Source organism: Streptomyces parvulus (assembly GCF_014648855.1).
GTDB lineage: Bacteria > Actinomycetota > Actinomycetes > Streptomycetales > Streptomycetaceae > Streptomyces > Streptomyces parvulus.
Genome location: NZ_BMRX01000001.1, coordinates 338337 through 453679, shown reverse-complemented (window position 1 = coordinate 453679; position 115343 = coordinate 338337). Strand labels below are relative to the sequence as shown.

The 115343-nt window shown below is 71.4% G+C and carries 100 protein-coding genes, 3 tRNA genes and 2 pseudogenes (2 of these 105 cut by a window edge); 63 read left to right on the top strand and 42 right to left on the bottom strand.

Annotation, left to right across the window (positions count from 1 at the left end):
• On the bottom strand, positions 1 to 35 hold the 5' end (the start) of the coding sequence (rpsF, locus tag IE108_RS02125) for a 30S ribosomal protein S6 (RefSeq protein ID WP_003975025.1). Its footprint begins 256 nt before the window's first position; 35 of the gene's 291 nt are visible here — the first part of the coding sequence; the start codon lies at positions 33 to 35; its stop codon lies off the left edge, out of view.
• Between the two features lie 276 nt (positions 36 to 311).
• Between rpsF and IE108_RS02120 the strand changes: the two genes are divergently transcribed.
• The 3 genes from IE108_RS02120 to IE108_RS02110 all read left to right on the top strand — a co-directional run bounded on the left by IE108_RS02120 (position 312) and on the right by IE108_RS02110 (position 2969).
• On the top strand, positions 312 to 617 hold the full coding sequence (locus tag IE108_RS02120) for a hypothetical protein (protein ID WP_064728795.1): 306 nt from the start codon (positions 312 to 314) through the stop codon (positions 615 to 617).
• Positions 618 to 754: 137 nt separating this feature from the next.
• Complete coding sequence (femX, locus tag IE108_RS02115; RefSeq protein WP_064728796.1) at positions 755 to 1876, top strand: peptidoglycan bridge formation glycyltransferase FemX; 1122 nt, start codon at positions 755 to 757, stop codon at positions 1874 to 1876.
• Between the two features lie 61 nt (positions 1877 to 1937).
• On the top strand, positions 1938 to 2969 hold the full coding sequence (locus tag IE108_RS02110; protein ID WP_064728797.1) for an alanine racemase: 1032 nt from the start codon (positions 1938 to 1940) through the stop codon (positions 2967 to 2969).
• A 67-nt stretch (positions 2970 to 3036) separates the two neighbouring features.
• On the opposite strand, the gene IE108_RS02105 is transcribed toward IE108_RS02110, so the two are convergent.
• Positions 3037 to 4542 (bottom strand): glycosyltransferase family 87 protein, encoded by a 1506-nt coding sequence (locus IE108_RS02105; RefSeq protein WP_064728798.1) that lies wholly within the window; start codon positions 4540 to 4542, stop codon positions 3037 to 3039.
• Positions 4543 to 4672: 130 nt separating this feature from the next.
• Positions 4673 to 7030, bottom strand: coding sequence for a transglycosylase domain-containing protein (locus IE108_RS02100; protein ID WP_064731854.1), 2358 nt, complete (start codon positions 7028 to 7030; stop codon positions 4673 to 4675).
• Positions 7031 to 7664: 634 nt separating this feature from the next.
• Between IE108_RS02100 and IE108_RS02095 the strand changes: the two genes are divergently transcribed.
• The 5 genes from IE108_RS02095 (at position 7665) to IE108_RS02075 (ending at position 12463) form a co-directional block, all read left to right on the top strand.
• Complete coding sequence (locus IE108_RS02095; protein ID WP_064728799.1) at positions 7665 to 8342, top strand: PadR family transcriptional regulator; 678 nt, start codon at positions 7665 to 7667, stop codon at positions 8340 to 8342.
• Between the two features lie 44 nt (positions 8343 to 8386).
• A complete protein-coding gene (locus tag IE108_RS02090; protein ID WP_064728800.1) occupies positions 8387 to 9469 on the top strand; it encodes an inositol-3-phosphate synthase in 1083 nt (360 codons plus the stop codon).
• Between the two features lie 78 nt (positions 9470 to 9547).
• A complete protein-coding gene (locus tag IE108_RS02085) occupies positions 9548 to 10810 on the top strand; it encodes an MFS transporter (protein ID WP_064728801.1) in 1263 nt (420 codons plus the stop codon).
• Between the two features lie 46 nt (positions 10811 to 10856).
• Entirely contained in the window at positions 10857 to 11441 is a 585-nt protein-coding gene (locus IE108_RS02080; protein ID WP_064728802.1) for an LppU/SCO3897 family protein, read from the top strand.
• Positions 11442 to 11695: 254 nt separating this feature from the next.
• The gene (locus IE108_RS02075) at positions 11696 to 12463 is read left to right on the top strand and encodes a hypothetical protein (protein WP_159394616.1); all 768 of its coding nucleotides are present in this window, start codon (positions 11696 to 11698) and stop codon (positions 12461 to 12463) included.
• A gap of 76 nt (positions 12464 to 12539) precedes the next feature.
• Here the strand turns inward: IE108_RS02075 and IE108_RS02070 are convergent, their stop codons facing one another.
• Positions 12540 to 13985: a CCA tRNA nucleotidyltransferase gene (locus IE108_RS02070; protein WP_064728804.1), complete on the bottom strand. Its 1446-nt coding sequence runs from the start codon at positions 13983 to 13985 to the stop codon at positions 12540 to 12542.
• A 225-nt stretch (positions 13986 to 14210) separates the two neighbouring features.
• On the opposite strand from IE108_RS02070, the gene IE108_RS02065 reads away from it, so the two are divergent.
• The 7 genes from IE108_RS02065 to trxA all read left to right on the top strand — a co-directional run bounded on the left by IE108_RS02065 (position 14211) and on the right by trxA (position 24098).
• Positions 14211 to 16607 (top strand): DUF6049 family protein, encoded by a 2397-nt coding sequence (locus tag IE108_RS02065; protein WP_064728805.1) that lies wholly within the window; start codon positions 14211 to 14213, stop codon positions 16605 to 16607.
• Positions 16608 to 16651: 44 nt separating this feature from the next.
• The gene (gene murJ, locus IE108_RS02060; RefSeq protein WP_064728806.1) at positions 16652 to 19090 is read left to right on the top strand and encodes a murein biosynthesis integral membrane protein MurJ; all 2439 of its coding nucleotides are present in this window, start codon (positions 16652 to 16654) and stop codon (positions 19088 to 19090) included.
• Between the two features lie 139 nt (positions 19091 to 19229).
• Positions 19230 to 20924, top strand: a complete 1695-nt coding sequence (locus IE108_RS02055; RefSeq protein WP_064728807.1) for a protein kinase family protein — start codon at positions 19230 to 19232, stop codon at positions 20922 to 20924.
• Between the two features lie 35 nt (positions 20925 to 20959).
• A complete protein-coding gene (gene sigM, locus IE108_RS02050) occupies positions 20960 to 21685 on the top strand; it encodes an RNA polymerase sigma factor SigM (RefSeq protein ID WP_257784790.1) in 726 nt (241 codons plus the stop codon).
• Positions 21685 to 22602 carry an anti-sigma factor family protein gene (locus tag IE108_RS02045; RefSeq protein ID WP_107420222.1) on the top strand — a complete coding sequence of 306 codons (918 nt, stop codon included), beginning with the start codon at positions 21685 to 21687 and terminating at the stop codon, positions 22600 to 22602. Before sigM ends, IE108_RS02045 begins: the two co-directional genes overlap by 1 nt.
• A 157-nt stretch (positions 22603 to 22759) precedes the next feature.
• Positions 22760 to 23728: a thioredoxin-disulfide reductase gene (trxB, locus tag IE108_RS02040; RefSeq protein ID WP_064728810.1), complete on the top strand. Its 969-nt coding sequence runs from the start codon at positions 22760 to 22762 to the stop codon at positions 23726 to 23728.
• Positions 23729 to 23765: 37 nt separating this feature from the next.
• Positions 23766 to 24098 (top strand): thioredoxin, encoded by a 333-nt coding sequence (trxA, locus tag IE108_RS02035; protein WP_063482508.1) that lies wholly within the window; start codon positions 23766 to 23768, stop codon positions 24096 to 24098.
• A gap of 79 nt (positions 24099 to 24177) precedes the next feature.
• On the opposite strand, the gene IE108_RS02030 is transcribed toward trxA, so the two are convergent.
• The 9 genes from IE108_RS02030 to rpmH form a co-directional block, all read right to left on the bottom strand.
• Positions 24178 to 24795 (bottom strand): GNAT family N-acetyltransferase, encoded by a 618-nt coding sequence (locus tag IE108_RS02030; protein ID WP_064728811.1) that lies wholly within the window; start codon positions 24793 to 24795, stop codon positions 24178 to 24180.
• 298 nt (positions 24796 to 25093) lie between these two features.
• Positions 25094 to 26197, bottom strand: coding sequence for a ParB/RepB/Spo0J family partition protein (locus IE108_RS02025; protein ID WP_064728812.1), 1104 nt, complete (start codon positions 26195 to 26197; stop codon positions 25094 to 25096).
• A complete protein-coding gene (locus tag IE108_RS02020; protein ID WP_079163577.1) occupies positions 26194 to 27267 on the bottom strand; it encodes a ParA family protein in 1074 nt (357 codons plus the stop codon). Before IE108_RS02020 ends, IE108_RS02025 begins: the two co-directional genes overlap by 4 nt.
• A 316-nt stretch (positions 27268 to 27583) precedes the next feature.
• A complete protein-coding gene (gene rsmG / locus IE108_RS02015; RefSeq protein ID WP_064728814.1) occupies positions 27584 to 28303 on the bottom strand; it encodes a 16S rRNA (guanine(527)-N(7))-methyltransferase RsmG in 720 nt (239 codons plus the stop codon).
• Positions 28304 to 28427: 124 nt separating this feature from the next.
• Positions 28428 to 28940 (bottom strand): Jag family protein, encoded by a 513-nt coding sequence (locus tag IE108_RS02010; RefSeq protein WP_064728815.1) that lies wholly within the window; start codon positions 28938 to 28940, stop codon positions 28428 to 28430.
• Between the two features lie 15 nt (positions 28941 to 28955).
• A complete protein-coding gene (yidC, locus tag IE108_RS02005; RefSeq protein WP_064728816.1) occupies positions 28956 to 30254 on the bottom strand; it encodes a membrane protein insertase YidC in 1299 nt (432 codons plus the stop codon).
• 3 nt (positions 30255 to 30257) lie between these two features.
• Positions 30258 to 30632 (bottom strand): membrane protein insertion efficiency factor YidD, encoded by a 375-nt coding sequence (gene yidD, locus IE108_RS02000; protein WP_079163578.1) that lies wholly within the window; start codon positions 30630 to 30632, stop codon positions 30258 to 30260.
• Positions 30629 to 31000, bottom strand: coding sequence for a ribonuclease P protein component (gene rnpA, locus IE108_RS01995; protein ID WP_079163579.1), 372 nt, complete (start codon positions 30998 to 31000; stop codon positions 30629 to 30631). Before rnpA ends, yidD begins: the two co-directional genes overlap by 4 nt.
• Positions 31001 to 31021: 21 nt before the next feature.
• A complete protein-coding gene (rpmH, locus tag IE108_RS01990; RefSeq protein ID WP_064728817.1) occupies positions 31022 to 31159 on the bottom strand; it encodes a 50S ribosomal protein L34 in 138 nt (45 codons plus the stop codon).
• Between the two features lie 376 nt (positions 31160 to 31535).
• Between rpmH and dnaA (IE108_RS35410) the strand changes: the two are divergent.
• From dnaA (IE108_RS35410) to IE108_RS01945, 10 genes and pseudogenes are all read left to right on the top strand, one after another.
• Positions 31536 to 31887, top strand: a pseudogene (dnaA, locus tag IE108_RS35410) (chromosomal replication initiator protein DnaA); the annotation flags it as partial.
• A gap of 53 nt (positions 31888 to 31940) precedes the next feature.
• Positions 31941 to 33539, top strand: a pseudogene (gene dnaA, locus IE108_RS01985) (chromosomal replication initiator protein DnaA); the annotation flags it as partial.
• A gap of 869 nt (positions 33540 to 34408) precedes the next feature.
• Positions 34409 to 35539, top strand: coding sequence for a DNA polymerase III subunit beta (gene dnaN, locus IE108_RS01980; RefSeq protein WP_064728819.1), 1131 nt, complete (start codon positions 34409 to 34411; stop codon positions 35537 to 35539).
• Positions 35540 to 35734: 195 nt separating this feature from the next.
• Positions 35735 to 36610 (top strand): phosphogluconate dehydrogenase (NAD(+)-dependent, decarboxylating), encoded by an 876-nt coding sequence (gene gnd, locus IE108_RS01975; protein WP_064728820.1) that lies wholly within the window; start codon positions 35735 to 35737, stop codon positions 36608 to 36610.
• A gap of 33 nt (positions 36611 to 36643) precedes the next feature.
• Positions 36644 to 37765 carry a DNA replication/repair protein RecF gene (gene recF, locus IE108_RS01970; protein WP_064728821.1) on the top strand — a complete coding sequence of 374 codons (1122 nt, stop codon included), beginning with the start codon at positions 36644 to 36646 and terminating at the stop codon, positions 37763 to 37765.
• A complete protein-coding gene (locus tag IE108_RS01965; protein WP_064728822.1) occupies positions 37762 to 38325 on the top strand; it encodes a DciA family protein in 564 nt (187 codons plus the stop codon). The genes recF and IE108_RS01965 overlap by 4 nt, the downstream gene beginning before the upstream one ends.
• Before the next feature lie 435 nt (positions 38326 to 38760).
• On the top strand, positions 38761 to 40821 hold the full coding sequence (gyrB, locus tag IE108_RS01960) for a DNA topoisomerase (ATP-hydrolyzing) subunit B (protein WP_189397558.1): 2061 nt from the start codon (positions 38761 to 38763) through the stop codon (positions 40819 to 40821).
• Between the two features lie 42 nt (positions 40822 to 40863).
• A complete protein-coding gene (gyrA, locus tag IE108_RS01955; RefSeq protein ID WP_064728824.1) occupies positions 40864 to 43458 on the top strand; it encodes a DNA gyrase subunit A in 2595 nt (864 codons plus the stop codon).
• An 18-nt stretch (positions 43459 to 43476) separates the two neighbouring features.
• The gene (locus IE108_RS01950) at positions 43477 to 44193 is read left to right on the top strand and encodes a DUF3566 domain-containing protein (protein WP_079163581.1); all 717 of its coding nucleotides are present in this window, start codon (positions 43477 to 43479) and stop codon (positions 44191 to 44193) included.
• 100 nt (positions 44194 to 44293) lie between these two features.
• Positions 44294 to 44370: transfer RNA gene (locus IE108_RS01945), tRNA-Ile, on the top strand.
• A 478-nt stretch (positions 44371 to 44848) separates the two neighbouring features.
• Here the strand turns inward: IE108_RS01945 and IE108_RS01940 are convergent.
• Positions 44849 to 48898, bottom strand: coding sequence for a WD40 repeat domain-containing protein (locus IE108_RS01940; RefSeq protein ID WP_064728826.1), 4050 nt, complete (start codon positions 48896 to 48898; stop codon positions 44849 to 44851).
• Positions 48899 to 49370: 472 nt separating this feature from the next.
• Here IE108_RS01940 and IE108_RS01935 point away from each other — a divergent pair, with 472 nt between their 5' ends.
• A complete protein-coding gene (locus IE108_RS01935; protein WP_064728827.1) occupies positions 49371 to 49565 on the top strand; it encodes a ferredoxin in 195 nt (64 codons plus the stop codon).
• Positions 49566 to 49591: 26 nt separating this feature from the next.
• On the top strand, positions 49592 to 50515 hold the full coding sequence (locus tag IE108_RS01930; protein ID WP_229851554.1) for an FkbM family methyltransferase: 924 nt from the start codon (positions 49592 to 49594) through the stop codon (positions 50513 to 50515).
• A gap of 76 nt (positions 50516 to 50591) precedes the next feature.
• On the opposite strand, the gene IE108_RS01925 is transcribed toward IE108_RS01930, so the two are convergent.
• Together IE108_RS01925 and IE108_RS01920 are read right to left on the bottom strand one after the other, a co-directional pair.
• Positions 50592 to 51380, bottom strand: coding sequence for a glycosyltransferase family 2 protein (locus IE108_RS01925; protein ID WP_064728828.1), 789 nt, complete (start codon positions 51378 to 51380; stop codon positions 50592 to 50594).
• Between the two features lie 224 nt (positions 51381 to 51604).
• On the bottom strand, positions 51605 to 51976 hold the full coding sequence (locus IE108_RS01920; protein WP_064728829.1) for a DUF6344 domain-containing protein: 372 nt from the start codon (positions 51974 to 51976) through the stop codon (positions 51605 to 51607).
• Between the two features lie 338 nt (positions 51977 to 52314).
• Between IE108_RS01920 and IE108_RS34725 the strand changes: the two genes are divergently transcribed.
• Together IE108_RS34725 and IE108_RS01910 are read left to right on the top strand one after the other, a co-directional pair.
• Positions 52315 to 52443, top strand: coding sequence for a DLW-39 family protein (locus tag IE108_RS34725; RefSeq protein WP_003999697.1), 129 nt, complete (start codon positions 52315 to 52317; stop codon positions 52441 to 52443).
• A gap of 312 nt (positions 52444 to 52755) precedes the next feature.
• On the top strand, positions 52756 to 54036 hold the full coding sequence (locus IE108_RS01910; protein ID WP_064728830.1) for a hypothetical protein: 1281 nt from the start codon (positions 52756 to 52758) through the stop codon (positions 54034 to 54036).
• A gap of 22 nt (positions 54037 to 54058) precedes the next feature.
• Here IE108_RS01910 and IE108_RS01905 read toward each other — a convergent pair whose 3' ends face one another.
• Both IE108_RS01905 and IE108_RS01900 read right to left on the bottom strand, forming a co-directional pair.
• Positions 54059 to 55543: a serine/threonine-protein kinase gene (locus IE108_RS01905; protein ID WP_064728831.1), complete on the bottom strand. Its 1485-nt coding sequence runs from the start codon at positions 55541 to 55543 to the stop codon at positions 54059 to 54061.
• Between the two features lie 76 nt (positions 55544 to 55619).
• The gene (locus IE108_RS01900; RefSeq protein WP_064728832.1) at positions 55620 to 56168 is read right to left on the bottom strand and encodes a helix-turn-helix domain-containing protein; all 549 of its coding nucleotides are present in this window, start codon (positions 56166 to 56168) and stop codon (positions 55620 to 55622) included.
• A 179-nt stretch (positions 56169 to 56347) separates the two neighbouring features.
• Between IE108_RS01900 and IE108_RS01895 the strand changes: the two genes are divergently transcribed.
• A tRNA-Ala gene (locus IE108_RS01895) sits at positions 56348 to 56420 on the top strand.
• 93 nt (positions 56421 to 56513) lie between these two features.
• Here IE108_RS01895 and IE108_RS01890 read toward each other — a convergent pair.
• Together IE108_RS01890 and IE108_RS01885 are read right to left on the bottom strand one after the other, a co-directional pair.
• Positions 56514 to 57581 carry a sensor histidine kinase gene (locus IE108_RS01890; protein ID WP_189397557.1) on the bottom strand — a complete coding sequence of 356 codons (1068 nt, stop codon included), beginning with the start codon at positions 57579 to 57581 and terminating at the stop codon, positions 56514 to 56516.
• Complete coding sequence (locus IE108_RS01885; protein WP_064728833.1) at positions 57574 to 58269, bottom strand: response regulator transcription factor; 696 nt, start codon at positions 58267 to 58269, stop codon at positions 57574 to 57576. The genes IE108_RS01890 and IE108_RS01885 overlap by 8 nt, the downstream gene beginning before the upstream one ends.
• Before the next feature lie 266 nt (positions 58270 to 58535).
• On the opposite strand from IE108_RS01885, the gene IE108_RS01880 reads away from it, so the two are divergent.
• On the top strand, positions 58536 to 59525 hold the full coding sequence (locus tag IE108_RS01880) for an endonuclease/exonuclease/phosphatase family protein (protein ID WP_064731857.1): 990 nt from the start codon (positions 58536 to 58538) through the stop codon (positions 59523 to 59525).
• 262 nt (positions 59526 to 59787) lie between these two features.
• A complete protein-coding gene (locus IE108_RS01875; RefSeq protein WP_064728834.1) occupies positions 59788 to 60564 on the top strand; it encodes an isoprenyl transferase in 777 nt (258 codons plus the stop codon).
• An 82-nt stretch (positions 60565 to 60646) separates the two neighbouring features.
• Here the strand turns inward: IE108_RS01875 and IE108_RS01870 are convergent, their stop codons facing one another.
• Positions 60647 to 61348, bottom strand: coding sequence for a DUF5324 family protein (locus tag IE108_RS01870; RefSeq protein ID WP_064728835.1), 702 nt, complete (start codon positions 61346 to 61348; stop codon positions 60647 to 60649).
• A 322-nt stretch (positions 61349 to 61670) separates the two neighbouring features.
• Here IE108_RS01870 and IE108_RS01865 point away from each other — a divergent pair, with 322 nt between their 5' ends.
• Positions 61671 to 62204 carry a peptidylprolyl isomerase gene (locus IE108_RS01865; protein WP_064728836.1) on the top strand — a complete coding sequence of 178 codons (534 nt, stop codon included), beginning with the start codon at positions 61671 to 61673 and terminating at the stop codon, positions 62202 to 62204.
• 105 nt (positions 62205 to 62309) lie between these two features.
• Entirely contained in the window at positions 62310 to 63197 is an 888-nt protein-coding gene (locus IE108_RS01860) for a rhomboid family intramembrane serine protease (protein ID WP_064728837.1), read from the top strand.
• Positions 63198 to 63456: 259 nt separating this feature from the next.
• Here IE108_RS01860 and crgA read toward each other — a convergent pair whose 3' ends face one another.
• Positions 63457 to 63711: a cell division protein CrgA gene (gene crgA / locus IE108_RS01855; protein ID WP_003975080.1), complete on the bottom strand. Its 255-nt coding sequence runs from the start codon at positions 63709 to 63711 to the stop codon at positions 63457 to 63459.
• 150 nt (positions 63712 to 63861) lie between these two features.
• Between crgA and IE108_RS01850 the strand changes: the two genes are divergently transcribed.
• The 5 genes from IE108_RS01850 to IE108_RS01830 all read left to right on the top strand — a co-directional run bounded on the left by IE108_RS01850 (position 63862) and on the right by IE108_RS01830 (position 67322).
• Positions 63862 to 64641, top strand: coding sequence for a DUF881 domain-containing protein (locus tag IE108_RS01850; RefSeq protein WP_064728838.1), 780 nt, complete (start codon positions 63862 to 63864; stop codon positions 64639 to 64641).
• An 81-nt stretch (positions 64642 to 64722) separates the two neighbouring features.
• Positions 64723 to 64884, top strand: a complete 162-nt coding sequence (locus IE108_RS01845; RefSeq protein ID WP_189397556.1) for a hypothetical protein — start codon at positions 64723 to 64725, stop codon at positions 64882 to 64884.
• Positions 64881 to 65519, top strand: coding sequence for an aminodeoxychorismate/anthranilate synthase component II (locus tag IE108_RS01840; protein WP_064728839.1), 639 nt, complete (start codon positions 64881 to 64883; stop codon positions 65517 to 65519). The genes IE108_RS01845 and IE108_RS01840 overlap by 4 nt, the downstream gene beginning before the upstream one ends.
• The gene (locus IE108_RS01835) at positions 65516 to 66544 is read left to right on the top strand and encodes a class E sortase (RefSeq protein WP_064728840.1); all 1029 of its coding nucleotides are present in this window, start codon (positions 65516 to 65518) and stop codon (positions 66542 to 66544) included. The genes IE108_RS01840 and IE108_RS01835 overlap by 4 nt, the downstream gene beginning before the upstream one ends.
• A 13-nt stretch (positions 66545 to 66557) precedes the next feature.
• Positions 66558 to 67322, top strand: coding sequence for a class E sortase (locus IE108_RS01830; protein ID WP_064728841.1), 765 nt, complete (start codon positions 66558 to 66560; stop codon positions 67320 to 67322).
• A gap of 138 nt (positions 67323 to 67460) precedes the next feature.
• On the opposite strand, the gene pknB is transcribed toward IE108_RS01830, so the two are convergent.
• From pknB to IE108_RS01800, 6 genes are all read right to left on the bottom strand, one after another.
• On the bottom strand, positions 67461 to 69473 hold the full coding sequence (gene pknB / locus IE108_RS01825) for a Stk1 family PASTA domain-containing Ser/Thr kinase (protein ID WP_064728842.1): 2013 nt from the start codon (positions 69471 to 69473) through the stop codon (positions 67461 to 67463).
• A gap of 190 nt (positions 69474 to 69663) precedes the next feature.
• Entirely contained in the window at positions 69664 to 71136 is a 1473-nt protein-coding gene (locus IE108_RS01820; RefSeq protein ID WP_064728843.1) for a peptidoglycan D,D-transpeptidase FtsI family protein, read from the bottom strand.
• The gene (locus IE108_RS01815; protein WP_064728844.1) at positions 71133 to 72569 is read right to left on the bottom strand and encodes an FtsW/RodA/SpoVE family cell cycle protein; all 1437 of its coding nucleotides are present in this window, start codon (positions 72567 to 72569) and stop codon (positions 71133 to 71135) included. The genes IE108_RS01820 and IE108_RS01815 overlap by 4 nt, the downstream gene beginning before the upstream one ends.
• A gap of 27 nt (positions 72570 to 72596) precedes the next feature.
• Positions 72597 to 74150 (bottom strand): Stp1/IreP family PP2C-type Ser/Thr phosphatase, encoded by a 1554-nt coding sequence (locus IE108_RS01810; RefSeq protein WP_064731858.1) that lies wholly within the window; start codon positions 74148 to 74150, stop codon positions 72597 to 72599.
• Positions 74151 to 74291: 141 nt separating this feature from the next.
• Positions 74292 to 74807: an antibiotic biosynthesis regulator FhaB gene (gene fhaB, locus IE108_RS01805; RefSeq protein ID WP_064728845.1), complete on the bottom strand. Its 516-nt coding sequence runs from the start codon at positions 74805 to 74807 to the stop codon at positions 74292 to 74294.
• A gap of 10 nt (positions 74808 to 74817) precedes the next feature.
• Entirely contained in the window at positions 74818 to 75693 is an 876-nt protein-coding gene (locus tag IE108_RS01800; protein WP_064728846.1) for an FHA domain-containing protein, read from the bottom strand.
• 518 nt (positions 75694 to 76211) lie between these two features.
• Here IE108_RS01800 and IE108_RS01795 point away from each other — a divergent pair.
• Positions 76212 to 76298 (top strand) — tRNA-Leu (locus tag IE108_RS01795).
• A gap of 98 nt (positions 76299 to 76396) precedes the next feature.
• Here IE108_RS01795 and IE108_RS01790 read toward each other — a convergent pair.
• Positions 76397 to 77281 (bottom strand): carbohydrate-binding protein, encoded by an 885-nt coding sequence (locus IE108_RS01790; protein ID WP_064728847.1) that lies wholly within the window; start codon positions 77279 to 77281, stop codon positions 76397 to 76399.
• Between the two features lie 245 nt (positions 77282 to 77526).
• Between IE108_RS01790 and IE108_RS01785 the strand changes: the two genes are divergently transcribed.
• From IE108_RS01785 to IE108_RS01760, 6 genes are all read left to right on the top strand, one after another.
• Positions 77527 to 78999: a DUF2252 domain-containing protein gene (locus IE108_RS01785; RefSeq protein ID WP_064728848.1), complete on the top strand. Its 1473-nt coding sequence runs from the start codon at positions 77527 to 77529 to the stop codon at positions 78997 to 78999.
• A gap of 52 nt (positions 79000 to 79051) precedes the next feature.
• Complete coding sequence (locus IE108_RS01780; RefSeq protein ID WP_064728849.1) at positions 79052 to 79867, top strand: hypothetical protein; 816 nt, start codon at positions 79052 to 79054, stop codon at positions 79865 to 79867.
• 49 nt (positions 79868 to 79916) lie between these two features.
• Positions 79917 to 80246: a rhodanese-like domain-containing protein gene (locus IE108_RS01775; protein WP_064728850.1), complete on the top strand. Its 330-nt coding sequence runs from the start codon at positions 79917 to 79919 to the stop codon at positions 80244 to 80246.
• A 196-nt stretch (positions 80247 to 80442) separates the two neighbouring features.
• Positions 80443 to 81213, top strand: a complete 771-nt coding sequence (locus tag IE108_RS01770; RefSeq protein WP_064728851.1) for a DUF5819 family protein — start codon at positions 80443 to 80445, stop codon at positions 81211 to 81213.
• Positions 81210 to 82505 carry an HTTM domain-containing protein gene (locus IE108_RS01765; protein ID WP_064731859.1) on the top strand — a complete coding sequence of 432 codons (1296 nt, stop codon included), beginning with the start codon at positions 81210 to 81212 and terminating at the stop codon, positions 82503 to 82505. Before IE108_RS01770 ends, IE108_RS01765 begins: the two co-directional genes overlap by 4 nt.
• On the top strand, positions 82502 to 83263 hold the full coding sequence (locus IE108_RS01760; protein WP_064728852.1) for a TrmH family RNA methyltransferase: 762 nt from the start codon (positions 82502 to 82504) through the stop codon (positions 83261 to 83263). Before IE108_RS01765 ends, IE108_RS01760 begins: the two co-directional genes overlap by 4 nt.
• Before the next feature lie 13 nt (positions 83264 to 83276).
• On the opposite strand, the gene paaN is transcribed toward IE108_RS01760, so the two are convergent.
• Positions 83277 to 84968: a phenylacetic acid degradation protein PaaN gene (paaN, locus tag IE108_RS01755; RefSeq protein ID WP_064728853.1), complete on the bottom strand. Its 1692-nt coding sequence runs from the start codon at positions 84966 to 84968 to the stop codon at positions 83277 to 83279.
• 184 nt (positions 84969 to 85152) lie between these two features.
• Between paaN and IE108_RS01750 the strand changes: the two genes are divergently transcribed.
• Together IE108_RS01750 and IE108_RS01745 are read left to right on the top strand one after the other, a co-directional pair.
• Complete coding sequence (locus IE108_RS01750; protein WP_064728854.1) at positions 85153 to 86688, top strand: 3-hydroxyacyl-CoA dehydrogenase; 1536 nt, start codon at positions 85153 to 85155, stop codon at positions 86686 to 86688.
• Positions 86685 to 87287, top strand: coding sequence for a TetR/AcrR family transcriptional regulator (locus tag IE108_RS01745; RefSeq protein ID WP_064728855.1), 603 nt, complete (start codon positions 86685 to 86687; stop codon positions 87285 to 87287). The genes IE108_RS01750 and IE108_RS01745 overlap by 4 nt, the downstream gene beginning before the upstream one ends.
• A 42-nt stretch (positions 87288 to 87329) precedes the next feature.
• Here the strand turns inward: IE108_RS01745 and IE108_RS01740 are convergent, their stop codons facing one another.
• Positions 87330 to 87830 (bottom strand): Lrp/AsnC family transcriptional regulator, encoded by a 501-nt coding sequence (locus tag IE108_RS01740; RefSeq protein ID WP_064728856.1) that lies wholly within the window; start codon positions 87828 to 87830, stop codon positions 87330 to 87332.
• A gap of 189 nt (positions 87831 to 88019) precedes the next feature.
• Between IE108_RS01740 and pdhA (IE108_RS01735) the strand changes: the two genes are divergently transcribed.
• From pdhA (IE108_RS01735) to IE108_RS01705, 6 genes are all read left to right on the top strand, one after another.
• Positions 88020 to 89198 (top strand): pyruvate dehydrogenase (acetyl-transferring) E1 component subunit alpha, encoded by a 1179-nt coding sequence (gene pdhA, locus IE108_RS01735; RefSeq protein ID WP_064728857.1) that lies wholly within the window; start codon positions 88020 to 88022, stop codon positions 89196 to 89198.
• Entirely contained in the window at positions 89195 to 90199 is a 1005-nt protein-coding gene (locus IE108_RS01730; RefSeq protein WP_064728858.1) for an alpha-ketoacid dehydrogenase subunit beta, read from the top strand. The genes pdhA (IE108_RS01735) and IE108_RS01730 overlap by 4 nt, the downstream gene beginning before the upstream one ends.
• Positions 90199 to 91608 (top strand): dihydrolipoamide acetyltransferase family protein, encoded by a 1410-nt coding sequence (locus IE108_RS01725; protein WP_064728859.1) that lies wholly within the window; start codon positions 90199 to 90201, stop codon positions 91606 to 91608. The genes IE108_RS01730 and IE108_RS01725 overlap by 1 nt, the downstream gene beginning before the upstream one ends.
• A gap of 80 nt (positions 91609 to 91688) precedes the next feature.
• The gene (locus tag IE108_RS01720) at positions 91689 to 92591 is read left to right on the top strand and encodes an NTP transferase domain-containing protein (protein ID WP_064728860.1); all 903 of its coding nucleotides are present in this window, start codon (positions 91689 to 91691) and stop codon (positions 92589 to 92591) included.
• Positions 92592 to 92653: 62 nt separating this feature from the next.
• Complete coding sequence (locus IE108_RS01710) at positions 92654 to 94369, top strand: molybdopterin molybdotransferase MoeA (protein WP_373296891.1); 1716 nt, start codon at positions 92654 to 92656, stop codon at positions 94367 to 94369.
• Positions 94366 to 95463, top strand: coding sequence for a potassium channel family protein (locus IE108_RS01705; RefSeq protein ID WP_064728861.1), 1098 nt, complete (start codon positions 94366 to 94368; stop codon positions 95461 to 95463). Before IE108_RS01710 ends, IE108_RS01705 begins: the two co-directional genes overlap by 4 nt.
• A gap of 25 nt (positions 95464 to 95488) precedes the next feature.
• On the opposite strand, the gene IE108_RS01700 is transcribed toward IE108_RS01705, so the two are convergent.
• Both IE108_RS01700 and IE108_RS01695 read right to left on the bottom strand, forming a co-directional pair.
• Entirely contained in the window at positions 95489 to 96337 is an 849-nt protein-coding gene (locus IE108_RS01700) for an ABC transporter permease (RefSeq protein ID WP_064728862.1), read from the bottom strand.
• Positions 96334 to 97356 (bottom strand): ATP-binding cassette domain-containing protein, encoded by a 1023-nt coding sequence (locus IE108_RS01695; RefSeq protein ID WP_064728863.1) that lies wholly within the window; start codon positions 97354 to 97356, stop codon positions 96334 to 96336. Before IE108_RS01695 ends, IE108_RS01700 begins: the two co-directional genes overlap by 4 nt.
• Positions 97357 to 97517: 161 nt before the next feature.
• Here IE108_RS01695 and IE108_RS01690 point away from each other — a divergent pair, with 161 nt between their 5' ends.
• Positions 97518 to 98501 (top strand): NAD(P)H-quinone oxidoreductase, encoded by a 984-nt coding sequence (locus IE108_RS01690; protein WP_064728864.1) that lies wholly within the window; start codon positions 97518 to 97520, stop codon positions 98499 to 98501.
• A 32-nt stretch (positions 98502 to 98533) separates the two neighbouring features.
• On the opposite strand, the gene IE108_RS01685 is transcribed toward IE108_RS01690, so the two are convergent.
• On the bottom strand, positions 98534 to 99343 hold the full coding sequence (locus IE108_RS01685) for a hypothetical protein (RefSeq protein ID WP_079163585.1): 810 nt from the start codon (positions 99341 to 99343) through the stop codon (positions 98534 to 98536).
• A 161-nt stretch (positions 99344 to 99504) separates the two neighbouring features.
• Here IE108_RS01685 and IE108_RS01680 point away from each other — a divergent pair, with 161 nt between their 5' ends.
• A complete protein-coding gene (locus tag IE108_RS01680) occupies positions 99505 to 100044 on the top strand; it encodes a bacterial proteasome activator family protein (RefSeq protein WP_064728866.1) in 540 nt (179 codons plus the stop codon).
• 93 nt (positions 100045 to 100137) lie between these two features.
• On the opposite strand, the gene IE108_RS01675 is transcribed toward IE108_RS01680, so the two are convergent.
• Positions 100138 to 101796, bottom strand: coding sequence for a protein kinase domain-containing protein (locus IE108_RS01675; RefSeq protein WP_064728867.1), 1659 nt, complete (start codon positions 101794 to 101796; stop codon positions 100138 to 100140).
• 348 nt (positions 101797 to 102144) lie between these two features.
• Between IE108_RS01675 and IE108_RS01670 the strand changes: the two genes are divergently transcribed.
• A complete protein-coding gene (locus tag IE108_RS01670) occupies positions 102145 to 103752 on the top strand; it encodes a protein kinase domain-containing protein (RefSeq protein WP_079163586.1) in 1608 nt (535 codons plus the stop codon).
• 37 nt (positions 103753 to 103789) lie between these two features.
• On the opposite strand, the gene IE108_RS01665 is transcribed toward IE108_RS01670, so the two are convergent.
• A complete protein-coding gene (locus IE108_RS01665; protein ID WP_064728869.1) occupies positions 103790 to 104203 on the bottom strand; it encodes a hypothetical protein in 414 nt (137 codons plus the stop codon).
• An 85-nt stretch (positions 104204 to 104288) separates the two neighbouring features.
• Entirely contained in the window at positions 104289 to 104945 is a 657-nt protein-coding gene (locus IE108_RS01660; protein WP_064728870.1) for a response regulator, read from the bottom strand.
• A gap of 324 nt (positions 104946 to 105269) precedes the next feature.
• Here IE108_RS01660 and pdhA (IE108_RS01655) point away from each other — a divergent pair, with 324 nt between their 5' ends.
• The 3 genes from pdhA (IE108_RS01655) to IE108_RS01645 are packed head-to-tail and all read left to right on the top strand — an operon-like array spanning position 105270 to position 108910.
• Positions 105270 to 106514: a pyruvate dehydrogenase (acetyl-transferring) E1 component subunit alpha gene (gene pdhA / locus IE108_RS01655; RefSeq protein ID WP_064728871.1), complete on the top strand. Its 1245-nt coding sequence runs from the start codon at positions 105270 to 105272 to the stop codon at positions 106512 to 106514.
• 1 nt (position 106515) lies between these two features.
• Positions 106516 to 107496, top strand: coding sequence for an alpha-ketoacid dehydrogenase subunit beta (locus tag IE108_RS01650; protein ID WP_107420226.1), 981 nt, complete (start codon positions 106516 to 106518; stop codon positions 107494 to 107496).
• Positions 107497 to 107506: 10 nt separating this feature from the next.
• Positions 107507 to 108910 (top strand): dihydrolipoamide acetyltransferase family protein, encoded by a 1404-nt coding sequence (locus IE108_RS01645; protein WP_064728872.1) that lies wholly within the window; start codon positions 107507 to 107509, stop codon positions 108908 to 108910.
• Between the two features lie 70 nt (positions 108911 to 108980).
• On the opposite strand, the gene IE108_RS01640 is transcribed toward IE108_RS01645, so the two are convergent.
• Positions 108981 to 109961 (bottom strand): D-alanyl-D-alanine carboxypeptidase family protein, encoded by a 981-nt coding sequence (locus IE108_RS01640; RefSeq protein ID WP_064728873.1) that lies wholly within the window; start codon positions 109959 to 109961, stop codon positions 108981 to 108983.
• A gap of 216 nt (positions 109962 to 110177) precedes the next feature.
• Here IE108_RS01640 and IE108_RS01635 point away from each other — a divergent pair, with 216 nt between their 5' ends.
• Complete coding sequence (locus tag IE108_RS01635) at positions 110178 to 110828, top strand: GntR family transcriptional regulator (protein WP_064728874.1); 651 nt, start codon at positions 110178 to 110180, stop codon at positions 110826 to 110828.
• Positions 110825 to 112135, top strand: coding sequence for an MFS transporter (locus IE108_RS01630; protein ID WP_064728875.1), 1311 nt, complete (start codon positions 110825 to 110827; stop codon positions 112133 to 112135). The genes IE108_RS01635 and IE108_RS01630 overlap by 4 nt, the downstream gene beginning before the upstream one ends.
• Positions 112136 to 112233: 98 nt before the next feature.
• Here the strand turns inward: IE108_RS01630 and IE108_RS01625 are convergent, their stop codons facing one another.
• Positions 112234 to 113058, bottom strand: coding sequence for a maleylpyruvate isomerase family mycothiol-dependent enzyme (locus IE108_RS01625; protein WP_064728876.1), 825 nt, complete (start codon positions 113056 to 113058; stop codon positions 112234 to 112236).
• 182 nt (positions 113059 to 113240) lie between these two features.
• Between IE108_RS01625 and IE108_RS01620 the strand changes: the two genes are divergently transcribed.
• Complete coding sequence (locus tag IE108_RS01620) at positions 113241 to 114032, top strand: carbon-nitrogen family hydrolase (protein WP_189397555.1); 792 nt, start codon at positions 113241 to 113243, stop codon at positions 114030 to 114032.
• Between the two features lie 30 nt (positions 114033 to 114062).
• Here the strand turns inward: IE108_RS01620 and IE108_RS01615 are convergent, their stop codons facing one another.
• The 3 genes from IE108_RS01615 to IE108_RS01605 all read right to left on the bottom strand — a co-directional run.
• Entirely contained in the window at positions 114063 to 114569 is a 507-nt protein-coding gene (locus IE108_RS01615; RefSeq protein ID WP_064728878.1) for an LURP-one-related/scramblase family protein, read from the bottom strand.
• An 85-nt stretch (positions 114570 to 114654) separates the two neighbouring features.
• The gene (locus IE108_RS01610; protein ID WP_064731862.1) at positions 114655 to 114903 is read right to left on the bottom strand and encodes a DUF6458 family protein; all 249 of its coding nucleotides are present in this window, start codon (positions 114901 to 114903) and stop codon (positions 114655 to 114657) included.
• 124 nt (positions 114904 to 115027) lie between these two features.
• Positions 115028 to 115343, bottom strand: partial view of a M18 family aminopeptidase gene (locus IE108_RS01605; RefSeq protein ID WP_064728879.1) — the end only. It continues 983 nt past the right edge of the window; only the last 316 of its 1299 coding nucleotides appear in the window; its start codon lies off the right edge, out of view; its stop codon occupies positions 115028 to 115030.

Genomic DNA, 115343 nt, shown 5'->3' with positions numbered 1-115343 from the left:
GGGTCGAGGATGACCATCACCTCGTAGTGACGCATGTGGAACCCACCTCCTTTGGACTCAGCGGCCACGGTCGTTCCGTGGCAGGAGGGTTGCGATGCGTTGGCACCGGTATCAGCGAGTAAAGCAGCCCCCACTGACAATCGGGCCTCCTCTGGGAGGCGGCCCGGCAGCGAAGGCAGCAGACACCAGTGCAGAAGGTACAGAGTACCCGGCCGCGCGCTTGCGGTTGAAATCCGCCCCTGAGGGGACACAATCGATACCCAGCGGATGTGATAGGGCGACGACGCACTGCCTTCGGCAGGAGGTTCCCCATGGCACAGATCATGCGACCGGCGAGGCCCCGGACCGGGCTGCTGGCCACCGACGGCAAACCGCACCCCCTCCAGCACGCGCTGCTGGCGGTGACCGTGGTGCTCGGCGTGCTCGCCCTCGCCACGGCGAGCTTCCGGGGGCTGCACGTCCTGACCTCCTGGGCCGGACTGCTCGGTGTCCTGACCGGCGGATACGGCCAGTACGTCTCCGAGACGACGCGGGAGCGCTTCGGTCTGATCCTGGGCCTGGGAGCGTCCGCGGTCGGCCTCTTCTTCGGCATCTACCACGGCGGACTCCTCGGCTGATCCTTTTCGCCGCCCGGCCGCCGGGACCCCCCTTCCAGCCGTACGCCGGACGGGGCGCTCAGCGGGCGCAGTAGGCTTCGCGCGAGAGCCGGAGCCCCTGTACCCATGGGGACACACCAGCCCGAGGAGCGCCCCGAATGAGCCTGACCCTGAGGACCATCAGTCGCGAGCAGCATCTGGCATACATCCAGAGCCTGCCGGCGGCTAGTCACATGCAGGTCCCGGCATGGGCAGACGTGAAGGCGGAATGGCGCTCGGAGAACCTCGGCTGGTTCGACGACCGGACCGGTGAGCTGGTCGGCGCGGGTCTGGTGCTCTACCGCCAGCTGCCCAAGATCAAGCGCTACCTCGCCTACCTCCCCGAGGGCCCGGTCATCAACTGGTTCGCGCCGAACCTGCAGGAGTGGATGGAGCCCATGCTGGCGCACCTGAAGCAGCAGGGCGCCTTCTCCGTGAAGATGGGCCCGCCGGTGATCATCCGGCGCTGGGACGCCACGTCCATCAAGAAGGGCATCCAGGACCCCGACGTCAAGCGTCTGCGGGACATAGAGGCCGACCACATCGAGCCGCGCGCCTTCGAGGTGGCCGACAAGCTGCGCCGCATGGGCTGGCAGCAGGGCGAGGACGGCGGCGCCGGCTTCGGCGACGTGCAGCCCCGTTACGTGTTCCAGGTGCCGCTGGCCAACCGGTCGCTGGAAGAGGTCCACAAGAACTTCAACCAGCTCTGGCGCCGCAACATCAAGAAGGCCGAGAAGGCCGGCGTCGAAGTGGTCCAGGGCGGCTACCACGACCTGGAGGAGTGGCAGCGGCTGTACGAGATCACGGCCGTGCGCGACCACTTCCGGCCGCGCCCGCTGTCGTACTTCCAGCGCATGTGGGCGGCCCTCAACAACGAGGACCCCAACCGCATGCGGCTGTACTTCGCGCGGCACAACGGGGTCAACCTGTCGGCGGCGACCATGCTGGTCGTCGGCGGGCACGTCTGGTACTCCTACGGCGCCTCGGACAACATCGGGCGCGAGGTCCGGCCGTCGAACGCCATGCAGTGGGCCATGCTCCGCGACGCCTACGCGCTCGGCGCGACCGTCTACGACCTGCGCGGCATCTCCGACTCGCTGGACGAGAGCGACCACCTCTTCGGCCTGATCCAGTTCAAGGTGGGTACGGGCGGTCAGGCGGCCGAGTACCTCGGCGAGTGGGACTTCCCGCTGAACAAGCTGCTCCACAAGGCGCTCGACATCTACATGTCGCGCCGCTGACCGCGCACTCACCCCTCATCCCGCACCTCTGACAGCCACGAGAAAGGTTCCAGGTCCGGCCATGGCGCTCACGCTCTACGTCGACACCGCGCGCTGGCGGGCGCACCACAAGCACGTGCAGGAGCAGTTCCCGGGACTGGTCCCGGTCTGCAAGGGCAACGGCTACGGCTTCGGGCACGAGCGCCTGGCGGAGGAGGCCACGCGGCTCGGTTCGGACGTCCTGGCCGTCGGCACCACGTACGAGGCCGCCCGGATCAAGGACTTCTTCGGTGGCGACCTGCTGGTCCTGACGCCGTACCGGCGCGGCGAGGAGCCCGTGCCGCTGCCCGACCGCGTCGTGCGCTCGGTCTCCTCGATCGACGGTGTGTACGGCCTCGTCGGCGCCCGTGTGGTCATCGAGGTGATGTCCTCGATGAAGCGGCACGGCATCAGTGAGCAGGACCTGCCCCAGCTGCACGCCGCCATAGAGAACGTCCGGCTGGAGGGCTTCGCCATCCACCTGCCGCTCGACCGCACCGACGGCTCGGACGCCGTCGAGGAGGTCATCGGCTGGATGGACCGGCTGCGCGCGGCCCGGCTGCCGCTGCACACCATGTTCGTCAGCCACCTCAAGGCCGACGAACTGGCGCGGCTCCAGCAGCAGTTCCCGCAGACCCGCTTCCGCGCCCGGATCGGCACGAGGCTGTGGCTCGGCGACCACGAGGCCACCGAGTACCGCGGTGCCGTCCTGGACGTCACGCGGGTCGCCAAGGGGGAGCGCTTCGGCTACCGGCAGCAGAAGGCCGCCTCGGACGGCTTCCTGGTGGTCGTGGCGGGCGGTACGTCGCACGGGGTGGGTCTGGAGGCGCCGAAGGCGCTGCACGGCGTCATGCCGCGCGCCAAGGGCGTCGCACGGGCCGGCCTCGCCACGGTCAACCGCAATCTGTCGCCGTTCGTCTGGAGCGGCAAGCAGCGCTGGTTCGCGGAGCCGCCGCACATGCAGGTGTCGATCCTGTTCGTGCCCTCGGACGCGGCGGAGCCCACGGTGGGCGACGAGCTGGTGGCCCACCTGCGGCACACCACCACCCAGTTCGACCGCATCCTCGACCGCTAGCGCGCCGGCCGCGGCCTGCGGAACGGGCCGTACACGGAGTCTCCGTGTACGGCCCGTCTGCGTTCGCTCAGAGTGAACTGCCGGTCTGCCGGCGTGTGCCCCACTTCACCCGTGGCCCCTCGAAGCGGGCCAACCGCTCGGGCTGCGCCGCGGGTCCCAGCACGAAGACGTCCTCCGCACCGTCGAGCACACCGCCCGAGGGGTCGTCGTCGCCCGTCCTGCGCACCGGGTCGCGGTCCGGCATCAGGATGTCCCGCACCACCATCACGCAGAGGAACAGCGTCCCCAGCAGGTGCACGGCGATGGCCCAGTGGTAGCCGTCCGTGGGCAGGCCCTTGTGGGCGTCTCCGCTGGTCGTGTAGGCGAGGTACATCCAGATGCCGAGGAAGTAGGCCACTTCGCACGCCTGCCAGATCAGGAAGTCCCGCCACTTCGGCCGGGCCAGCGCGGCCAGCGGCACCAGCCAGAGCACGTACTGCGGTGAGTAGACCTTGTTGGTGAGGATGAAGGCGGCCACGATCAGGAAGGCGAGCTGGGCGAACCGCGGTCGCCGGGGAGCGGTCAGCGTGAGAGCCGCCACGGCCCCACAGCACAGCAGCATCAGCAGCGTGGCCAGCGTGTTGACGGTCTCGGTGCTCGGCGGGTTGTCGGTGTTCTGGACCAGGATCAGCCAGAAGGACCCGAAGTCCACGCCGCGCTCCTGGCTGAACGTGTAGAACTTCGACCAGCCGTCGAAGGCGAAGAGCATCACCGGCAGGTTCACCACGAGCCAGGCGCCGGCCGCCCCGGTCAGCGCCTTTCCGAACTCCCGCCATCGGCCCGCGCGCCAGCACAGGACGAGCAGGGGGCCGAGGATCAGGAAGGGATAGAGCTTGGCGGCCGTGGCCAGGCCCAGGAGCACACCGAAGGCCACCGGACGCTCCCGCGACCACATGAGCATCGCGGCGGCCGTCAGGGCGACCGCCAGCAGGTCCCAGTTGACGGTCGCGGTCAGCGCGAAGGCCGGGGCCAGGGCGACCAGCAGGGCGTCCCAGGGGCGGCGCCGGTGGGTGCGTGTGACGCAGACCGCGATGACGGCCGCGCAGGCCATGAGCATCCCGGCGTTGACCATCCAGTACCACTGCTCCTGGTCCTGGATGGTGCCGCTGCCCGGCGTCAGCCAGGTCGCGACCTCCATGAACACGCCGGTCAGCACGGGGTACTCCAGGTACTCCATGTCACCGGGGAGCTTGTCGAAGTACGGCACGAGCCCGTCGACGAAGCCGCGCCCCTGGTAGAGGTGCGGGATGTCCGAATAGCAGGCGTGCGTGTACTGGGAACTGGCGCCGAAGAACCAGGCCCCGTTGTAGCAGGGCGCCTTCTGGACCAGGCCGAGGGCGAACATGCCGATCGCCACGAGCGCGATCACCCGGACGGGGGTCCACCAGGACCTGCCGAGCAGGGCTCGCCGTCCCATGGGACCGCCGATCAGCTCGCTGCCGGCCGCGGCGACCGCGTCCTCCCTGGTCGGTGGCACCGTCTCCGGGTCGTGCACGCTCGCTGGCGTCGATTCTGCACTGGGCATGGGGCACATCCTGCCGTACGCACCTGGGAACAGGCGGGGGCCGCCGCACCCGGGTGGATGCGGCGGCCCCTGTTTCACGTGAAACTTGCGACTGTTCCCCGTGTTTCACGTGAAACAGTCAAGCCGGACGTTTGGGCAGCTAGCCGTTCGGCCCCCGGATGAATCCGCCGTCGTCCTCTTCCCCGGTCTCACTTGGTGACGTCGAGGGCGATGGACTGTTCCCGGTGCCCCCCGCGTCGTTGCCACCGTTCTGATTGCCGTTGTTGTCCCCGTCGTCACAGTTGAAGTCGAACGGGCCGCAGGACTCGGTCGGCGTGGGGGAGGGCGTGACCTCCGTCTTGCTGGGGGACGGCGTCGGCGAGGGACTCGGCTTCTCCTCCGTCTCGGAAGGAGTCGGAGTCGGCGTCGGCGACGGCGTGTCGTTGATGACCTCGCCGATGGGCTCGGGCTTCGGGAACTTCTCGGCCTTCTCGCCCTTCATCGCGTCTTCCATGTAGTCCTGCCAGATCACGGACGGGAAGGACGCACCGTGGATCTTCTCCTCGCCACCCGTTCCGTACATCTCCAGGAACGAGCGGTTCTTGATGGTCTCGTCGTCCGGGTAGCGGAACATGCTGATCGCGGTCGACAGCTGCGGCGTGTAGCCGACGAACCAGGCCGACTTGTTGCCGTCCGTGGTGCCGGTCTTGCCCGCGACCTCGCGGCCCGGCAGCTGGGCGTTGGTGCCCGTGCCCTTCTCGACGACGGTCTTGAGGACGTCCGTGACGTTGTCCGCGACCTTCGAGGTGAACGCCTGCTTGGTCTCCACCTTGTGGGAGAAGATCGTGCCGTCCGCGTTCGTCACCTTGGTCACGGAGAACGGCTCGCGCTGCTTGCCGCTGTCCGCGAAGGTGGCGTACGAACCGGCCATGCGGATGGCGCTCGGGTCGGAGACACCGATGGAGAACGAGGGGTATCCCGAACCCGCCAGGCTGTCCTCCAGGAGCCCCGCGTCGACCGCTGCCTCCTTGACCTTGTCCAGACCGACGTCCATGCCGAGCTGGACGAACGCGGAGTTCACCGACTCGCGCATCGCCTCACGGAGATCGATCTTGTAGTCGGGCGCCTCACCGACGGAGTCCTTGCCGTCGTTCTCCTGGCGCCACTGCTCGCCCTTCTCGTTCTCCCAGATCGAGCCGTCGTATTCCTTGATCTTGAGGTTGTTCTCACCGCTGTACAGGCTTTTCGGAGACACGACCGTGCGTTCGTCCTGGGCCTGGGTCTCCCCGAGGTCCGGATCACGGACGCCCCACTTCATGGCCGCCGCGAGCACGTAGGGCTTGAAGGTCGAACCGACCTGGGCGCCGGTGACGTCCGCGTTGTTGGTGAAGTGCTTGGTGGCGTCCTCACCGCCGTAGATGGCCTCGATGGCGCCCGTCTCGGGGTTCACCGAAGCCCCGCCGAACTGGACGTGGGTGTCCTTCTCGGGGCGCTTCTTGGGGTCGATGTTCTTCTTGTAGACCTTCTGTACGGCCTTCTCGAGATCGTCGACCTTCTTCTTGTCGAAGGTCGTGTAGATCGAGTAGCCGCCCTTCTCCAGCTGCTGCTCCGAGACCTTGCTGTTCTTGATCACGGAGGACTTGGCGAGCCTGACGAGATAGCCGATCTGACCGCTCAGCTGGGCGTTCGACTCCGGGTTCTTCCACTTGGGAAGGGTGGTGTACTTCGCCCGATCCGCCTGGCTCAGGTGCCCGTACTCGACCATCTTGTCGAGGGTGTCCTGCATCTGGGACTGGGCCCGCTTCTGGTTGGCCTCGGGAGTGGCACCCGGGTCGATCGAGGTCGAACCCGCCGGGTCGTAGTACGTGGCGCCCTTGAGCACCGCCGACAGGAAGGCGCACTGGCCGGGGTTCAGGTCGACGGCGTCCACGTTGAAGTACGCCCGTGAGGCGGCCTGGATGCCGTAGGCGCCACGGCCGTAGTACGCGGAGTTGAGGTAGCCCTCGAGGATGTCGTCCTTGGACACATCGGCACCGACCTTGATCGAGACGAAGATCTCCTTCACCTTGCGGGAGATCGTCTGCGACTGGTCGTTCAGCATCGCGTTCTTCACGTACTGCTGGGTGATGGTGGAACCACCCTGGGTGTCGCCGCCCTTGGCCATGTTGAACACGGCGCGGGCGATGCCCTTGGGGTCGATACCGCTGTCGGTGTAGAAGGTCTTGTTCTCCTGGGAGATGATCGCGTAGCGCATCTCCTTGGGGATCTGGGAGAGGTTGACGTTCTGCCGGTTGCGCTCGCCACCCGTGGCGACCATCCGGCTGCCGTCGGCCCAGTAGTAGACGTTGTTCTGCGCTGTGGCGGAATCGTCGACGACGGGGACGCCCACCATGGCGTAGGCGATGCCGGCGGCGGCGACAGCGGTGCCGAAGAAGCCGATGCACAGCCCGGAGACGAGCTTCCAGGAGGGCACCCAGCGGCGCCACCCGTCCCGGTCGTTGCGCGGATAGTCGATCATCCGCTTCTTGCCGGCCGCGGCGCCCATGGCAGCCGTCCGCCGGCCTCCACGTCCGGGCTCGGCCCCTCTGCGGCGGCCCCCACTCCGTTGTGCCGCACGCCGGGCTTCCGCGCGTCCGCCGTACGGACGCTCCTCACTCTCCGGACCGTACGAGCCGGACGGAGACCCTGTGGCGCCTCGCGGTGCCGCACGGCGGCCGGAGGACGAGCCGGACTGACCGCGTCGGGCCGCGGCACGTCCGCCTCCCTGCGGCTGCGGCGCTTTGCGACGGTGCTCGCTCATCGAACGACTACTCCTCGGGCAGGCGCACCTCTGCGCACCTGGTAAAGGCGGCTGGTTTCCGGTCCCCCCGAAGTACGGATGCGGCCCCTTCCGCATTCACCCGTACTGCACCAGGGACAGGGACGCCCCCGGCCGTCACTCGGTTCCCGGTGGTTTGCATGGCGCACAGACTACGCACCGTCAAAACCCCCGAGGCCCGAAGTTCACCTCAAATCAGGCAACTTGCTCACGATGAATCCCTGATGTGATCCCGTTCACGGCGCCCCCTCTTGTCGCACACGCCACCTCGTTCTATCGTGCTGATGTATCGAGTCGATACATCAGCGCGGCATAAGGGCGAGAGGAGGCGACGATGAGCCGGCGATCCGGCATCCTCGAGTTCGCCGTACTCGGCCTGCTCCGCGAGTCCCCCATGCACGGCTATGAGCTGCGCAAACGGCTCAACACCTCGCTGGGTGTGTTCCGGGCGTTCAGCTACGGGACGCTCTACCCCTGCCTCAAGACGCTGGTCGCCAACGGCTGGTTGATCGAAGAGCCCGGGAACATCGGCGAGGCCGCGGCCTCCCTCACCGGGCGCCGCGCCAAGATCGTCTACAGGTTGACGGCCGACGGCAAGGAACACTTCGAGCAGCTCCTGTCGCAGACGGGCCCGGACGCCTACGACGACGAGACCTTCGCCGCCCGCTTCGCCTTCTTCGGGCAGACGTCGCGTGACGTGCGCATGCGCGTGCTCGAGGGCCGGCGCAGCCGGCTGGAGGAGCGCCTGGAGAAGATGCGGTCCTCGCTGGCCCGCACCCGGGAGCGGCTCGACGACTACACGCTCGAGCTCCAGCGCCACGGAATGGAGTCCGTGGAGCGCGAGGTGCGCTGGCTGAACGAGCTCATCGAGAGCGAGCGGGCGGGGCGGGACCTGCGAGGTCCCGCCGCCGAGGGGACCGCACCACAGGACACGACATCTGGAGCGACGGGCGGCCTGCCCCGGCCGGGGGACGACCCCCGGCCGGATACGCCCGGCGACACCGCCACGTGAGCGCCCAGTCAGGGCCTCACTCGTACACACAGGGAGCAACCGGAATGGGTTCGGTTCGCGTAGCCATCGTCGGTGTGGGCAACTGCGCCGCGTCGCTGGTTCAGGGCGTCGAGTACTACAAGGACGCCGATGCGGCGTCCAAGGTCCCCGGGCTGATGCACGTCCAGTTCGGCGACTACCACGTCCGGGACATCGAGTTCGTCGCCGCCTTCGACGTGGACGCCAAGAAGGTCGGCCTGGACCTCGCCGACGCCATCGGCGCCTCCGAGAACAACACCATCAAGATCTGCGACGTCCCCAACAGCGGCGTCCAGGTCCAGCGCGGCCACACCCTCGACGGTCTCGGCAAGTACTACCGCGAGACCATCGAGGAGTCCGCCGAAGAGCCGGCCGACATCGTCAAGGTCCTCAAGGACAAGCAGGTCGACGTCCTGGTCTGCTACCTGCCCGTCGGTTCCGAGGACGCGGCGAAGTACTACGCCCAGTGCGCCATCGACGCCAAGGTCGCCTTCGTCAACGCCCTCCCGGTCTTCATCGCCGGCACCAAGGAGTGGGCGGACAAGTTCACCGAGGCCGGTGTCCCGATCGTCGGCGACGACATCAAGTCGCAGGTCGGTGCCACCATCACGCACCGCGTGATGGCGAAGCTGTTCGAGGACCGGGGCGTCGTCCTGGACCGCACGATGCAGCTGAACGTCGGCGGCAACATGGACTTCAAGAACATGCTCGAGCGCGACCGCCTCGAGTCGAAGAAGATCTCCAAGACGCAGGCCGTCACCTCGCAGATCCCCGACCGGGACCTGGGCGAGAAGAACGTCCACATCGGCCCGTCCGACTACGTCGCGTGGCTGGACGACCGCAAGTGGGCCTACGTCCGCCTCGAGGGCCGCGCCTTCGGCGACGTCCCGCTGAACCTGGAGTACAAGCTCGAGGTCTGGGACTCCCCGAACTCCGCGGGTGTCATCATCGACGCCCTGCGCGCCGCGAAGATCGCCAAGGACCGCGGCATCGGCGGCCCGATCCTGTCGGCGTCGAGCTACTTCATGAAGTCCCCGCCGGTCCAGTACTTCGACGACGAGGCCCGTGCCAACGTCGAGAAGTTCATCGCGGGCGAGGTCGAGCGCTGACGCGCGAGTAGCCGCCTCCGCGTGAGGTCCCCGGGTCGCGTGACCCGGGGACCTTTCCCGTATGTGAGGCTGTGCCCCATGGCCGTCGTCCGTGACCTGCGCGTCCTGCTGCGCCTGAAAGGCTTTCGGCGCCTGCTCGCCGTGCGTCTGCTCTCCCAGGGGGCCGACGGCGTCTACCAGGTCGCGCTCGCCACCTACGTCGTCTTCTCGCCGGAGAAGCAGACCTCCGCCGCCGCGATCGCCTCCGCCATGGCGGTCCTGCTGCTCCCCTACTCGCTGGTGGGCCCCTTCGCCGGCGCCCTGCTCGACCGCTGGCGCCGCCGTCAGGTCTTCCTGTACGGCAATCTGCTGCGCGCCGTGCTGGCCTCGGTGACCGCGGTACTGATCATCGCCTCAGTCCCGGACTGGCTCTTCTACGTCTCCGCGCTCTGCGTGACCGCCGTCAACCGCTTCGTCCTCGCGGGGCTCTCCGCCGCGCTGCCGCGGGTGGTCGACGACGAACGACTGGTCATCGCCAACTCGCTCTCCCCGACGGCCGGCACCCTGGCCGCGACGGCCGGCGGAGGCCTCGCCTTCGTGGTGCGCCTCGCGATCGCGGACTCCGACGCGGTCGTGGTGCTGCTCGGGGCCGTGCTGTACCTGTGCGGGGCACTGGCGTCGCTGCGCATCGCCGTGGAGCTGCTGGGCCCCGACCCCGGGCGCATCCCGCCGCGCGTGGCCACGGCCCTGGCGGGCACCGCGCGGGACCTGATCGCGGGGGTGCGCCATCTCGCCGCACCCGCACGCCGGGAGGCCGCCTGGGCGCTGGCGGGCATGACGCTGATGCGGTTCTGCTACGGCGCCCTGCTGGTCATGCTGCTGATGCTGTGCCGGTACGCCCTGACCTCGGACACCGAGGACGGGCTCGCCCTGCTGGGGCTGGCCCTGGGCGTCTCCGGGGCGGGCTTCTTCGCGGCCGCGGTCATCACTCCGTGGGCCGCGGGGCGGCTGGGTCCGGGCCGCTGGATGGCCGTGTGCGCGGGGGCGGCCGCCGTGCTGGTGCCGGTGCTCGGTCTGCCGTTCGCCACGGCGCCGCTGCTCGTGGCGGCGTTCGTGCTGGGACTGACGACGCAGAGCGCGAAGATCGCGACCGACACCGTCGTGCAGTTCTCGGTCGAGGACGCCTTCCGGGGCCGGATCTTCTCGGTCTACGACGTGCTGTTCAACGTCGCCTTCGTCGGCGCCGCCGGAGTGGCCGCGCTGATGCTGCCGCCGGACGGCCGGTCGGTGCCGCTGGTGCTGACGGTTGCGGTGGTCTACGGAGCGGTTGCGGCGTCTATGGCCCGGTTTGAGAGCCAGTAAGTGTCACATCAATGACACAGAGCTCCACCGGAGTGCGGAGTTGTCAGTGGGACCCGATAACTTACGTGCGTCTTATCTCGCGGCATGTCCGCGACACGTACCTATTTCAGGGGGAGCCCCAGTGACCACTCAGCCGCCGCCGCAGGGAAATCCGTTCGCCCAGGGCCAGCCGCAGGCCCCGCAGCAGCCCCAGGGCCAGAACCCCTACGCCCAGGCGCCGCAGGGCTTCCCGCAGCAGCCCGGTCAGCCCGGCATCCCCCCGCAGGGCGCGCCGTTCGGCCCGGTCCCGCCCCAGCCGGCCCGCCGCAAGCCGAGCTTCAAGACGATCAAGAACATCGTCATCGCCGTGATCGTCGTGGGCGTCGCGGTGGGCGGCTACATCGCGAGCAGGGACGACGCCCAGCAGGCCGCCGTGGGCGACTGCCTGAAGTCCGCGTCGTCGTCCTCCGACCGCATGGAGGTCGTGGACTGCTCCTCCTCCGACGCCGAGGGCAAGGTCCTCGAGAAGGTGAAGGGCCACTTCTCCTCGATCACCGCCGAAACCGAGTGCCGCAAGGTCGACGGCGCCACCGGCTTCTACGCCGAGACCGGCGACGGTGAAGAGTTCCTGCTCTGCCTCGGCGAGGTCTGAGACCGCCTGGGCTCTCCCTGGCTCCTGAGTTGGGGTCATGTTTCACGTGAAACCTGCCCCCGCCCCCACGGCGCCGCATCCATTGATGCGGCGCCGTCGCCGTTCCAGGAGAGCGGTGAACCTCTGCTCACGCTCAAGTCCCTTGATCTCGACTCCCGGCCAATGCCAAGATCACGAATAGGGCCTGACCAGCCCATTTCGCCAGGAATCTCATTCCGCAGACCAGTACGGCAACAGCTTCAGGGGGAAGCGTCGTGAACAAGTACGCCATCAGGGCTGCCACAGCAGCATTCGGCGCCGCAGCACTCACCGTCTGCACTCTCTCGCAGGCGTCAGCTTCAGAGCCTGCACAGGACGGCCCGGCAGCAAGTCCCGCCGCCTATGCCGACTACCTCGCGCACTCCCGTCAAGAGGGCGCTGCCGAAACCCTCAAGGAGTTCAACGCTCTAACGCCACGTGAGCAGGACCGGTTCATCGGCTACCTTCAGGACCCGTCCCTGTTCAAGGACTTCCTCGAACAGAGCACCGACGAGGATGGCTTGGATGCCACAGCCGACGGCACTCGGACCACTTCTCTGCGCAATGGGGACGTCTCTCTTGAAGCCCACCACTCCGCAAGCACCTTTGCGGCAACCGCGGCGAAGCGTCCGCTTCCCAAGGGCAACCACACGGTGACGAGATCCAACAAGATCAAGCTTCTCGGGGTCACCGTGATGGAGTTCAAAATCTGGGAGACCTTCTACAGCAACGGCCGCACCATCACCAAGGTGGTCGAAGCCGACGGTGGCAAGAAGAACTTCTCCGGTGTCGTCAAGATGTCGAAGGGCATCGCCAAGAAGCAGCTGGGGAAGCAGAGCTTCTGCAAGAAGGGCGGGTCCTGCAGTAGCGGAAACACCGCGGTCGCATCCATCGTCTGGGAAGGCGAGGCCGTTGTCTCCGGAGGGACCTTCCAGATCGACAAGAAGCAGACTCTGGTGTCCAACGTCTACGGCACCGCCACCAGCAGCCTCGTGAACGTCTAGACGCCGAGCACGGGCAGAACCGTGGAAGCGGGGCGGCATGTTTCACGTGAAACATGCCGCCCCGCAGTCATGCGGATCACGCGCCTTCCCGCGCCCACCACTCCCTGAGCGCAGCCACCGCCGCCTCGTGCTCCATGGGGCCGTTCTCCAAGCGGAGTTCCAAGAGGTGCTTGTACGCCTGGCCGACGGCGGGGCCGGGGGGTACGTCCAGGATGGACATGATCTGGTTGCCGTCGAGGTCGGGGCGGATCGAGTCCAGTTCCTCCTGCTGCTGGAGCTGGGCGATCCGGTCCTCCAGCCCGTCGTAGGCGCGGGCGAGAGCCGAGGCCTTGCGCTTGTTGCGGGTCGTGCAGTCCGAGCGGGTCAGCTTGTGGAGCCGGTCGAGGAGCGGGCCGGCGTCGCGGACGTAGCGGCGGACCGCGGAGTCCGTCCACTCGCCCGTGCCGTAGCCGTGGAAGCGCAGGTGCAGCTCGACCAGGCGCGAGACGTCCTTCACCAGGTCGTTCGAGTACTTGAGCGCGGTCATCCGCTTCTTGGTCATCTTCGCTCCGACCACCTCGTGGTGGTGGAACGAGACCCGGCCGTCGCCCTCGAAGCGGCGCGTGCGGGGCTTGCCGATGTCGTGCAGCAGGGCGGCCAGGCGGAGGGTCAGGTCGGGGCCCTCGGTCTCCAGGGCCATCGCCTGCTCCAGGACGATGAGCGTGTGGTCGTAGACGTCCTTGTGCCGGTGGTGCTCGTCACGCTCCAGGCGGAGCGCCGGCAGCTCCGGCAGCACCCGGTCGGCGAGTCCGCTCTCCACCAGGAGGGTCAGCCCCTTGCGGGGATGTGCGGACAGGATGAGCTTGTTCAGCTCGTCCCTGACCCGCTCGGCGGAGACGATGTCGATGCGGCCCGCCATGTCCTTCATCGCGGCCACCACCTCGGGAGCCACCTCGAAGTCGAGCTGTGCCGCGAAGCGCGCGGCCCGCATCATCCGCAGGGGATCGTCCGAGAAGGACTCCTCCGGGGTGCCGGGGGTGCGGAGCACCCGGGCGGCGAGGTCGTCCAGCCCACCATGCGGATCGATGAACTTCTTCTCCGGAAGGGCGACCGCCATCGCGTTCACCGTGAAGTCCCGCCGGACCAGATCCTGCTCGATGGAGTCGCCGTACGACACCTCGGGCTTGCGCGAGGTGCGGTCGTACGCCTCGGAGCGGTACGTGGTCACCTCGACCTGGTAGCCGTCCTTCTGCGCCCCGACCGTGCCGAAGGCGATCCCGACCTCCCAGACGGCGTCCGCCCACGGGCGCACGATCTTCAGTACGTCCTGCGGACGGGCGTCCGTCGTGAAGTCCAGATCGTTGCCGAGCCGGCCGAGCAAGGCGTCCCTGACCGATCCGCCGACCAGGGCGAGGGAGAACCCGGCCTCCTGGAAACGGCGGGCGAGATCGTCGGCGACGGGCGCGACCCGCAGCGGTCCACGATCCGCGGGGGACTGCTGCGGGCTCAGGGCACTGGGGCTGACTTCATTGGCGTTCGGCACAACAGAACAGGGTACGTGGCCCGCGCGGAGCCGGGCGCCCCCATTGATCACGGCCCGAATCGCTCACTTCGGCACCGCTCCCTTTATAGGCGCACATACGGGGTGGCCCCGCCCCGGGAGCGATCTTGTGGCGTACACCGCGGCACTTCCCCTCGGCGCACATCGTTACCATGCGTGGACGCACATTTCGACGACCACTGATCACGACGAGGGACGGGCGAGCGCGTGGCCGAGGCGGCAGACTTCCAGGGGACCAGTCCCTCACCTGCCCGCCGGTGGCTCCGGCGCACCACGGCACTGCTCGCCGGGGCGCCGCTGCTGGCCGGCCTGGTACAGCTGCCCGCGGCCGGCGCGGCGCACGCGGACGGACAGCCGGCCGCACGGGCCGACTCCGACGCGGGCCCGGTCTCCGTGGCCGTCGATTCGCTCACCCCCTCGGCGCCCACGGACGGGGACACGGTGACCGTCTCCGGCACCGTGACCAACAACGGCAAGCAGGCCGTCACCGACGCCCACGTCGGCCTCCGTGTGGGCCCCGAGGTGGAGACCCGCTCGTCCGTCGACGCGATCGCCAAGGACGGGGACGACCTCCAGGGGTCCATCAGCCCGGAGATCGAGGACAAGTACACCGAGAAGTTCTCCAAGCTGGTCCCGGGAGTGGCCGAGCACTTCAACATCTCGGTCCCCGCCGACGACCTCAACCTCGGCGAGGACGGCGTCTACGAGTTCGCCGTCTCACTGTCCGGGCAGACCTCCGCGCAGCCCTGGGAGCAGATCCTCGGCATCCAGCGGACCTTCCTGCCGTGGCAGCCCGGCGGAGCGGACAGCAAGACGAGGACGACGGCCCTGTGGCCGCTCATCTCGACCACGCACATGGCCGCCGAGACCGGTCCGAACGAGGAGCAGACGCCCGTCCTCCTCAATGACGACCTGGCCAAGGAGATCTCCCCCGGCGGCCGGCTGAACCAGATGGTGACGCTGGGCAAGGACCTCGACGTCACCTGGGTGGTCGACCCGGACCTGCTGGCCTCCGTCGACGCGATGACCGGCAGCTACCGCGTCCGGGACGGCGAGAACACCGTCGCCGGCACCCACCAGGACGTCGCCAAGCAGTGGCTCGCCGACCTGCAGGACGCGGTGGCCGACAAGGAGGTCGTCGCCCTCCCCTTCGCCGACCCGGACCTGGCGTCCCTCGCCCACAACGGCACGGACGTCACCGGCTCGCTGAGCCAGCTCAAGAGCGCGACGGACGTGATCGACAACACGGTCCCGCCGATCCTCAAGGTGAAGCCGAGCACCGAGTTCGCCTGGCCCGTGGACGGCGCCGTCGACCGGTCGATCGTCAAGGTCGCGACCTCCGCCGGCGCCGACAAGGTGATCGCCCGCAGCGACAGCCTGCAGGAGGACAACGGCCTGTCCTACACGCCCTCGGCCGCCCGTCCCGTCGGCGGCGGCACCACGGCCGTCGTCTCGGACGCCCGGCTGTCCAAGGCGTTCGAGGGCGACCTGACGAAGGCCTCCTCGTCCACGCTGGCGGTGCAGCGGTTCCTTGCCCAGAGCCTGGGCCTGGGCCTGCAGACCGACAAGCAGCGCAGCGTCGTCATCGCCCCGCAGCGCATGCCCTCCGGAAGCCAGGCGCGCGCGATGGCGGAGGCCCTGCGGGCTCTGCAGGGGAGCACCTGGTCGGAGCCCCAGAAGCTGAGCGCCGCCGCGGCGGCCAAGCCGGACCCGGACGCCACCACCCAGGTGCCGGGGTCCTCGTCCTACCCCTCGGCGCTGCGCAGGAACGAACTGCCGCGGTCGGCGTTCGAGGAGATCGCCGCCACCCAGGGCACGCTCGACAACTTCCAGGTCGTCCTGTCGAACCCGTCCCGCGTGGTGACCCCCTTCGGACGGGCCCTCAACCGGGAGATGTCCGTGTCCTGGCGCGGCCGGGCCACCGAGGCGAAGTCGTTCCGCGAGGGCGTGGCGTCGTACCTCGACGGACTCACCGGCCGGGTCAGGCTGATCGACAAGTCCGAGACGAAGCTCTCCGGCCGCAGCGCCACCATCCCGGTGACCGTGCAGAACAACCTGGTGCAGGACGTCGGCCCCCTGGTGCTACGGCTCACCTCGACCAACCCGACCCGGCTCGAGATCGACGGCGCCGGCTACGAGGAGCAGCCGATCCAGGTCTCGGGCGGGCACAGCCAGTCGGTGAAGTTCACCACGTCCGCCAACGCCAACGGCCGGGCGACGGTGATCGCCCAGCTGTACACGATGGACGGACGCAAGTACGGCGCCCCCGTGACCTTCGACGTGAAGGTCACGGAGATCACGGCCACCGTGATGCTCGTCATCGGCGGCGGTGTCCTGCTGCTCGTCCTCGCCGGCTTCCGGATGTACACGCAGCGCAAGCGCGCCGCGGCCCGGGACGCCGAGAAGAACGGGTCCGAGGGGGCGGAGGCGTCCCAGGACGCCGCGGACGGCCCGGAGAACCCGGAGGGCACCGAGGAGCGTCCCACGGAGGAGGCCGGTGCACCGGCCCGGACAGGCGACCCGGAGCAGCCGAGTGACCCGACACCAAACACCGCAGCGGAAAGCGCCGACCCGTCCGGCACGGGTGAGAGAGTGGACCGTTGAGGATGTCGTGGCCGGTCGGCCCGGGACGATGAGGTGGGGTAGCGATGAACGCGCCGTACGACGGTGACCGCGGTCGGTCCGCGGACGGCTCGGGCCACCCCGAGGGGCCGCCGCAGGACCCCCGTCAGACGCCCGAGCAGGCGCCCGCGGACATGTACCTCCAGGACGCCTACGACCAGGACCCCTACCGGGCGCAGGACCTCTCCGCCCAGGACCCGGTCTCCGAGGCGCTCTACGACCGCGCCGCGCACCCCCCGCCGCCGCCGGACGCGTATCCGCAGCCGCCGCTGTACGGGCAGCCGGCGCAGTCGCCGTACGCCCCCGACCCGCGCGTCTGGGGGCAGACGCCGGCCCCCGAGCCGGAGGGTCCCACGCAGTACCTGCCCTACGGCGACGACCCGCGGACCACCCAGTTCGTCGGCGTGGACGACCTGGTCACGCAGGCCGGCGAGCAGCGACACGAGCCCGACGCCTTCGCGCACCTCTTCCGGGACCAGCAGCAGGGCGGCGGCCACCCCTCCTACGACGACCACGCCGGCGTGCCCGCGCCCGCCCAGGCGCCCGGACCCTACGCCGGATCGCCGGGACCCGCCCAGTACGGGGGCCCCCAGAGTCCCGCCCAGTACGCCGCCCCCCAGGGACCGGCTCAGTACGGCGCCCCCCAGGGGCCCGCCCCGTACGGAAACCCTCCGGCTCCCGGCCAGTACGGCGGCCCGGCCCCGGGGCACGAGCAGCACGCTGCGCCGGCACCCGGCCAGTACGCGGTCGCTCCCACCCCGGAGGCGGCCGAGGCCCCGCTCGTGGAACCCGAGCCGGTTCCCGCCGCGCCGTCGGCGGGCGCGGCGAAGAAGGGCGGGCGCGCGGGCGGCCTGCTGAAGTCGAGCGCCGTGATGGCCGCGGGCACGATGGTGTCGCGGCTGACGGGGTTCGTCCGCTCGGCAATGATCGTTTCGGCGCTGGGGCTCGCCCTGCTGGGCGAGTCCTTCCAGATCGCCTACCAGCTGCCGACGATGATCTACATCCTGACCGTCGGCGGCGGCCTCAACTCCGTGTTCGTGCCGCAGCTCGTCCGTGCCATGAAGGAGGACGACGACGGCGGCGAGGCCTACGCCAACCGCCTGCTGACCCTCGTCATGGTGGCGCTGGGCGTGCTCACCGCGCTCGCGATGCTGGCCGCGCCGCTGCTGGTGCGGGCGCTGTCCAACCCGGTGGCCACCAACCCCGCGGCCAACGAGGCCGCCGTCACCTTCACCCGCTACTTCCTGCCGTCCATCTTCTTCATGGGCGTGCACGTGGTGATGGGGCAGATCCTCAACGCGCGCGGCAGGTTCGGCGCGATGATGTGGACGCCGGTCCTGAACAACATCGTCATCATCGTCACCCTCGGCACCTTCATCTGGGTCTACGGCACCGCCGGGGACTCCGGCATGACGGTCGAGAACATTCCGCCGCAGGGCGAGCGGCTGCTCGGCGTCGGCGTCCTCCTCGGTCTGGTGGTCCAGGCGCTGGCGATGATCCCGTATCTGCGCGAGACCGGGTTCCGACTCCGGCTCCGGTTCGACTGGAAGGGCCACGGCCTGGGCAAGGCCGCGATGCTCGCCAAGTGGACGATCCTGTTCGTCCTCGCCAACCAGGCGGGCGCCCTCGTCGTCACCCAGTTGGCCACGGCGTCCGTCGCGGACACCGACATCCCCGGTACCGGATTCAGCGCCTACGCCAACGCCCAGCTGATCTGGGGCCTGCCCCAGGCGATCATCACCGTCTCCCTGATGGCCGCTCTGCTGCCCCGCATCTCCCGCTCGGCGTCCGAGGAGGACGGCGGCGCGGTGCGCGACGACATCTCCCAGGGCCTGCGCACGACGGCCGTGGCCATCGTGCCGGTCTCCTTCGGCTTCCTCGCCCTCGGCGTACCGATGTGCACCCTGATCTTCGGCTCCTCGGGCACCGGCGCGGCCACCAACATGGGCTACATGCTGATGGCCTTCGGCCTCGGCCTCATCCCGTACTCCGTCCAGTACGTCGTCCTGCGCGCCTTCTACGCCTACGAGGACACCCGGACGCCCTTCTACAACACCGTCATCGTGGCCGCGGTCAACGCCGCCGCCTCCGGGCTGTGCTTCCTCCTGCTTCCGGCCCGCTGGGCCGTGGTCGGCATGGCCGCCTCCTACGGGGTGGCCTATGTGATCGGGGTCGGCATCGCCTGGCGCAGGCTGCGCAAGCGCCTCGGCGGCGACCTGGACGGGGCCCGCGTACTGCGGACCTACGCCCGGCTCTGCATCGCGTCCGTGCCGGCCGTCCTGCTCAGCGGCGCGGCCTGCTACGCCATCACCAGGTCACTCGGTCAGGGCGTCGTGGGATCGTTCGCGGCGCTGCTGGCCGGCGGGGTGCTGCTGTTCGGCGTCTTCTTCGCCGCGGCCCGGCGGATGCGTATCGAGGAGGTCAACTCCCTCGTCGGCATGGTGCGCGGACGCCTGGGACGCTGACACGCGGGGTAGGCGCACAACCATCGTCCGCCGCCGTGTGTCGTGCATAGCGCCGGACTGTGGGCACAATTGGGTTCGGCGTCGGACGCGCACATCGGGAGTCGGCCGACGCGCATCGAATGGGGAGGCAGGAACGACGGTGGCGGAACGGAGCACAGCTGCCGTCGACGTGGCAGACAACAGCGGTGACGAGCCGCTGACCGCGGAGGCGGACCAGTCCACGGCCGACGGGGTGGCCAACAACCGGGAGCGGGACACGGACAGCGACGAGGTACAGGGGACCCCCGCGAGCGAGCAAGCCGGCAAGGTCTCGCCGCCCGAACTGCACAGCGGGCACAAGCTCGCCAGACGGTACCGCCTCGAGGAGTGCGTCACCCGTCTGGACGGCTTCAGCAGTTGGCGGGCCGTGGACGAGAAGCTGCGCCGTGCCGTCGGGGTCCACATCCTTCCGTCGGACCATCCGCGGGCCCGCTCGGTGCTGGCCGCGGCCCGCTCCTCCGCGCTGCTCGGCGACCCGCGCTTCGTCCAGGTGCTGGACGCCGTCGAGGACAACGACCTCGTCTACGTCGTCCACGAGTGGCTCCCCGACGCCACCGAGCTGACCGCGCTGCTCGCCTCCGGCCCGCTGGAGGTGTACGACGCCTACCAGATGGTCAGTCAGGTCTCCTCCGCCATGGCGGCCGCGCACCGTGAGGGCCTCGCCCATCTGCGGCTGAGCCCCAACGCGGTGCTGCGCACGTCGTCGGGCCAGTGGCGGATCCGCGGCCTCGCCGTCAACGCCGCCCTGCGCGGCATCAGTTCCACGTCCCCCCAGCGCACCGACACGGAGGCCATCGGCGCCCTGCTGTACGCCACGATCACCCAGCGCTGGCCGTACGAGAGCGACGCACACGGTCTGGCCGGGCTGCCCAAGGACATCGGGCTGATCCCGCCGGACCAGGTGCGGGCCGGCGTGCACCGCGGTCTGTCCGAGCTGGCGATGCGCGCACTCGCCAACGACGGGGCGACCGCCTCCCGGCACGAGGCCCCGTGCACCACGCCCGAGGAGTTGGTGAAGGCGATCGGGGAGATGCCCCGCATCCGCCCGCCGGAGCCGTCCTACGCCGCCCCGCCGGACTACCAGCGCACCGCTTACCAGCAGGGCGCCTACGGCCGTACGGCTTCTCGCCCCGGCGTCACCCAGCCGGTCTCGTCCCCGCCGCCGCCGCTCCAGAGCCGCACCGGCAAGGCGCTGAAGTGGAGCGTCTCCGCGCTGCTGATCGCCGCCCTGGGCCTCGGCAGCTGGCAGCTGGCGGACGCGCTCATGGAGCGCGGCGGCAAGTCCGACGACCAGAACCAGACGCAGACGACCGACGGGGACGACGACAAGAGCCCGAAGAAGCCGGCGGCCGGGCAGCCCGTCGCCATCAGCGCGGCCCGTGACTTCGACCCGCTCGGCGACGGCTCCGAGAAGCCGTCCGACGTCGGCAACGTGTACGACGGCTCTTCCGGCACCTACTGGCAGACCGACTACTACAAGAGCGCCGACTTCGGCCGCCTGAAGTCGGGGCTCGGTGTCGTCCTGGACCTCGGCAAGGTCCAGCAGGTCGGCGAGGTGACCGTGTCGTTCGTCGGCACCACCTCCGTGGAGCTGCGCACCGCGGGGAGGGACACCGTCGAGCCGCAGAGCCTGAACGCCTTCACGAAGGCCGCCGAAGGCTCCGGTACGACGGTGACGCTCAAGCCGGGTGAGCCCGTCCAGGCTCGCTACCTGCTGGTCTGGCTGACCCAGCTGCCGGCGACGGACGACGGCAATTTCCGCGGACGGGTAGTGGACGTCAAGGTGACCAGCTGACACGTTCGTGAGACACCCGCGGCGGGAGGGGATTCGTGCAGGAAGAGCCTTCGCTCGGCGACATGAGCGATCAGGACCTCTTGGCCGGGCATGTCGACGGCCGTCCCGACGCCTTCGGTGAGCTGGTACGCCGGCACCGCGACCGCCTCTGGGCCGTGGCCCTGCGGACGCTGGGGGACCGGGAGGAGGCGGCCGACGCCGTGCAGGACGCGCTCGTGTCCGCCTACCGGGCCGCCCACACCTTCCGCGGTCAGGCGGCCGTCACGACGTGGCTGCACCGGATCACGGTGAACGCCTGCCTGGACCGGGCGCGCAAGGCCGCCTCCCGGAAGACCTCCCCGGTGGACGACACCGAGCGCCTGGAGCAGCTCCTGGAGCCGCACGAGTCCGCCGCCGCCCCCGCCGAGCGCAACGACCTGCACCGGCAGCTGCTGAAGGCCCTGGACACCCTGCCGGCCGATCAGCGGGCCGCCCTGGTGTTGGTGGACATGCAGGGCTACCCCGTCGCCGAGGCCGCCCGGATCCTCGACGTGCCGACCGGCACGATCAAGAGCCGGTGCGCGCGTGGCCGGGCCAGACTCCTCCCGCAGGTGACTCATCTGCGTCCGGACGGCGGCGGCGAGGACGGGAAGTCCGGCACGGAGCGGAACCGGACGCCGGGGACATCCGTCCCACCGGCAGCGGGACCGCACCGTGCGGGCCCACCGGAGAATGGCCCGAGCGATTCAGCCGCAGTGAAGGGCGGAGGTGGACGAGCGTGATGTCGTCGACGACAGACAAGGCCGGGCACCCGGACGTCGCGGAGATCGCCGACCTCGCCGAGGGCCTCCTGCCGACCGTTCGCACCAACGACATACGGCGGCACATGGAGGGCTGCGACCTCTGCGCGGACGTCTACGCGTCGCTGGAGGAGATCCAGGGACTGCTCGGCGCCCTGCCGGAGCCGGTGCGGATGCCGGACGACGTGGCCGAGCGCATAGACGCCGCCCTCGCGGCCGAGGCTCCGCCGAGCACCACCGCCCAGGAAGCCGCGTCCGGTGACGGCGGCGCTCGTGTTTCACGTGAAACATCGGTCCCCGGATCGGAGACGGTCCCGGCGGCAGTCGACCGTCCGGCCGGACATGCCCGCTCCTCCTCCACCGGGCCGGGGCGCAAGGACCGGCGACGCGGTGGCAGGCGCCGCATCGCCGTACTCGGGGCGGTGGCCGCCGCGGCCGCCATCGGCCTCGGCTCTGTCGTCGTGTCCTCCCTCACCGGGAACGGCCCCTCGGACGACACCGCTCACGGGCAGCAGTCGGCGCCGCCCGACACCCTCTCCGAGGGGAAGCTCCAGGAGAAGGTCTCGGGTCTCCTCGCGACCGGGCCGGCCGACGAAAGCGGACCGCGTACTCCCCGCACCTTCGGCACGGAGTCGGGGAGCGGCGACGAGACCGGCGAGAACCACGTCTTCAAGCAGCCGACGGTCCCGGAGTGCATCCAGCGGGGCATCGGCCGCGACGACGCGGCGATCGCCACGGAGAAAGGCGTCTACGAAGGCAAGGACGTCCTGCTCGTCGTCCTGCCCGACGCCACCAACGACTCCAGGGTCAACGCCTACGTCGTCGACTCCGCGTGTGAGAAGGAGCCCGCCGTCGGCAAGGCCCAGGTCCTCCTGCAGCAGTCCGTCGCGCGTCCGTAACGGCCGCCCCCCCTTCCAGCCGGCGCCCTGGGCTGTTGCCGTGTGCCCGGGCACGGCGGGAATGCGCGCCCCGTAGGATCCGTTAGGTGGGGTGAGAGTTCCGAGTGCAGCTTCACCCGGCCCCGAAGAAGCCAGTCCAGAGACGAGGAATGCAGCCGTGAGCGACGTCCGAAACGTGATCATCATCGGCTCCGGGCCCGCCGGCTACACGGCGGCGCTGTACACCGCGCGCGCGTCGCTGAAGCCGCTGGTGTTCGAGGGAGCCGTCACCGCGGGCGGAGCGCTGATGAACACCACCGAGGTGGAGAACTTCCCCGGCTTCCAGGACGGCATCATGGGCCCCGAGCTCATGGACAACATGCGCGCCCAGGCGGAGCGCTTCGGCGCCGAGCTGATCCCGGACGACGTCGTCGCCGTCGACCTGTCCGGTGAGATCAAGACCGTCACCGACACCGCGGGCACGGTTCACCGGGCCAAGGCCGTCATCGTCACCACCGGCTCTCAGCACCGCAAGCTCGGCCTGCCGAACGAGGACGCCCTGTCCGGACGCGGCGTCTCCTGGTGCGCGACCTGTGACGGGTTCTTCTTCAAGGACCAGGACATCGCAGTGATCGGCGGCGGCGACACGGCGATGGAGGAAGCGACGTTCCTCTCCCGCTTCGCCAAGTCCGTGACCATCGTCCACCGCCGGGACACCCTGCGGGCCTCGAAGGCGATGCAGGAGCGCGCCTTCGCCGACCCGAAGATCTCCTTCGTCTGGGACAGCGAGATCGCGGAAGTCCAGGGCGACCAGAAGCTGTCCGGCCTCAAGCTGCGCAACGTGAAGACCGGCGAGCTTTCCGACCTGCCGGTGACCGGCCTGTTCATCGCCATCGGCCACGACCCGCGGACCGAGCTCTTCAAGGGCCAGCTCGACCTGGACTCGGAGGGCTACCTGAAGGTCGAGGCTCCGTCGACGCGCACCAACCTGACGGGCGTCTTCGGCGCCGGTGACGTGGTCGACCACACGTACCGCCAGGCGATCACCGCCGCCGGCACGGGCTGCTCCGCCGCTCTCGACGCCGAGCGCTACCTCGCCGCACTCAGCGACGAGGACAAGGCGGAGCCCGAGAAGACCGCCGTCTGACCTCCATCCCCCGCACCAACCAGTTAAGGAGCCCGCCGTGGCCGGCACCCTGAAGCAAGTGACCGACGACTCCTTCGAGCAGGACGTCCTCAAGAGCGACAAGCCCGTCCTGGTGGACTTCTGGGCCGCCTGGTGCGGTCCCTGCCGCCAGATCGCGCCGTCCCTCGAGGCGATCGCCGCCGAATACGGCGACAAGATCGAGATCGTCAAGCTGAACATCGACGAGAACCCCGGTACGGCCGCCAAGTACGGCGTCATGTCCATCCCGACCCTGAACGTGTACCAGGGTGGCGAGGTCGCCAAGACCATCGTCGGCGCCAAGCCGAAGGCCGCGATCGTCCGCGACCTCGAGGACTTCATCGCCGACTGACGTTTCACGTGAAACACGAAGGGGCCGACCCGTCAGGGTCGGCCCCTTCGTTCATGACGCTGCGGGCCCCGGCGCCCGCCTACAGCGGACGCAGCGCGGGCTCCTTCTGTACGGCACCCAGCAGACGGTCCAGAGCCATCTCCACGTCCTCCTTCCAGGACAGCGTGGACCGAAGATCCAGCCTCAGCCGTGGATGACGTGGATGCGTCCGGACCGTCTTGAAGCCGACGGCCAGCAGATGATCAGCCGGCAGGACACAGGCAGGTTCCTTCCAGCGTGCGTCCCCGAAGGCCTCGATCGCCTTGAACCCCCGGCGCAGCAGATCCTTGGCGACCGTCTGGACCATCACCCGTCCCAGCCCCTGCCCCTGGTATCCCGGCAGCACGAACGCCGTCATCAGCAATACGGCGTCGGACGAGACGGGGCTGGTGGGAAAGGCAGTGGAGCGAGGTACGTAGGCGGGCGGGGCGTAGAGGACGAAGCCGACCGGCACGTCGTCGACATAGACCACCCGGCCGCATGATCCCCAGTCCAGCAGCACGGCGGAGATCCAGGACTCCTTCTCCAGAGCAGGTGTCCCGGCCTTTACCGCGGCTTCGCCGCTGACGGGATCCAGTTCCCAGAAGACACACGAGCGACAGCCCTGGGGAAGGTCCTGAAGGTTGTCCAGCGTGAGCGGTACGAGCCGGCGCCCCATGAAGGCTGTTCCTCGCTTCCTTCGCCTGCCGCGTCACGAGCGGCTGTCAGAGCGCTCCGTTCCCTGAGCAGGCTGCCGATGAACCCACCGACGGCGCCCAGCCCCAAGCCCGCGCTCACCAGTCCGGTGCGGCCCATCATGCGCATGGCCCCTGCCTTCCTCTCAGAGGTACTGCCAGGTGATGACGCATCCCGCTCGCATCGTATCCACGATGCGATGACCCCGACACCGACGCAAAGCTAAGGGCGGGCCGTGTTCCGGTATGCACCGGACACGGCCCGCCCTGGACGGCCGTACCTCAGGCGTCGGCGTCGTCGCCCTCGTCGTCCAGGAGGCCCTTCTGCCGCACGGGTCCCTCACCGGGGGCGAGGCTGCCGAGGATCCGCTCAAGGTCGTCCATGGAGGCGAACTCCACGGTGATCTTGCCCTTCTTCTGCCCCATGTCGACCTTCACCCGGGTCTCGAAGCGGTCGGACAGCCGCGTCGCCAGATCGGACAGCGCCGGGGAGACCAGGGAGCCGGCCCGGGGCCCCTTGGCCCGCTGCGGCTTCTGCGGCCGGGAACCCATCAGGGTCACGATCTCCTCGACCGACCGCACCGAGAGCCCTTCGGCCACGATGCGGTGGGCGAGCCGGTCCTGCTCCTCCGGGTCGTCGACGGAGAGCAGCGCCCGGGCGTGGCCTGCGGAGAGCACGCCCGCCGCCACGCGGGTCTGCACCTTCGGCGAGAGCTTCAGCAGACGCAGCGTGTTGGAGACCTGGGGCCGGGAACGTCCGATCCGGTCGGCCAGCTGGTCGTGCGTGCAGTTGAAGTCCTTCAGCAGCTGGTCGTAGGCGAAGGCCTCTTCCAGCGGGTTCAGCTGGGCCCGGTGCAGGTTCTCCAGGAGGGCGTCGAGAAGAAGCTTCTCGTCCTCCGTCGCACGGACGATCGCCGGGATGGCCTCGAGCTCCAGCTCACGGCAGGCCCGGAAGCGACGCTCGCCCATGATCAGCTCATAGCGACCCTGGCCGATCGGACGGACGACGACCGGCTGGAGGAGCCCGACCTCCCTGATGGAGGTGACCAGCTCGGCCAGCGCATCGTCGTCGAAGTCCTTGCGAGGCTGCTTCGGGTTCGGCGTGATGGCTTCGAGGGGGATCTCGGCGAAGTACGCCCCCATCGGCGCCCTGAGACCGTCCGCGCCGGCAGACACGGCCGACGGCTCCTCTGTTTCACGTGAAACCGGCGGCAGTGTGGCCACCTTCGCCGCGGCCACCCCGCGTTCGTTTGGCAGCAGCGGCATCGTCGCCGGGGACACGGAAGCCGCGTTCCCCAGGGCCGCCGAGGCCACCGACTTCTCCGTCGGGGCGTTGGGGATCAGTGCGCCCAGACCTCGGCCCAGCCCCCTCCGTCGCTCACTCACTGGATCCCCTCCACCATGTTCGGGTCATTCTGTGCGCCGAGGTGAGCGTGCGTCGCCTCGTACTTGACGCCCACGCCCTTCAGCGCCATCTCACGTGCCGCCTCCAGATAGGAGAGGGCTCCACTCGATCCTGGATCGTAGGTCAGCACCGTCTGTCCGTAGCTCGGGGCCTCGGAGATCCGGACCGAGCGGGGAATGCTCGTCCGCAGAACCTCTTCGCCGAAGTGGCTCCGCACCTCGTCGGCGACCTGGGACGCGAGCCGCGTCCGGCCGTCGTACATGGTGAGCAGGATGGTCGAGACGTGCAGCGTCGGGTTGAGGTGCCCTCGGACCAGGTCGACGTTGCGCAGCAGCTGGCCCAGCCCTTCCAGCGCGTAGTACTCGCACTGAATCGGGATCAGCACCTCCTGGCCCGCGACGAGAGCGTTGACCGTCAGCAGACCGAGCGAGGGCGGGCAGTCGATGAGGATGTAGTCCAACGGCTGCTCGTACGAGGCGATCGCCCGCTGGAGCCTGCTCTCCCGTGCCACCAGGGAGACCAGCTCGATCTCGGCGCCGGCCAGGTCGATGGTGGCGGGAGCACAGAACAGACCCTCGACATCGGGGACCGGCTGGACCACTTCCGAGAGGGGCCGACTCTCCACGAGTACGTCGTAGATGGACGGGACGTCGGCGTGGTGATCGATACCCAGGGCGGTGGACGCGTTGCCCTGCGGGTCGAGGTCGACGACCAGGACTCTGGCGCCGTGGAGGGCGAGTGACGCGGCAAGGTTGACGGTCGTCGTCGTCTTACCCACGCCGCCCTTCTGGTTGGCGACCACCATGACCCGGGTCTGCTCGGGTCGCGGCAGCCCCTCGCCGGCGCGCCCCAGAGCCTCGACCGCCAGTTGGGCAGCGCGACCGATCGGAGTGTCGTCCATCGGAGGCGGTGTTTCACGTGAAACATCCGCTCCGATCGACTCGGTACGGGGACCGGGGACCGGATCGGTCATCGGTCCCGCGATATTGGCGTCGGACCGCAAGGATTCACTCTCCTCGACTTCAGGCTCGCAATGAACAGAGCCTCCCATGCCTTCGGGGTCATGAACCAGTGAGGCCTGGTGTTCTGTGGAGAAATCCACCTCTGTGGACAACTCCGCACCCTCTCCGAGCGACCCGAGAGGCTTTCGGTCGCGGGGATCGGCCGCAGCGCGGCCGCGACTGATGATGCCGTGCAGCAGTGAGCGACGTTTCACGTGAAACACGATGCACAGCGCGCGATGCCGAATTCCCGCGACACTCCGGCATGCGTAGGTTTGGCAGCTGGTGTGGAGTACGGCCGGACATCAGGACGGGGCAGCGCAACTGGCATGCGACCGACGTCCGATCAGCATCCGGACCGCACCGCTATCCGCGTCGCCGGCGCGTCCGTCCCGTCCGGGCCGCCTTCGCCCGTTTGGCCGCGAAGCGCACGCCGCCGGGGCTCTCCCCGACCTCGACCCGCACCACGGTGGACAGGGGATCCACGACGCCCTCACCCACCTGGAGGACCGAGGTCTCCTCGGCACCCAGCTTGCTCAGGGCAGTCGTAGCCGCCTTCAGCTCCTCCTCCGCCGTGTCGCCCTTGAGGGCGAGCATCTCGCCGTAGGGACGCAGCAGAGGAATCCCCCAGGTGGCCAGCCGGTCGAGCGGGGCGACGGCGCGAGCCGTCACCACGTGCACCGGTGGCATCTTGCCCATGACCTCCTCGGCCCGGCCACGCACGACGGTCACGTGGTCCAGGCCCAGCAGCTCCACGACCTCGGTCAGGAAGTTCGTGCGCCGCAGCAGCGGCTCGAGCAGCGTGATCTTCAGGTCCTCCCGTACCAGCGCCAGCGGGATACCGGGCAGACCGGCGCCCGACCCGACATCGCACACCGTCACGCCCTCGGGCACGACTTCCGAGAGCACCGCGCAGTTCAGCAGATGCCGCTCCCACAGGCGGGGAACCTCACGCGGGCCGATCAGACCGCGCTTCACCCCTGCCTCGGCGAGAAGCTCCGCGTAGCGCACCGCGTCGGCGTAGCGATCGCCGAACACGGCACGTGCCTGCTCGGGTACAGGGGGAAGCTCCGCTGCCTCCGTCACGGGGACCGTCCTTCCGTACGACACCGGCGCACCAGTCGCCGGTGCCAGAACCACCAGAACTATCAGGCTGACAAAACTCGGCCCCGCCTGCGCAACAGACGGGGCCGGAGAACGAGAGAACCGATCAGGCGGGAAGCACGACGACGAAGCGCTCGGGCTCCTCGCCCTCGGACTCGCTGCGCAGCCCCGCGGCCTTGACCGCGTCGTGCACGACCTTGCGCTCGAACGGGCTCATCGGCTTCATCCGCACGGACTCGCCGCTGTTCTTCACCTCGGCCGCGGCCTTGGCGCCCAGCTCGGACAGCTCGGCGCGCTTCTGGGCCCGGTAGCCGGCGATGTCGAGCATCAGACGGCTGCGGTCACCCGTGTCCCGGTGCACGGCCAGGCGCGTCAGCTCCTGGAGAGCCTCCAGCACCTCCCCGTCCCGGCCGACCAGCTTCTGGATGTCGCGGCTGTCCGAGTCGCTGATGATCGAGACGGAGGCACGGTCGGCCTCGACGTCCATGTCGATGTCGCCGTCGAGGTCGGCGATGTCGAGCAGACCCTCCAGGTAGTCCGCGGCGATCTCGCCCTCCTGCTCGAGGCGGGAGAGGGCGTCCGCGCCCTCGGCAGCGGCGGAGGTGGTGCCTTCCGTCACGGGATGGACTCCTTCTTACTTCTTCGACGGGGACTTGGGCCGCTGCGGGCCCTTGCGCTGCCCGGACTGGGCCTTGCTGCGGGTGCCGCCGCCCTTCTGCTGGGCGGGCTTCTGCTGTCCGGCCTTCTTGGCGGCATCGGCGGGCTTGTCGCCCTTGCCGTCCTCCGGCTGCTCGGACTTGGTGAGCGAGGTCTTCGCCTCCGCCTCACCGGCCGGCTTGGTGGTCTGGTGGCGCTGCGACTTGCTCTGGCGCTTGGGCTGCTGGCGCTTGGGCGTGGCGGTGGCGACGGACGAGCCGTCCTCACTCTGGGCGGCCGCGGAGGCATCGCTCTTGATCACGTTGCCGTCGGGCTGGGCGGCGAGGCCCGCCTTGTTCAGGCCGTTGATGAACTTGCGCTCGAACTCGTTGCGGTCCCGGCCCTTGGCGACGATGGCCTTGACGACGGCCTTCTCGCCCCGGCTGCGGGTCTTGCCGTGCTCGGTGACGCTCTTGTGCAGCCGCTCCAGGTAGGAGGCCTGGGCCTTGGAACCCGGCGTCGGGTTGTTGCGGATCACGTACATCTGCTGGCCCATGGTCCACACGTTCGTGGTCAGCCAGTAGACGAGGACACCGACGGGGAAGTTCACACCGAAGACGGCGAACATGACCGGGAAGACGTACATCAGCATCTTCTGCTGCTGCATGAACGGCGTCTTGACCGTGGTGTCGACGTTCTTCGTCATCAGCTGGCGCTGGGTGAAGAACTGGGACGCCGACATCAGCACGATCATGATCGCGGTGACGACCCGCACGTCGGTGAGCGAGGCGTTGAGGGCGGTGACGTCGCTCTCGCTGCTGAAGAACTTGGAGGCCAGCGGGGCCCCGAAGATGTGTGCCTGCTGCGCGCTCTCCAGGAGCTTCTGGTTGACCGCGCCGATGGTGTCGCCGGACGCGATGCCGTTGAGCACGTGGTACAGGGCGAAGAAGAACGGGGACTGCGCCAGGATGGGAAGGCACGAGGAGAGCGGGTTGGTGCCCGTCTCCTTGTACAGCTTCATCATCTCTTCGGACTGACGCTGCTTGTCGTTCTTGTAGCGCTCCTGGATCTTCTTCATCTCCGGCTGGAGCGTCTGCATACCGCGCGTCGCCTTGATCTGCTTCACGAAGAGCGGGATCAGGCAGATGCGGATGAGGATCACCAGGGACACGATGGACAGGCCCCAGGCCCATCCGGTGTCAGGTCCGAAGATCGCCCCGTACACCGTGTGGAACTGGACGATGACCCAGGAGACGGGCCAGGTGATAAAGCTGAAGAGGCTGGCAATCGTGTCCACTAATCATGCTCCTTGGGCATGGGGCGAGGTCTCTGCGGCCGGGCCCGAGGGAGTGGACGGGCTCGGGTGAGCCGTCCGCCCTTCGGTGGCCGGTTCGGCGGCGGAGGGCCCGCCCTTACGTGCACGCCAGGCGCCACGCAGCATTTCGTGCCACCGCGGACGCTTGCGCGGCGGAACATGGTCCACGCCGCCCAGCGACCACGGATTGCAGCGCAGGATGCGCCACGCGGTGAGCGCCGTGCCCTTCACGGCTCCGTGCCGGTCGATGGCCGTGTAGCCGTAGTGGGAGCACGACGGGTAGTACTTGCAGACCGGCCCGAGCAGCGGACTGATCGTCCACTGGTAGAGCTTGATCAGAGCAAGTAGCGGGTACTTCATCGCGCGCCCCCTCCCAGTAGCCGCTCCAGGGCGGCGTCCAGGTCTCGGGCCAGATGTGCATGGTCGGCGTCGCCCGCACCGGGCAGCGCTCGTACGACTACCAGGCTACCGGGGGGAAACAGATGGATCCGGTCGCGCATCAGATGGCGAAGCCTGCGCTTCACCCTGGTACGCACCACCGCGCCGCCTACGGCCTTGCTCACGACGAAACCCGCACGTGTCGGGGGAGCGCTCTCCCCAGGCGCGTGCGGGTCCGTGGAACCGCTTCGTAGGTGGACGACGAGGGCCGGGCGGCCGGCCCTGCGGCCTCGTCGTACCGCGGTCGCGAAGTCCTCGCGCCGCCTCAGCCGGTTCTCGGTGGGCAGCACGACGTCATGACCTGATCGGGATCAGGCGGACAGGCGGGTGCGACCCTTGCTGCGGCGAGTCGCGAGAATCGCGCGGCCGGCACGGGTACGCATCCGCAGCCGGAAGCCGTGGGTCTTGGCGCGACGGCGGTTGTTCGGCTGGAAGGTGCGCTTGCTCACTCGGGGGCTCCAGAAAAATCGGGTGTTGGCGGGGTGCCGTCCTGGCTGTCACCGTGCGCCCACGAGTAGCTCGCGTTACGCCCGAGTGCACCGCTTTTCGATCACCTTGGACGTGACCTGTGCCCATCGGAGGCAGGCGGCAGCAGCCATCGACAACTCGACCTGGTTACGGTACGTGGGACTGCGCCATTCGGTCAAACCAACGAGGACCGGGAGACACTTGTCCACAGGCTGGGGACAACAACTTGAACCCTACCGGCCGCGCTGACTACCGTGGCTGAACTCCGATTCGTTCCCTTATCCCTGCCCCACCCGAGTTTCATCCCGACCCGTCCCCGAATCACACCTTCGAGGGACTCGTGAGAGAGCGTGCCCTGTGGCTGACGTACCTGCCGATCTTGCCGCAGTGTGGCCACGCGTATTGGAGCAACTCCTCGGGGAAGGCCGCGGGCAGGGCGTCGAGTCGAAGGACGAGCACTGGATCCGGCGCTGCCAGCCCCTCGCGCTGGTCGCCGACACCGCCCTGCTCGCCGTGCCGAACGAGTTCGCGAAGGGCGTGCTGGAGGGCCGGCTGGCGCCCGTCGTCAGCGAGACCCTGAGCCGCGAGTGCGGCCGTCCCATCCGGATCGCGATCACCGTCGACGACACCGCGGGCGAGCCCGCCGGCCCCGCCCCCCAGGCCGCGCCCAGCCGTCCCCAGCCGCGCTACGAGGAGCCGGAGCTGCCGGCGCCGGGCCAGGGCCGCGACGAGTACCGGGACGAGTACGACGGCTACGGACGCGGCCGCGCCGACCAGCTGCCCACCGCCCGGCCCGCCTACCCGCAGGAGTACCAGCGCCCCGAGCCCGGCTCCTGGCCGCGCCAGGCGCAGCAGGACGACTACGGCTGGCAGCAGCAGCGCCTGGGCTTCCCGGAGCGGGATCCCTACGCCTCGCCGCCGCAGGAGACGTACGGCCAGGACCCGTCGCCGTACGGACACGACGCGTACCAGCAGGACTACCGGCCGCAGTCCCCCGAGCGCCCTCCGTACGACGGCCCGCGCGGGGACTACGACAAGCCGCGGAACGACTACGAGCAGTCGCGCGGTGACTACGACAAGCCCCGGAGCGACTACGACGCCCCGCGCGGCGACTACGAGCAGTCCCGCAGCGACTACGACAAGCCCCGCGGCGACTACGACCAGCCGCGCGGCGAGTACGACCAGCGCGGCCCCCGGCGGGACCTCCCCGAGCCCCCGTCCGGCTCCGGGCGGGTGCACCGCGGCGGCCCCGTGGGTCCCGGTCCCGCCACCGGCGCACCGGGACCGCTCGCCGCGCAGCCGGCGCCGGCCACCGGGCCGGGGGAACCGACCGCGCGGCTGAACCCGAAGTACCTCTTCGACACCTTCGTCATCGGCGCCTCCAACCGCTTCGCCCACGCGGCCGCCGTCGCCGTGGCCGAGGCACCGGCCAAGGCCTACAACCCGCTCTTCATCTACGGGGAGTCGGGACTCGGCAAGACGCACCTGCTGCACGCCATCGGCCACTACGCGCGCAGCCTCTACCCGGGCACGCGCGTGCGCTACGTGAGCTCGGAGGAGTTCACCAACGAGTTCATCAACTCCATCCGCGACGGCAAGGGCGACAGTTTCCGCAAGCGCTACCGCGAGATGGACATCCTGCTCGTCGACGACATCCAGTTCCTGGCGGACAAGGAGTCGACGCAGGAGGAGTTCTTCCACACCTTCAACACGCTGCACAACGCCAACAAGCAGATCGTGCTGTCCTCGGACCGGCCGCCGCGGCAGCTGGTGACCCTGGAGGACCGGCTGCGCAACCGCTTCGAGTGGGGCCTGACCACGGACGTCCAGCCGCCCGATCTGGAGACGCGCATCGCGATCCTGCGCAAGAAGGCGGTGCAGGAGCAGCTCAACGCCCCGCCGGAGGTGCTGGAGTTCATCGCCTCGCGGATCTCGCGCAACATCCGCGAGCTGGAGGGCGCGCTGATCCGGGTGACGGCCTTCGCGTCGCTCAACCGGCAGCCGGTCGACCTGGGCCTGACGGAGATCGTCCTCAAGGACCTCATCCCGGGCGGCGAGGACTCGGCCCCCGAGATCACCTCCACGGCCATCATGGGCGCGACCGCCGACTACTTCGGCCTCACCGTCGAGGACCTGTGCGGCACCTCGCGCGGGCGCGCGCTGGTGACGGCCCGGCAGATCGCCATGTACCTCTGCCGCGAGCTGACCGACCTCTCCCTGCCGAAGATCGGCGCCCTCTTCGGCGGCCGGGACCACACCACGGTGATGCACGCGGACCGCAAGATCCGCAATCTCATGGCGGAACGGCGCTCCATCTACAACCAGGTGACCGAGCTGACCAACCGCATCAAGAACGGCTGACGGCCGCCCGCACCGCCCGCACAGGCGCCTCCGGAGCTTCCGGGGGCGCCTTTCGCGTGCCCGGGGGTCGTACGCCCGTCCCAGCCGCTGTTCGAATATCTGCGAGGTTACGGCCGTCCTCCACAGATTGGCCCACTTTTTTCCGTCCACACCATGGGGACCGCGAAGTTGTCCCGATCCTGTCCACAGGCCAGGGTGTTGAGGGATCATCAGGGCAGGTCAGCTCCCTGTGGATTCGTGGACGAACGATCTCCACAGGCTGTGGACGACGAGACGCTCCACAGGCTGTGCACGAAGTTGTCCACGGGCAACCCACAGGCTGGAGCCGGTTGTCCCCAGCGATCATGGCCTTCTCCACATGTCTGTCCACTGTTCGGCAACGCGACGCGCCCCGTCACCACGTCGAGTGAAAGGCGTCACATCAAGGTGCCGGGTTGGGCTGTGGGAAACGTGGGTAAAGCTGGGGACGGCGTTGGGGAGAAGTCGCCTCTCCCTGTGCACGGCGTGTGCAGAACTTTCTGTTCTCCACAGATACGCCCGGTTGTCCACGGGCTCCGCCCACAGGACCAGTGGACAAAATTCCTGCTCTGACCTGGGAAAACGGGGTTATCCACGGTATCCACAGGCCCTACTACTACTCCCGACCTTAGAGAGAGCGGAATCCGTTTCGAAGCGGGTCCTGTGCACAACTCGCTCTCGGGAGCCCGACCGTCCCTCGTCACGACTTGACCCCGAAGGGCACCTACTGTCAGTGGGGTGCGTCAGACTGGTCCCCGGTGTTCTGCCCCCGAGGGGGACGGACGACACCGACCCAGACGACGAAGGCCAGGCAGGGCGAGCAGCGCCGGCAACAGCAGGAGGCGGCAACAGTGAAGATCCGGGTGGAACGCGACGTACTCGCGGAGGCCGTGGCCTGGGCGGCGCGCAGCCTCCCGGCCCGTCCGCCGGCGCCGGTCCTCGCAGGCCTGCTGCTGAAGGCCGAGGAGGGGCAGCTGAGCCTGTCCAGCTTCGACTACGAGGTCTCCGCGCGGGTGTCGGTCGAGGCCGAGGTCGAGGAGGAGGGCACCGTCCTCGTCTCCGGCCGGCTGCTCGCCGACATCTCCCGCGCCCTCCCCAACCGGCCGGTGGAGATTTCCACAGACGGTGTACGGGCGACGGTGGTCTGCGGCTCCTCGCGGTTCACTCTCCACACCCTGCCGGTGGAGGAGTACCCGGCGCTGCCGCAGATGCCGGAGGCGACGGGCACGGTCCCCGGCGAGGTCTTCGCCGCGGCCGTGCAGCAGGTGGCGATCGCCGCGGGCCGCGACGACACGCTCCCCGTGCTGACCGGTGTGCGCATCGAGATCGAGGGCGACTCGGTGACGCTGGCCTCCACCGACCGCTACCGCTTCGCGGTCCGCGAGTTCCTGTGGAAGCCGGAGAACCCGGAGGTGTCCGCGGTCGCCCTGGTGCCCGCCAAGACGCTCCAGGACACCGCGAAGGCGCTGACCAGCGGCGACCAGGTGATCATCGCGCTGTCCGGCTCGGGCGCCGGTGAGGGCCTGATCGGCTTCGAGGGCGCCGGCCGCCGGACGACGACGCGGCTGCTGGAGGGCGACCTCCCGAAGTACAAGACGCTGTTCCCGACGGAGTTCAACAGCGTCGCCGTGATCGAGACCGCCCCCTTCGTGGAGGCCGTCAAGCGCGTGGCCCTGGTCGCCGAGCGCAACACCCCGGTGCGGCTCAGCTTCGAGCAGGGCGTGCTCATCCTGGAGGCCGGCTCCAGCGACGACGCACAGGCTGTGGAAAGGGTCGACGCCCAGCTGGACGGCGACGACATCTCGATCGCCTTCAACCCGACCTTCCTGCTGGACGGTCTGAGCGCCATCGACTCGCCGGTCGCCCAGCTGTCCTTCACGACGTCCACGAAGCCGGCGCTGCTCAGCGGCAAGCCCGCGCTGGACGCGGAGGCGGACGAGGCCTACAAGTACCTGATCATGCCGGTGCGGTTGTCGGGCTGAGCGTCCCGTTCCGTCGGGGTTGTCCACAGGGTGAGGAAAACCCGCAGGTGGGGGCGTACGTCTGAGCGCGTATGCCCACAGCTGTGCACGGACGTGCGGGTTTAGGCTCGGCGCGGGTACGAAAGTGCCGCGGCACGCATCCGGCGGGTTCGGAGGTGCCGCCTTGCCACCTCGCACACCTAAGGGAAGCTACTGATGGAGCTCGGTCTCGTCGGCCTCGGCAAGATGGGCGGCAACATGCGCGAGCGGATCCGCCGCGCGGGCCACACCGTCGTCGGATACGACCGCAACGCGGACCTCGCCGACGTCCACAGCCTGGAAGAGCTCGTGGGCAAGCTCAGCGCGCCGCGCGTGGTCTGGGTCATGGTCCCGGCCGGCGAGGCCACCCAGGCCACCGTCGACCGGCTCGGGGAGCTGCTGGAGCCCGGCGACGTCGTCGTGGACGGCGGCAACTCCCGCTGGACGGACGACGAGAAGCACGCCGGGGAGCTGGCCGCCAAGGGCATAGGCTTCGTCGACTGCGGCGTCTCCGGCGGCGTCTGGGGCCTGGAGAACGGCTACGCGCTGATGTACGGCGGCGACGCGGAGAACGTCGCCAAGGTGCAGCCGGTCTTCGACGCCCTCAAGCCGGAGGGCGACTTCGGTGCCGTCCACGCCGGCAGGGTCGGCGCGGGCCACTTCGCGAAGATGGTCCACAACGGCATCGAGTACGCGATGATGCAGGCCTACGCCGAGGGCTGGGAGCTGCTGGAGAAGGTCGACTCCGTGGAGAACGTCCGCGAGGTCTTCCGCTCCTGGCAGGAGGGCACGGTGATCCGTTCCTGGCTCCTGGACCTGGCCGTCAACGCGCTCGACGAGGACGAGCACCTCGGTGAGCTGCGGGGTTACGCACAGGACTCCGGTGAGGGACGCTGGACGGTGGAGGCCGCGATCGACAACGCGGTGCCGCTGCCGGCGATCACGGCGTCGCTGTTCGCGCGGTTCGCGTCCCGGCAGGACGACTCTCCGCAGATGAAGATGATCGCCGCGCTGCGCAACCAGTTCGGCGGCCACGCGGTCGAGAAGAAGTAGGCACCACCAGTTTGGGGAGGTCGGCGAACGACCATGCACGTCACGCATCTGTCGCTGGCCGACTTCCGCTCCTACGCCCGGGTCGAGGTGCCCCTGGACCCGGGCGTCACGGCCTTCGTCGGCCCCAACGGGCAGGGCAAGACGAACCTGGTCGAGGCCGTCGGCTACCTCGCCACCCTCGGCAGCCACCGCGTCTCCTCCGACGCGCCGCTGGTCCGCATGGGCGCCGAGCGCGCCGTGATCCGCGCCCAGGTCAGACAGGGCGAGCGGCAGCAGCTGATCGAGCTGGAGCTGAACCCGGGCAAGGCCAACCGGGCTCGTATCAACAGGTCCTCGCAGGTCAAGCCGCGTGACGTGCTCGGCATCGTGCGCACCGTGCTGTTCGCGCCGGAGGATCTGGCGCTGGTGAAGGGCGATCCCGGGGAGCGGCGCCGCTTCCTGGACGAGCTGATCACCGCCCGGTCGCCGCGGATGGCCGGGGTGCGCGCCGACTACGACCGGGTGCTCAAGCAGCGCAACACCCTGCTGAAGTCCGCCGCGCTCGCCCGCCGGCACGGGGGCCGGACGATGGACCTGTCCACGCTCGACGTCTGGGACCAGCACCTCGCGCGCGCGGGCGCCGAGCTGCTCGCGCAGCGCCTGGACCTGATCGCGGCCGTGCAGCCGCTGGCCGACAAGGCCTACGAGCGGCTGGCCCCGGGCGGCGGCCCCGTCGCCCTGGAGTACAAGCCGTCGGCGCCCGGCGAGGCGCACACGCGCGAGGACCTGTACGAGCAGCTGACGGCGGCGCTCGCCGAGGCGCGCAAGCAGGAGATCGAGCGGGGCGTGACCCTGGTGGGGCCGCACCGCGACGACCTGCTGCTCAAGCTGGGCTCGCTGCCCGCCAAGGGGTACGCCTCCCACGGCGAGTCCTGGTCGTACGCGCTGGCGCTGCGGCTGGCCTCCTTCGATCTGCTGCGGGCCGAGGGCAACGAACCGGTGCTGGTCCTGGACGACGTCTTCGCCGAGCTGGACGCGCGGCGCCGGGAGCGGCTGGCCGAGCTGGTGGCGCCCGGGGAGCAGGTACTGGTGACCGCCGCGGTCGACGACGACGTGCCGGCGGTGCTGGCGGGGACCCGCTTCGCGGTCGCGGAGGGCACGGTGGAGCGGGTATGAGCGCGGACGGACCGGTGCCCGGCGAGCAGCCCGCCGCGGGGGGCGGGGAGCCCGAGCCGTCGGGCGTCGACCTGGCGCGCGTGGCGCTCAGGGCGGCGCGGGAGGCGGCACGCGCACGTGGGGACGAGGCGCGGCAGAAGAAGCAGGCCCGGCGGGGCGGACTGCGCTCGGGGGCGCGGGCGGACGGCCGGGACCCGATGGCGCTCGGGTCGGCGATCAACCGCCTGATCACCGAGCGGGGCTGGGAGACGCCGGCCGCGGTGGGCGGGGTGATGGGCCGCTGGCCGCAGATCGTCGGTGAGGACGTGGCCAAGCACTGCGTGCCGGAGCGGTACGACGAGGACGAGCGGGTGCTGGTCGTGCGCTGCGACTCGACGGCCTGGGCGACGAACCTGCGGCTGCTGGCGCCGACCCTGGTGGCGCGTTTGAACGAGGACCTGGGGCACGGTTCGGTGCGGATGATCAAGGTGCTCGGCCCGGGGCACTCCGGGGGCCCCGGACGCCGGTACGGCCCGCTGCGGGCCCCCGGCAGCCAGGGTCCCGGCGACACCTACGGGTGACCTCCGGGGCGATCTGGCACCCCGTCACGCATGGGTGATGTACCTCACATATTCGAGTCCGGGGCGGTGGTGTGAACCGCCCGCGCCCCCTTCGGCGTACCCCTGTGAGCGGGCGCGCGCCCCGATCTGACTCCCAAGTAGCCAAGGGTTGACGCCTCGAAGCGCTGAGTGCCGTTGTGAGCCTCTTGAGGCCCCCTTCCGCATATCGGGAGTCGGACGAGGCTGGTTCAGGGCGGCACATGCGGACTCAGGTACCGGCAAACCCCCATCAGTGTCAGTGGTACCGGTAGACTGGGAGAGAATCCCGCCCCGAACGTGGGGACCGTTCGGGACTAGCTGAGCAACGCTGATCAAGGCTTACCAACGCAACATGCCGCAGCCGCTCCGGCAACCCGCCGACGAGCCCGGCTCGTGCTGTGCCAGAAAGGGCGCTTCGTGGCCGATTCCGGCAACCCCAACGAGAACAACCCGTCCACCGACACCGGCGTGAACGACGTGGTGAGCACTTCGAACGGCGCGACCTCCGCCTCGTACGACGCCAGTGCCATCACCGTGCTCGAGGGTCTGGACGCGGTCCGCAAGCGACCCGGTATGTACATCGGCTCGACCGGTGAACGCGGCCTGCACCACCTGGTGCAGGAGGTCGTGGACAACTCCGTCGACGAGGCGCTGGCCGGCCACGCGGACACCATCGACGTCACGATCCTCGCCGACGGCGGCGTCCGGGTCGTCGACAACGGCCGCGGCATCCCGGTGGGCATCCACCCCGTGGAGAAGAAGCCGGCCGTCGAGGTCGTCCTGACGGTGCTGCACGCGGGCGGCAAGTTCGGCGGCGGCGGTTACGCGGTCTCCGGTGGTCTGCACGGTGTCGGTGTCTCCGTCGTGAACGCCCTGTCGTCCCGGCTGTCCGTCGACATCAAGTGCGACGGCTACCGCTGGACGCAGGACTACAAGCTCGGTGTCCCCACCGCGCCGCTGGCCCAGCACGAGGCGGTTGAGGACTCCGGTACGACGGTCACCTTCTGGGCCGACCCGGACATCTTCGAGACCACCGAGTACTCCTTCGAGACGCTGTCGCGGCGTTTCCAGGAGATGGCGTTCCTCAACAAGGGCCTGCGCATCAACCTCACCGACGAGCGCGAGTCGGCGAAGGCCACGGCCGGCGCGGACGAGGCGGGCGAGGACGAGAAGCACGAGGTCAAGAGCGTCTCGTACTACTACGAGGGCGGCATCGTCGACTTCGTGAAGTACCTCAACTCCCGCAAGGGGGAAGTGGTGCACCCGAGCGTGATCGACCTGGAGGCGGAGGACAAGGACCGCAACCTGTCCCTCGAGGTCGCCATGCAGTGGAACGGCGGCTACACCGAGGGTGTCTACTCCTTCGCCAACATCATCCACACCCACGAGGGCGGCACCCACGAGGAGGGCTTCCGTGCGGCGCTGACCTCGCTCATCAACAAGTACGCGCGCGACAAGCGGCTGCTGCGCGAGAAGGACGACAACCTCACGGGTGACGACATCCGCGAGGGCCTGACGGCGATCATCTCGGTGAAGCTGTCCGAGCCGCAGTTCGAGGGCCAGACCAAGACCAAGCTGGGCAACACGGAGGTCAAGACCTTCGTCCAGCGCGTGGTCTACGAGCACCTGGCCGACTGGCTCGACCGCAATCCGAACGAGGCGGCGGACATCATCCGCAAGGGCATCCAGGCGGCCACCGCGCGCGTGGCGGCCCGCAAGGCCCGCGACCTGACCCGCCGCAAGGGCCTGCTGGAGACGGCGTCGCTGCCGGGCAAGCTGTCGGACTGCCAGTCCAACGACCCGACCAAGTGCGAGATCTTCATCGTCGAGGGCGACTCCGCCGGCGGTTCCGCCAAGTCCGGCCGGAACCCGCAGTACCAGGCGATCCTCCCGATCCGCGGCAAGATCCTCAACGTCGAGAAGGCGCGCATCGACCGGATCCTGCAGAACCAGGAGATCCAGGCGATGATCTCCGCGTTCGGCACCGGTGTGCACGAGGACTTCGACATCGAGAAGCTCCGCTATCACAAGATCATCCTGATGGCGGACGCCGACGTCGACGGCCAGCACATCAACACCCTGCTGCTGACCTTCCTGTTCCGCTTCATGCGGCCGCTGGTCGAGTCCGGGCACGTGTACCTGTCCCGCCCGCCGCTGTACAAGATCAAGTGGGGCCGGGACGACTTCGAGTACGCGTACTCCGACCGTGAGCGCGACGCGCTGATCGAGATGGGCCGCCAGGCCGGCAAGCGCATCCGCGAGGACTCCGTGCAGCGCTTCAAGGGTCTCGGCGAGATGAACGCCGAGGAGCTGCGCATCACGACCATGGACCAGGAGCACCGCGTCCTCGGCCAGGTCACGCTCGACGACGCCGCGCAGGCCGACGACCTGTTCTCGGTGCTGATGGGCGAGGACGTCGAGGCCCGGCGCGCGTTCATCCAGCGCAACGCCAAGGACGTCCGCTTCCTCGACATCTGAGTCGGTCTCAGCTGACCGCACCAGGAAGGACCTTCACCAGCAATGACCGACGAGAACTCCCCTGTGACGACGCCCGAGGGTGACGCCCTGGCGATGCGTGTCGAGCCCGTCGGGCTCGAGACGGAGATGCAGCGCTCGTACCTCGACTACGCGATGTCCGTCATCGTCTCGCGCGCGCTGCCCGACGTCCGCGACGGCCTCAAGCCGGTGCACCGCCGGGTGCTGTACGCGATGTACGACGGCGGCTACCGCCCCGAGCGCGGCTTCTACAAGTGCGCCCGCGTGGTCGGCGACGTCATGGGCAACTACCACCCGCACGGCGACAGCTCCATCTACGACGCGCTGGTGCGCCTCGCCCAGCCCTGGTCGATGCGGATGCCGCTGGTCGACTCCAACGGAAACTTCGGCTCGCCGGGCAACGACCCGGCGGCGGCCATGCGCTATACCGAGTGCAAGATGGCGCCGCTGTCCATGGAGATGGTCCGCGACATCGACGAGGAGACCGTCGACTTCACGGACAACTACGACGGCCGCTCCCAGGAGCCGACCGTCCTGCCCGCCCGCTTCCCGAACCTGCTGATCAACGGCTCGGCCGGCATCGCGGTCGGCATGGCGACCAACATCCCGCCGCACAACCTGCGCGAGGTCGCGGCCGGCGCCCAGTGGTACCTGGAGAACTACGAGTCCTCGCACGAGGAGCTGCTGGACGCGCTGATCGAGCGCATCAAGGGCCCGGACTTCCCGACCGGCGCCCTGGTGGTGGGCCGCCGGGGCATCGAGGAGGCGTACCGCACCGGCCGCGGTTCCATCACGATGCGCGCGGTCGTCGAGGTCGAGGAGATCCAGAACCGCCAGTGCCTGGTGGTCACGGAGCTGCCCTACCAGACCAACCCGGACAACCTCGCGCAGAAGATCGCCGACCTGGTGAAGGACGGCAAGATCGGCGGCATCGCCGACGTCCGCGACGAGACGTCGTCCCGCACCGGCCAGCGCCTGGTCATCGTCCTGAAGCGGGACGCGGTCGCCAAGGTCGTCCTGAACAACCTCTACAAGCACACCGACCTGCAGTCGAACTTCGGCGCCAACATGCTGGCGCTGGTCGACGGCGTGCCGCGGACCCTCTCCCTGGACGCGTTCATCCGCCACTGGGTGAACCACCAGATCGAGGTCATCGTCCGCCGGACGCGCTTCCGGCTGCGCAAGGCCGAGGAGCGGGCGCACATCCTGCGCGGCCTGCTCAAGGCCCTGGACGCCATCGACGAGGTCATCGCGCTGATCCGGCGCAGCGACACCGTCGAGATCGCGCGCCACGGCCTGATGGGCCTCCTGGAGATCGACGAGATCCAGGCCAACGCGATCCTGGAGATGCAGCTGCGCCGGCTGGCGGCCCTGGAGCGCCAGAAGATCGTCCAGGAGCACGACGAACTCCAGGCGAAGATCCGCGAGTACAACGAGATCCTCGCCTCCCCGGTCCGGCAGCGCGGCATCGTCAGCGAGGAGCTGGCGGCGCTCGTCGAGAAGTACGGCGACGACCGCAAGACCAAGCTGATCCCGTACGAGGGCGACATGTCCATCGAGGACCTGATCGCCGAGGAGGACATCGTCGTCACGGTCACCCGGGGCGGCTACATCAAGCGCACCAAGACCGACGACTACCGCGCCCAGAAGCGCGGCGGCAAGGGCGTGCGCGGCGCGAAGCTCAAGGAAGACGACATCGTCAACCACTTCTTCGTGTCCACCACGCACCACTGGCTGCTGTTCTTCACCAACAAGGGCCGCGTCTACCGGGTGAAGGCGTACGAGCTGCCCGACGCCGGGCGGGACGCGCGCGGGCAGCACGTCGCGAACCTGCTGGCCTTCCAGCCGGACGAGACGATCGCCCAGATCCGCGCGATCCGCGACTACGAGGCGGTGCCCTACCTGGTGCTGGCCACCAAGGCCGGCCTGGTGAAGAAGACGTCGCTCAAGGACTACGACTCGCCGCGCTCCGGTGGCGTGATCGCCATCAACCTGCGCGAGCAGGCGGACGGTTCCGACGACGAGCTGATCGGTGCCGAGCTGGTCTCGGCCGAGGACGATCTGCTGCTGATCAGCAAGAAGGCGCAGTCGATCAGGTTCACCGCGTCGGACGACACGCTGCGTCCGATGGGCCGCGCGACCTCGGGCGTCAAGGGCATGAGTTTCCGCGAAGGGGACGAGCTGCTCTCGATGAATGTTGTTCGAGCCGGTACGTTCGTGTTCACTGCCACCGACGGCGGTTACGCGAAGCGGACCTCCGTCGACGAGTACCGCGTCCAGGGTCGCGGCGGCCTCGGTATCAAGGCCGCCAAGATCGTCGAGGACCGCGGGTCGCTCGTGGGCGCGCTGGTGGTCGAGGAGCACGACGAGATCCTCGCCATCACACTCTCGGGCGGTGTGATTCGTACGCGAGTCAGCGGGGTCAGGGAGACCGGCCGTGACACCATGGGCGTTCAACTGATCAATCTGGGCAAGCGCGATGCCGTCGTCGGCATCGCACGCAACGCCGAGGCGGGACGCGAGGCGGAGGAGGTCGACGGCGATGTAGTCGTCGACGAGGCCGCCGAGGGTCCCGAGACCACCGGCACGGACGAGGGTGAGGCGCCCTCGGCCGAGTAGCACGAGGAGAGAGTCATCGTGAGCGGAGCCACGGGCGCCGGGTCGGCCGGTACCTCCAGGGGTACGGAAACGGGCGGCGGCGGCCGTGGCTCCGCCGCGCGTGCGACCGATCCGCACACGACTCAGCTGCGCAAGATCGACGACGGCGCGACCGACTCGCAGACGTCGCAGAAGCATGGATCCCAGGGGGGAACTGTGACGGACACCCGAGGCCAGCAGACCCAGCAGGCGGCCTCACCGCTGCCGGGGGAGCGGCAGCCCCAGCAGCCGGGCGGGCCGTACCACCCGCCGCAGGCCTACCAGACCCAGGGCGGCAACGCCTCCGCCGTGCGCCGCCCGCGCACCGGCGCGCGCACCACGCCGCGGGTCCGCAAGGCGCGGCTGCGGGTGTCGAAGGCCGACCCGTGGTCGGTGATGAAGGTCAGCTTCCTGCTCTCCATCGCGCTCGGCATCTGCACGATCGTCGCGTCCGCCGTGCTGTGGATGGTCATGGACGCCATGGGCGTCTTCTCCACCGTCGGCGGCACGATCTCCGAGGCCACCGGCTCCAACGAGTCCAACGGCTTCGACCTCCAGTCCTTCCTGTCGCTGCCCAACGTGCTGCTGTTCGCGACGGTCATCGCCGTCATCGACGTCGTCCTCGCGACGGCGCTGGCCACGCTCGGCGCGTTCATCTACAACCTGTCCGCCGGCTTCGTCGGAGGCGTGGAGCTGACGCTCGCCGAGGACGAGTGATCGTCCCTCCGGGACCCCGCGAGAACCGATTTTGGGACTGCCCTCCTCGTGCGCTAATCTTCAGGAGTCAGCGCGCGGGACATACACCGCAGAGCGCGGCGGGGCTATAGCTCAGTTGGTTAGAGCGCATCCCTGATAAGGATGAGGCCACAGGTTCAAATCCTGTTAGCCCCACCATCACGAAGACCCCCAGCCGGTAGCGGTTGGGGGTCTTTGGCATCCATGGCTGACATCTACGGCGGTCACGGAACCAGCTCCGGCTCACCGGCGTCGTGCATCGTGCTTGGCACGCACGCACGCACGCTTCGCTGAGGAGGACTGTGGAAGGCGATCCGCCGTGGTGGGCGATCTTCGTGATCTCAGCCGGGGTGACAGCGGTTCTCGGGGCGATCCTTCTGTCCGCGGTCGCCGCTGTGGCTCTCAGCGTGATGTGGGTGCGCGGCAGGTTGCGCCGCCGCCCTTCCAGGGGGCACGTCAGCCGATGAGCGGGTCTTCCAGGACCTCGGCGTGCCGGGGCTGGTGGACCGTGAGGAGGCCCGGTCGCCGGCGACGGGGGATGCGCCGGCGGCCGGGCCGGGGTCAGGCTAACAAGGGTGGGCGAGCCGTGAGTGCCGACCGGTCGGTCCGGGATCGGGGTGTGACCGGAGTCACTTGGTCAGTGGCCGCACGGGGGTTCGTAGTCCAGGCGGGACAGGTACTCGCGCCACTTCTCCTCGGTCAGCACGCCGCGGGTGGCCGAGCAGATGCGGTCGATGGCGTCGTCCACACCGAGGTTCCAGAGCCGGACGGTGTCCGTTCCGCTGGACACCCCCATCATGTGGCGCACGGGGCTGAAGGCGAGGAAGCTGCCCGTCTTGGCGTTGGGGCTCATGGACTGGCCGATGGGGGCGGCCTCGGCGGGGTTCGTCACGTTCCAGAGGCGGACCGTGTTGTCGTTGGCGCCGCTGGCCAGCGTCTCGCCGCCCTGGCTGAACGTCACCGACATCACCGAGTCGGTGTGGCCGGCGAGCGTGGCCTCCGGCCGCTCCTGCTCCCCGGAGCCGGAGACGGCCCAGAGGCGGACCGTGCCGTCGTCGCTGCCGCTGGCCAGGGTGCGCCCGTCGGGACTGTAGGCGAGGGCGTTGACGGGCCCGAGGTGGCCGGTGCGGGGCCTGCCGCGGGGGACGGCGTGCGCGGGGTCGCTCACGTCCCAGAGCCGCACGGTGTCGTCGGCGCTGCCGCTGGCGAGGGTGCGCCCGTCGGGGCTGAAGGCGAGCGTGTTGACGTACCCCCGGTGGCCGGTGAGCGGGTTGCCCAGCCGGCGCGGGTGGGCGGGGTCCGAGGTGTTCCACAGCTGGACGGTGCGGTCCTCGTAGGCCGTCGCCAGCGTGTGGCCGTCGGCGCTGAACGCGAGCGAGCCGGGGCCCGCGTACCGGGTGCGCAGCGGTACCGGCGGCCCGTGGGCGGTGGGCCGGGCCGGGTCCGCGACGTTCCAGAGGTGGACCGTGTCCGAGCAGAGCACCGCCAGGGTGTCGCCGTCCCGGGAGAAGACCAGCGACCGTATGTCGCCCCGGCCGGGTCGGAACGGCTCGGCGAGGGCGACCGGCCGGGCGGGGTCGGACACGTTCCACAGCCGGACCCGGCCGTCGCGGGCCGCGGTGGCCATGACCTCCCCGTCCCGGCGGAAGGCACCGGTCCGGCCGATCATGTCCGACGTCGGCAGCGACCACAGGCGCACCTTGCTGTCCCCGCTGCCGGTGGCGAGGGTGCGTCCGTCGGGGCTGAAGCCGAGCGCGTACATCTCCCCGCTGCTCCCGGCCAGGGGCATCCCCACCTGCGACGGGTAGGCCGGGTCGCTCACGTTCCACAGGCTCGCCGTGGAGTCCGCGCTGCTCGCGGCGAGGGTGTCCCCGTCGGGGCTGAAGGCGACCGACCAGACGGGCCCGGTGTGGCCGGTGAGCGGGGCGCCCTGGGATCTCGCGCGGGCCGGGTCGCTCACGTCCCACAGCCGCACGGTGTCGTCCGCGCTGCCGCTGGCGAGGGTGTCCCCGTCGGGGCTGAAGGCCACGGAGTGGATCAGGGCGCCGTGCCCGGTCAGGGGGGCCAGGGCCCGGGGCCGGCCGCGGTCGGCCACGTCCCACAGGCGGACCGCGTTGTCGTCGCCGCCGGCGGCCAGCGTGCGCCCGTCCGGGCTGAACGCCACGGAGCGCACCGCCGCGCCCGACCCGGTGAGGGTGTCCAGGGCCCGCGGCCGGCTCCGGTCGGCGACGTCCCACAGCCGGACGGCGTGGTCGTCGTGGGCGGAGGCGAGGGTGCGGCCGTCCGGCGTGAAGGCGAGCAGGTAGACGGTGCCGCCGCGGCCGGACAGGGGCGCGCCGAGCGGACGCGGGTGGGCCGGGTCCCGTACGTCCCACAGCCGGATCGTGCCGTCGTCGGAGGCGCTGGCCAGGGTGCGGCCGTCCGGGCTGAACACGGCGGTGCTCACCCAGCTGTCGTGGCCGGTGAGCGGCTTGCCGAGCGGCTCGGGGCGGGCCGGGTCGGACACGTCCCACAGCCGGACGCTCCGGTCGTAGCTGGCCGTCGCCAGGGTGTGGCCGTCGGGGCTGAACGAGGTCAGGTAGACGGCGCCGGTGTGGCCGAGGAGCGGCGTGGCCAGCGGCGCGTTCACGATGGATATCAGCCGGTTGCGGACGTTCTCGTCGTCCGGCCGCAGGCGGTGCGCCGCCAGGTCGAGCTGGGCGGACAGCGACGGGTCCGTGTCCTCCACGCGGTCGGCCTCGGCGACGACCTGCTCGAAGACCGCGTCGTTGCGCTGCTGCCAGGCGATGACCGCCGATCCGACTGCCACCAGGGCGAGCACGACCAGCGCCGACACCGCGGCGCGCCGGATCACGACGGTGCGCCGGCGCAGTCGGCCCGCGGCGGCGAGGAAGTCCACCGCGCTGCGGGTCAGGAAGGTGCCCCCGGCGGAGTCCGCCCAGCCGCGGGCCTGTTCCAGCCGGGAGCCCCGGTAGAGCAGAGCGGTGTCGCGGTCGGACTCCTCCCAGGCCCGGCCGTCCTCCTCCAGCCGCTGGCGCAGCAGGTTGCCGGTGCGGTCCTCGTCGATCCAGTCGCGCAGCCGCGGCCAGGCGTGCAGCAGCGCCTCGTGGGTGATCTCCACGGTCTCGGCGTCGAGGGTCACCAGCCGGGCCCGTACCAGCGCCTCCAGGGACTCCTCGGTCTTGCCGGGATCCCTGGCTTCCTGCGCCAGCCGCCGCCGCGTGCTGCGTCTGCGGGTCGCCTGGGTGTCCTCGCCCAGCCGGACCAGCCGGAGCAGCAGCAGCCGCGCCGCCGTGCGGGCCGCCGGGTCCAGGCCCGACCAGGCCCGTTCGGCGGTGCCGGCCACGGCGCCCTGGATGCCGCCTGCCGCGCGGTACCCGGCGAGCGTCAGCCGGCCCGCCTTGCGCCGCTGCCAGGTGGCGAGCAGGGCGTGCGAGAGGAGCGGCAGCACGCCCGCGTCATGGGTCCCGTGCGGGCCGTCGGTGCTGACCTCACGGATGATCAGCTCGGCGAGCCCCGCCTCGAGTTCCATGCCGACGGCCTTGGCGGGGGCGGTCACCGCCTCGCGCAGTTCGGCGGTGGTCAGCGGCCCGAGCACCATGTGCCGGTGCTGGAGGGCGTCCGCCAGCTCGGGGTGGCGCAGGCACTGCTCGTAGAAGTCGGCGCGGATGCCCAGCGCCACGAGGACCGGCGCCGCCTGCCCGGGGCCGCCCGGCACGCAGGCGGCCTGGAGCAGGGCGATGAACGCACGCCGCTCGGACTCGTCCGGGCAGAGGGTGAAGGTCTCCTCGAACTGGTCCACGATGACGACCGGCCGCGCGGACGGTGCCCGTGCCTCCCCGTCCGGCGCCGCCCAGGCCGCGAAGGCCGCCCTGACCGCGTCCTCGGTGCCGGCCACGCCCGGCGTCCCGGTCCCGCGCACGGCGCGTACGACGGGCTCCAGCTGGGGTATGCGGCGGGCCAGTTCCCCGAGCGGGTCGACGCCCGGCACGAGCTGGAGGACCTGCCTCCGCTCGGTCGGCTCTCTCGGCTCCCTGGGCTCCTTGGGCGGGTCCGTGCCGCCCTCCGTTCCGTCGCCACCCCGAAGGGCGGGCACGAGTCCGGCGTTCAGGAGCGAGGACTTCCCCGCCCCGGAGGCGCCCACGAGCATCACCAGGCCGCCGGTCTCCTCGGCCGCCCGGAGCTGGGCGACGAGGGCCGCCGTGCTCCGCTCGCGCCCGAAGAACCAGTCGGCGTCCTCCCGGCGGTAGGCGGCCAGCCCCCGGTACGGGCAGACGCCGCCGGCGGCCTGGGTGTCGGCGGCGGGCTGCTCCTCCTCCGCGGCGGAGGGCGCGGGGCGTTCGCCGGTCGGGTCGGCCACCGCCCGCTCCCACAGGCGCTGCCACTGGCCCAGGTCGTACAGCCCCGCGGAGACCGGTACCGGGCGGGCGCGCCGGGCCAGCGGGACGAGGACGTGCAGGACGGCCGCGAGGGCGGGGAATTGGGCGGGTACGTTCTTGGCCCGCCGCCAGTCGCTGATCCGCTGCGCGGACACCCGTACGGGGCGGCCCCGTTCGTCCACCCGCTGGAGCCGGACGACGGCCTCGGACACGCGCTTCAGAGGGGGGTTGCCCGCCTCCCGGTAGAGCAGAGCGAGGCGTTCCGCGAAGGCCGTGCGCGCCCCTGAGTCGAAACTCAAGGCCTCCACTCCTTACTTCTCCCGCACTTGGACGTCCGGACCGGAAAACTCACTCTATATGCCTGACCTGCGGCTACCCCGTTCCCGAGGGTCCGGAACCTCCCCGCCGGGGACCGCGGATGGCAGGATCCCGTCGCAGTGGCGAGTCGGCCGCGAGGCACCCGGACAGGTCAACGGCCCGGCGTTCGCGGAGCCACCCCGTCAGGCCGCACGTTCTCGGTCAGCTTTCGGTGGCCCAGCCCTTCCCGACCCGCTCCGGCACCACACGCGGTACACGGCCGGCATGGTTCGGCTCCGGTCCCCACGAGGGGAGGGACCGGTGCCAAACCATGCCGGTGCGTGTGTCGTCCGGTTCGACGCGTACCCGTCCGCCTCCGCGCGTACCCGCCGATTCGGTTTCGCCCGGGACGGATTCGGCGCACCGCCGGGTGGGCAGGCACGTCGTGAAGGTTTCCGCAGCCGACCGCCGCTGGAGCGCGCCATGAGGATCTCCGTCGACCCCGAGCAGTGCTACGGGTCCGGCGACTGCGTCCACCGGGCCCCGTCCGTCTTCACCAAGGTCGACGGTCTGGGCGCCGTGATACCCGGGCGGGAGTACGCCGTCGACGTGGACCGGGTGCGGGAGGCGGTCGAGGGGTGCCCCTCCGCCGCGATCACGCTCTCGGGCGAGGACTGAGCATCCGGGGGGACGCGGGCGGCACCGTGCCCGCAGTGCTGCCCGAGGCCCTGGTCACCCTCGCCGCCCGGTACGTCCGCCACGCGCCCGGCACGCTCGGGAAGCCGGCCCTCACCGCCGGCTGGCTGAACGCCCGGCTGCGGGACCACCCCCGCCGCAGGGTCGTGCGGGTGCGCTCCGGCGACCTGTTCGCCGTGGACACGCGCGACCTCATCCAGCGTTACCTGTACATGTTCGGCACCTGGGAGCCGCACCTGACGGCGTGGCTGCGGCGCCGGCTGCGCCCGGGGGACGGTTTCGTGGACGTCGGGGCCAACATCGGGGTCTTCAGCGTGCTCGCGGGCCGGCTCGTCGGCGCCGAGGGCCGGGTGGTCGCCGTCGAGGCCTCCCCCGATCTCCACCGGCGCCTGGTGGAGCACACGCGTCTCAACGGCCTGCGCAACGTCCGCGCGCTCAACGCGGCCGTCTCCGACCGCCGCCGGTCCCTGACCTTCGTCCTGGCCAGCTCGCGGAACACCGGCGCGAACAGCATCGTCCCGTACGACGGCCCCGCGGAGTCCAGCTTCGAGACCGAGGCCCTCCCGCTGCCGGACCTCCTCGAACCGGCGGAGCTGGCCGCCGCCCGCGTGATCAAGATCGACGTTGAGGGCGCGGAGGGCGGCGTGGTGCGCGGCCTGGCCCCGGTCCTGGGCGACCTGCGGCCGGACGCGGAGATCTGCGTCGAGGTCACGCCGGAACGCCTGGCCCGGCTGGGCGACTCGGTCGAGGACCTGCTGGCGGTGATGCGGAACGCCGGATTCCACGTCTACCGCCTCGCCAACGACTACGCCCCCGGCAGCTACCCCGAGGCGCTGCGCGGAGAGCTCGGCGTGCCGGTCCGCCTGCGCGGGCCCGTGGCCGGGGAGAGCGACCTGGTCTTCTCGCGGGTGGACGCGGAGACGCTGCCCTGAGCCGCTCGCGGTGCCGTTCGGTGGCCGCAAGTGGCGGAGGGGCGGGTGGCGTTGACCGAGGGACGACCGTCGGCCGTCACGCGCGCGGGTGCGCGTCGGCGGAGCCGTCCGGCGGGTGCCAGCCGAAGGACGCGAGCGCCCTCGCCCTGGCCTCCACGACCGCCATGCGGGCCTCCCGCTCGACCGGGTCCACGTGGGACGCCTGGCCGGTGACCTGCCCCTCCCACTTGCGGTACAGCAGGCCCACCTCCCCGCTGAACCACCCGCGGCTCACGCAGTTGAGGGCCAGCAGCAGGCCGGTGTCCTCGGAGGCGGGGAGGGCCATCCAGCCGCCGAGGGCGAGCAGCAGGTCGCGCCGTACGAGGAGCGTCGCCGGGTGGACCTGGGAGCGGTAGCCGTTGGCCCGCCAGAAGTCGAGGACAGCGCCGCGCTCGATGGGCCCGTGCGCGGGATCGCCCGGGAAGCCGGCCGTGGAGCCGTCGGGCAGCAGGTCCAGGGCGCGTGAGGTCGCCCAGCCGAGCCCCGGATCGGCCTCCAGGGCGGCCAGGTCCCGGGCCAGGGTGCCGGGCGCGAGCCGGTCGTCGGCGTCCAGGACCTTCACGTACTCGCCGTCCGCGTGGGACAGGGCCATGGTGCGGGCCACGCCGGGGCCCGCCTGCCGGTCGTGGCGGCCCTGGCGGAAGACGACGCGCGGGTCGTCGGGCACGTGCGGGCGGACGGCGTGCGTCCTGCCGTCCTCTTGGATCACCCAGCGCCAGTCCCATCCGTCGGGCAACTCCTGGGCGGACAGGGATGCGTGGGCCTCGGGCAGGTAGCGCGCCGAGGGGCCGTGGACGGCCGTGACGATGACGATGCGCCGGTGCACGGGGGCACCCACCACCTTTCCGCGGGAGTGCCGTACAGGCTATGACGCGTGCGCGGGCGCCCTTGGGCGGGGGTGGCGAGCGGGGAGGCGCCGCACACGGCGGCGGCCCGGCTGCTCTGTCGAGCGGCCGGGCCGTTTCTCGCGTGTGGTGCGGTACGCAGATCGCCGTCTGTCGGGTCGGGCGGGGCGGGCGCGGTGCGGGACCGGGTGCCGCCTCGGTCCGCTCAGCGCTGGAGCGGGGCGCTGTGCTGGGCCGGTGCCTCGGCGGTGTCGTCGCACTGGAGGCCGGTGGCCGTCGTGGTGGCCGTGGCGGTCGCGTCACTCAGCGGGCGGTGCCGGCAGCTGGGGGCCGACCCGTGGGCCTCGGCGCGGATGCGCTGCTTCATCGTGGGGGGCAGGGAGCCGGTCCGGGACCAGGACCAGGGGACCGCCGTCGCGGGCGCCGCCTCGGGGGAGGCGCTCTCGCTCTTGCTGTGCGTTCCGGTCTGCGGCACGGCCGCGGCGGCCGTCGTCGTGATGAGTCCGAGCGCCGTGCACAGCGCGAGGAAGGCGGTGACGATGGTGGTCCACAGCGTCATGACCTTGTTCCGGGCCATAACCCCTCACTTTCGGGTTGGGCGATTTGCGTACTTTCCTCATGATGTGTATGCGGCTCGCGAAGTGGTGGACCTGGCACCGTGGCGCGTCGATGTTCAGATGAACACAACCCGAATGGCCGCAAGAGGGTCGAAAAGCTGCCAATACGGGGGAGGAGCGGGCGAAAGTCACCGTGTGCAGGGGTGTGATCACCCTCCGATCAGAACAGGTTCGTCCGGTTCTGGAGGGCTTGGGCGCACGGCAGTTGGCCGCCGACGCAGGTCACCGATCGGTATCGGCCGGTGTGTATAGTCGGGCGCCAGAGGTCCCCTACGTCAAGGAAAGACGAGGTCGCGCGGTGAAGAAGCTTCTCCTGGTCGCACTGGCCGCCATCGGCGGGCTCCTCGTGTACCGCCAGATCCAGGCGGATCGCGCCGAGCAGGATCTGTGGACGGAGGCGACCGACTCCGTGCCCACGGGTTCCTGAGTACGACCGACATCCGGTCCCCGGTAGACCCCGGCCGTCCTACGGTCGGGGTTTTCTGTTGCCCGGATCCCCGCGCGGGGGCGCGGCGGCGCGGAGTGCGCGGCAGGATGGGGCGCGGTCGTTCGGGGCGGGCGGCGGGATGCCGGCGAGCGTGAGGGGTGGCGGGGCATGGGACGGTGGTGTACGGCTTGGCGATGTGCCGGGTCCGGACGCGCGCGGCGGCCTGGGGCGGGGGCGATGCCCGGGTCGGTGCCCGGACGGCGGAACGATTCGCCGGGATCGTCGGGGGCGTCGGGGAGCGGGACCCGGGGGGTGCGTCTGCGGCGGCCGGCCGTCCTCACCGGCGTACTGGCCGTCGCCCTCGCCCTTCCCTCCGCCGTCGTCCTGCCCGGCGCCGCCCCCGCCCGCGCGGCCGGGGATACCCCGGGGTACGCCTTCGCCGACGGCGCCCGGCGCGTCGCGGGGACCGGGGGCACCTCGGACGCCGGGCTCCTGGAGGCCGGCGCCACCTACCGCGGCTCGCTGCCGCGGAACGGCACCCTCCACTACCGCCTCGACCTCGACGCCGCCTCCGACGCCTACGTCTCGGTGACCGCCGTACCCGGCTCCGGCGAGGTCACCGCCGTCGACGGCGTCCGGGTCTCCGTGCTGGACGCCGACGGCGGTTCGTGCGGCTCCGACAGCGCGACGTTCGGCGCGGCCCGCAGTCCCCGCCCGGTCACCGCGTGGGCCGGCCGGGAGATCGGAGCCGGCGCCACCCGCTGCCAGGAGGCCGGCACCTACTACGTCGCGGTCGAGCGGGTCAGGCCCCAGGACTCCCCGCCGGAGGACTGGGACCTGGAACTCACCGTCGCCACCGAACCCCGCCCGGCCGGTACGGAGCCGACCGAGGCACCCGACGCCTGGGACTCCGCCTCGCCCGAGGCCGTCCCCGGCGAGCCGCGGCCCCGCGCGGGCGGCAGCGGCTTCGCCCACGCCACGCCCCTCGGACAGGGAGTCTGGTCCACCGGCATCCGGCCCGGCCAGACCCTTTACTACAAGGTGCCGGTGGACTGGGGCCGCCGCATCCACGCGACCGCCGAACTCGACGGCGCCGACGAGGCCTCCGGCTACGCCACGGGTGCCCTGCGCCTGGCGCTGCACAACCCGGTGCGCGGCGAGGTGGACGACGCGGCCAAGGGGTACACCGGCCGCCCCGCCACCGTCGGCCTCGCTCCCCTCCCGCCGGTGGCCTACACGAACCGGTACGCCACCAGCGGACAGGTCGGCGCGATGCGCTTCGCCGGGGACTACTACCTCGTCGTGCACCTTGCGGCGCAGGTGGCCGAGGACTTCGGCGCGGGACCCTTCGGGCTGACGCTGCGCGTCGGACTCCGGGGTTCCGCGGACGGGGGGCCCGGATACGCGGGGGAGCCGCGGCCGGCGGGCGTCTTCGAGGTCTCGGCGCAGGACCGGGCGGCGGCGCCGGAGAACGGCGGCGGGGACGGGGACCTCGCCATGAAGGCGGTCGCGGTGGGCGGCATCGGCACCGGCAGCCTGCTGCTGGCGGGTTTGACCGTGTGGACGGCGGCGGCCCGGCGCAGGGCGCGGTGAGGCCGCGGTGAAGTGACCCCGCTCAGATGCGGGTCAGCGCCCAGAACCCCACCGCGTAGCAGGCCAGCGCCAGGATCAGCAGCGGGACCGCCACTCCCGCCGGGGGGCCGGGGCGCCGCCGCCGACGCGTCGCCCGGTGCTGCGCCGGGGCCTGGGGGCTGCGGACGGTGTAGGAGGCGGTGGGGGCGTCGGCGGGGGACCCGAGCGGGGGCGGGGCGAGGGTCTGCGCGGGCAGCGGCGGGACGTACGGCGGCGGGTACTCGGGCGGGTACTGGCCCGGGTGCGGGACGGGGGCCGGGGCGCCGTCCGGCACGGGGGAGGTGACGGTCGGCTGCGGGGGCGGCAGGTGGAAGCTGCCGGTCTCCGACATGGCGGACGGTGGCCCTGGGGCTGCCGGGGCCTCCGGCGGCGTGGGCGGCGATGGGGGTGTCGAATGCGACGGATGTGCCGAATGAGACAGGGGTGTTGAATCCGGCGAGGGCGCCGGGGACGAAGGCGTAGGGGTAGGGGACGAGGCCGTCGGCGTGGGGAACGCGGGCGTCGGCGGGGCGGACGGGCGGCGCGGGTCGGTGGGCGGGTCCGTCGCCGGGTCCTTGGGCGGGGCGTCGTCGAGGCCGGACGCGCGTTTCAGCGGGCCGTCGGGGGCGAAGCCGGCGGGCAGCGGGCCGACCTGGTCGAAGATCTCGATCAGCTCGTCGTCGGGACCGGGCTCCGGCAGCAGCTCCGCCGCCGCGGCCAGCGCCTTGCGCGCCCCCGTCGCCGTACGGAACCTGGCGGGCGGATCCGGCTGCACCAGCGTCGCGACGACCTGCCACAGCGGCTCCGGTATCCCCTGCGGCGCGGCCGGCGTCCCGTGCTCCGCGAAGTGCTGCACCAGCGCCTTGGCGTCCGGCTTGGCCCCTTCGAGCAGGTACAGGGCGACCAGCCCCACCGCGAACAGGTCCGCGGCGAAGTCCGGTTCCGCGCCCATCATCTGCTCCGGCGCGAGGTAACCGGGCGTTCCCACCACGAGGTTGGTCTCGGTCAGCCGGGGTTCGCCCAGCCGCATCGCGATGCCGAAGTCGGAGAGCCTGAGCCGCGGCCGGCCCGTGCCGGTGGCCTCCAGCAGCAGGTTGGCCGGCTTGATGTCGCGGTGGACCACGTCCTCGGCGTGCACCGCCGCGAGGCCCGCGAGGAGCTGGTCGAGGAGTGTGCACACGAAGGCGGGCGGCAGCGGGCCGTAGTCCCCGATCAGGTGGACCAGCGAGCCGCCGGTGACCAGGTCCATGGTGAACAGCACCTGGTCGTCGTCGGCCGCCCAGCTCGCGGGCGCGAGCACATGGGGATGGTCGATGCGCAGCGCCTGCTCGCGGACGAACCGCAGCAGCGAGTGCGCGTCCCGCTGCTGGAGCACCTTTGCGGCCACATACCGTCGGCGGCGGTGGTCCCAGGCACGCCAGACGGCACCGACCCCGCCGCGGCCGATCGGGTCGACCAGCTCGTACCGTCCGGCGAAGACCTCACCCATGGCTGTGTGTCGCTCCTCCCCTCGCGCCACTCCCGGGCCCGGCCGCGACTCCCCCCGCGGCGGCCGGACCCCGGGATCAGTTCTGGTGGGACTGGTAGTGCGCGACCGCGTCCGAGGTGCGGCCCGCCCCGTACACCCGCAGGAACTCCGCCAGTTCCGGGTGGGAGGAGGAGAGGGCGTCGGCCGCGTCGATGATGTCCCCGGCGGCCGCCACCGAGCGCAGCAGCGACTGGATCTCGCGCACCACCCGCTTGACCGTGGGCGCACCCGAACTGCTCGTCGTCTGCGTGGTGTTGCTGAGCACCGAACCCCCCTGGGACTTCTTGATCTCGTCCATGCGCTCCGTCGCCTCGGCCGCGCTCACACTGCCGTCCGCGACCTGCCCCGCCAGGTCCTGCAGCAGCTGCACCCGCTGGACCACCGCGGGATTGCCGATCTTCGCCCGCTGACCGCTCATCAGCTGCGACAGCATCGGCGCGGACAGCCCCAGCACTCCCGCGAGACGAGCCTGGTTGAGACCAAGATCGTCGATGAGCCTACGGAAGAGCGCCCCCAAAGGCTCCCCGTACCAGTTCCGCTGCAGTTCCCGCGCTCTCGCGGTCGCTTCCTGCTGTGCGGCGTCCATTGCGTCTCCCCATCGCTTCCCCAAGAACCGCAGTTCGCTCCAGCGAACCACGCCGAGCATCTTACGGAGCGTGGTCGTTCCGGGGGAGCCCCAATCATTTGTGAGATACGGGGGGCGACCCGGTACTCTGGTCCGCGGCGACCGACGGCAGGCACCATCCGGCCGACGACACCGCCCGAGGGGCCTTAGCTCAGTTGGTAGAGCGCTGTCTTTGCATGGCAGATGTCAGGGGTTCGACTCCCCTAGGCTCCACTTCGAAAAGCCCCTCCGAGCTGCGGAAACGCGGTTCGGAGGGGCTTTCTCCGTGCCGTGGGCCGACCGGCTCCCACCAGCCTGGGGGCGGGTTCATCGCGCCGTCGGCAGCTCCACCGTGACCCGGAGCCCGCCCGTGGGCCGCGGGACCGGGGTGAGGGTGCCGTCGTGGGCCTCGGTGATGGTCCGGGCGATGGCCAGACCGAGACCGACGCCCGCGTGATCGGTGTGGACGCGCTCGGTGCCGCGCCGGAACGGCTCGGTGAGCGTCGCGGCCAGCTCGGCGCCGACCCGCTCGCCGGTGTTCTCCACGGTGAGCGTCACTCCGGCGGGGCCGGCGAGGGTCGTGACCCGGACCTCGCCCCCTTCCGGCAGGTTGTGGACGACCGCGTTGTGCACCAGGTTCATCGTCAGATGCAGCAGGAGCGACGGCGACCCGGTCGTGGGCGCGAGGTCGCCGCCGGTCTCGATGGTGACGCCGCGCCCCTCGGCGAGCGGCAGGAGCGTTTCGGTGGCCTCCTCCGCCAGCAGCGACAGGTCGACGCGCTCCCGGACGAAGGAACGCTGCTCGGCGCGGCTGAGCAGGAGCAGCGCCTCGGTCAGGTCGATCGCCCGGGTGTTGACGGTGCTGAGGCGCTCCACGAGTTCACCGGTGTCGTGGTCCGGGTCGGCGCGGGCCACGTCGAGGAGCGACTTCGAGATCGCCAGCGGGGTGCGCAGCTCGTGCGAGGCGTTGGCCGCGAACCGCCGCTGCTCGGCCACGTGCGCCTCCAGCCGCCCCAGCATGGTGTCGAAGGCGTCGGCCAGTTCCCGGAACTCGTCCTGGCGGCCCGGCAGCCGGATCCGGTGGGACAGCGACCCGCCCGCCGCCGTGCGGGTCGCCTCGGTGATGCGGTTCAGCGGGGCGAGGACGCGCCCGGCGAGGAACCACCCTCCCCCGAGCCCGAAGACCAGCAGGAACAGCATCGTCACCGCCGCCACCGGCGCGAAGTCGCGCGCCACCGAGAGCTGGTACTCGGGCAGGAAGAGGAGCCCGATGTGCGGCACCCTCGTCAGGAACAGCCATCCCGCCGCCAGCATCAGGGCTCCGGCCAGCATCAGGAAGCCGGTGTAGCTGAGCGTGAGCTTGAGGCGGACGCTCGGCCCACGCTCCCTATCCACGGTCCGCGCCCTCGCCCCCGGCGGCCGGCGGCACGTCGATGCGGTAGCCGACGCCGGCCACGGTGGCGATGATCCAGGGGCGGCCGAGCCGCTTGCGCAGCGCCGAGACCGTGATCCGCACGGCGTTGGTGAACGGGTCCGCGTGCTCGTCCCACGCGCGTTCCAGCAGCTCCTCGGCGCTGACGACCCCGCCCTCGGCGGCGACGAGCACGTCGAGCACCGCGAACTGCTTCCTGGTGAGCGCGACGAAGCGGCCGTCCCGGTAGACCTCCCTGCGGAACGGGTCGACCCGCAGGCCCGCCAGCTCCCGCACCGGAGGACGGCTGTGCGCGCGCCGCCGGTCGAGCGCCCGGAGCCGCAGTACCAGCTCCCGCAGCTCGAACGGCTTGGTGAGGTAGTCGTCGGCGCCCAGCTCGAACCCCGAGGCCTTGTCGTCCAGCCGTGCGGCCGCGGTGAGCATGAGGATCGGCATCCCGCTGCCCGAGTCCACGATGCGCCGCGCGACCTCGTCACCTGAGGGGCCGGGGATGTCGCGGTCTAGGACGGCGATGTCGTACGAGTTCACGCGCAGCAGGTCCAGAGCGGTGTCGCCGTCCCCCGCGATGTCCGCGGCGATCGCCGCCAGCCGCAGGGCGTCGCGGATGGCCTCCGCCATGTACGGCTCGTCCTCCACGATCAGCACTCGCATGCTCCGATGCTAGGAGCCGGCACCTGTCGTCGGCGTATCCGCAACCGCATACGCCGCCGCAACACGGCCTCCCCTTCTCTGGGGGCATGACCTACGACGCCGACGCATCCCCGGGCCGCACGCACGGCGAGCGAGGACACCCCGCGTCCCGGACCAACACCGCCACCTCGGCGGACACCGCGCTCCCGGGAGACACCGCGCTCCCGGCGGAGACCGTCACCTCGGCGGAGACCGCCACCCCGGCGGAAGCCTCGCGCGTCCGCCGGATGATCCGTACCCTCTCCCGCCCCGGCCCCTGGCGGCGCGGGCGGGTGCTCGCCGTTCTGGCGGTGCTGCTCGGCGTGCTCATGCCGGCCCACGGCCTGATCACCGACCGGGGCGGGCTCGGCAGCCTCGTGGAGACTTTCCTGCCGTGGCTCGGTCTGGGCGTACCCGCCCTGCTCGGCGCCGCGCTGCTGCGGCGCTCCGCGATCGCGACCGTCGCGCTGCTCGTGCCGTCCGTCGCCTGGGCGAGCCTCTTCGGTGGCATGCTCGCCGACAAGTCCCGCCGGGGCGGCAGCGACCTCACCGTGGTCACCCACAACGTCGGCGCCGCCAACCCCGATCCCGCCGGCACCGCCCGTGACCTGGCCGCCTCCGGCGCCGACCTGCTGGCCCTCGAAGAGCTGACCGAGCAGGACAGGGGCGTCTACGAGAGGGAACTCGCGGACGCCTACCCCCACCACACGGTGCAGGGGACGGTCGGACTGTGGAGCACGCTGCCGCTGACCGGTGTCGCGCCGGTCGACACCCTGATGGACTACGGACCGCTGGCCGCCACCAAACCGGCCGACGCCAAGCTCGCCACCACCCGCGCCCTGCGCGCCACCGTGACCACCGAGCAGGGTCCTCTGGCGGTCTACGTGGCCCACCTCGGATCCGTGCGCCTCATGCCCCGCGGCGGCTTCTGGACGGACAGCCGCGACCGCAACGCGGCGGCGCTCGCCGACGCCCTCGCGGCCGAGGACGACGAGCGGCTGCTGCTGCTCGGCGATCTCAACGCCACCATGGACGACGGCGCCCTCGACGGCATCACCACCCGGCTGGACTCGGCCCAGGAGCAGGCCGGTGCCGGATTCGGGTTCACCTACCCGGCCCGCTTCCCGGTGGTCAGGATCGACCAGATCCTGACGGCGGGCGTACGGGCGGACCGCGCCTGGACCCTGCCGGCCACCGGCAGCGACCATCTGCCGGTGGCGGCGGCGATCAGCTGGTGAAAAGGTGGGTTCGCCCGATATGGATACCGTGAGGCGGAGACGTTCCTCACCGGCGTCACTCCCACGCCCCGTCCCGCGATGACCACACGACCCGCGTGATCATCAACCACCGCGTCGAAAGGCCCAGTTGAGCACCCGTACGACCCCGCTCGCCCACACCGCCGCAGGGACGCGGGCCCGCGGACGGGCGCCGTTCGGCGCCCGGGCGGTGCTGTCTGCTCTTGATATCGTCACCCCACAGGGCAGGCGGAAGGGGCAGAGCATGCGGGCGAAGGTAAGGGCGGCTCTCGATGCGCTGTATATGAAGCGCCTGGTCAGGGAGTTGGAGGGACGCCCACGCCCTCAGCACATCGGCATCATGCTCGACGGCAACCGCCGCTGGGCCAAGATGTCCGGCATAGACGACCCGCGGGAGGGCTACCGGGCCGGCGCGGCCAAGGTGCTGGACTTCCTGCGCTGGTGCGACTCCGCGGAGATCGAGCACGTCACCCTCTTCATGCTCTCCGACGACAATCTGCACCGGCCCGAGGACCAGCTCAACCCGCTGATCGACATCATCGCCGAAGTCGTCGAACGGCTCGCCGCCCCCGGCAACCCCTGGCCCGTGGAGGCGGTCGGTGCCCTCGACCTCCTGCCCGGCGAGTCCGCCAGCCGCCTCAAGACGGCCACCGCCGCCACCCAGGGCCGCACGGGCGGCACCAAGGTCGACGTCGCCGTGGGCTACGGCGGCCGGCGCGAGATCGTCGACGCCGTCCGCTCGGCACTGACCGAGCACAGCTCCCAGGGCGGCGACATCGACCAGTTCATCGAGACGTTCACGATGGAGCACATCTCCAAGCATCTGTACTCGAAGACGCGGTCCGAGTCCGACCTCATCATCCGCACCTCCGGTGAGCAGCGCCTCTCCGGATTCCTGCTCTGGCAGTCCGCCTACGCCGAAGTCCACTTCTGCGAGACCTACTGGCCGGACTTCCGTGAGATCGACTTCCTGCGCGCGCTGCGCTCGTACTCGCTGCGCGAACGGCGCTACGGCCGCTGAGCCGCCGTTTCACGTGAAACATCGCCGTGGGGCGGAGGACCCGAAGGTCCTCCGCCCCACGGCGATGCGGTCCCGAAGGAGATCAGCGGGGCTCGTCGCCCTCCGCCGCCTCCTCCTGAGCCTGCTTGGCCTGCACCTCCGGGTCGAGAATCGCCTCACCCGTGCCGTCCACGGACGTCAGCCGCCCCGACTCGGGCACCTCCGTCGCCTCCGGCGGCTCGACCAGCCAGTCCGGGTTGGCCTGCTTGTCCCACCACTTCCAGGCAGCGAAGGCGCCACCCGCGACGAGACCCGCCACCGCCAGAACCCTGGCGATCCGGCCGGCCCTCGCGCGCCGCTGGTGCTTGCGGGTCAGCTTCTGGATCTCCTTGGCCGTGACCTGGCCCCGGAGCGCGGCCAGCGCGGCGGCACCCCGCGCGGTCGCCTCGTCCCTCACGGGACCGGCCGCGGCCACCGCCTGCTCGATCTTCGGGCGGGAAAAATCGGCCGCCTGCCGAGCGGCCAGACGGGTGCGGACGGCCGCTTCCTGCGCGGCGGCGTCCACCTTCGGCGGCACATGCGTCAGAGCCTGCTCCAGCCGCGGCGCGACATGCGCCCCGTACTGGTGGCGAGCCTGGTCTGCCGCCTGCGACACCTTGGGCGCCAGCCGAACGCGCGCCTCCTGTGCATAGTGAGCGGCCCTGTCCTTGGCCGTGTCGGCGTAGGGCGCCACCACTTCCGCGGCGTGCAGCACGCTGTCCTTCGCCGAACCGGTCGCGGCGCGCACGCTGTCGATGCGGGTCACGGGTTCCTCCTCCTCGGTGGCGTACGGTAATTCGACTTTCCACCCTTTTACGGATCATGCCTGGGGACACAAAGCCAGGCATGCGAGGGCGGGCATCCGGGTCACTGACGATGTCTTCGAGCCCACTGGGGCACGTGGTGATGAAGTGGCGGACAAGAGCGGATCAAGCTCAACAACGGATGAATACCGGGCAACACGAGCCTGCCTCCGACAATGCCACGGATCGCCGCCGCACGCTCGGACCCCCGGCACAAGAACGCCGAACGCGCCCCCGCGCGTGGGAGTATCGGTCCGCACCACCAGACGACCGGAAGGCACCTCCGTGGCCGAGCAGCTCTACGCCACCCTCAAGACCAGCCAAGGCGACATCGAGATCAGGCTGCTCCCGAACCACGCTCCCAGAACGGTCCGGAACTTCGTCGAGCTGGCCCGCGGCGAACGCGAGTGGACCCACCCCGCCACCGGCGAGAAGACCACCGACAAGCTCTACGACGGCACGGTCTTCCACCGGGTCCTCAGCGGCTTCATGATCCAGGGCGGCGACCCGCTCGGCAACGGAACCGGCGACCCCGGCTACCAGTTCGCGGACGAGTTCCACCCCGACCTCGCCTTCGACCGGCCCTACCTGGTGGCGATGGCCAACGCCGGCCCCGGCACCAACGGCTCGCAGTTCTTCGTCACCGTCTCCCCGACGACCTGGCTGAACCGCAAGCACACCATCTTCGGCGAGGTCACCGACCCCGCCGGCCGGAAGGTCGTGGACGCCATCGCCGCCGTCGAGACCAACCCGCGCACCCATCGCCCCCTCGACGACATCGTCATCGAGGCCGTCGTCGTCGAGACCCGGCAGGGCTGATCCACCCGCGCGCAGGGCAGGAACCAAACGCCCCGCCCATCCGTAGAAAAGGGCGGGGCGGCGCACGCGCGCACACACCGCCCGCTGGACGACCGAGGGGAAGTCATGGACCACGCGGCAGCAGGCCCGCCGGACGCCCAGAGCCTGCCCGGCTGCTATCGCCACCCGGACCGTGAGACCGGCATCCGCTGCACCCGCTGCGAGCGCCCCATCTGCACGGACTGCATGGTCAACGCCTCCGTCGGCTTCCACTGCCCCGACTGCGCCGCGGGCCGCTCGGGCAGCGGCCCGGCACCCGCCGCGTCCCGCCCCCGCACCCTGGCCGGGGGCACGATCGCCGCCGACCCCCATCTCCTCACCAAGATCCTCATCGGGATCAACGCCGCGGTGTTCATCGCCGTGCAGGCGCTGCCGTCGTCCTTCCTCAGCGACATGGTGCTCATCGGGCGCTGGCCCCCCGCCCCCTTCGTCCCCACCGAGGGCGTCGCGGAGGGCGAGTGGTACCGGCTGGTGACCTCGATGTTCACCCACGAGGAGATCTGGCACATCGGCTTCAACATGATCAGCCTCTGGTTCCTCGGCGGACCCCTCGAAGCGGCCCTCGGCAGAGCCCGCTACCTCACGCTCTACCTCGTCTCCGGCCTGGCCGGCAGCGCCCTCACCTATCTGCTGGCCTCGCCCACCACGGCGACCCTCGGCGCCTCCGGTGCGGTCTTCGGCCTCTTCGGGGCCACCGCCGCCCTCGTCCGCCGCCTCAACGCGGACATGCGGCCGGTCGTGATCCTGCTCGCGATCAACCTCGTCTTCACCTTCACCTGGGCCAACATCGCCTGGCAGGCGCACATCGGCGGCCTGGTCGCCGGCGGCGTGATCGGTTTCGCGATGCTCCACGCCCCGCGCGAGCGCCGGACGCTCGTGCAGTACGGCACCTGTGCGCTCGTCCTCGTGGTCATCGTCGGGTTGACCCTGTTGAGGAGCGCTCAGCTCACCTGAGCGGGTTCTGGGCGGACGTTTGTCCACAGTCGGTGGCGGATCTTGTGCACAGTGTGCGGGAACAGGTGCGCCCCCTGTCCGAGGCCAGCGTTTTCGCAGGTCAGGCAGGGGGCGAACGTGCTTTCGGGTGCCAGTATGTCCGTCACACCGGCGTCAACGTGCTAGGGGTTATCCACAGATCTTCGTTCTATTGTCCCCAGCGTGTGGACAGCACCTGTGGATAACTCCGCGGATAGCCGTGGGCAGAGCTGGTGCCGCGCTACTTCCACTGCGTGGAGACGCCGAAGCCGGCGGCGATGAAGCCGAAGCCCACGACGATGTTCCAGTTGCCCAGCGAGTCGATCGGCAGTGAACCGTCGGTGACGTAGAAGACGACGATCCAGGCGAGGCCGATGACGAACATGGCCAGCATGACCGGCGCCACCCAGCCGCGGCTGGTCAGCTTGATGCTGGTCGCCTGCTTCGACGGCGGCGGCGTGTAGTCGGCCTTCTTGCGGATACGTGACTTCGGCACGAGGGTCTCTCCTGTCGATGCGCTGCGTGGCCGCGCAGGGAACGGGGGTCGGTCTCGGGAGCGGCGTTCGGGGGACAAGGGGACTCTGAGCGCTCCCCCGGGCGTCCGTTAGCGTAGTCCTTCCGTGGCGCCGAAGGAGATAAGGGTACGTTGAGCAATTCTGCCGACTCCCCCGGGACGGGATCCAGCCCCGCCCGCCGGCGCCGTTTCCGGCCCGTGCGGGTACTGACGGCGGCGGTCTTCGCCCTCGCGGGACTCATCTTCTTCATCAGCTTCGACACCGCCAAGGGCACCGACATCCGCACGGACGCCTCGCTGCTCAAGCTGTCCGACCTCATCCACGAGCGCAGCCTGGAGAACGGGCGGCGGGAGGAGTCGAACGCCGGCCTGCGGGGCGACATCGAGTCCCTCGCCGAGCGCGACGACGGACGCTCGAAGTCCCAGGACGACGAGCTGGCCGCGCTGGAGGAGAAGGCGGGCACGCAGAAGCTGACCGGCGAGGCGATCTCCGTCACACTCGACGACGCCCCGCCGGACGCCACCGCCAAGCTGCCGGGGTACCCGGAGCCGCAGCCGGACTACCTCGTCATCCACCAGCAGGACCTCCAGGCGGTGGTGAACGCGCTGTGGCAGGGCGGCGCCGAGGGCATCAAGGTCATGGACCAGCGGCTGATCTCCACGAGCGCGGTCCGCTGCGTGGGCAACACCCTGATCCTGCAGGGCAGGGTGTACTCGCCGCCGTACAAGATCCAGGCGGTGGGCGATCCCGAGCGGCTCAAGGAGACGCTGGCGGCCTCCCCGGCGATCCAGAACTACATGGTGTACGTCAACGTCTACGGGCTCGGCTGGAAGGTCGAGGAGGACGGCCGCGCGACGCTGCCCGGTTACTCGGGAACGGCCGACCTGCACTATGCCCGGCCTGTGGATTGAGGCCGTTCCGGAGGGCCCCGCGCCGCTAGTCTGGTGCGGTACGGCGTGAGTGCGGCGTCGTGGTGCGACGGAAGGGACGGCATGTACGGCTGGATCTGGCGGCATCTGCCGGGGAACGCGTGGGTGAGGGCAGTGCTCTCGCTCGTGCTGGTCGTGGCCGTGGTCTACGTCCTGTTCCAGTACGTCTTCCCGTGGGCCGAACCGCTGCTTCCCTTCAACGATGTGACGGTGGACAACCAGTGAGCGCGCGCATCCTCGTCGTCGACAACTACGACAGCTTCGTCTTCAACCTGGTCCAGTACCTGTACCAGCTCGGCGCCGAGTGCGAGGTGCTGCGCAACGACGAGGTGTCCACCGCGCACGCCCAGGACGGCTTCGACGGCGTGCTGCTCTCCCCGGGGCCGGGTGCGCCGGAGCAGGCGGGCGTCTGCGTCGACATGGTGCGGCACTGCGCCGCCACGGGCGTCCCCGTCTTCGGCGTCTGCCTCGGCATGCAGTCGATGCAGGTGGCGTACGGCGGCGTGGTGGACCGGGCGCCGGAGCTGCTGCACGGCAAGACCTCGCCGGTCGAGCACACCGGCACCGGCGTCTTCGCGGGCCTGCCCTCGCCGTTCACCGCGACGCGGTACCACTCGCTGGCCGCGGAGCCGGGCACCGTGCCGGCCGCCCTGGAGGTGACGGCCCGCACCCACGACGGCATCGTGATGGGCCTGCGCCACCGCGAACTGCCCGTGGAGGGCGTCCAGTTCCATCCGGAGTCGGTGCTGACCGAGCACGGGCACCGGATGCTGGCCAACTGGCTGGTGGAGTGCGGCGACCGGGACGCGGTGGCGAGGTCGGCGGGGCTCGCCCCGGTGGTGGGCAGGGCCACGGCGTGACCGCCCTGCGCCCCGAGCGCGAGTCCGGCACGGCCGGTGACCAGGGATCCTCGTACGGACGGCCGTACGGGGATTCCGGTGCGTTCGGGGGCGGACGCCAGGACCACCACTCCTCGGAGCCCGCCGGCCGGCCCGTCGACGACGAGACCGTGGCGCTGCGGATACCGGAACCGCCGCCTCGGCGGTCGGCCGAGGAGCCCACGGGGGGCCGGGCGGCCCGCAGGAAGGCCGCGAAACGGCGCCACGGGCGCCGTGGAGCGCCGCGCGGGGCGTCGGTGGACTCCGAGTCGCCCGAGGAGCCGAGGGCCCCGCTGTCGCGCGTGGAGGCCCGCCGTCAGGCGCGGGCCCGCAAGCCCGGCGCCGCGGTGATCGCCAGCCGGGCGATCGGCGAGGTGTTCATCACGACCGGCGTGCTGATGCTGCTGTTCGTGACCTACCAGCTGTGGTGGACCAACGTGCGTGCGCACGCCCAGGCGGACAAGGCCGCCAGCAACCTCCAGGACGACTGGGCGAACGGCAAGCGCAATCCGGGGACCTTCGAGCCCGGGCAGGGCTTCGCGCTGCTGCACATCCCCGACCTGGACGTCGTGGTGCCGATCGCCGAGGGCATCAACAGCAAGAAGGTGCTGGACCGGGGCATGGTCGGGCACTACGCGGAGGACGGTCTGAAGACGGCGATGCCGGACGCGAAGACCGGCAACTTCGGGCTGGCGGGACACCGCAACACGCACGGCGAGCCGTTCCGGTACATCAACAAGCTCAAGCCGGGCGCCCCGATCGTCGTGGAGACGCAGGACGAGTACTTCGTGTACAAGATGGCGTCCATCCTGCCCGTGACGTCGCCGAGCAACGTCAGCGTCCTGGACCCCGTTCCGAAGCAGTCCGGTTTCAAGGAGCCCGGCCGCTACATCACCCTGACGACCTGCACGCCGGAGTTCACCAGCAAGTACCGCATGATCGTCTGGGGCAAGATGGTCGAGGAACGGCCGCGCAGCAAGGGCAAGCCGGATGCGCTCGTCAGTTAAGGGCGGATGACCAGTGGCAGCGACCACCGACACGGAGCACGAAGACACCGCGGAGCGGGAGCGGGACGCCGCGCGCGGTCGCGGGCGGAGGGCCGGGCGGATCGCCGCGCGCGCGGTCAGCGTCTTCGGCGAACTCCTCATCACCGCGGGCCTGGTGCTGGGCCTGTTCGTCGTCTACTCGCTCTGGTGGACGAACGTGGTCGCCGACCGCGCGGCGGACAAGCAGGCGGACCGGGTCCGCGACGACTGGGCCCAGGACCGCGTCGGTCCCGACGGCCCCGGCGCGCTGGACACCAGGGCGGGCATCGGCTTCCTCCACGTCCCGGCGATGGGCAAGGGCGACATCCTGGTGGAGAAGGGCACGTCGATGAAGATCCTCAACGACGGCGTGGCCGGCTACTACACGGATCCGGTGAAGGCGGCGCTGCCCACCTCCGGCAAGGAGGGCAACTTCTCGCTGGCGGCGCACCGGGACGGGCACGGGGCGAAGTTCCACAAGATCGACAAGATCGACGAGGGCGACCCGATCGTCTTCGAGACCAAGGACACCTGGTACGTCTACAAGACCTACGCCGTCCTCCGCGAGACCTCGAAGTTCAACGTCGACGTCCTGGACGCGGTCCCCGCGGAGTCCGGCAAGAAGAAGCCCGGCCACTACATCACCCTGACGACCTGCACCCCGGTGTACACGAGCAAGTACCGCTACGTGGTCTGGGGCGAGCTGGTCCGCACGGAGAAGGTGGACGGGGAGCGGACGCCGCCGGCGGAGCTGCGGTGAGGTGAGGGCCCTCCCGGCCCGAGCGCCTCGCCCCTGTCGGGCGGCGCGCGCGGAGGAGTGACCGCCGGGCGACGCCGGAGCCCCGGTCCCTCCGGTGAGGGGCCGGGGCTCTGGCCGGTGACGGGGTGGCGGTGCGGGTCAGTCGTCGCCGCGCAGTCCGCCGATGATGCCGCCGTTGTTACCGCCGTTGTTGCCCCCGTTGCCACCCACGGTGGTGAGGGTGATCTGGGTGGCGGCGGGGTCGTCGACCTCGGTGCCGGGCTGGGGGTCCATGGCGATCACCGTGGCGTTGTCCTCGCCCGGGGCGTTCGGAGCCACCTGGACGTTGGTGAAGCCGCTCTGCTGAAGGATCTGCCGCGCCTCCGCCAGGGACTTGGTGCGGACCTCGGGCACCTTCGTCTTGGCGACCGCCTTGCCGACGACGATCGTGACCTTGGAGCCCGGGTCGACCTGCTGGTTCGCCTGCGGCGTCGTGGAGATGACCTTGTCGACCTGGTTGGGGTCGTTCGTCGGCTGGTCCGTGCAGGTGCCCTCGAGGCCGCTGTTCTCCATCTGGGCCTTGGCCTCGTCGCAGCTCCGGCCGACCACGTCGGGGACCGTGGCCTTCTCCTCCGCCTTGGCGACCTCCAGGGTCACCGTGGAGCCCTTCTCCAGCTCGCTGCCCGGGTCCGGGTTCTGGTTGAGGACGGTGCCCTCGTCCTGGGAGGACTCGGTCCGCTTGGTCTCGACGTTGAAGCCCTTGTCCTCGAGCCGCTGCGTGGCGTCGTCGACGTTCTTGTCGATGACGTTGGGCACCGCGACCTTCGGGGCGCCGGTCGAGACCACCAGGTTGACGGTGGACTGCTTGTCGACGCTGGTGCCCTGCGCGGGGTCCTGGGAGCAGATGTTGCCCTTCTTCTGGTCCTCGCAGGGCTTCTGCGTGAAGGCCAGTTCCAGGTCTGCGTTGGTGGCCTGCTGGTCGGCGTCCGCCTTCGTCAGGCCGATGAACGCGGGTACGTCGACCTTGTCGTTGCTGGGCCCGCCGTCGCCGCTGAAGGCGTACTTGCCGATCAGGATCGCGCCGACGAGGACGAGGACGCCCGCCAGGACCAGGAAGATCGTGGAGGAGTTCGTCTTGCGCTGCTGCTGCCGGCGCCGGTCGGGGCGTTCGTCGTAGCCGTAGCCGCCGTCGTCCGGGTTCATGGGCGGCAGCATGGTCGTGGCACCGCCGCCACCGCCGTCCGAGCGCAGCGCCGTGGTCGGCTGGTCGTCGGGGTAGGCGCCGTAGCCGCCCGCGGCCATGGCGCCCATGGCGGCGGTCGCGCCGACCGGCTGGCCGTCGAGGCAGGCCTCGATGTCGGCCCGCATCTCGTCGGCGGACTGGTAGCGGTAGTCGGGGTCCTTGACCAGCGCCTTCAGCACGATCGCGTCCATCTCGGGCGTGATCTCGGGGTCGAAGACGCTCGGCGCCTGCGGTTCCTCGCGCACGTGCTGGTACGCCACGGCGACCGGCGAGTCGCCGACGAAGGGCGGCCGCACGGTGAGCAGCTCGTAGAGCAGGCAGCCCGTGGAGTACAGGTCGGACCGCGCGTCGACCTGCTCGCCCTTGGCCTGCTCCGGGGAGAGGTACTGGGCGGTACCGATCACGGCCGCGGTCTGGGTCATGGTCATGCCGGAGTCGCCCATCGCGCGGGCGATGCCGAAGTCCATGACCTTGACCTGGCCGTTGCGGGTCAGCATCACGTTCGCGGGCTTGATGTCGCGGTGGACGATGCCGGCCCGGTGCGAGTACTCCAGCGCCTGGAGGATGCCGATGGTCATCTCCAGCGTCCGCTCCGGCAGCAGCTTGCGGCCGGAGTGGAGCAGCTCGCGGAGCGTGGAGCCGTCGACGTACTCCATGACGATGTACGGGATGGAGACCCCGTCGATGTAGTCCTCGCCCGTGTCGTAGACCGCCACGATCGCGGGATGGTTGAGCGAGGCGGCCGACTGGGCCTCCCGGCGGAAGCGGGCCTGGAAGGACGGGTCGCGCGCCATGTCCGCGCGCAGCGTCTTCACCGCCACCTGGCGCCCGAGCCGGGTGTCATGAGCGTGGTAAACCTCCGCCATGCCACCACGGCCGAGCACAGGGCCCAGCTCGTACCGGCCGCCGAGGCGACGCGGCTCTTCCATGGTTACCTACCAGCCCTCTCCGTCGGTCCCGACCGGCATGCTTGTACGGTCGGAGGCTGCCGTCCGGCCTACCGTACCCGGCTCGCTTTGGGTGCCTTGGCCAAGCCCGGCAGCCGATACAGGACCGGTATCGCAACGTGCGCCGATGTGAAGGGGACGTGACAGGAGTCACGTCCCGTTCATCGTGGGATCACTTCTTGCTGTCGATGACGGCCTCCATGACGTTCTTCGCGATCGGTGCCGCGAGGCCGCCGCCGGAGATGTCGTCGCGGACCGCGTTCTCGTCCTCGATCACCACGGCGACGGCGACGGGCGCGCTGCCGTCCTCGCCCTTGGCGTAGGAGATGAACCAGGCGTAGGGGTTCTCGCTGTTGTCGACGCCGTGCTGTGCGGTACCGGTCTTGCCGCCCACGGTGACGCCGTCGATCTGCGCGTTGGTTCCCGTGCCGTCCTCCACGACGGTCTCCATCATCGACTGGAGGATCTGGGCGTTGTCCGCGGACAGCGGCTCGCTCATCTCCTCGGGGTCCGTCTTCTCGATGGTGTCGAGGTTGGGGGCCTGCAGCTCGTCGACCATGTACGGCTTCATCAGGGTGCCGTTGTTGGCGATGGCCGAGGTGACCATGGCCATCTGGAGCGGGGTGGCCGCGGTGTTGAACTGGCCGATGGAGGAGAGCGCGACCTGCGAGTCGTTCATGCCGTCGGAGAAGACCGAGGCGCTGGAGCGGACCGGGACGAACTGCTCCTCGGTGAAGCCGAACTTCTTGGCCGTCTCCAGCATCGCGTCGTTGCCGACGTCGTAACCGAGCTTGCCGAAGACGGTGTTGCAGGAGACGCGCAGGGCCTCGCGGAGGGTGGCGTTCTCGCAGGGGATGTTCCCCTCGTTCTTCAGCTCGGTGCTGGTGCCGGGCATCGTCCAGGGCAGCGGCGAGTCGGTCTTCTCGTCGGCCGAGTCGGCCTTGCCGTGCTCGAGGGCCGCGGCCGCGGTGAGCACCTTGAAGGTGGACCCTGGCGGGTAGACCTCGCGCAGGGCGCGGTTGAGCATCGGGTCGTCGGGGTTGTTCTTCTTCTGGAGCTTGTTCCAGGCCTCGCCGGCCGCGTCGTTGGAGCCCGCGATCGCGGTGGGGTCGTACGACGGGTAGGAGGCCATCGACAGGATCTTGCCCGTGGACGGTTCGAGGGCGACGACGGCTCCCTTGGCGCCCTGCTTCTTGAGTCCGTCGTAGGCGGCCTTCTGGGCGGCGCTGTTGAGCGTGGTGACGACGTTGCCGCCCTCGCGCTTCTTGCCGGTGACCATGTCGAGGGTGTTGCGGAAGAACAGCCGGTCGTCGTTGCCGGTGAGGATGCCGTCGTCGATGGACTCGATCTGGGTGGCGCCGAAGGCCTGCGAGACGTAGCCGGTGACGGGCGCCCACATGGCGCCGTCCTTGTACGTGCGCTTGTACTTGAAGTCGCCGTCGGTGGTGGCGTGTCCGGTGATCGCCTTGCCGTCGACGATGATGTCGCCGCGGGGGCTCGCGTACCGCTCGATGGCGACCCGGCGGTTGTGCTCGTCCTCCTTGAGGTCGTCCGCCTGGACGTACTGGAGCCAGTTGTCGCGGATGAGCAGGGTGAGGACGAGCAGACCGCAGAAGATCGCGATCCGGCGCAGGGGCTTGTTCACGGTCGGACCACCTGGGTCATCTCGGCGTCGGGGCTGGCGGGAGCGGCGGGTGCCGGTCTGCGAGCGGTGTCGCTGATGCGCAGCAGGATGCCGATCAGTGCCCAGTTGGCGATGACCGAGGAGCCGCCGTAGGCCAGGAAGGGCATGGTCATACCGGTGAGCGGGATGAGGCCCATGACGCCGCCGGCGACCACGAAGACCTGGAGGGCGAAGGCGCCGGAGAGGCCGATGGCGAGGAGCTTGCCGAAGGGGTCGCGGGCGGCCAGGGCGGTGCGCACGCCGCGTTCGACGATCAAGGCGTAGAGCAGGAGCAGCGCCATGAGGCCGGCCAGGCCGAGTTCCTCGCCGAAGGTGGCGAGGATGAAGTCGGAGTTGGCGGCGAAGCGGATCAGCTCGGAGTGGCCCTGGCCCCAGCCGGTGCCGAGGGTGCCGCCGGAGCCGAAGGCCCACAGCGCCTGCATGGCCTGCTCGGAGTGGCCGCCGACGCCCGCGCGGGAGAGCGTGTACTCCTTCATCGGGTCGAGCCAGGCGTCCACGCGCTGCTGGATGTGCGGCTCGAAGCTGGCGACGCCGACGGCGCCGACGGCGGACATCAGCAGACCGAAGACGATCCAGCTGGTCCGCTCGGTGGCGACGTACAGCATGATCACGAACATGCCGAAGAAGAGCAGCGAGGTGCCGAGGTCGGTCTCGAAGACCAGGATGAGGATCGAGACCATCCACACCACGAGGATCGGGCCCAGGTCGCGGCCGCGCGGCAGGTAGAGGCCCATGAAGCGGCGGCTGGCCAGGGCCAGCGCGTCCCGCTTCACCATCAGGTAGCCGGCGAAGAAGATCGCCAGCACGATCTTGGCGAACTCACCCGGCTGGATGGAGAACGAGCCGACCTGGATCCAGATCTTGGCGCCGTAGATGTTCTTGCCGAGGCCCGGCACGAGCGGGAGCAGCAGCAGGAACAGGGCGCCGAGCATGGAGATGTAGGTGTAGCGCTGCAGGACCCGATGGTCCTTCAGGAAGATCATCACCGCGACGAACAGGGCGATGCCGAGCGCCGTGTACATCAGCTGGCGGGGCGCCGCGGTGCCGGCCTGCTGGATGTCCTGGAGCAGCTCGGACTGGTCCAGACGCCAGATGGCGACGAGTCCGAGCCCGTTGAGCAGGGTGGCCAGCGGCAGCAGCAGCGGGTCCGAGTACGGCGCGAACTTGCGGACGACGACGTGCCCGACGCCGGCCAGCAGGCCGAGGCCGAGACCGTAGCTCAGCAGCCCGGCGGGCACCTCGTCGTTGATGGCCAGGCCCACGTTGGCGTAGGCGAAGACCGGGATGAGGACGGCGAACACGAGCAGAGCCAGCTCGGTGTTGCGCCGGCTCGGGGCGCCGATGGCGCCGATCGTGGACGTGTGGTGCGTCGACGGGTTGGTAGTACTGCTCATCGTGTGACAGGGCCTCTCACGGCTTGCCTACTGCTTACCGCACAGCGAGACGACCTTCTGCTCTTCCTCCGAGAGGGTCGGGCCGGAACCTGGGGTGGGTGCGGTCGGGGACTGGGACGACTCGGGTGCCTTCTGCGACTCCGACGCGTTCGGCGACGGGTTGGGTGTCGGTGAGGCCTTGGACGTGAAGGAGGCGGGGGTGGTTCCCGTGGTGCCGCCCGCCTCGCCCTCGCCCGTCTTGGCGTTGTTCTGGGCCTCGGCGGTGCGCCGGTCGGCCTGCTTCTTGCAGGCCGAGGCCTGCACGCCCAGCTCCTCGATCTTCGCCCGGGCGTCGGCCAGGTCGCCCTCGGCGATGGTGGCCTCGACGAGCTTCTGCTGGTAGGGCGGGAGGTACTTGAGTTCGATCTCCGGGTGGTCCTTCTGGACCTTGGAGAGCGAGACCCAGGCGAGGTCCTGGCTGATGCCGCGGTACAGGGCGACGTGGTCGTCGTTGGTGCCGACGTAGTACTGGGTCTGGGTCCAGCGCCAGCCGCCGTACGTGCCGCCGCCGATGACGGCGAGGGCGAGCACGGTGTAGAGGGATCTCTTCAACCAGCGGCGGCCCTTGCGGGGCTTGACGAAGTCGTCGGAGCCGTAGTCGTCGAAGCCGCCGGCCGGGACGTACCCGGTGGTGTCGCCGCTGCCGGGCGGGCCGAACTCGCCGCCCCCGCCGTGCTGTCCGCCCTGGCGGCCAAGGCCGGCGGCGCGGCCGGCCGGGGTCTGCATGATGCCGTTGTCGCCCATCTGGGCCTGGTTCTCGGCGACGGCGCCGACGACCACGGGGGTGTCGGAGAGCTGCCCGGCGAGGGTGTCGCCGGTGTCGAGGTCGAGGACGTCGGCGACGATGACGGTGATGTTGTCCGGGCCGCCGCCGCGCAGGGCGAGCTGGATCAGCTCCTGCACGGTCTCCTGGGGGCCCTGGTAGCTGGCGAGGGTGTCCTCCATCGTCTGGTGGGAGACGACGCCGGAGAGCCCGTCGGAGCAGATGAGGTAGCGGTCGCCGGCCCGCACCTCGCGGATGGACAGGTCGGGTTCGACGTGGTCGCCGCTGCCGAGGGCGCGCATCAGCAGGGAGCGCTGCGGGTGGGTGCCCGCCTCCTCCTCGGTGATCCGCCCCTCGTCGACGAGCCGCTGCACCCAGGTGTGGTCCTGCGTGATCTGCGTGAGGACGCCGTCGCGCAGCAGGTAGGCGCGGGAGTCGCCGACGTGCACCATGCCCAGGCGCTGACCGGTCCACAGCAGGGCGGTGAGCGTGGTGCCCATGCCCTCCAGAGCGGGGTCCTCCTCGACCATCTGACGCAGCTGGTCGTTGGCGCGCTGCACGGCGGCGCCGAGGGAGGTGAGCACGTCGGAGCCGGGCACGTCGTCGTCGAGGGGGACGATGGTGGAGATCACCTCGGAGGAGGCGACCTCACCGGCGGCCTGTCCGCCCATGCCGTCGGCGATGGCGAGCAGGCGCGGACCGGCGTAGCCGGAGTCCTCGTTGCCCTCCCGGATCATGCCCTTGTGAGAACCGGCGGCGAAGCGCAGTGACAGACTCATGCGCACCTCGCCCGTCGGCTCCGGGTACAGCCGGTCGTGTCGAGCCACACTGCCCACCCTCCGGTCGGGAGCGCGCCGGGGCCTGGGGTGCCGGCCGCCGCCGCGTGCTCGCTCCGCTCGCGCTCTTTCATTGGTGTAGCACTACTTCCGCAGCTCGATGACGGTCTTGCCGATGCGGATCGGCGAACCCGGACCGATCGGTGTCGGCGTCGTGAGCCGGGACCGGTCCAGATAGGTGCCGTTGGTGGAGCCCAGGTCCTCGACGATCCACTGCCCGTTCTGGTCCGGGTAGATCCTGGCATGGCGGCTGGAGGCGTAGTCGTCGTCCAGCACGATCGTCGAGTCGTGTGCCCGGCCGAGCGTGATGGTCTGGCCCTGCAGGGCAACGGTGGTGCCGGTGAGCGTGCCCTCCGTGACGACCAGCTTGGTGGGCGCGCCCCGGCGGCCGCGGCCGCCGCCGGACTGCTGGCGCTGCTGCGGAGGCGCCTGGTTCTGGCGCGCGGCCTGCTGCGGTCGGGCGGCTTCGCGCCGCGCTCCGCGCTGGGTGACCCGCGTACCGAACAGGTCGCTGCGGATGACCTGCACGGCCACGATCACGAACAGCCACAGTACGGCGAGAAAACCCAGCCGCATGACCGTGAGGGTCAGCTCTGACATTGCCCCCGGATCACCCTTCGGCTTGCCTGTAGATAACGGTGGTGCTGCCCACGACGACGCGGGAGCCGTCGCGGAGCGTAGCGCGGGTTGTGTGCTGCCCGTCCACCACGATGCCGTTGGTGGATCCGAGATCCTGGATCGTCGAGGGCGTTCCGGGCCGGATCTCGCAGTGCCGGCGGGAGACGCCGGGGTCGTCGATCCGCACGTCGGCCTCGGTGCTGCGGCCGAGGACGAGGCTGCCGCCGGAGATCTGGTGGCGGTTGCCGTTGATCTCGATCCAGTGGCGGGCGCGGCCGCCGGACGCGGGTGCGGCCGGTGGCTGCTGGCCGCCCGCGGGCTGCGGGTAGCCGTATCCGCCGGGGCGGGAGCCGGGCGGGGGTGCGGCCGGCATGGGCGGAGCGCCCGCGGGGCCGGCCGGCGGGTAGCCGTAGCCGCCCGGGGCGCCGGGCCGTCCCGAGGGTGCCGGGGGAGCGGCCGGGCCCGCCGGGGCGGCGCCGCCCTGCTGGCTGCTGGAGGAGGCGAGCGTACGGCTGCGCACCCGGTACAGACCGGTGTCGAGGTCGTCCGCCTTCTCCAGGTGGACCTTGATCGGTCCCATGAAGGTGTAGCGCTGCTGCTTGGCGTAGTCGCGGACCATGCCGGCCAGCTCGTCGCCGAGCTGGCCCGAGTAGGGGCTGAGCCGCTCGAAGTCGGGTGTGCTCAGCTCCACGATGAAGTCGTTGGGCACGACGGTGCGGTCGCGGTTCCAGATGGTCGCGTTGTTGTCGCATTCACGCTGAAGCGCTCCCGCGATCTCCACGGGCTGCACCTCGGACTTGAACACCTTCGCGAAGGTGCCGTTGACCAGACCTTCGAGACGCTGCTCGAACTTCTTCAGGACTCCCATGGGGCACCTCCTCCGTCGCTGCCGTCCTGTCCGCTGCCTTGCGTACTGCTGCCTTGCGTACTGCCGGTGTGCGCACCGCTCGTCCGTGCACTGTCCACCTGGTACTGCTTACTGATCGTATCCACGCGCCGCTCGATCGGCTGGTTCCCCCTGTCGGCCCGGTCGACGGGTGTCGACGCCTCTCGGAGTTCCCGCTGGAGCTCCTCTTCGAACTCCCGGGCCCCTCGGGATGCGTTCCCTCGGGTACTCATGCCCAGGATCGTAGAGGCGGCCGCAGACCAGTGTCCCGCACCTGACTGTGGACCCCTACCGGCTCCTGGGGAGACGGGCCGGACCGGTACGAGGTTGATACGTGAACGGCCACGGACCGGAACGAGTGCCCGGGACCGGGGCGGGCGCCCTGCTCCCCGCCGTAATGGGATGTGAATCCACCCCGGGCAGCGTGCTAATGTTCTCGTGTCGGAAGGGGCCAGGCCGCAAGCCGAAGGCAGGGCAAGGCACCGGAAGGCACACCCAATGCGCGGGTGGCGGAATAGGCAGACGCGCTGGATTCAGGTTCCAGTGCCCGCAAGGGCGTGGGGGTTCAACTCCCCCCTCGCGCACCAGTCGAAAGCCCCCCAGGTCTCGGACCTGGGGGGCTTTCGCATGTCCGGGCGCGGGTGCGGGGAGGCGTCCGCGTCCTCCGGCTGCTGTGAGGAAGGTCTCAGGTCCCGGGGCGCCACAGGGCTGGCACGTTGGGCGGCTCCCAGCCCGGGGCCGCGGTGTGCCCCTGGAGGCAGCGGTAGTCGCGTCCGCCGTACGTCACGCGGTCGCCCGCCGCGTAGGAGCGGCCGGCCGCCCAGCCGCCGCCCGGCGGGTCGGTGGGCGGGTCGGTGGGGCCCGGGCCGCCGTCGACGTCCAGGACGAACTCGAAGCGGGCGTCCCGGCCGCCGCCCGCGTCGCGGACGTCCATCAGCAGCGCCGGGTCGAAGAGCGCGTCCGTCGCGTTGCGGGGTTCACCGGGGAAGTACAGCTGGGTGGTCAGTACGGGCTCGCCGGGTGCCTGCGCCTTGACGTGGAGGTGCCGGGTGCGGCCGGGGTAGAGGCCCGGCACGACCGTGCGCAGGGTGAAGGCGCCGGCGGCGTCGGTGAACTGGTGGCCGCGGAAGGCGTATCCGGCCATGTCGTAGGCGCCGGCGTGGTCCGCCTGCCAGAAGTCGAGCAGTACGGCGGAGAGCGGCACGCAGTTCCGGCCGAGGACCCGGCCGGAGACGGTCAGCGGGGTGCCCGGCGTGCCTGACGTCACCAGGCTGGTGCGCCGGGGGGAGTTCGGCTTGAAGTACGGGCCCTCCATCTGGTCCGGCGTCGGGTCGTCGCCGTCGTCGCAGTAGGGCGTCGGCGGCAGGGTGCGGCCGTCGGCGGGGCGGGCGGCGGCGTGGGCGAGGGCGGCGCCCCCGGTGGCGAGCAGCGGGGCGGCGGCGCCGGCGGCGACCGCGGCGCGCAGGAGCGTCTTGCGGCTCAGGGGCCGGTCGGGGCCGGGGGGCCCGGCGGGCGCGGGGGTGTCGGAGGTCAGGGAGGTGTCGGGGGTCCTGGGGGTGTCCGGGGTCATGGGTTCCTCGGTCTCCTCGGCGGGTGGCCCCGGTGCGGTGGGACGTGAGGTGCGGCATCCGGGGATCAGGGAGCGCTGGAAACCGTAGGCGCGGCGGTGCGGGCGCGGGCACCGTCCGCTTCTCCCTCTGCCCGGCGTTATGCGGCGGACGGCCGGAGCGCGTGTACGGGCGGTCCGGCCGGGGGTACGGTCGTGGCGCCCATCGGCAGGGGTGGGGGACGGACGAGTACGGGGAGGCGGCCGGGATGAGCGGGTCGACGACGGGGGCGGTCACGGAGGCGGCGGCCGCGGCGGTGCCGGGGGCGCGGGTGGACGCGGACGAGCCGGGAGCGGGCGTGCGGGTGCCGCTCGTGCCGGGGTTCGCGCGGTGGCCGTCCGAGGGCTCGCCGAAGCGGGAGGGCAAGGCGCTGCGCACGCGCGTGCCGCGTTCCGCCCACGCCGAACTGGAACTGGACGCCGCCCGCCCCGACGTCCTCGCCGCGGTCGAGGAGTCGAACCGGGGCCGCATCCCGGGGCTGGCCCCGCTGCGCGCCGGGCGGATGGCGGCCACGCCGTTCGCGTTCCTGCGCGGGTCGGCGGGCCTGATGGCGTACGACCTCGCGCGCACGCCGATGACCGGGATCGGCGCGCAGATCTGCGGCGACGCGCATGCCGCGAACTTCGGTCTCTACGGTGACGCCCGCGGCGGCATGGTCATCGACCTCAACGACTTCGACGAGACGGTCCACGGCCCCTGGGAGTGGGACCTCAAGCGGCTCGCCGCCTCGCTCGTCCTCGCGGGGCGGGAGGCGGGCGCCGACGAGGACACCTGCCGCGGGGCGGCCCACGGGGTGGCGGGCGCCTACCGCCGGACCATGCGGCTGCTGGCCAAACTCCCGGCCCTGGACGCCTGGAACGCCATCGCGGACGAGGAACTGGTCTCCCACACCGACGCCCACGACCTGCTCGGCACGCTGGAGCGGGTGGCCGAGAAGGCGCGGGCCAACACCAGCGGGCGCTTCGCGGCCAAGTCGACCGAGGCCACCGAGGAGGGCGGGCGGCGCTTCACGGAGGCGCCGCCGGTGCTGCGCCGGGTGCCGGACGCGGAGGCGGCGACGGTCGCGGCCGCCCTGGAGCCGTACCTGGCCACGCTCTCGGAGGACCGGCTGCCGCTGCTGGCCCGGTACGCGGTGCACGACGTCGCCTTCCGCGTGGTGGGCACCGGCAGCGTCGGCACCCGGTCCTACGTGGCGCTGCTCCTGGACCACCGGGGCGAGCCACTCGTGCTCCAGGTGAAGGAGGCCCGCCCCTCCGCGCTGCTGCCCCACCTCGCGACCGCCGGCTTCGAGGCCCCCGAGCCCGGGCACGAGGGCCGCCGGGTCGTCATGGGGCAGAAGCGGATGCAGGTGGTCAGCGACATCCTGCTCGGCTGGACCACGGTCGACGGACGGCCCTTCCAGGTGCGGCAGTTCCGCAACCGCAAGGGCAGCGTCGACGCCACCGCCCTCGCCGCCGACCAGCTGGACGACTACGGCCGCATGACCGGCGCCCTGCTGGCCCGCGCCCACGCGCACAGCGCCGACCCGCGGACCGTCGCCGGCTACTGCGGCAAGAACGAGGAGCTGGACGAGGCGGTGGCCGCCTTCGCCCTCGCCTACGCCGACCGGACGGAGGCGGACCACGCCGTACTGGCCGCCGCGGTGCGCAGCGGGCGGGTGGCCGCGGAGACGGGGGTGTGAGGGTCCGGCCGAGGCCGCGGGGGCGGGCTCGGCCGTGGCCTAGGCTGGACGGGTGACGACGCCCGAAGCTGAGCCCGAGCAGGGGGGTGCGCCGCGTCCCGAGGAACGGCTGGAACAGGCCGTACGGGCCGCCGAGCAGGCACTCATCGAGTACGAGATCGCCCTGGAGACCTTCCGGGTGGAGGTCGAGAACTTCTCGCGTCTCCACGAGCAGCGGCTCGGCCCGGTGTACGCGCGCCTGGAGGAGCTGGAGGCGCAGATCCTGGAGGCCAGGGCCGCGCGCACCGGCGACGCCGGGGACCGGGAGCGGGCCGACGAGGCGCGGGCCCGGCTGACGCCGATCCCCGGGGTCGAGGAGCTGCTGCACGGCTGGATGGACGGGGACGGGCTGTTCCCGGAGGCCACCGCGATGCTCACGGACCGGGCGGTGCGGCCCCCGCAGCGGGTGCGGCCGGGCGAGGAGGCCCGCAAGCTCTACCGCGAGCTGGCCCGCAAGGCCCACCCCGACCTCGCCCAGGAGGAGGCCGAGCGGGTCCGGCGCGAGGAGTTCATCACCCGCGTCAACGCCGCCTACGCGCGCGGCGACGAGGCACAGCTGCGGGAGCTGGCCGAGGAGTGGGCCGCCGGGCCGGTGCCCGAGCGGCGCCCGAGCCGGGGTGAGGAGCTGTACGCCCGCCTGGAGTGGCTGGACCGGCGCAAGGAGATGCTGACGCTGCTCGCCAAGGAGCTGGAGGACAGCGCCATCGGCGCCATGCTGCGGCTGGCCCCGGACGATCCCGACCGGCTCCTGGAGGAGATCGCCGAGCAGCTCGCGGCGCAGGTGCGCGAGCGCGAGGCGGAGCTGGCGTCGGCGCTCGGCCGGGACTGAGCGCGCCGCCCGCTCGGGTAGCGTCTGGGGCATGAGTTTCGGAGCTGGTGTGCCCACGGTCGGGGTCGGTGACCTCAAGGACGGCGACTTCCTGCTGGACGTCCGCGAGGACGACGAGTGGCGGGCGGGTCATGCCGCCGGGGCGCTGCACATTCCCCTGAGCGAGTTCGTGGCCCGGTACGGCGAGCTGGCCGAGGCCGCGCCGCAGGACGGGCGGATCCACGTGCTCTGCCGGGTCGGCGGGCGTTCGGCCCAGGTCACCATGTACCTGGTCCAGCAGGGCGTCGACGCCGTGAACGTCGACGGCGGCATGCAGGAGTGGGCCGCGGCCGGCCGGCCGGTCGTGGACGAGAAGGGCGAGCCCGGGCACGTTGTCTAGGCTGTCCCCGGACCTCCCCCGGACGCGGTGACCGGATGTGGCCACGGCCACGGTGCGGCCGGTCCGCCGGGGGGTGTGCGGGCGGCCGGTCCTGAGTACCGTTCCCGTTCGAACGTGGCCGGGCGGCCGGATCGTGCCGCGCGGGTGCCCCGCGGTGCGGGGGGCGGATGGACGGATCGGGACCGAACGGGGCGGAATGGAAGCGTACGACACGGGCTCGGACGCCCGGCAGGGGCGGGACGGGCAGGACGGCCCCGCCGGGCCGCACGGCGCGGCGGAACCGCCCGGCGGACCGGACGGGACCGGTGGTGCCGTACCGGCGGGCGCTCCCCGCACCGGTGTCGCCGCGCTCTCCCCGCGCTACCAGGCCGGCGCGGTGCTCGCCCTCGCGGTCGTCGCGGTCGCCGTCTGCGCCCACCTGGGGCTGGTGTTCCTGCACGTGGCGCCGTCCAACACCCTCACCAAGCAGCACGGCGAGGCGGTGGACGAGTGGGTCTTCCCGGAGTTCGAGCAGAACTGGAAGCTCTTCGCGCCCAATCCGCTCCAGCAGAACGTGGCCGTCCAGGTGCGCGCCGACGTGAGCCAGGCGGACGGCGCGATACGCACGACCGGCTGGTACGACCTGTCGGCCGAGGACGGCCGGGCCATCGACGGCAACCCGCTGCCGAGCCACACCCAGCAGAACGAACTCCGGCGGGCCTGGGACTTCTTCGTCTCCAGCCACGACTCCGACAACCGGCCGGTGGGGCTGCGCGGCACCCTCTCCGAGACCTACCTGCGGCAGATCGCCGTGCAGCGGCTGGAGCGCAACGACGCCGCCGGCGAGGGCGGGACCGTCGAACGCGTCCAGTACCGGTCGCGGACGACCAACGTGAAGCCGCCGCCGTGGACCGGTGAGAAGGTCTCCGACCGGCCGGCCTACCGCGAACTGCCCTGGTGGACGGTGCCGCGCGGGGGTGCCGCGTGAACCGCGTCGTGCTCTCCGTCTCCCGGGGCATCGCCCGGGTCACCGGCGCCGCGCTCGGCCCGTACCAGACGGCCGTGATCCGCGTCGGCTTCAGCGCCACCTGGCTGCTCTTCCTGCTGCGTGAACTCCCCCACCGCAGCGAGCTGTACGGCCCCGACAGCCCCTGGACCCACGGCCTCGCCGAGCAGCTGATCGCGGACAACGGCGCCTTCACGGCGCTGATGTGGTCCGACTCGGGCGCCTGGTTCGAGATCGTCTACGCGCTGGCCGTCCTGAGCAGCGTGCTGCTCCTGCTGGGCTGGCGCACCCGCACGATGTCCGTGCTGTTCATGGTCGGGGTGCTCTCGCTCCAGAACCGCAGCGTCTTCATGGGCGACGGCGGCGACAACGTCCTGCACCTGATGAGCATCTACCTGGTCCTCACCCGCTGCGGCCGGGTCTGGTCGCTGGACGCCCGGCGGGCGCGGCGCGGGGCCGAGGCACGCGCGCGTGGCGAGCGGGTCCCGGACCGGGTCGGGCCGGCGCTCTGGTCCGTGTTCGGCTTCGTGCTGCTCACCGTGACGCTCGCGGGCGGGATGGACGGCGACTGGTTCGTCCCGGCGCTGCTGTGGGCGGTGTGGGTGGCGCAGGGCGTCGCCTGGGTCGTCGGGCGTGCGGCGGAGGGCAGTCAGCCGCGGATCCTGCTGGACGTGGTGGCCGACGTCGTCCACAACGGCGCGCTGTTCGTGATCATGGCCGAGGCCTGTCTGATCTACGCGACGGCCGGCTGGTACAAGATCCAGGGTTCGCGCTGGCAGGACGGCACGGCCGTCTACTACCCGCTGCACCTGGACTACTTCTCGCCCTGGCCCGCGCTGTCCGACGCGCTGGCCGGCAACGGCATCATGGTCATGCTCATCACCTACGGCACCGTCGTCGTGCAGGTCGCGTTCCCCTTCACGCTGTTCAACCGGCGGGTCAAGAACGTGCTGCTGGCCGCCATGATGACCGAGCACGCGGTGATCGCGGTGACGCTCGGGCTGCCGTTCTTCTCGCTGGCGATGATCGCCGCCGACGCGGTCTTCCTGCCGACGCCGTTCCTGCGCCGCCTGGGCGAGGGGGCGGTGCGGGCGCGCAAGCGGCTGCTGGGGCGGCTGCCGGCCGGGTTCCCCGGCGGGGGCGGGGGCGGTGCGGAGCGCGCGGCCCCGGTGCCGGGGCCCCGGGACGCGCCCGGCGAGGACGCCGAGGGTGCCGAGGGGGACGGCGGGCGCGGCGGTGACCCCGAGGGGACGCACGTAGGCTTCAAGGCATGACCGAGCCCGACCCGTTGGCCGTCTGGCGCCGCCACGCCGGGCCGTGTGTGCTGCTGGACGGCTTCCACGCGCTCAAGCACGCGCTGCGTTTCGGCGCCCGGGTCCCGGTGGCCGTCACCACCGACCGCGCGGCCGCCCTGGCGCTCGCCGGCGATCTGGCACCCGACGTGCGCGAGGCCCTGGACGGCCTGCTGGCCGAGGTGCCGCGGGAGGCGTACGCCTCGCTCGTCGCGCGGCCGCACCCCACCGGTGTCGCGGCCCTGGCGGTACGGCCCCCGCGGGAGGCCGGTCTCCGGGCGCTGGCCCGCACACCGCGCCGGGCCCCGGTCGTCGTCCTGGACCAGCCGCGCAACCTCGGCAACGCGGGCGCCGTGATCAGGCTGGCCGCCGGATTCGGGGCGACGGGTGTCGTCACCACGGGCCCGCTCGACCCCTGGCATCCCACGGTGGTGCGGGGCGGGGCGGGGCTGCACTTCGCGACCGCCGTGGAGCGGCTGGAGGTGGCGGAGCTGCCGCCGGGACCGGTGTTCGCGCTGGACCCCGAGGGGGAGGACATCCGCGGGCTGAAGCTGCCCGACGACGCGCTGCTCGCGTTCGGCTCCGAGCGCAGCGGCCTCACGCCCGAACTGCGGGCACGGGCCGACCACCTGGTGGCGCTGCCGATGCGCCCCCAGGTCTCCAGCTACAACCTCGCGACCAGTGTGGCCATGACGCTGTACCACTGGAGCGCGACCGGGGGCGCACCGCGGGTGCCGTAGGCACGGGCCGGCCCTAGGCCGGCCGGCGGACCTCCACCACGCGGAAGCGGTTCGCGACGAACGCGCCGTCGCACAGGGCCGCGTTGGCCGCCGGGTTGCCGCCGGAGCCGTGGAAGTCGGAGAAGGCGGCCGTCTGGTTGACGTACACCCCGCCCGTGAGGTTGAGGGACAGCTGGGCCGACTCGTCCAGGCAGACCTCGGTGACGGCCTCCTCGAACTCCGGGTCGGTGGTGTACGCGCCGACCGTCATCGCGCCCTTCTCGCGGACGCTGTGCCGCAGCAGCTCCACGGCGTCGGCCGCGGAATCGACGGCGACGGCGAAGGAGACCGGGCCGAAGCACTCGCTGGTGTAGACGGCCTCGTCGCCGGGCTTGGCGCCGTCCAGCTTGACGATCACCGGGGTGCGCACGACCGCGTCCGGGAAGTCCGGGTTGGTGATCTCGCGGGAGGCCAGCGCGACCTCGCCGAGTCCGGCGGCGGCCTCCAGGCGGGCCTTGACGTCCGGGTTGACGATCGCGCCCAGCAGCGCGTTCGCCCTGGCGTCGTCGCCGAGGAGGCCGTCGACGGCGCGGGCCAGGTCGGCGGTCACCTCGTCGTAGGACTTGGGGCCCTGGTCGGTGCGGATGCCGTCGCGGGGGATCAGCAGGTTCTGCGGGGTGGTGCACATCTGGCCGCTGTACAGGGACAGCGAGAAGGCCAGGTTGGCGAGCATGCCCCGGTAGTCGTCGGTCGACTCGACGAGCACCGTGTTGACGCCTGCCTTCTCGGTGAAGACCTGGGCCTGGCCGGCGTTGGCCTCCAGCCAGTCGCCGAAGGCGGTGGAGCCGGTGTAGTCGATGATCCGGATCTCGGGGCGGGTCGCGAGGGTCTTGGCGATGCCCTCACCGTCGCGCTCGGCGGCCAGCGCGACCAGGTTCGGGTCGAAGCCCGCCTCGGCGAGGACGTCGCGGGCGACCTGGACGGTGAGGGCGAGCGGCAGCACCGCGCGGGGGTGGGGCTTGACCAGGACCGCGTTGCCGGTGGCGAGGGAGGCGAACAGGCCCGGGTAGCCGTTCCACGTCGGGAAGGTGTTGCAGCCGATGACCAGGCCGATCCCGCGGGGCACGGGGGTGAACGCCTTGGTGAGCGCGAGGGGGTCGCGCTTGCCCTGGGGCTTGGTCCACTCCGCCGTGTCGGGGGTGCGGGCCTGCTCCACGTAGGCGTAGGCCACGGCCTCCATGCCGCGGTCCTGGGCGTGCGGGCCGCCCGCCTGGAAGGCCATCATGAAGGCCTGCCCGGAGGTGTGCATGACGGCCTGGGCGAACTCCATGGTCCGGTCGCCGATCCGCCGGAGGATCTCCAGGCAGACCATCGCGCGCAGCTCCGCGCCCGCGTCCCGCCACGCCTTCTGCCCGGCCTTCATGGCGGGCAGCAGCACGTCGAGGTCCGCGTGCGGGTACTGGACGCCCAGCTCGACGCCGTACGGGGAGACCTCGCCGCCGACCCAGTCGTCGGTGCCGGGCTGGCCGAGGTCGAGGCGGGTGCCGAGCAGGGCGTCGAAGGCGGCCTTGCCCGCGGCCATGTCCAGGCTGCCGTTCTCCCCGTAGGCCTTGGGGTGCTCGGGGTGGGGGGACCAGTACGCGCGGGTGCGGATCGTCTCCAGCGCCAGGTCCAGGGTCGGCCGGTGCTGGGCGATCAGCTGCTGTGCGGTGACTTCGGCGGCCATGCGGGACCAACTCCTCGTCTCCCACGAACTCGCCGTCGACGCCGGGTCGACTCTCCGTCGAGTCTGTGGACTGGGGGGAAACCTGGGCGGGAACGGGCGGACACGGCTAGAGTAACCGAACGATCGGTCGGGACAAGGGGGACCGCCGCATCTGTGGAAAACCCCGTGCGGGAGGATCGCGCACATGACAGCACTCGACCTCAGCAGCCCCGTGGCCGTCGTCGGCACCGGCACCATGGGCCAGGGCATCGCCCAGGTGGCGCTGGTCGCGGGCCACCCCGTGCGGCTGTACGACGCCGTGCAGGGCCGGGCCGCGGAGGCGGCCGACGCGATCGGCGCCCGGCTCGACCGGCTCGTCGAGAAGGGCCGGCTCACCGGCGCCGAGCGGGACGCCGCCCGGGCCCGTCTGACGCCCGCCGGGCAGCTCGCCGACCTGGCCGGCTGCGGGCTGGTGGTGGAGGCCGTGGTGGAGCGGCTGGACGTCAAGCAGGAGCTGTTCCGGGCGCTGGAGGACGTCGTCGGCGACGACTGCCTGCTGGCCACCAACACCTCGTCGCTGTCCGTCACCGCCATCGCGGGCGGGCTCGCAAGCCCCGGCCGCTTCGTCGGCCTGCACTTCTTCAACCCGGCGCCGCTGCTGCCGCTGGTGGAGGTCGTCTCCGGCTTCGCCACCGACGTCTCGTCGGCCACGCGCGCGTACAAGACGGCCCGCGCCTGGGGCAAGACGCCGGTCGCCTGCGCCGACACCCCGGGCTTCATCGTCAACCGCATCGCCCGGCCCTTCTACGCCGAGGCCCTGGCCGTGTACGAGGACCAGGGCGCCGACCCGGCCACCATCGACGCCGTGCTGCGCGAGTCCGGCGGCTTCCGGATGGGCGCCTTCGAGCTGACCGACCTCATCGGGCAGGACGTCAACGAGTCCGTCACGCACTCCGTGTGGCAGGCGTTCTTCCAGGACGTACGGTTCACGCCGTCGCTGGCCCAGCGCCGCCTGGTCGAGTCGGGCCGGCTGGGCCGCAAGAGCGGGCAGGGCTGGTACGACTACCGCGAGGGCGCCGAGCGGCCCGAACCGCACACCGCCGAACCGGCCGAGCGCCCCGCGTACGTCGTCGCCGAGGGCGGCCTCGGGCCCGCCGCCGAGGTGCTCGCCCTGATCCGCGAGGCGGGGATCGAGGTGCGCGAGTACGGCGAGGACAACGGGTACGACGAGGACAACGGCACGCGGCTGGTCCTGCCCAGTGGCGGGCAGCTCGTGCTCGCCGACGGCCAGACCTCCGTGGAGTACCGGGACGTCGTCTACTTCGACCTCGCGTTCGACTACCGTGCCGCCACGCGCGTGGCCCTGGCGGCCGCCCGGAGCACCTCCCCGCGCACGGTCGCCGAGGCCACGGGCCTGTTCCAGGCGCTCGGCAAGAAGGTCAGCGTCATCGGGGACGTCCCCGGCATGATCGTCGCCCGCACGGTCGCGCGCCTCGTCGACCTGGCGGTGGAGGCGGTCGCCCAGGGCGTCGCCACCGAGGAGGACGTCGACACCGCGATGCGGCTCGGCGTCAACTACCCGCTGGGGCCCCTGGAGTGGAGCCGCCACCTCGGCGGGGGCTGGGCCTGCTCGGTCCTCGACAACCTGCACGAGTGCGCGCCCTCGGGCCGGTACGCGCACTCCCTCGCGCTGCACCGCCACGCGTACGCCGCCGACCAGCAGGAGGGCACCCCCTCATGACCACCGCCAGGCGTGACACGTACACCCCCGAGACGCTGCTCTCGGTCGCCGTGCAGGTCTTCATCGAGCGCGGTTACGACGGCACCTCGATGGAGCACCTCTCCAAGGCGGCCGGGATCTCCAAGTCGTCGATCTACCACCACGTCACGGGCAAGGAGGAGCTGCTGCGCCGGGCGGTGAGCCGGGCGCTGGACGAGCTGTTCGGGATCCTCGACGAGGAGGACGCGCGCGTGGGGTCCGCCGCCGGGCGGCTGGAGTACGTCGTGCGCCGCATGGTCGAGGTGCTGCTGGCGGAACTGCCGTACGTGACGCTGTTGCTGCGGGTGCGCGGCAACACCGGCACCGAGCGGTGGGCGCTGGAGCGGCGGCGGGAGTTCGACCACCGGGTCGCCGCCCTGCTGAAGGCCGCGGCGGCCGAGGGGGACGTCCGCACGGACGTGGAGGTGCGGCTCGCGACCCGGCTGGTCTTCGGCATGATCAACTCGATCGTGGAGTGGTACCGGCCCGAGGCCGCCGGTGGCCGCGGCGGCGCGGGCGAGCGCGAGGTGGCCGACGCGGTGGCGCGGCTGGTCTTCGGCGGGCTGCGCAAGGCGTCCTAGGACCTGTCCGGCGATTCCCGTCGCCGTGCGGTGCCCGCACGGTCAGCTCTGCGGTTCCAGGTCCTCGGTCTCGAAGACCAGCAGGGTGCGGGTGCTGAGCACCTCGGGAATGGCCTGGAGGCGGCTGAGCACCAGCTCGCGCAGGGCCCGGTTGTCCGGCGTGTGCACCAGCAGCAGGACGTCGAAGTCGCCGCCCACCAGGGCGATGTGCGAGGCCCCGGGGAGTTGCCGCAATTGGGCGCGGACCGTGCGCCAGGAGTTCTGGACGATCTTGAGGGTGATGTACGCCGAGGTCCCGTGTCCGGCGCGTTCGTGGTCGACGCGGGCTCCGAAGCCGCGGATGACGCCGTCCTCGACGAGCCGGTTGATGCGCGCGTAGGCGTTCGCGCGCGAGACGTGCACCCGCTCGGCGACCGACCGTATCGAGGCGCGGCCGTCCGCCTGGAGCATGCGCAGGATGTCCTGATCGATGGCGTCCAGCGGGCGTGCGGGCGGCTGGGGACCTGGCTCCTCGGGGCCGCCGTCCTCCGGGCGCTCGGCCATTTGTTCAGATGCCACCTGCCCGCGCCTCCCTGCCATGGACGTCCTGCGTCCATCACAGGCTGTGGAGAACCGTTTGTCCACAGCCTGGGGCCGCCTGTAGCCAAAATGTGCCGGCGACCGAACAATCGGTAGGTGAGGCCCGTCACACCCGTGGCGAGCCGAGAGCCGCTCCCACGAGGAGGTGCCGTCATGACGGTCATGGAGCAGCGGGGCGCGTACCGGCCCACACCGCCGCCCGCCTGGCAGCCCCGTACCGACCCCGCGCCGCTGCTGCCCGACGCCGAGCCGTACCGCGTGCTCGGCACGGAGGCCGCCGCGCACGCCGACCCCGAGCTGCTGCGCACGCTGCACGCCCGGCTGGTCCGCGGGCGGCGGTACAACACGCAGGCGACGGCGCTGACCAAGCAGGGCCGGCTGGCCGTCTACCCCTCCAGCACCGGCCAGGAGGCGTGCGAGATCGCCGCCGCGCTGGCCCTCGAGGAGCGGGACTGGCTCTTCCCCAGCTACCGGGACACGCTGGCCGTCGTCGCCCGCGGCGTCGACCCCGTCGAGGCCCTCACCCTGCTGCGCGGCGACTGGCACACCGGGTACGACCCCTACGAGCACCGGGTCGCCCCCCTGTCGACACCGCTGGCCACCCAGCTGCCGCACGCCGTGGGCCTCGCGCACGCCGCCCGGCTCAAGGGCGACGACGTGGTCGCGCTCGCCATGGTCGGCGACGGCGGCACCAGCGAGGGCGACTTCCACGAGGCGCTGAACTTCGCGGCCGTCTGGCAGGCGCCCGTGGTCTTCCTGGTGCAGAACAACGGCTTCGCGATCTCCGTGCCGCTCGCCAAGCAGACCGCCGCCCCGTCGCTGGCCCACAAGGCCGTCGGCTACGGGATGCCGGGCCGCCTGGTCGACGGCAACGACGCGGTGGCCGTGCACGAGGTCCTCTCCGACGCCGTGCGCCGCGCGCGCGGGGGCGGCGGTCCCACGCTGGTGGAGGCGGTGACGTACCGCGTGGAGGCGCACACCAACGCCGACGACGCCACGCGCTACCGGGGCGACGCCGAGGTCGAGACCTGGCGCCGGCACGATCCGATCGACCTGCTGGAGCGGGAGCTGACCGACCGGGGTCTGCTCGGCGAGGACGCCGCCCGGGCCGTCCGCGAGGACGCCGAGGCCATGGCCGCGGACCTGCGCGCCCGTATGAACCGGGACCCGGAGCTGGACCCGATGGACCTGTTCGCCCACGTCTACGCCGAGCCCACCCCGCACCTGCGCGAGCAGCGGGCGCTGCTGCGCGCGGAGCTGGAGGCCGCCGCCGAGGCGGAGTCCGGAAACGAGCCGGGTACCGGCACCGGCCCGGAAGGGACCCGCCGATGACCACCGTCGCCGCCAAGCCGGCCACCATGGCACAGGCCCTCACCCGGGCACTGCGCGACGCCATGGCCGCCGACCCGGCCGTGCACGTCCTCGGCGAGGACGTGGGCGCCCTCGGCGGCGTCTTCCGCGTCACCGACGGCCTCGCGAAGGAGTTCGGCGAGGACCGCTGCACGGACACCCCGCTCGCCGAGGCCGGCATCCTCGGCACCGCCGTCGGCATGGCGATGTACGGGCTGCGCCCGGTCGTGGAGATGCAGTTCGACGCCTTCGCCTACCCGGCGTTCGAGCAGGTCGTCAGCCACGTCACCAAGATGCGCAACCGCACGCGCGGCAGGATGCCCCTGCCGCTGACCATCCGCGTCCCCTACGGCGGCGGCATCGGCGGCGTCGAGCACCACAGCGACTCGTCGGAGGCGTACTACATGGCGACTCCGGGGCTCCATGTCGTCACGCCCGCGACCGTCGCCGACGCGTACGGGCTGCTGCGCGCGTCCATCGCCTCGGACGACCCGGTGGTCTTCCTCGAACCCAAGCGCCTGTACTGGTCGAAGGACGCCTGGAACCCCGAGGAGCCCGCACCCGTTGAACCGGTGGGCCGCGCGGTGGTGCGGCGTTCCGGCCGGAGCGCCACACTCATCACGTACGGGCCGTCGCTGGCCGTCTGCATGGAGGCGGCCGAGGCGGCCCGGGCCGAGGGCTGGGACCTCGAAGTCGTCGATCTGCGCTCCCTGGTGCCGTTCGACGACGAGACGGTGTGCGCTTCGGTGCGGCGGACGGGACGCGCGGTCGTCGTCCACGAGTCGGGCTCCTTCGGGGGCCCGGGCGGGGAGATCGCGGCCCGGGTCACGGAGCGCTGCTTCCACCACCTGGAGGCGCCGGTGCTGCGTGTGGCCGGGTTCGACATCCCGTACCCGCCGCCGATGCTGGAGCGCCACCACCTGCCCGGTGTGGACCGGATCCTGGACGCCGTGGGGCGTCTTCAGTGGGAGGCCGAAAGCTGATGGCACAGGTGCTGGAGTTCAAGCTCCCGGACCTCGGTGAGGGGCTCACCGAGGCGGAGATCGTGCGCTGGCTGGTCGAGGTCGGCGAGGTGGTCGCCGTCGACCAGCCGGTCGTCGAGGTCGAGACGGCCAAGGCGATGGTCGAGGTCCCCTGCCCGTACGGCGGCGTGGTCACCGCCCGCTTCGGCGAGGAGGGCGCGGAGCTGCCCGTCGGCGCGCCCCTGCTGACGGTCGCGGTGGGCGAGGGGGCCGCCGGGCCGGAGCGGGACTCCGGGGCGGACGGCACCGCCGAGCAGACCGGTGCGGGGGAGCCCGCGGCCCGGGACGGCGGGGCCGCGGAGCCCCGGTCCGAGGGCTCCGGCAACGTCCTGGTCGGCTACGGCACCTCCGAGGCGCCCGCGCGGCGGCGCAGGGTGCGTCCGGTGCGGCCGGGGCCCGCCGCCGTCGGCGGCGCGCCGGCGAACGGGCGGGCCGTGCGCGCCGCCGAACCGGAGGGACCGGTCCCCGTCATCTCCCCGCTGGTCCGCAGGCTGGCCCGGCAGAACGACCTGGACCTGCGCGAACTGACCGGCTCGGGACCCGACGGACTGATCCTGCGGGCGGACGTGGAGTACGCGCTGCGGGCGGCCACCGCCCGGGGCGGCCGTACGGCGGCCCAGGACGGGGTGGCGGCCCGGATGCCAGGCGCCGCGGCGCCGGTGTCCTCCGCGCCCCGGCCGGGCGGCATCCGCACCCCGCTCAAGGGCGTGCGCGGCGCCGTCGCCGACAAGCTCTCCCGCAGCCGGCGCGAGATCCCCGACGCGACCTGCTGGGTGGACGCCGACGCGACCGAGCTGATGCGGGCGCGCACCGCGATGAACGCGGCGGGCGGACCGAAGATCTCCCTCGTCGCCCTGCTGGCCCGGATCTGCGCGGCCGCCCTGGCCCGCTTCCCGGAGCTGAACTCCACGGTGGACACGGAGGCCCGGGAGGTCGTCCAGCTCGACCACGTGCACCTGGGCTTCGCCGCCCAGACGGACCGGGGGCTGGTCGTGCCGGTCGTCCGGGACGCGCACGCGCGGGACGCCGAGGGGCTCACCGCCGAGTTCGCCCGGCTGACCGAGGCGGCCCGCGCGGGCAGGCTGACGCCCGGTGAACTGACCGGCGGCACCTTCACCCTGAACAACTACGGCGTCTTCGGCGTCGACGGCTCCACGCCGATCATCAACCACCCCGAGGCGGCGATGCTCGGCGTCGGCCGCATCGTCCCCAAGCCGTGGGTGCACGAGGGGGAGCTGGCGGTGCGTCAGGTGGTCCAGCTGTCCCTCACCTTCGACCACCGGGTGTGCGACGGCGGCACGGCGGGCGGTTTCCTGCGCTACGTGGCGGACTGCGTGGAGCAGCCGGCGGTGCTGCTGCGCACCCTGTGACGGACGTGCGGGGGAGGACGCGCTGATTGCGCGGTCTCCCCCGCATTCCCTGTGATCGCGCAGGGCCCCATACTCGGGGGGTGACCGCCTACGAGCCCTCCGGTGAGCCCGGCGCGGGCCCCGGCCCCGCCGGGTACGACGCCGTCGTGCTCGCGGGCGGGGCCGCCCGGCGGCTCGGCGGCGCCGACAAGCCCGGCCTGCGCGTCGGCGGGCGCGCGCTTCTCGACCGGGTCCTCGCGGCCTGCGCCGGGGCGCGGGCCACCGTCGTCGTCGCCGCTCCCCGGCCCACCGTCCGCCCGGTCGTCTGGGCCCGCGAGGACCCGCCCGGGGGCGGACCACTGGCCGCCCTCGCCGCCGGACTGCGGCTCACCGAGGCCGAGTTCGTCGTGGTGCTCTCCGCCGACCTGCCGTTCCTCGGCGGACCGACCGTCGCGCGGCTGCTGTCGGTGCTCGCCGCGAGCGACGCGGACGGCGTGCTGCTCACCGACGCGGACGGCCGGGACCAGCCCCTGGTCGCCGCCTACCGCACCGCCGCCGTACGCCGCGAACTGGCCGCGCTCGCCGGGGAGAAGGGCCAACAGGCGGCTCTCGCGGGGATGCCCCTGCGCCGCCTCACCGGCGCTCTCCGGCTCGCGCGGGTCCCCGACGCCGTGGCCTCCTTCGACTGCGACACCTGGGACGACATCGCCACCGCAAGGGCACGCATCAGGGAGCATGGTCACGTGTTGGATGAATGGATCTCCGCAGCCAAGGACGAGCTGGGCATCGACCTCGACGTCGACACCCACCTCCTGCTCGACCTCGCGCGCGACGCCGCCCACGGAGTGGCCAGGCCGGCCGCGCCGCTGACCACCTTCCTCGTCGGCTACGCCGCCGGGCGGGCCGGGGGAGACCCCGAGGCGGTCGCCGAGGCCACCCGCAAGGCCGCGGCCCTCGCCCGGCGGTGGGCGGAAGAGGCCACCGACGCCCGTCCGGAGGCCTGATGGTCTCCCCCGGCACCCGGGCCGACGACGAGGACCTCGGCGTCGAGGAGGCGCTGGCCCTCCTGAAGGAGAGCCCCCGCCGACCGCAGGAGGACCCTGGGCCCTCCCATGGCGGTCCCGGGCCCTCGCACGGCGACCCCGGGCCTTCGCACGGCGACCCCGGGCCTTCGCAGGGCGGTTCCGGGCCTTCGCAGGGCGGTTCCGGGCCTTCGCACGGCGACCCCGGGCCTTCGCAGGGCGGTTCCGGGCCTTCGCAGGGCGGTTCCGGGCCCTCGCACGGCGACCCCGGGCCTTCGCACGGCGGTCCCGGGTCTTCGTACGGCGATCCCGGCCCCTCCCATGGCGACGCGGGCCCCGCGCACGACGGCCCCGGCCCCTCCCGTGGCGGCCCCGGCGGGCCCTCGCACGGCAACGCCGCCGGTCCTTCCCGCGCCGAATCCGGACCCTCCCACCGCGGGTCCGACCCCGCTCACCGCGGATCCGGCACCTCCCGGGGCGCCCCCGGCTCCTCCCCCGGCGCCCCCAGCTCCTCCCCCGGCGCCCTCAGCTCCTCCCCTGGCGCCCACCACCGCGCGACGCCCTGGCCCGACGCGCGCGCCGTCGCCGAGCGGGCGGCCCGCTCCGCCGCCCGTGCCGCCCGCCGCGAGCCGGTCTCCGTGCCGCTCGACGGGGCCCTCGGGCTCACCCTGGCCGCTCCCCTGACCGCCCTCACCGACCTGCCCTCCTTCGACACCTCCGCGATGGACGGCTGGGCCGTCGCCGGGCCGGGCCCCTGGGCGGTGCGCGACGAGGGCCTCCTGGCCGGCCACGCCGAACCCGCGCCCCTCACCGACGGCGAGGCCGCCCGGATCGCCACCGGCGCCCGCATTCCCCCGGACACCACGGCCGTCCTGCGCACCGAGCACGGCCGCACCGACGACCGGGGCCGGCTCCACCCCGTCCGCGGGGTCGTCCACGGCCAGGACATCCGCCCGCGCGGCCAGGAGTGCCGGGGCGGCGACCAGCTGCTGCCCCTGGGCACCCTCGCCACCCCGCCCGTGCTCGGCCTCGCGGCGGCCGCCGGGTACGACACCCTCACCGCCGTCCCCCGCCCCCGCGTCGACGTCCTGGTCCTCGGCGACGAACTGCTCACCGGGGGCCTCCCGCACGACGGCCTGATCCGGGACGCGCTCGGCCCGCTGCTGCCGCCCTGGCTGCGGGCGCTGGGCGCCGCGGTCCGCACCGTCCGCCGCATCGGCGACGACGCCGGGGCACTGGAACGCGCCGTCACGACCTCCGACGCCGACCTGGTCGTCACCACCGGGGGCACCGCCGCCGGCCCCGTCGACCACGTCCACCCGATCCTGCGCCGGATCGGCGCCGAGCTGCTCGTGGACGGCGTCAAGGTGCGCCCGGGCCACCCCATGCTGCTGGCCCGCCTCAAGGACGACCAGCACCTCGTCGGGCTGCCCGGCAATCCCTTGGCCGCCGTCTCCGGCCTGATCACCCTCGCCGAGCCGCTGCTGCGCACGCTCGCCGCCCGCCCGGCACCCGAGCGGTACGCGCTGCCGCTGCGGGACGCGGTGCACGGGCACCCCCACGACACCCGGCTCGTCCCCGTCGTACTGCGCGACGAGGGTGCCGTGCCGCTGCACTACAACGGCCCGGCCATGCTGCGCGGCATCGCGGCGGCGGACGCGCTGGCCGTCGTACCCCCGGGCGGAACGCGGTCGGGTCAGGAGGCGGAGCTGCTGGACCTGCCCTGGGCGACCGCCGGAATCGGAGTGTGTTTCACGTGAAACTTCCGGGCCAGGACGCGATCGCCCGCCAGGCGGACGAGCACCTCGTGACCCACCGGGTGAAGCTCCCCAGGAAACTGGTCGAGCACCCGATCCGCCAGGTCGCCAAGCGGCTCTCCCTGGCCCTGGTGGTGCTGGTCGCGACGGCGTTCATCGTCTACGCCGACGCCGACGGCTACAACGACAACTCCGACGGCTCGATCGATCTCCTCGACGCCTTCTACTACGCCACCGTCACCCTCTCCACCACGGGGTACGGCGACATCACCCCGGTCAGCGACGCCGCCCGGCTGACCAACATCTTCCTCATCACACCGCTGCGCGTGCTGTTCCTGATCATCCTGGTCGGCACCACGCTGGAAGCCCTCACCGAGCGCACTCGGGAGGAGTGGCGCCTGAACCGCTGGAGGTCCACCTTGCGCGATCACACCGTCGTCGTCGGCTTCGGCACCAAGGGGCGGTCGGCGATCCAGACCGTCTGCGCGACCGGGCTGCGCAAGGAGCAGGTGGTGGTGGTCGACCCGAGCGGCAAGGCCATCGAGGCGGCGACGGCGCACGGCTACGCGGGCGTGATAGGCGATGCGACGCGCAGCGACGTGCTCAACCGCGCCGAGCTGTTCCGCGCGAAGCAGATCATCATCGCCACCCAGCGCGACGACACGGCCGTCCTGGTGACGCTGACGGCCCGGCAGCTCAACCGGGGCGCGAAGATCGTGGTCGCGGTCCGCGAGGAGGAGAACGCGCCGCTGCTGAAGCAGTCCGGCGCCGACGCGGTGATCACCAGCGCCAGCGCCGCGGGCCGGCTGCTCGGGCTCTCGGTGCTCAGCCCGGCCGCCGGCATGGTCATGGAGGACCTGATCAGCCAGGGCAGCGGGCTCGACCTCATCGAACGGCCCGTCATAAAGGCCGAGGTGGGCAAGCAGCTGCGCGAGGTGGACGACCTGGTGGTGAGCGTGCTGCGGGGGCACCGGGTGCTCGGGTACGACGACGCGGCCGTCGGCGGACTGGAGCTGACGGACCGGCTGATCACGATCGTGCGGGCGACGCCGACCACCCAGGTGGCGCCCGACGCCCGCCCGCTGCCCCGCGACTGACGCGGCCTCCGCGATCGCGGACCCGCTACTTGCGGTTGTAGAGCCGCATCGTGACCGGGCCGAAGACCAGCAGCAGCACGCCCGCCCAGCCCAGCGTCCAGGCGATCTCGACGCCCGGCCACTCACCCGCCATCAGACCGCGCACCGCGGACGCCAGGTGGGTGATCGGGCTGTTGTTGACGAAGGCCTGCAGCCAGCCCGGCATGGTCTTCGGGTCGACGAAGACGTTGGACAGGAAGGTGAGCGGGAAGATCACCATCATGCTGACGCTCATCACCGACTTCTCGGTGCGCATCATCAGCCCGAACATGGTCCAGATCCACGAGAAGGCGAACGAGAAGACCAGCAGCAGCGCGATGCCGGCCACCACGCCGACGAACCCGCCGTCGGGCCGGTAGCCGAGCAGCAGACCGACCGCCAGCATCACGACGGAGGCGATGGTGTACCGCAGGGCGTCGCCGAGCAGGTAGCCGACCATCGCCGAGGGGCGCCAGATCGGCAGCGAGCGGAAGCGGTCGAAGACGCCCTTCTCGATGTCGACGTTCACCGAGATGCCCGTGTACATCGTGATCATCACGACCGACATCACGAGGATGCCCGGCAGGACGAACTGGATGTAGTCACCGGGCGAGCCCGCCAGCGCACCGCCGAAGAGGTACGTGAACATCAGCAGGTTCATGATCGGGAACGCGGTGACGTCGAAGAGCTGCTCCGGCACGTGCTTGATCTTGAGGATCGCGCGCCAGCCGAAGGTCACCGACGTGGACAGGGCGCTGGGCCGGGGCGGACGCTCCTTGGCCACCAGCAGCGCCGCCAGGGAGTCGGCGCTGACCGGGGTCAGTTCCCTGCTCTCGGGGGTCGTGGCCGTGCTCATGCCGCCACCTCGTCCTTCTTGTCAGTGCCGGTGCCGGAGCCGGTGCTCTGGCCGGTGTCGTGGCCGGTCAGGGCCAGGAAGACCTCGTCGAGGCTGGGCTGTCCCAGGGAGAAGCTGTCGACGGTGATGCCGGCCCGGGCCAGCTCGCCGAGCGCCTTGGCGGCCTGGTCCGCGGCCGTGTCGCCGGACGCCGCGGCGAGGCGCGCGCTCAGCGCGACCGGGTCGGGATCCGGCTGCACCTCGGCGACCAGCAGGTTCCGCAGCAGCCGCTCGGCCTCCGGGCGCTCCTCGGCGTCCCGCAGCCGCAGATGGACGGAACCGGCGCCGACGGACGCCTTCAGCTCGCCCTTGGTGCCCTCGGCGATCACCTTGCCCTTGTCGATCACCGCGATCCGGGACGCCAGCTGGTCGGCCTCGTCCAGGTACTGCGTGGTGAGCAGCACGGTGGTGCCCTGGGCGACGACCGCGCGCACGATGTCCCACACCTGGTTGCGGCTGCGCGGGTCGAGTCCGGTGGTGGGCTCGTCGAGGAAGAGCAGGTCGGGGGTGTTGAGAATGGACGCGGCGATGTCGATGCGCCGCCGCATGCCGCCCGAGTAGTGCTTGACCTGCTTGGCGGCGGCGTCCGTCAGTCCGAAGGCGGCCAGCAGCTGCTCGCCCCGCTCCCGCGCGGCCGCCTTGCCGTGACCGAGGAGCCGGCCCAGCAGGACCAGGTTCTCCGTGCCGGTGAGGTCCTCGTCCACGGAGGCGTACTGACCGGTCAGGCTCACCCGGCTCCGCACCTCGTCCGCCTCGCGTACGACGTCGCGGCCGAAGACCCGGGCCTCGCCGGCGTCCGGCCGCAGCAGGGTCGCGAGCATCTTCACCGTGGTGGTCTTGCCCGCGCCGTTCGGGCCGAGGACTCCGTAGACCGTGCCGGCGGGTACCGAGAGGTCCACCCCGTCCACGGCCCGGGTGTCACCGAACGTCTTCACCAGTCCCGCGGTCTCGATCGCGGGGTCGGACGTGTGCGTGCTCATGCTGGTGGTCCTTCCGCCTTCTTGGGCTACGCATGGGGAGACCTTTACCGTCGCGCAAACTCATCGGTCGCGCGAAGGGATTTCCGCGAGGACGGTCCCAAAGTCGCAAGGGGGTCCGTCGGGGGACTGAGGCAGGGGGCCGCAGGAGTAGCGTCGCCCCCATGCATGCGATCACGATTTCCGAACCCGGAGGCCCCGAGGCGCTGGTCTGGGCCGAGGTCCCCGACCCGGTGCCCGGCGACGGCGAGGTCCTGGTCGAGGTGGCGGCCAGTGCCGTCAACCGCGCCGACATCATGCAGCGCCAGGGCTTCTACGACCCCCCGCCCGGCGCCTCCCCGTACCCCGGCCTGGAGTGTTCCGGGCGGATCGCCGCGCTCGGACCCGGCGTGTCCGGCTGGGCCGTCGGCGACGAGGTGTGCGCCCTGCTCTCGGGCGGCGGCTACGCCGAGAAGGCCGTCGTCCCGGCCGGCCAGCTGCTGCCGGTGCCCGCGGGGGTCGGCCTCAAGGAGGCGGCGGCGCTGCCCGAGGTGGTCTGCACGGTCTGGTCGAACGTCTTCATGGTCGCCCACCTGCGCCCCGGCGAGACCCTCCTCGTGCACGGCGGTTCCAGCGGCATCGGCACCATGGCGATCCAGCTCGCCAAGGCGGTCGGCGCGCGCATCGCCGTGACGGCGGGCACGCCGGAGAAGCTGGAGCGCTGCGCCGAGCTGGGCGCCGACATCCTGGTCAACTACCGCGAGCAGGACTTCGTCGCCGAGCTGAAGGACGCGACGGGCGGTGCGGGCGCCGACGTGATCCTCGACAACATGGGTGCCAAGTACCTCGACCGGAACGTGCGGGCCCTCGCGGTGAACGGCCGGCTCGCGATCATCGGCATGCAGGGCGGCCGGAAGGGCGAGCTGGACATCGGCACGCTGCTCGGCAAGCGCGCCGCCGTGAGCGCGACCTCGCTGCGGGCCCGGCCGCCGGAGGAGAAGGCCGCCATCGTCGCCGCCGTGCGCGAGCACGTGTGGCCGCTGTTCGCCGGCGGGCACGTCCGCCCGGTCGTCGACCGCGAACTCCCGATGAGCGACGCGGCCGGCGGCCACCGGGTGGTGGAGGAGAGCGGGCACATCGGCAAGGTGCTGCTGGTCACCGGAGCCTGACGCTCCCGGCAGCCCCATACGCGCCCCTGCGCCTACGCCCGGCGCAGGCGCAGGCCCACGAAGGCCATGGCGAGGCCGAGGCCGATGAGGACCAGTCCGCTGCCCAGGGGGAGCACCCGCGGCACGGGCCCGTCGGCGGCGGTGCGCGTCCCGTCCCCGGACCGGGCCGGGGACGGGGTGGCGGAAGGCACCAGGGCGGCCTCCCCGGGCGGCCGCGCGGTGGCCGGGTCCTCGACGGGGCCGTCGCCGTCGCCCCGCGTCCCGGCGACGTCCTGGTCGGCGCGGTCCTCGCCCGGGCCGCGCTCCTCGGCCCGCCCCGGCCGCTGCCTGCCCTCGCCCGGCACGCTCCCCGCCCGCGACGGCTCGGCCCGTGAGGTGGGTGAGGTGCCCGAGGTGTCCGCACCGTCCGGGGTGCCCGAGGCGTCCGGCGCCGAGGCGGCCGCCGAGCGGCCGGGCGCCGAGGGGGAGGCGGGACCCCCTGGCTTCGCCGAGCCGTGCTCCCTGCCGTCCCCAGGCCGGGAGTGCGCGGCGGAGGGTGCCGCGGGCCCGGCGTCCGGACGCCCCGGACGCTCCGGACGGCCGGGGCGTTCGTGGCCGCCGGCCTGTCCCGGACGCTCGTGACCTCCCCGACCGTCCTGACCGCCGGCGTCGTCCGGGCGGGCGGGCGCCGCCCCCGGCACCGCTCCGTGGCCCGGTCCGGAGGGCGACGGCGCCAGAGCGGCCCCCACCGCGGCGGGCCCGGCGGCGTGCACCGCCCCCGCCCCGTACGGCGACACCAGCGTGCCGACCCCCAGTGCCCCCACCAGTCCCGTCGCCCGCAGTGTGCGCAGCCATGGAGTCACGTCCGTGACCCCCTCCCGGTGTACCCAGTCGTGGAAAATCGACGGAACAAGCCTCACACCGGGCGCCTGTTCCGGCATTCCGGGCGCCGCCGAACGCGCCGCGGCACCTCCGGGAGGGGGCACCACCCGTCCGGGCCGCACGGGTGCGCGACAATGGCTGCATGGAGATGCCGAGGAACGACAGGTCGCCGGAGAACCCCCAGATCCTGGTCGTCGGCCAGGACGGTATGGCGCTGGGCGGCGGCGGGGACGACGACTCCCGGGAGGTCCCGGTGACCGAGCAGGTGGAGCAGCCCGCCAAGGTCATGCGGATCGGCAGCATGATCAAGCAGCTGCTGGAGGAGGTGCGGGTCGCGCCCCTGGACGAGGCGAGCCGCGCCCGGCTCAAGCAGATCCACGCCAGCTCGGTGAAGGAGCTGGAGGACGGGCTGGCCCCGGAGCTGGTCGAGGAGCTGGAGCGGCTTTCGCTGCCGTTCACGGACGGCGCGACCCCGACCGACGCGGAGCTGCGGATCGCGCAGGCGCAGCTGGTCGGCTGGCTGGAGGGCCTGTTCCACGGCATCCAGACCACGCTGTTCGCCCAGCAGATGGCCGCGCGGGCCCAGCTGGAGCAGATGCGCCGCGCCCTGCCGCCGGGTGTCGTCCCGGAGGGCGAGGAGCCCCCGCAGCCGGGCGGCCGCTCGGGCGGCCCCTACCTCTAGTCCGGTGGTCCGGTAGTCCGGAGGTCCGGTGGTCCGGAAAGGACGAAGGGCCCGGCAGCCTTGGCTGCCGGGCCCTTCGCGCGTCTCAGGCGCTCACTCGGAGGCCGGGTTGCCCGTCGAGACCTTGAGCTGGATCTCCGGCATGTCCTCCGGGTCCACGTCCGTGCCGGCCGCCGGGAACTGGTCCCGGATCGAGCCTTCGCCGTACGTGTTCTCGTCGACGTTCACGACCTTCATCCGCCAGCCCGCGGCGTTGAAGCACTCCTTGACCGAGCCGATGTACTTGAACGTGAAGTCCGGCACCTTGATCTTGTCGGGGTCGTTGTACGACTCCTCCGGCTCGGTGCACTCGTCCTTCTCGATGATCTTCGTCTTGTCCGGCCCGCGGTAGCCCGCCGCCTTCTCCGTCGAAGCCGAGGCGCTGGGGGAGTTTCCGGCCTCGGGGTCGTCACCGCCGCCGCCGTTCATCAGCAGCGCGGCGACCAGTCCGCCGACGGCGAGGACGGCGACCACGATCGAGCCGATGATCACCGGCTTGTTGTTCCTGCCACCGCCGCCGGAGGCCGGGGCCGAGGGCGTCAGGTTGTACGGCGGCGGCGTGGACGCGCCCTGCTGCCCGTGCTGCCCGTGCCCGTGCTGCCCGTAGGGCGCCGCCGTCTGGTAGCCGCCCTGCTGCGGGTAGCCGTAGGCGGGCGAGTGCGGGCCGGGTGCCGGGGTGCCGTACGGGTTCGGGGCCGGCGTCGGCTGGTACGGGGTCTGGACGGGCCCGGTGGGCGCCGGGGCCGCCTGGTCGACCGGCGGGAAGACCGCCGAGCCGACACCCGCGCCGCTCGCCGCGGCGGCGCCGGGCACGATGCTCGGCGGGGCCGCGTGGAAGGACTGCGCCACCCGCAGGCACTCGTCCCGCATGGCCTCGGCGCTCGGGAAGCGTTCGTTCGGGTTCTTCTTCAGGGCGCGGGCCACCAGCGCGTCCACCGCCGGGGGCAGCGACCGGTTGACCGAGGACGGAGCCACCGGCTCCTCCTGCACGTGCGCGTACGCGATGGCCAGCGGCGAGTCGGCGTCGAACGGCAGCCGCCCGGTGACCAGTTGGAACAGCATGATGCCGACCGAGTACAGGTCGGAGCGGGCGTCCACGCCGCGGCCGAGGGCCTGCTCGGGGGAGAGGTACTGCGGGGTGCCGACCACCATGCCGGTCTGCGTCATCGAGGTGACGCCGGACTGCATGGCGCGGGCGATGCCGAAGTCCATGACCTTGACCACGCCGCGCTTGGTCATCATCACGTTGCCCGGCTTGATGTCGCGGTGGACCAGGCCCATCTCGTGGCTGATCTCCAGGGCCGCCAGCACGTCCGCGGTGATCTTCAGCGCCTTGTCGGCGGGCATCGCGCCCTGCTGCCGGACGTCCTCGTCGAGCACCGAGCCCAGCGGGCGGCCCTCGACGTACTCCATGACGATGTACGGCGTCGTCATGGAGTCCAGCTCGTCCTCGCCGGTGTCGAAGACGGAGACGATGTTGGTGTGCGTGAGCTTGGCCACGGCCTGGGCCTCGCGGCGGAAACGCTCGCGGAAGGCCTGCTCCCGGCCCAGCTCGGTGTGGAGCGTCTTGATCGCGACCTGGCGGTCGAGGACCGAGTCGTACGCCAGGTGCACGGAGGCCATGCCGCCCTCGCCGAGCAAGTCGCGCAGCTGGTAGCGGCCGCCGGCGAGCGCGCGCCCCGCGTACCGGCCCTGTCCGGCGTCCTGGCTCATGATTCTGCGTCCCCCATAGGCGCCGCGGCGCCGGTGGCAGCGGCACGCGCGCTCGTGATCGAAAGTGCGATTCCCGGCCAAGTCTGCCCGAGGGCACTGACACGTCAAGCGCGGTGCCCGTTCCGTGACCGTACGCGAAAGAAGCGTCGCGGAAGCGTTACAGCCGCCGTACCGCCGGTACACAGAATTTGCACGACAGTACGGAACCAGGGTTTCATGACCGGTCCGTCTCATGTCCGGTCCCGGCCCCCCATCCCGGACCGGAGGCCGCCGTGGAGGCTGTAGCGTGGCCGACGGAGACCGTAACAACACCGCGCGCACCGCGGGCAGAAACGACGGCGAGGACTGATGGCACAGCAGCAGCGCGCCCAGGGCCCGTCCGATCCCGAGGCGAATGGCGGCGGTATGGCTGACGCGCCGGAGACCTGGGGCAACGGCGGCCTGGTCGGCGACGGCCGGTACCGGCTGACCCGCAGACTCGGCCGGGGCGGCATGGCCGAGGTGTTCGCCGCCGAGGACGTCCGCCTGGGCCGCACCGTGGCCGTCAAGCTGCTCCGCGCCGACCTGGCCGAGGACCCGGTCTCCAAGGCGCGCTTCACGCGCGAGGCCCAGTCGGTGGCCGGTCTCAACCACCACGCGATCGTCGCCGTGTACGACTCCGGCGAGGACTTCGTCGGCGGCCAGTCCGTGCCGTACATCGTGATGGAGATCGTCGAGGGCCGCACCATCCGCGACCTCCTCCTGAACGCCGAGGCGCCCGGCCCCGAGCAGGCGCTGATCATCGTCTCCGGCGTCCTGGAGGCCCTCGCCTACTCGCACCAGCACGGCATCGTGCACCGCGACATCAAGCCGGCCAACGTCATCATCACCAACAACGGCGCGGTCAAGGTGATGGACTTCGGCATCGCCCGCGCCCTGCACGGCGCGTCCACGACGATGACGCAGACCGGCATGGTCATGGGCACCCCGCAGTACCTCTCCCCGGAGCAGGCCCTCGGCAAGGCCGTCGACCACCGCTCCGACCTGTACGCGACGGGCTGCCTGCTCTACGAACTGCTAGCGCTGCGCCCGCCGTTCACCGGCGAGACCCCGCTCTCGGTGGTCTACCAGCACGTCCAGGACATCCCGACGCCCCCGTCCGAGGTCTCCGACGCGACCCCGCCGGAGCTGGACGGCCTCGTGATGCGCTCCCTGGCCAAGGAGCCCGACGACCGCTTCCAGACCGCCGAGGAGATGCGCGGCCTGGTCCAGTACGGGCTGCAGATGCTCTACGAGCAGGGTGGCCACACCGGCACCTGGAACACCGGCCCGGTCACCGCGCACGACGGCCGGCACACGCCGGCGGCCGGTCTCGCGGGCACCTCGGTGATGCCGCACTCCGACCACGGTCCGGGCACCGCCCAGATCCCGCAGCCGATCCTGCCCGGCCGCTACGGCGGGGGCGACGACGGCGGCTTCGAGGGCAGCGGCAACAAGGGCAGCGGCCGCGGCAAGCTCTGGATACTGGCCGTCCTCGCGGTCATCGCCATCGCGGCCGGCGTCGCGCTCGCGCTGAACAACGGCGACGGCGGCAAGGGCGGTCCCGAGACCGACAAGAGCCCGTCCGCCAGCACGTCGGAGAGCACCGGCGGCGAGTCGCCCAGCCCCTCGCCCAGCGACGAGGAGACGCAGGAGACCACCGACCCGGGCACGGAGCAGGGCAACGGCGGGGGCGGCACCGGCGACGGCGGTTGGACGCCGTCGTACACCCCCTCGTACACGCCCTCGCAGAGCCAGACCGAGGAGCCGACCGGCGACCCCACCGGCGATCCGACCGGTGACCCGACCGGCGATCCGACGACGCCCACGGGCGACCCGACCGGGCCGACGAGCGACCCGACCGGCGGTCCGACGGGCGGCACGGAGGGCGGCGGCGGGACCGGCGCTCCGGGCGGCGACGACGGCAGCGACGGCTGATCACAGCAGGGCGACGGCTGACCGGGCCGCCGCGGGCTCACAGCGCCGCGGCGGCGGCCAGGTCCTCCGCGACGTGCACCGAGCCGAACTCCGGCTCGATCCGCAGGTAGACCGGGTCGAACGGCGCGCCGCCGACCCGGCGCGGCGCCGGGCCGAACCGCTCGACCTCGGCCGCGCTCGGCTCGTGCGTCTCGCACCGGCCCACCACCTGCACCGTCCACAGGCTCTCGCCGGGCCCGGCGGTGGCCAGGTTGTCGGCGCCGTACGCGACGACGCTCCCGGCGCAGACCTGGTGGTAGCCACAGCTCCTGGGCATGCGCAGCAGGACCCGGGCGTCGGCCACGATGTGGCGCGCGAAGGCGAGGAAGGGCAGGGCGCGCATGGTCGTGGCGGCGCGGCCGTAGGCGGTGCGGGCGAGCAGGCCTACGGCGTGCTGTGCGTCGGTGGGCATGTACTCACTGTGCGCGAGCGCAACCGGGCGGCGACAGGGTCGCCCGCCCCCGGCCGGACGGGACGTAAGTCCCGGTCGGGGCCGCTCAGCGGCTCTCCGCGTCCAGCCGGGCCACGAAGGCCGCCGCCTGGGAACGCCGCTGCATCCCGAGCTTGGCCAGCAGGCTCGACACGTAGTTCTTGATCGTCTTCTCCGCGAGGTGCAGCCGCTCGCCGATCGCGCGGTTGGTCAGGCCCTCGCCGATCAGCTCCAGGATGCGGCGCTCCTGGTCGGTCAGGCGGGCCAGCCGGTCGTCGGGCTTGGCGCCTCCGTCGCGCAGCCGCGCCAGCACCCGGGCGGTGGCCGCCGGGTCGAGCAGCGACTTGCCGGCCGCCACCCCGCGTACGGCGCTCAGCAGCTCGGCGCCCCGGATGTCCTTGAGGACGTACCCGGAGGCACCCGCCATGATCGCGTCGAAGAGGGCCTCGTCGTCGGCGAAGGAGGTCAGCATGAGGCAGCGCACGGACTCGTCCCGGGAGCGGATGTCGCGGCACACCTCGACCCCGCTGCCGTCGGGCAGCCGCACGTCCAGCACCGCGACGTCGGGGCGGGTGGCCATCACCCGGGCGGCCGCGCCGGCCACCGTGCCGGCCTCGCCGACCACCTCGATGTCGGCCTCGCCGGAGAGCAGATCGTGCACCCCGCGGCGCACCACCTCGTGGTCGTCGAGGAGGAATACCCGGATTTTTCCGTCTTCGCGCACGCGGTCAGTGTCACACACCGGCTCTTCCCGTGCCCGGGGTGCCCGGGATAACGTGCCGTTGTTCCGGCCCCCTGCGAGGCTGTGACCAGGACAACTTCCGGACTTTGCCGATTTACTTGGAAATCCGAGTAAAAACGCAGGTCAGGAGGGGTTTCACAGATATGTGGAGCACTGGGTAACGTGCTGTTCGCAGGGCGCTCGCCGGGGCACCTGTCACGCCTGTCCCCCGACCGGGCCGCACCCACCCTTGTGCGACCGCCGGGACACAGGTGAGCCGCACTGGCTTCCGGCGAACCCGGGGGCCGGACCGACGGAGGAGCACACGTGACCGAGAGCACTGCCGCGCGCAAGCCGCGACGCAGCGCCGGAAGCAAGGCGGCCGGCACCACCGGCACCAAAGCCGACACCACCGGCGCCAAGCGCACCACACGCACCACTCGCACCACCCGCACCGCTGCGAACAAGGCCCCCGAGACGGAGCTGGTGCAGCTGCTCACCCCCGAGGGCGAGCGCGTCGGGACGGCGAAGAACTCGCCCTACGCCGAGTACGCCTCGTTCGTCGACGGCATCACCCCCGACGAGCTGCGCGGCCTCTACCGCGACATGGTGCTCACCCGGCGCTTCGACGCCGAGGCCACCGCCCTCCAGCGCCAGGGCGAGCTGGGCCTGTGGGCCTCGCTGCTCGGCCAGGAGGCCGCCCAGATCGGCTCCGGCCGGGCCACCCGCGAGGACGACTACGTCTTCCCGACCTACCGCGAGCACGGCGTCGCCTGGTGCCGCGGGGTCGACCCGACCAACCTCCTCGGCATGTTCCGCGGCGTGAACAACGGCGGCTGGGACCCCAACAGCAACAACTTCCACCTGTACACCATCGTGATCGGCTCGCAGGCGCTGCACGCCACGGGCTACGCGATGGGCATCACCAAGGACGGCGCGGACTCCGCCGTGATCGCCTACTTCGGCGACGGCGCCTCCAGCCAGGGCGACGTCAGCGAGGCGTTCAACTTCGCCGCCGTCTACAACGCGCCGGTGGTGTTCTTCTGCCAGAACAACCAGTGGGCGATCTCCGAGTCCAACGAGAAGCAGACCCGGGTGCCGCTCTACCAGCGCGCCCAGGGCTTCGGCTTCCCCGGCGTCCGCGTCGACGGCAACGACGCGCTGGCCGTCCTCGCGGTCACCCGCTGGGCGCTGGAGCGGGCGCGGCGCGGCGAGGGACCCGCGCTGATCGAGGCGTACACGTACCGCATGGGCGCCCACACCACCTCGGACGACCCGTCCCGCTACCGGCACGACGACGAGCGCGCCGCCTGGGAGGCGAAGGACCCGATCCTGCGCCTGCGCCGCTTCCTGGAGGCCGAAAACCACGCGGACGAGGGATTCTTCGGGGAACTGGAGTCGGAGAGCGAGGCGTTGGGCAAGCGGGTGCGCGAGGTGGTCCGTGCCATGCCCGACCCGGACCGGTTCGCCATCTTCGAGAACGTGTACGCGGACGGGCACGCGCTCGTCGACGAGGAGCGAGCCCAGTTCGCCGCCTACCAGGCGTCGTTCGCCGAGGCAGAGGGGGTCTGACATGGCAGCGGAGAAGATGGCGCTGGCCAAGGCGATCAATGAGTCGCTGCGCCGCGCACTGGAGTCCGACCCCAAGGTGCTCATCATGGGCGAGGACGTCGGCAAGCTCGGCGGTGTCTTCCGGGTGACCGACGGTCTCCAGAAGGACTTCGGCGAGGAGCGGGTCATCGACACCCCGCTGGCGGAGTCCGGCATCGTGGGCACGGCCATCGGCCTGGCCCTGCGCGGCTACCGCCCGGTGGTGGAGATCCAGTTCGACGGTTTCGTCTTCCCGGCGTACGACCAGATCGTCACCCAGCTCGCCAAGATGCACGCGCGCTCGCTGGGCAAGGTCAAGATGCCGGTCGTCATCCGCATCCCCTACGGCGGCGGCATCGGCGCGGTCGAGCACCACTCCGAGTCCCCGGAGACGCTGTTCGCGCACGTGGCGGGCCTGAAGGTGGTCTCCCCGTCGAACGCGGAGGACGCCTACTGGATGATGCAGCAGGCCATCCAGAGCGACGACCCGGTGATCTACTTCGAGCCCAAGCGCCGCTACTGGGACAAGGCCGAGGTCAACCGGGAGGCCATCCCGGGCCCGCTGCACACCGCGCGGGTGGTGCGCGAGGGCGCCGACCTCACGCTGGCGGCGTACGGGCCGATGGTGAAGCTCTGCCAGGAGGTCGCCGACGCGGCCGCCGAGGAGGGCAGGTCCCTGGAGGTCGTGGACCTGCGGTCCATGTCCCCGGTCGACTTCGACACCATCCAGGCGTCGGTGGAGAAGACCCGCCGCCTGGTCGTGGTCCACGAGGCGCCGGTGTTCCTCGGCTCGGGCGCGGAGATCGCCGCCCGGATCACGGAGCGCTGCTTCTACCACCTGGAGGCCCCGGTGCTGAGGGTCGGCGGCTACCACGCCCCGTACCCGCCGGCGCGTCTGGAGGAGGAGTACCTGCCCGACCTGGACCGGGTGCTGGATGCCGTCGACCGCTCGCTGGCGTACTGAGGAGAGGGTCGTGACGACGATGACCGAAGGGTCCGTACGCGAGTTCAAGATGCCCGACGTGGGCGAGGGACTCACCGAGGCCGAGATCCTCAAGTGGTATGTCCAGCCGGGTGACACGGTCACCGACGGCCAGGTGGTGTGCGAGGTCGAGACGGCCAAGGCCGCCGTCGAGCTGCCCATCCCCTACGACGGCGTGGTCCGCGAGCTGCACTTCCCCGAGGGCACCACCGTCGACGTGGGCACGTCGATCATCGCGGTGGCCGTGGGCGGCGCCGCGGCGGAGGCCCCCGCGCAGGAGGCCGCCCCCGCCCCGGCCGAGGCCGAGGAGAAGAAGCCGGAGGGCCGCCAGCCGGTCCTGGTCGGGTACGGGGTGTCCACCTCCGCGACCCGCCGCCGCCCCCGCAAGGTCACGCAGACCCCGGACCCGCAGGCCGCCCCGGCGGCCGCCGCGATCCAGGCCGAGATGAACGGCCACGGTCCGGCCCCCGCGCCGGCCCCGGGCGAGCGCCCGCTGGCCAAGCCGCCGGTGCGCAAGCTGGCCAAGGACCTCGGCGTCGACCTGGCGACCGTGGTGCCCTCGGGACCGGACGGCGTCATCACGCGCGAGGACGTGCACGCGGCCGTCGCCTCCGACCGGGCCCCGGAGCAGCCGGCGGCCCCCGCGGCCGTCACGCCCGCCCCGGCCCCGGCGGCACCGGCGTCCTACGACACGGCGCGCGAGACCCGCGTCCCGGTCAAGGGCGTCCGCAAGGCCACGGCGGCGGCGATGGTCGGTTCGGCGTTCACCGCGCCGCACGTCACCGAGTTCGTGACGGTCGACGTGACGCGCACCATGAAGCTGGTCGAGGAGCTGAAGCAGGACAAGGAGTTCGCGGGCCTGCGGGTGAACCCGCTCCTGCTGATCGCCAAGGCCCTGCTGGTCGCGATCCGGCGCAACCCGGACGTCAACGCCTCCTGGGACGAGGCGGCGCAGGAGATCGTGGTCAAGCACTACGTGAACCTGGGCATCGCCGCCGCGACGCCCCGCGGCCTGATCGTCCCGAACATCAAGGACGCGCACGCCCAGACGCTGCCCCAGCTGGCCGGGTCCCTCGGCGAGCTGGTCTCGACGGCCCGGGAGGGCAAGACCTCCCCGGCCGCCATGCAGGGCGGCACGGTGACCATCACCAACGTCGGCGTCTTCGGCGTCGACACCGGCACGCCGATCCTCAACCCCGGTGAGTCCGCGATCCTCGCGGTCGGCGCGATCAAGCTCCAGCCGTGGGTGCACAAGGGCAAGGTGAAGCCGCGTCAGGTGACCACGCTGGCGCTGAGCTTCGACCACCGCCTGGTCGACGGCGAGCTGGGCTCCAAGGTCCTCGCCGACGTGGCGGCGGTCCTGGAGCAGCCGAAGCGCCTGATGACCTGGGCGTAGCCGCACAGGACGGAGCCGCGCGCCCCCTCGCGGGGGACGCGCGGCTCCGTCCGCAGGCCGTCGCGTCCGGTCAGAGCCTGCCGAAGCCGTAGTTCATGAGCTTCGTGGCGTCGGTCGCCCGCTGGGTCGAGGACGTGGACGCCAGCACCGTGCCGATGACCGTCTTGCCGCCTCGGGTCGCGGCGAAGACCAGGCAGTACTTGGCCTCCGGGCCCGAGCCCGTCTTCACGCCGATCGCTCCGCTGTAACTGCCGAGCAGCGTGTTGGTGTTGGTCCAGGCGGCCATCGTGCGGGTGCCGCCCGTCTTGGTGACCGTCTTCGCCGTGTACTTCTTGGTCTTGACGATCGTGCGGAAGGTCGAGCTCTTCATCGCGTTGCTCGCGAGCTTCGTCAGATCGCGCGGCGTGGAGTAGTTCTGGCCGTTGCCGATGCCGTCGAACGAGTCGAAGTGCGTGTTCTTCAGGCCGAGGCTCTTGGCGGTGGAGTTCATCTTGCCGATGAACGACTTCACCCGGGCCGCCCGCGTCGTGCCCGTGCCGAACTTGTCGGCCAGCGCGTACGCGGCGTCGCAGCCCGAGGGCAGCATCAGCCCGTAGAGCAGCTGCCGGACCGTCACCTTGTCGCCGACGATCAGGCGGGCCGAGGAGGCGTTCTTCGACACGATGTAGTCGCTGTACGCCATCTGGACCGTGACCTTGGCGTCCAGGTTCAGGTTCGGCTGCGCCAGCACCACCTTGGCCGTCATGATCTTGGTCGTGGAGCCGGTGGAGCGCTTGGTGTCGGCGGCCTTGGTGTAGAGCGAGGCGCCGTTCGCGTCGTTCATCACGAAGCCGCCCTTGGCGGCGATCGAGGGCGCGGGCGCCGCGGCGCGCACGCCGTTGGCCTTGTACGACGTCGCGGCGAGCTGCGCGCGCACGCCGCTCGCCTGGTACGCGGGACCGGCGGCCTGCGCGGGTGCGGAGGAGAGGACGCCGGCCGCGAGGACCATGCCGCCGGTCAGGGCGGCGGCGACGGCTCCGCGGGAGCGGATGCCCGAAATGGTGTTTATCAAGTTGAGTACCCCGATTGTGGTGAATTCCCCTGCGTCGCGGCCACGTTGTGGTCGGTGCGGCTCGGGCCGCGACTGTGCGACTCGTGAATAGCACGGAAGGTTGTACCGCGGCAGGGGTGTGGTGAGGGATTCCCCTGATAGGTGGTGACGGGCGGCCGGACGTCCGCATGCTGGACCCGGCCCCTCTTGCGTACCTGTTGTATCTATCCTGTCGGCATGACCACGGCAGTGAGGCAACCCCCCGCGGCGGACCGCGTCTACACCCACGTCAAGCAGGGCGTCCTGGAGCGCCGCTACGAGGGCGGGACGCTGCTCACCGAGGGCGAGCTGGCCGAGGCCGTCGGCGTCTCCCGCACCCCGGTGCGCGAGGCCCTGCTGCGGCTGGAGGCCGAGGGCCTGATCCGGCTCTACCCGAAGAAGGGCGCCCTGGTCCTGCCCGTCTCCGCCCAGGAGATCGCGGACGTGGTGGAGACCCGGCTGCTGGTCGAGGAGCACGCGGCGCGCAAGGCCGTACCCGCCCCGCCCGGGCTCGTGGACCGGCTGGCCGAGCTGCTGGCGCGGCAGAAGGAGCAGGCCGCCGCCGGGGACTTCGTCGCCGCCTCCGTCACCGACCGCTGCTTCCACGCCGAGATCGTCCGCAGCGGCGGCAACGAGATCCTCTCCCGCCTCTACGACCAGCTCCGCGACCGCCAGCTGCGCATGGGCGTCGCCGTCATGCACGCACACCCCGACCGGATCGCCAAGACCCTCACCGAGCACGAGGAGATCCTCGACGCGCTGCGCGCCGGGGACGCCGAGGCGGCGGTCGAGGTCGTCGGCCGGCACGTGGGCTGGTTCTCGAACCTGGCGCGGGGTGAGGTCCGATGAGCACGGCCACCTCGGCCGGGCCCGCACTGCCGGGCGATCCGCCGGGCGGCCGGCGCGCGATGGCCGTCTGGGGCATCGGCGTCTCGGTCTACTTCGTCGCCGTCATCTTCCGCACCTCGCTGGGGGTCGCGGGTCTCGACGCCGCCGACCGCTTCCACGTCAACGCCTCGGCCCTGTCCACCTTCTCCATCCTCCAGCTGCTGGTCTACGCGGGCATGCAGATACCCGTCGGACTGCTGGTGGACCGGCTCGGCACCAAGCGCGTGCTGGGCATCGGCGTGGTGCTGTTCACGGCCGGACAGCTGGGCTTCGCCTTCTCGCCCTCGTACGGGATGGCGCTCGCCTCGCGGGCGCTGCTGGGCTGCGGCGACGCGATGACCTTCATCAGCGTGCTGCGGCTGGGCACCCGCTGGTTCCCGGCCCGCCGGGGGCCGATGGTCGCCCAGCTCGCCGGGCTGGTCGGCATGGCGGGGAACCTGGTCTCCACGCTCGTCCTGGCCCGGCTGCTGCACGGCCTCGGCTGGACGGCCGCCTTCGCGGGCAGCGCGCTCGCCGGTGTCGTGGTCTTCGTCCTGCTGCTGCTCTTCCTGAAGGACCACCCCGAGGGGCACGAGCCGGAGCCGATGCCGCATCAGGGGGCCGCGTACGTACGGCGGCAGATCGCGCTGTCCTGGCGGGAGCCGGGGACGCGGCTCGGACTGTGGGTGCACTTCACCACCCAGTTCCCGGCGATGGTCTTCCTGCTGCTGTGGGGGATGCCGTTCCTGGTCGAGGCACAGGGTCTTACCCAGGCCACGGCCGGCACGCTGCTCACCCTCGTCGTGCTGTCCAACATGACCGTCGGCCTGGTCTACGGCCAGATCATCGCCCGGCACCACGCGGCGCGGCTGCCGCTGGCGCTCGGCACGGTGGGCGCGACGTCGTTGCTGTGGGCGGCGACGCTGGCCTACCCGGCCGACCACGCGCCGATGTGGCTGCTGGTCGTGCTGTGCACGGTGCTCGGGGCGTGCGGGCCGGCGTCGATGATCGGCTTCGACTTCGCGCGGCCGGCCAATCCGCCGGAGCGGCAGGGCACGGCGTCCGGGATCACGAACATGGGGGGCTTCGTGGCGTCGATGACCACGCTGTTCGCGGTGGGGGTGCTGCTGGACGCGACGGGGGACGACTACGGCGTCGCGTTCTCGTCGGTGTTCGTGTTGCAGGTGCTCGGGATCACGCAGATCCTGCGGCTGCGGAAGCGGGCGGCTCGGCGGGAGCGCGAGCGGTTGGTTGCCAGTCGGGTGGAGACGGTGCACGTTCCCGTGTAGGCACCCGGCGTGGGTGCGGGCCGGCTGGGGGCTGCCGCCCCCAGACCCCCGCTTCGGCCTGAACGGCCTCGTCCTCAAACGCCGGACGGGCTGGAAACCTACTGTGTCACCGTGAAGTGGCGCAGGATCGCGTCCGTCAGGTCCGGGTCGCCCTCCGTCTTGATGCGGTCCGCCGACGCCTGGAGGCTCACGCGGCCGCAGGCCAGGCGGAAGTACGTCTCCCAGTCCATGGTCAGCGTCGCCGCGGGGCCGAGCGCGGGCGCCGTCTCCAGAGTGCCGCGGCCCTGGATGTCGACGCGGATGGTGCGCAGGAACTCGACCGGGCCGTGCACGTCGAAGACGACGGCGGAGCTGCGCGGGGCGTCCGCGCGCTCGGCGACGACGGCCGGCAGCTCGTCGAGGAGCACGTCGCGGGCGACGTGCGCGCCCGGGGAGTCGAGGTTGCCGGGGCGGCCGAGGGCCGTGCGCAGGTCCTGCTCGTGCGCCCACACGTTGAAGGCGTGCCGGCGCATCGCCTCCTCCAGGGTCAGCTCGGTGGAGAGCGGGCCGCGCACCTTCGTGCCGGGGTCCCGCGACTCGTTCCGCAGCTGGCGGTTGCGCCGGATGATCATGTACTCCAGCTCGGACGTCATCTCGGGGGCCGTGTGGTGGCGGCGGACGTCGACCTGCATCTCGGTGTAGCGCTGGTGGTCGTTGGTGACGTGGTAGAGGTCGCGCGGCAGGGTGTGGATGGGACGGGGGTCGCCGAGCATCTCCGAGTCCAGGCCCAGGACGTGGGAGACGATGTCCCGCACCGACCAGCCCGGGCAGGGGGTGCGACGGTTCCACTCTGCTTCCGCAAGCGGCTGGACCAGCTCGGATATCGCCTCGATGGAGTGAGTCCAGGCGTCGGCGTAGGGCTGGAGGGTGGGATGCAGACTCACGGAACGGGACCCCTCGGCGGTCGGTACACGGGCGGGCGGTGGCGGCGGTGCCAGTGGGCGGTGGCTGCGGTCGGCGGGCGTCTTAGCACGCTAAGTTACGCTGCTGTGCGGCACCCCGGCAGTGCTTTCGTGTGACGATCGTAGGCCCGTGTGGACGGCTCGAATGCCAGGACGGTGGTAGTGTGCGCGCCTCTTTGATTCAAATCGCCGTGAACGAGGACGAATCGCCCGAAGCGCGTCGCGTGCGCGCGGCGGCTCTGGTACGGGAGCAGTCCGGCGCCGACCTCGTGGTGCTGCCGGAGCTGTGGACCACCGGTGCCTTCGCCTTCGACGGTTTCGACGCCCACGCCGAGCCCCTGGCCGGTCCCACGCACGAGGCGATGGCCAAGGCGGCCAGCGACGCGGGTGTGTGGCTGCACGCGGGGTCCGTTCCCGAGCGGGCCCCGGACGGGCGGCTCTACAACACCTCGCTCGTCTTCTCCCCCTCCGGCGACCTGGCCGCCTCGTACCGCAAGATCCACCGCTTCGGCTTCGACAAGGGCGAGGCCGTGCTGATGGGCGCCGGGCGCGAGCCGGTGACGGTCCGTCTGCCGGAGACCACCGTGGGCGTGGCGACCTGCTACGACCTGCGCTTCCCCGAGCTGTTCCGCGCCCTGGCCGACGACGGCGCCGAGACCCTGGTGATCCCGGCGGGCTGGCCCGAGCGCCGCCGGGCCCACTGGACGCTGCTCGCCCGGGCGCGGGCGGTGGAGAACCAGGCGTTCGTCCTCGCCTGCGGAACGGCCGGGACCCACGCCGGCGTCGAGCAGGCCGGCCACTCGATCGTGGTCGACCCCTGGGGCGAGGTGCTGGCGGAGGCGGGGGCCGGCGAGGAGGTCCTGACGGTGGAGTTCGACCCGGCGAAGGTGGCGCGGACCCGGGAGCAGTTCCCGGCGCTCAAGGACCGGGTGATGGGACTGGCGGCGCCGCGGTAGCCGCCGCCGGTCCCCGTCCGGTCACCCCGGTCAGTCGTCCTCGTCGTTCTTCTCCCGCTCCTTCTCCGCCAGGTGGATCACGCACACCGCCAGCGCGATCAGCAGCGCGGGGTCCGCGTCGTCGCGGACGACGTCCACGCCGTAGGTGTCCCGGAGGGTCAGCCAGCGGCGCGAGACGACCGCCAGCAGTTCGCCGTCGTACTCGACAGCGAACTCCCGGTCGAGGATCTTGCCGCTGACGTCCAGCTCCGTGCCGTCGGCCAGGGCGACGCGGTAGTGGTTGCGCAGCAGGGAGAGACGTTTCCGCTTGATCCGGGCCAGGGGCTCGCCCGCCCGCTCGATCACCATCGTGTCGCGCAGGGCGAACATCTTCTGGTGGATGTCGATCAGCACGCGTCCCTGGGCGTCCTTCAGCTCCCAGGTGTCCCGCAGCCGCATCGCCTTGCCGTCGACGAGGTAGACCTTGTTGCCGGAGTCGTCCTCGATCCAGTAGTCGTCACCGATGCCGAGGAGCCGGTCGTACACGAGGAATCTCATGTCCGGACCGCTTCCCCGCCGGGCGCCGGTGAACGCGGCCGGTAGGCCGACAGGATGAGTGCGCCCGCGCGGTGTGTGCGGCCGGTCAGGCGCCGTAGCCGTTGCTGTAGCCGTCGCGCGGCTGGTGGGAGCGGTCCTCGACGACCTGGGTCGTCGGCGGCACCATGACGCGCCTGCGCCGGGCGATGCTGCTGAACGTCGCGACACCGATCAGGCCGACCACCATGAAGATGACCCCGACCAGGTCGAGGTTGACGCCCTGCATGTCCCAGTCGGTCGCGAACGTGAGGATGGCTCCCACGGCGATGAGGATGATGCACCCGCCGAGGCCCATGAGTGTCGCCTCCCTGTAGAGCCGGTCGGGTCCGGGTTTCCGGTCGATCCGGTTCCGTTCGGGTACCCCGGCCGTCAACCCCCATGCCGTGGAGTGCCGTTCGCGTCCTCGGCTCGCGTCGGGGCTACGGGCGCAGGAACCCGACGAGCGCGTTGGCCAGCAGGTGCGGGTCGTCGGCGCCGCACAACTCCCGGGCGCTGTGCATCGAGAGGATCGCCACGCCGATGTCGACGGTGCTGATGCCGTGCCGGGCCGCGGTGATCGGGCCGATGGTGGTGCCGCACGGCATGGAGTTGTTGGAGACGAAGGTCTGGAAGGGGACGTCGGCCTTCTCGCAGGCGGCGGCGAAGACGGCGCGGCCCGAACCGTCGGTGGCGTAGCGGTTGTTGACGTTCACCTTGAGGAGGGGACCGCCGTTGACGCGCGGGTGGTGCGTCGGG

What these genes read in the sequence shown, in the direction of transcription:
- IE108_RS02120 (WP_064728795.1), top strand. Translation starts at nt 312, where the DNA reads ATGGCACAGATCATGCGACCGGCGAGGCCCCGGACCGGGCTGCTGGCC.
- femX (WP_064728796.1), top strand. Translation starts at nt 755, where the DNA reads ATGAGCCTGACCCTGAGGACCATCAGTCGCGAGCAGCATCTGGCATAC.
- IE108_RS02110 (WP_064728797.1), top strand. Translation starts at nt 1,938, where the DNA reads ATGGCGCTCACGCTCTACGTCGACACCGCGCGCTGGCGGGCGCACCAC.
- IE108_RS02105 (WP_064728798.1), bottom strand. Translation starts at nt 4,542, where the DNA reads ATGTGCCCCATGCCCAGTGCAGAATCGACGCCAGCGAGCGTGCACGAC.
- IE108_RS02100 (WP_064731854.1), bottom strand. Translation starts at nt 7,030, where the DNA reads ATGATCGACTATCCGCGCAACGACCGGGACGGGTGGCGCCGCTGGGTG.
- IE108_RS02095 (WP_064728799.1), top strand. Translation starts at nt 7,665, where the DNA reads ATGAGCCGGCGATCCGGCATCCTCGAGTTCGCCGTACTCGGCCTGCTC.
- IE108_RS02090 (WP_064728800.1), top strand. Translation starts at nt 8,387, where the DNA reads ATGGGTTCGGTTCGCGTAGCCATCGTCGGTGTGGGCAACTGCGCCGCG.
- IE108_RS02085 (WP_064728801.1), top strand. Translation starts at nt 9,548, where the DNA reads ATGGCCGTCGTCCGTGACCTGCGCGTCCTGCTGCGCCTGAAAGGCTTT.
- murJ (WP_064728806.1), top strand. Translation starts at nt 16,652, where the DNA reads ATGAACGCGCCGTACGACGGTGACCGCGGTCGGTCCGCGGACGGCTCG.
- IE108_RS02045 (WP_107420222.1), top strand. Translation starts at nt 21,685, where the DNA reads ATGTCGTCGACGACAGACAAGGCCGGGCACCCGGACGTCGCGGAGATC.
- IE108_RS02030 (WP_064728811.1), bottom strand. Translation starts at nt 24,795, where the DNA reads ATGGGGCGCCGGCTCGTACCGCTCACGCTGGACAACCTTCAGGACCTT.
- IE108_RS02020 (WP_079163577.1), bottom strand. Translation starts at nt 27,267, where the DNA reads ATGGGAGGCTCTGTTCATTGCGAGCCTGAAGTCGAGGAGAGTGAATCC.
- yidD (WP_079163578.1), bottom strand. Translation starts at nt 30,632, where the DNA reads ATGAAGTACCCGCTACTTGCTCTGATCAAGCTCTACCAGTGGACGATC.
- gnd (WP_064728820.1), top strand. Translation starts at nt 35,735, where the DNA reads ATGGAGCTCGGTCTCGTCGGCCTCGGCAAGATGGGCGGCAACATGCGC.
- recF (WP_064728821.1), top strand. Translation starts at nt 36,644, where the DNA reads ATGCACGTCACGCATCTGTCGCTGGCCGACTTCCGCTCCTACGCCCGG.
- IE108_RS01965 (WP_064728822.1), top strand. Translation starts at nt 37,762, where the DNA reads ATGAGCGCGGACGGACCGGTGCCCGGCGAGCAGCCCGCCGCGGGGGGC.
- gyrA (WP_064728824.1), top strand. Translation starts at nt 40,864, where the DNA reads ATGACCGACGAGAACTCCCCTGTGACGACGCCCGAGGGTGACGCCCTG.
- IE108_RS01935 (WP_064728827.1), top strand. Translation starts at nt 49,371, where the DNA reads ATGAGGATCTCCGTCGACCCCGAGCAGTGCTACGGGTCCGGCGACTGC.
- IE108_RS01920 (WP_064728829.1), bottom strand. Translation starts at nt 51,976, where the DNA reads ATGGCCCGGAACAAGGTCATGACGCTGTGGACCACCATCGTCACCGCC.
- IE108_RS01905 (WP_064728831.1), bottom strand. Translation starts at nt 55,543, where the DNA reads ATGGGTGAGGTCTTCGCCGGACGGTACGAGCTGGTCGACCCGATCGGC.
- IE108_RS01900 (WP_064728832.1), bottom strand. Translation starts at nt 56,168, where the DNA reads ATGGACGCCGCACAGCAGGAAGCGACCGCGAGAGCGCGGGAACTGCAG.
- IE108_RS01885 (WP_064728833.1), bottom strand. Translation starts at nt 58,269, where the DNA reads ATGCGAGTGCTGATCGTGGAGGACGAGCCGTACATGGCGGAGGCCATC.
- IE108_RS01880 (WP_064731857.1), top strand. Translation starts at nt 58,536, where the DNA reads ATGATCCGTACCCTCTCCCGCCCCGGCCCCTGGCGGCGCGGGCGGGTG.
- IE108_RS01875 (WP_064728834.1), top strand. Translation starts at nt 59,788, where the DNA reads ATGCGGGCGAAGGTAAGGGCGGCTCTCGATGCGCTGTATATGAAGCGC.
- IE108_RS01860 (WP_064728837.1), top strand. Translation starts at nt 62,310, where the DNA reads ATGGACCACGCGGCAGCAGGCCCGCCGGACGCCCAGAGCCTGCCCGGC.
- IE108_RS01845 (WP_189397556.1), top strand. Translation starts at nt 64,723, where the DNA reads ATGTACGGCTGGATCTGGCGGCATCTGCCGGGGAACGCGTGGGTGAGG.
- pknB (WP_064728842.1), bottom strand. Translation starts at nt 69,473, where the DNA reads ATGGAAGAGCCGCGTCGCCTCGGCGGCCGGTACGAGCTGGGCCCTGTG.
- IE108_RS01815 (WP_064728844.1), bottom strand. Translation starts at nt 72,569, where the DNA reads ATGAGCAGTACTACCAACCCGTCGACGCACCACACGTCCACGATCGGC.
- IE108_RS01810 (WP_064731858.1), bottom strand. Translation starts at nt 74,150, where the DNA reads ATGAGTCTGTCACTGCGCTTCGCCGCCGGTTCTCACAAGGGCATGATC.
- fhaB (WP_064728845.1), bottom strand. Translation starts at nt 74,807, where the DNA reads ATGTCAGAGCTGACCCTCACGGTCATGCGGCTGGGTTTTCTCGCCGTA.
- IE108_RS01800 (WP_064728846.1), bottom strand. Translation starts at nt 75,693, where the DNA reads ATGGGAGTCCTGAAGAAGTTCGAGCAGCGTCTCGAAGGTCTGGTCAAC.
- IE108_RS01790 (WP_064728847.1), bottom strand. Translation starts at nt 77,281, where the DNA reads ATGACCCCGGACACCCCCAGGACCCCCGACACCTCCCTGACCTCCGAC.
- IE108_RS01785 (WP_064728848.1), top strand. Translation starts at nt 77,527, where the DNA reads ATGAGCGGGTCGACGACGGGGGCGGTCACGGAGGCGGCGGCCGCGGCG.
- IE108_RS01770 (WP_064728851.1), top strand. Translation starts at nt 80,443, where the DNA reads ATGGAAGCGTACGACACGGGCTCGGACGCCCGGCAGGGGCGGGACGGG.
- IE108_RS01760 (WP_064728852.1), top strand. Translation starts at nt 82,502, where the DNA reads ATGACCGAGCCCGACCCGTTGGCCGTCTGGCGCCGCCACGCCGGGCCG.
- paaN (WP_064728853.1), bottom strand. Translation starts at nt 84,968, where the DNA reads ATGGCCGCCGAAGTCACCGCACAGCAGCTGATCGCCCAGCACCGGCCG.
- IE108_RS01750 (WP_064728854.1), top strand. Translation starts at nt 85,153, where the DNA reads ATGACAGCACTCGACCTCAGCAGCCCCGTGGCCGTCGTCGGCACCGGC.
- IE108_RS01745 (WP_064728855.1), top strand. Translation starts at nt 86,685, where the DNA reads ATGACCACCGCCAGGCGTGACACGTACACCCCCGAGACGCTGCTCTCG.
- IE108_RS01740 (WP_064728856.1), bottom strand. Translation starts at nt 87,830, where the DNA reads ATGGCCGAGCGCCCGGAGGACGGCGGCCCCGAGGAGCCAGGTCCCCAG.
- pdhA (WP_064728857.1), top strand. Translation starts at nt 88,020, where the DNA reads ATGACGGTCATGGAGCAGCGGGGCGCGTACCGGCCCACACCGCCGCCC.
- IE108_RS01730 (WP_064728858.1), top strand. Translation starts at nt 89,195, where the DNA reads ATGACCACCGTCGCCGCCAAGCCGGCCACCATGGCACAGGCCCTCACC.
- IE108_RS01725 (WP_064728859.1), top strand. Translation starts at nt 90,199, where the DNA reads ATGGCACAGGTGCTGGAGTTCAAGCTCCCGGACCTCGGTGAGGGGCTC.
- IE108_RS01700 (WP_064728862.1), bottom strand. Translation starts at nt 96,337, where the DNA reads ATGAGCACGGCCACGACCCCCGAGAGCAGGGAACTGACCCCGGTCAGC.
- IE108_RS01695 (WP_064728863.1), bottom strand. Translation starts at nt 97,356, where the DNA reads ATGAGCACGCACACGTCCGACCCCGCGATCGAGACCGCGGGACTGGTG.
- IE108_RS01690 (WP_064728864.1), top strand. Translation starts at nt 97,518, where the DNA reads ATGCATGCGATCACGATTTCCGAACCCGGAGGCCCCGAGGCGCTGGTC.
- IE108_RS01680 (WP_064728866.1), top strand. Translation starts at nt 99,505, where the DNA reads ATGGAGATGCCGAGGAACGACAGGTCGCCGGAGAACCCCCAGATCCTG.
- IE108_RS01675 (WP_064728867.1), bottom strand. Translation starts at nt 101,796, where the DNA reads ATGAGCCAGGACGCCGGACAGGGCCGGTACGCGGGGCGCGCGCTCGCC.
- IE108_RS01670 (WP_079163586.1), top strand. Translation starts at nt 102,145, where the DNA reads ATGGCACAGCAGCAGCGCGCCCAGGGCCCGTCCGATCCCGAGGCGAAT.
- IE108_RS01665 (WP_064728869.1), bottom strand. Translation starts at nt 104,203, where the DNA reads ATGCCCACCGACGCACAGCACGCCGTAGGCCTGCTCGCCCGCACCGCC.
- IE108_RS01650 (WP_107420226.1), top strand. Translation starts at nt 106,516, where the DNA reads ATGGCAGCGGAGAAGATGGCGCTGGCCAAGGCGATCAATGAGTCGCTG.
- IE108_RS01635 (WP_064728874.1), top strand. Translation starts at nt 110,178, where the DNA reads ATGACCACGGCAGTGAGGCAACCCCCCGCGGCGGACCGCGTCTACACC.
- IE108_RS01630 (WP_064728875.1), top strand. Translation starts at nt 110,825, where the DNA reads ATGAGCACGGCCACCTCGGCCGGGCCCGCACTGCCGGGCGATCCGCCG.
- IE108_RS01615 (WP_064728878.1), bottom strand. Translation starts at nt 114,569, where the DNA reads ATGAGATTCCTCGTGTACGACCGGCTCCTCGGCATCGGTGACGACTAC.
- IE108_RS01610 (WP_064731862.1), bottom strand. Translation starts at nt 114,903, where the DNA reads ATGGGCCTCGGCGGGTGCATCATCCTCATCGCCGTGGGAGCCATCCTC.